Raw genomic sequence first — 113,577 nt, 5'->3', positions numbered from 1 at the left:
GTGCTGGCTTCCTCGATGACGGGTCAAGTCGTGACGGTGCGCGTGGAGCAGACCTCCACGCACGCCAAGCTGAGCGAGGCCGACACCCTGACCAGGTAAGCTGGGCAATCGGCCGACGCACCTACGGCCCGCTGACTCGCACTCGGAGAACCTCCCCTGTGACCTCTGTGCCCGCTTCCCCCTTCGATTCCGCCACGGCGACCATCGCCGTCGTGACCTACAACCGGTCGGGCCTGCTGACCCGGCTCCTGACGAGTATGACGACGATGGACCCCAAGCCCGGCCATATCGTCGTGATCGACAACGCCTCGACCGACGACACCACCGACGTCGTCGAGTCGTTCCGCGAGCGCCTAGAGCCCTCCGTGCTGGTGTATCGCCGGATGGAGACCAACACGGGCGGCTCGGGCGGCTTCAGCGAGGGCATGAAGGTCGCGTACGAGCTCGGCTCCGAGTGGATCTGGCTGATGGACGACGACGTCGAGGTCCTCCCCGACGGCCTCGCCAAGATGGGCAAGTGGGCCCCGCGGTTCAAGAGCATCCAGGGGCGACGCTACGACTACGACGGCAGCGAGTTCTACTGGCAGTACCGCGTCGCCGAGCGCCTCGGCATCCCGATCCCCTTCGCACCCGCGGAGTTCGATGAGTCCGGCTTTAAGCCGATGAACTCCGGATGCTTCGAGGGAATGTTCATCCACCGCGACATCGTGCAGCAGATCGGCCTGCCCGACCCGCGCTTCTTCATCTACTGGGACGATCAGATGTACGGCTGGCTGGCGTCGCGCCTGACGCAGTCGGTCATCGTCGACGAGTTCGTGCTGCGTCGCACCCGCGAGATCAAGCAATGGGACATGGGCATCCGCCACATGAACGCCTCCAGCAACGCGTACCGGTACTACATCATGCGCAACCGCGCCTACATCAAGAAGTACTACCGCTCGCTCGACGTCTATAACCCGGTGCTGTTCGGGCTCGGCACGACCCTGACGTTCGGCAAGGAGCTCGTCCGTCTGGTGTTCGTGGAGCGTACCTTCCGCGGGACGTCGAACCTCTTCCGCGGACTGCGAGACGGGCGGAAGATCGCGAAGGATGCCTCATGGCAGCCCATGCCGCCACTCGAGGCGGCGACTGCACAGGCGTGATTCAAACGCCGGTCGGATAGTCGGCGTCGTAGCGGTCGAGAACCTCGTCAATCGGGGCATCCATCGCGAGGCGATGCTTGTCGAGGTAGAGCCCGCGCGTGCAGAAGCGGCGCAGGTCGCGTTCGCTGTGCGAGACGAAGAAGAGCGTGCGCCCGTCGGCGAGAAGCTCGTCGATGCGCTTGTAGCACTTCTCACGGAACGCTTTGTCCCCGACCGCGAGGACTTCGTCGACGAGGAGAATCGGCTCTTCCAACTGCGAAACGACCGAGAATGCCAAACGCACCTTCATGCCGTTGCTGAGGTGCTTGTACGGGGTGTCGATGAAGTCCTCGAGCTCGGCGAAGTCGATGATGCCGTCGAAGCGGCGCGCGACCTCGGCCTTCGCCATCCCGTGGAGGCCGGAGGTGAGGCGCACGTTCTCGCGCACTGTGAGGTCGCCAACGAATCCGCCGGTGATCTCGATGAGCGGCGCCACACCGCCGTTCACCGCGACCGTACCCTCGTCTGCGAGAAGCACGCCGGCGACGAGCTTGAGGAGGGTGGACTTGCCCTGGCCGTTGCGGCCGACGACGCCGATGGACTCACCCGGCTTCACATCGAAGCTGACGTCACGCAGAGCCCAGAACTCCCCCGGTTTCGACCGACGGGTCGAGTCCGAGAACAGGTCCTTAATGCTGCGCCGCCCCCGCCGGTTGCGGCGGAAGCGCACGCCGAGGTCCTTCACCTCGATCGCGAGACCGGATGCGGTCATCACAGCTCCTTCAGCACAGGACGCTCGAGCCGCCGGAAGACGAAGATCCCGAGGGCGAGAAACAGGAAGGACATGACCGCGCCCATGCCGATGACCCACGGATCCCATTCCTCAGCGAAGAATCCGACCCGGTAAAGGGCGAAGATGCCGGACAGCGGGTTGAAGGCGGCGAGCGTCTCGAACGCACCCGGCAGATCCTCAACGCCGTAGATCACCGGTGACGCGTAGAACAATGCGCGCAGGATGAGCTTCGTGGTGCGCTCTAGGTCGCTCCAGATGACGCACAGCGGGGCGACAAGGAGGCCGAGGCCCACAAGGAGCACCGCCTGCAGCGCGATCGCGACGGGGATCCAGAGGAGCCCCCAGTTGAGTTGCGCGGGGTGCTCCGAGAAGAACGAGAACACGACGAACAGAGCCAGAACCGGGAGCGAGCACAGGAACTCGATGCCCTTGCTGAGCACGATCCGGTTGACCCAGATCGACCGAGGAATCGCGGTCGACCGCACGAGGCGAGCATCCTTGTTGAACGCGCGAGTGAAGTCCGACACCGAGGAGTTGAACCATACCCAGGGGAGCAGCGCTGTAATGAGGAACACGATGTACGGCTCGTGACCCACCGTGCGCTGGAACACCTGGGTGAATACGAACCAGTAGATCGCGCTCATGACGAGCGGGTCGAGGATCGACCACAGGTACCCGAGTGCGCTCGTGGCGTAGCGCACCTTGAGGTCACGCGCCGACAGCAACCACAGCGAGTGGAGGTAGCGCCGGGGCGATCCGGGGGCGCCGACGGCGGCTGTGGTCACGTTTCGAGTGTAGGTGGTGACTGAGATCGGCGAGGAACGCGGGCGGATAGGATGTCAAGGTGAATCCAACGGGACGGCCGACCCCAGCTCTGACCATGATCGGCCCGATCGGATGACAACCACACGCGACAGGTCGCGCGTCCTCCTCGTCAGCGGCGACCCCATCGGCCGGCGCATGGCCGGCCCTGCCATTCGTGTCTGGAACATGGCCGAGGTGCTTGCGCAGCACTGCGATGTCCGCGTGGTCTCCTGGCTCCCGATCGAGCGCGAGTCGAATCGGTTCGAGCTGGCGTTCGTTCGCGAGACGGACGACCGCGCGATGCAGGAGCACGAAGCTTGGGCCGACGTCATCGTCGTCCAGGGCATGGGCTTCCGAATCTTCCCCTCCATCGCGCGCACCGAGAAGATCGTGGTAGCCGACCTGTACGACCCGTTCCAGCTCGAGCAGCTCGAGATGAACAAGTACAGCGAGCCCGGGAAGTGGGCCGAGGAGGTCACGAAGGCCGTCTCGCTTCTCAATGAGCAGATCGCGCGCGCCGACTGCTTCCTCGCCGCGTCGGAAGAGCAGCGCAGCCTCTGGCTCGGCAACCTGTCGGCTCTCGGCCGACTCAACCCCGCCACCTACCTCGCGGATCCGACGTTCGAATCGCTGGTGCGGGTCGTGCCGTTCGGCCTGGACCCCGTCGCACCATTGCAGCGGCGCCACGGCATCAAGGGGACGGTGCCAGGCATCGAAGCGACGGACAGGGTGCTAATCTGGGGCGGGGGGATCTACAACTGGTTCGACCCCGTCACGCTCGTGGGTGCGATGGGACTCATCGCGGACACGCATCCCGATATCAAGCTGTTCTTTCTCAGCGCGCGCCACTTCAATCCCGACGTCCCCGACATGAAGGCGCTCGCCGACGCCGTCGAAGCAGCCGAGCGGTTGGGCGTACTCGATCGGACCGTGTTCTTCAATGAGTCCTGGGTCGACTACGAGTCACGCGCGGACTTCCTCCTCGATGCCGACCTCGGCGTCAGCACGCACCTCTGGCATGCCGAGACGCGGTTCTCGTTCCGCACCAGGATCCTCGACTACATGTGGGCTGGACTGCCCATCGTTTCGACGGAGGGTGACGTCTTCGCCGAGCTGATCGAGCGGCGGGGGCTGGGAGCCGTTGTCCCGACCGGCGACGCACAGGCCGCGGCCGACGCCATCGTCGGGCTGCTCGCAGATCCGGTCCGCTACGCCGAGATGCGACGCCGCATTGAGGCGGTGCGCGACGAGTTCACGTGGCCACGCGTGCTCGCACCCCTGGTCGAGTACTGCATCGACCCGCAGCCAGCCGCCGATCGCGGGGAGGTGTTCGCTCGGCGTCGCTCGGTCTCGCGCGGTTCCTTCGATCGGATCCTCGTAATGCCGCGAGGATTTCGACGTGATGTCGCACTCCTGCGGTACTACCTCGGCCGCGGCGGGACCAAACTCGTCGCGGAGAAGATCCAGGAACGCCGTACGCGGCGCGCGCGCTGAGTTCAGCGACGGCGGTGGACCACGCGCCCAGCCGCTCGCAGTGGGGCGGTGACGCGCCAGCTGGTGCTCGATTTCAGCTCGGCGATGTGTGCCGAACTGCCCTGCAGCGCCTCCTCGAGCGCCGCCTCGTGGGCGGCACGCTGGCGAACCTCGGCCCAGACCTCCTCAAGCTCGGCCGGGAGAGATTCCAGCCATGCCTGCCGCTGCACTCTCTCCCCGAGCCGCACGAAGTCCGCGCGCACGCGGTCCGCGGTGGTCTCGTCTGCAGTGAACAGCTCGCCCAGACGGCCGTCCGTTACGGTCCCAACGGCGAGCACCCCAAGCCCGTGCCCATGATGGAAGGTGAACGACCGGCCCGGCTCTGCGAGCTCCTCCCACAGCCGCCAGACGCCGAACCCGTTCTCGCGTTCGGCGATGTCGTGGAAGAGCACGACGCCGCCGTCCCGTACCACGCCAATCCAGTCGCTGTAGTCCTCGCGGACGTCCTCGTAGCCATGACGACCGTCGATGTGCAAGACGTCGGAGAACCCGTCTCCGAATCGACGGCGGGACTCATGGAAGTACCCGCGTTCGAGCCGCACGGAATCAGGGTAGTCGGCGGACGCGGTCGTCCGGACATACTCGTACACGTCGGAGCTGTAAAACCCGGCGTGGTCGTCCCCCTTCCAGCTATCCAACGCATGAATGGTGGTCGCCATGCCCAATCGGCGGGCCGCCTCGGCGAACGCGAAGCAGGAGAATCCGAAGTGGGTGCCGAGCTCGACGATCTCCGACGGTCGCAGCGTGTCGGTCAGCCACGCTGCGAACGGCGCGTGCGAGGTCCACGCCGACACCGGGTAGTGCGCCGGCAGCCAGTACGACGCGGGGGTCAGCCAGAACGGTCTGGCCGGGGCATCAGGAAGGATGCTGCTGCTCTCGATTGGTGCGGCCATCTGACGGTTCCTCGGCTTCTTCGCGGGGTTTCGGCCAGCCTATGCCGTCCGGCGATCGCGCGCGAAGCGCGAACGTCAGCCCGCACTGTCTCCCCGGTCGCCCGGTGGCGATAGCGCGACCGACGCGATGCGCGGTGGATCGATCTCGCCATACCGCACCGACCATGCGCGCGCGTCCGAAAGTCCCGGCGCCGCCGTCCGATAGAGGCGCGCGAGGCGCGGCCAGTCGCGCCAAAGCCGAACTCGCAGAAGGAGAGCGTCACGAAGCAGCGCCACCGCCACGCGCGGCCGCCGGCGAGCCACGAACGACCCGCGTCCGGTCGCGCTCTCAACCGTGGCGGAATCGAGCATCCCCAACGCCCACCACTTGCCCTCCCCCCGCGCGAGGTGTGCGTCCACGGCGGTGGGATCCGACCCAGTGACGCGCCGACCTTGATGGGCGGCGACGCGGATCAGCCGGCCAAGCGAGCGTGACGCTCCGCGGGGGCGCACAGGGCCCCGCGAGGACCGCGGTCGCGGCAGCTCGCCGTCCGGAACCACGACCTGGGCCGCACGCTCCATCAGGTCGTGGAGCTCCGCGACGCGGGTCGCCAAGGTCTCGTCCAGATGCGACGGCCCGCGCAAGACGTCGGCCAACGCCAGCCGTCGCGCGGCGGCCGATCCGTACTGCATGCAGAGCACGTGGTTGACATCGAGCGCAAAGGTCCCGCGCAGGATGCTGCCGCCCCGCCGCGTCCGTGCGTGGAGCAGAGCCGTCACGATGCGGTTACGCAGCTGGAAGTACGCTTGCCAGTCGAGCCCGTCGTCCTTGCCGGTCCACGGGAGATGCCACAGTGCAGCACCGGGCATGGTCACGGTGGGGATCCCGGCGGCTGCCGCCCGGAGCGCGTACTCGGTGTCGTCCCATTTGATGAAGTAGGGCAGCGCGGCGCCGAGCGTGCGGATCGCCGTGGCTGGGATGAGACACATCCACCAGCCGTTGAACTCCACGTGCGCGTCCGCGGGCATCGCGGTGACATCCCGGGCAGCGAGCTCCACATCTTGCAGAACCGGTGCCACGGGGGCCCACTCGAACCGCGAGCGGTCGACCCGCTCACCCCATGAGTGGAGCCGGGTCGGATGCAGGAGGTCCAGCATGTGCGCTCCGACCACCACGGGGGTGCTCGCACGAGCGGCCAGCGAGATCATGCGACGCACGGACTCGGGCTCGAGCCGCACGTCGTCGTCGAGGAGGATCACGTGGTCGGCGCCCGCTCCCACGGCCTCCAGCATCCCCCGGCTGAAGCCGCCCGAACCGCCGAGGTTGGCCTGCTCGATGGTGCGGAGCCGCGCGCCCAAAGACTCCGAGACGGCCGCGAACTCGGGCTCATTTCGCACGCGGCTACTCCCCTGGTCCACGACAATCACATGATCCAGGTAACGCAGTGCCTCGTCGTCTCGAGCGAGGGCCGCGAGCACCTGCACACAGTCCCCCGGCCGATCATGCGTCGTGATGCACACCGCCGCCGATCCCATGTCGGCCTCGTCGAGGTCCCAGCTCAGGTCACTCAGGGTGACGTTAACCTCGCCCGTCTCCACTTCGGCCCAGACCCATTCGTCGCCGGGCATCAGTGCCATGCGGAGCGAGAATGGACCGTCCTCGGCCGTCAGCGTGTGAACCGCGATCCCGGTCGCGTTGCGCACCGATACCCGCACGACCACGGTTCCTCGCGCTTCACCCGAAAAGGTCACGCTCCCGACCGCCGCAACCCGCATCCACAGCGCCGCAGGGAAGGCCGCGAAATAGGCGTTCAGCGACGCGCGGCTGCGGGCCGGCAAGTGCAGAGTAGATCGCTCATACTGAACTCCGTCGGATACCGCGCCGAGATAGAGCGCGACCGGGGCTTGGTCGTCTGCGGGGTACAGTACCCGCTGAACCGTCCGGGATCGGCGCCCCACCGTCATCGCGACGCCGGCTCCTCTGAGATCCGCACCGATGCCGCCACAGGACCGATGATGGGCACCGCTCCGGCGACCGTGAACTCCGCACCCTGCATGAGCGAGTGGGACGCATCGATGCTGAGTCCCGAAACGTTGGCGTTGATGAAGTACGAGCCGGGGCCGAAGCGCGCATCATCTACGACAATGTCGACGGACGTCGAGTTCACGATCGGCGGCAGCGAGACATGCAACAGATCCGTGTTAGACGCGAGGGCCATCTGACCGTGGGCGGTATCGATGCTGAAACCGATCGCCCAGCGCTCCACGGGTCTGACCGAGGATACGTGCAGACGGACCATGAGCGGCTCACCGACGGCGAACTCCTCGCAGGGCCGTGCGCCCGCGTCCAGCACCTCAATCCGCTCGATCTGCATGGCGGCCGCGATCTCGGTCGGCCGCGCCTGACCCACGGCGTTGTCCTCGAGGAATTCCCGGAATCGCTCGATCGCGGTAACCGGCACACCGTCGAAGACCATCTGGCCGCGGTTCATCACGATGACGCGATCGCAAAGCGACTCGATCTGATCCAACGCGTGGCTGACGATGATGATCGTGCGCCCCTCCGCCTGGAACTGCTTGATTTTGTCGAGGCACTTCTTCTGGAACTGCTCGTCACCAACGGCCAGAACCTCGTCGACCAGCAGGATGTCGGGATCGGTGTGGACCGCGATGGCGAACGCGAGACGCACGTACATGCCCGACGAGTAGAACTTGATCTGAGTGTCGATGAACTGCCCGATGCCCGAGAACTCGAGGATTGCGTCGAATTGCGCCTTCGTCTCCTCATTTGTGAGGCCCAGCACGGAAGCGTTCAGGTAGACGTTCTCGCGTCCGGTGAGATCCGGGTGAAACCCCGCACCGAGCTCGAGGAGTGCGGCGATCCTGCCACGTTGCTGGACGGTGCCCGAGGTCGGCTGGATAATGCCCCCGATCACTTTGAGCAGGGTGCTCTTGCCGGACCCGTTGTGGCCGATCAGTCCAATCGTGCTCCCCGCGCGGATGTCGAGCGTGACGTCGCTGAGCGCCCAGAAGTCCTGCTTGTGCCGGCGGCCGCCGCGGCCGAGCGTGACGACGCGCTCCTTCAACGAGGAGTCCTTGCGGACGGTGAACCGCTTCGAGACATTGGAGATCTGGACGACCTCGGGCCGTGGGGACAGAGCGCCGAGCGCTGTGGTCATCGAAGGATGCCTCACAGTTCCTGTGCAAAGTCGCCCTGCAGTCGCAGGAAGACGCGGTGGCTGATGAAGAGGAGCACGAGGCCAATGAGCAATGCGATCACCAGTCGCAGCAGGAGGTGGCTGGGCTGCGGGAGCTCGTCACCGGCCACCCAGAACGCGCGCTGGAAACCGAGGATCGCCAGCGTGAGGGGGTTGTTCGTGTAGATCTCGAGTGCGACTGGATTGGTGATGATGGTGCTCACCATCTGCCAGGAATACACCACCGGCGACATCCAGAAGAGGAGCATGGTCGCGACTTCGACCAGATACTGCACGTCGCGCAGGTAGACGTTCACCGCCGAGAAGAAGAGCGCGAACGCGAGTCCGTACACGAGGAGGACCCCGAGCGACGGGATCGCATAGAGGATATCTGTGTGAAGAGGCGGAGCACCCACGAGGATCGTGGCCAGGAGCAGCACGATCAACTGGACCCCGAAGTTGAACAGCCCCGATCCAGTGCTGGCGAGCGGAAACAGCTCGCGCGGCATGTAGACCTTCTTCACAAGCCCCGCGTTGGCGAGGATCGATCCCGTGCCTCCCACGGCGATCTCCTGGAACAGACCCATCGCCGTGAGCCCGGTGAAGACGTAGACGGCGAAGTCCGGAATGCCGCGGGCGGCGCCGAGGAAGTGTCCGAGGACGACGAAGTAGATGGCAAGTTGGACGAGCGGGCGGGCTAGCGCCCAGAGGAAGCCCAATGCCGAGTCCTTGTACTTCGCCTTGAGGTCGCGCCGCACGAGCAGATCGAGCATCTCGCGGTGAGCGATCACGTCGCGGATCGTCGCCCAGACGTTGCGAGGCCCGATCCCTCCTACGGCGCCGACGCTGCGCATCGGCGTCACCGAGAGCTTCGCGAAGCGCGCTTCAGCGACGGGAGTGACATCGGGCATAACTTGAGATCCTATCTTCGACGGCGAGGCAAGTCTGAGAAGTCGCCGGGGCGGCACGTCACCGAGAGCGTCGGCGCAGACGGCGCAGGCGACCGCGCACGCGGTCCGAGTAGGCGAGCAGCCTTTCGAGCTTCGCCTGCTGATGCGGGCGATGCGACCGCACGTAGACCCGCAACAGGTCTCTCAGCGTGCCGTATTCGAGTGGCCCCAGTTCGCGCAGCAACTGGATCTGCTGCATCGTCGTGTCCGGCAGCGTGCTGGAGAACTGATCGAAGTCGTAATCCAGTGCGGTGTAGCTGGAAGCGAGATACTCGGCCGTCGCGATGGTGCGGGTGTGGAACCCCTCCTCCCCCGCCGCATACGCGGGCATCCGCTCGAGGATGTGCGCCAGCCCGCCGTCGTCGTATGCGCCCTCGAACGCATCATAGGTCCAGTCGTGATCGACGAGCCGTCGGAGCGCCTTGGGCCGCGCAATGAACATCGATCCATATGGTGCGAGCGGCGACCCTTCGTCAACGGGCACCCGGACTCCGAGCTCTGAGCGCAGCCGCTCGAATCCCGGCTTGTTCGCCCACCATGCATGCCCCAGCGTGGGGTAGCCGATATGCACCATCGGCGGGAAGACAAGGCCGAGTCCTTGCTCCCGCTGGAACAGGCCGAGGACGTTCGCAGTGTAGCCCTCGCTGTTCAGAAGGTTCGAGAACTGCTGCTGCTTGAACAGCCGACCGACGTTGTAGTCGCCCTGCGGCGTCTTCTTTGAGTGCAGCTTCACGACGATGTCGTAATCGTCACCGAGCAGGATGTCGCGGCATCCGATCAGGAAGGCGGACTGATCGCGGCCGCTGTTTGATTCGACGACCCGGACGTCGACGGAACCCCGCGGCGGGCGCGACTGGATCGCCGTCCGAATCCCGGCGGCGCGCTGCGCGTCGGGCGTCGTTACGACGAGGTCGTACCCGCCGGGCAGGGTGTCGGCGCGGTCGAGGATCTCGTCGGTCATCTCCGGGTAGAAGATGTGCGCGACGACGACAGTGCGCATCGGGGCGTCCGGGTCGTAGCCCGTATCGATCTCAGGCAGCACCTCGAGCATCGCCGCGTCAGCATTCAGCGTGCGCGGGGCGACGTTGCGCGCCAGATCGGAGTAAATCAGATCGAGCGGGTAGCCCAGACGCTCAACCGTGTCGAGCGTCCAGCGGCCGACAACCGCGAGATGGTCGAGGTACGACGCCCACTGGAAGAAAGGGCGCCGCTTCAGCGTGGGACATCCGGCTTCCAGCAGCTGCTCCGCGTACAGCACGGCGTGATTCTCGACTTTGTCGGTCAGCGTCGGGTACGCGACTTCGCCCACGAATCCCAGATCCGTGAAGTGCTCGGTGAAGACGCCCTCGTGCTTGACGACGGCGTCGGAATAACTGTTCATCTCCGGCAGGTCCCGCCAGTATGCGCGCCACTCCTCCGACAGGAACATGCCGCGCCGGACCGCCACCCAATAGGACTGGAGATGGTACGGAAGGTATCCCGAGTTCGTGAACGGGTGCGGCTCGACACGCACATGATCCGTCATCCCCCAGAAATGCAGGGGTCTCCCGTCCATTCGCTCGAACAGGGGTCCGAACGGCTGGATGGGGCCGAACCAGGTGTCGTTGGCGATGACCACCTCGTCAAACTCGGCGATGCTCTCACCCACCGCGTCGAGGCCGCACTTATAGCCCCAGATGTCGTACCCCTCGTTAGGCCGCACGATGACGTCGTCCGCGACGGCCTCGAGCCGGCCGCGCCCCAGATCGGTCAGCGCGCCGTTGACAACTGTGACAATCCTCTCGCAGTGCTCGCGAAGGTGTCGTAGCGCAAAGGAGATGTACTCCTCGACATCGCCGCGGGGGTCGTAAACGACGTAAATGAGCAGTCGGCGTCCGTCCGCCGGAAAAGACTCCGCGGGGCGCGCGGGGAATGTGACGAGTTCGGCGGATTTCATACCGTGCCCTCCGTCGGACGACCCCGGAGCATAGCCACCAAGCCGCGAGCGCCGCTTCGCACGACTCGAATCGCCACGAACGACCGGAACGCGAGTTCGTACAGGGGCATCAGTACCGCGGCCGCTCGCGGGTGGTTAAGGCGGACGTACATACGGGACAGTGCGACGACACCGCCGTGGCCCGTGAACCCGGCGCGGTGCATGAGACGGATCTGCTCGACGGGCCAACCGCGCGTCATCGCGAAGAGCTCATCGGCTTTCGACTCCAGCGCCGTGTGGCTGATCGCCGCGTGCTCCGGCGTGAGGACGGTCCGCGTGTGATAGCCGAGCTCCGCTCCCGCGGTCGCGATCAGGCGCTCCTGGACGCGAGCCAGCGCACGGTAGCGCTGTGGGTTGCGCGACCGGTAGTCGCCGTAGCGCCAACGATGTCGCGTAAGCATGCGGAGGGCCTCCGGTCGTCCGATCCACATCGCGCCGAAGGGCGCGAGTGGGGAGATGACGTCGAGCGGCACGTGGATCCCGAGCTTCGCGCACAGTTCCCTTGCGTCATCCCGGTAGCCTCCCCACGCGCTTCCCATCGCGCTGTAACCAATGTGCATCATGGGCGGGAAGACGAAGCCGAGGCCCGGCTCCGCCTGGAAGAGAGCGAGAAGGTCCTCCACGTGGCCGCGACTATCGAGCAGGTTCTCCAGCTGGTAGCGACGGAAATAGCGACGGAGGTTGACGGTCTTCTGGCGCGCACGCCGGGAGTGGACCTTCACCACGAGATCGTACGAGTCGTCGAGGAGCACGTCGCGGCAGCCCACGAAGAAGTCGCTCATGTCGCGCCCGCGATTCGCGGGGGTGACACGCACGTCGAACGACGCAGGGCCCGCGCCGGACTGCTCCACGATCCGCTGAAGCAGCGTCGCTCGCTTGCCGTCGGTCGTCGTGAGGAACAGGTCGTACGGGCTCGGGAGGTGGCGCAGCCGTTCGAGGATCTCGTCGACGCCCTCCAGGTCCGACACGTGCACCACCGCGGCGATCCGGAACGGACGCTCGGGATCGTAGGCGGTGCCGAGACCGGGAAGAACCTCGAGCATGCCTCCCACCGTGTTCAGCGCTTTGGCGGGGACCGTGCGGCTGAGGTTCGCCAGAAGCACATCGACCGGGAAGCCCCGCTCGCGAAGGGAAGCGATGATCTCGCGACCCACGATCGCGAACCTCTCCAGGAACGGCGGATACCGGGTGAAGACGTCGCGCCGGATCAGCGGACAGCCCGCGTCGAGCAGCAGCAGCGGTGTGAAGAGCCCGGGGTCGCCGCTGGGGAAATCGGCGGCGGGGAACGCGTAATCGACGGTGACACCGCGCGACCTCAGGTGCGCGACGAAGCCACGCTCGGTGCGCTCACGGGGCACATCGCGGCGGCCGGGATTCCAGAAGTCGACCCACTCGACGGAGCGCACGGCGCTGCCGGGGACGACCGTCCACAGCCAGGCGTCGTTTGGTGCGGGGAAGCCCTCGTCGGGAAAGGCCTCCGGTTCGCCCTGGGCGTTCTCGATCATCGCCCAAGCCGTCTCGACACCCTTGGACATCCGCTCCAGCACTGAGTCGAAGCCGCCGATGGGCCCGAACCAGGAATCCCCGGTGAGCACGATCTCGTCAGCCCTGTCGGCGATGCCGTCGGCGTCGATCGCCCAGGGATAGACAGCAGGGTCGAACCCGTCGAACGTGGACTCCAATACACGGTCCGCAGTGTGGGCCAATCGTGCGCGATCAGCCTCCGCGGTGTCCTTGGGCACGATCGCGACGAGCCGGCTCGCGTGTGGTCGCAGTCCGCTGAGCGCCTGATGCACGTACTCGTCCACCCCGCCGGCCGCTCGCGAGAGCGCGTAGACGACCACGCGCCGTACCGGTGCGCCCTTCTGACCGGAAGAGATGAGAGCGTCCGTCACAGAAGCCATCTTCCGATGCTCAGCTCTGACCTTGCTGGAGCGCCGTGAGAAGGTACCGCCCGTACCCGCTCTTCACGAGCGGTTCTGCGCGGGCGCGGAGCTCGTCGTCGGTGAGGAAGCCCATGCGCCACGCGACTTCTTCGGGGCACCCGATCGACAGCCCTTGACGCTTCTCGACCGTGCGGATGAAGTCGGTCGCCTCACTCAGCGAGTCGAAGGTGCCCGTGTCGAGCCAGGCCGTGCCACGCGGAAGCAGCTCGACGCGGAGGTCGCCGCGCTCGAGGTAGGCCTTGTTGACGTCTGTGATCTCCAGCTCGCCCCGTGGCGACGGCTTGAGCTGCTTCGCGATCTCGACGACGTCGTTGTCGTAGAAGTAAAGACCGGGGACAGCGTAGTTGCTCTTCGGCTGCGACGGCTTCTCCTCGAGAGACACGACACTGCCGTCACCGTCGAACTCCACTACCCCGTAGGCGGTCGCGTCGTCGACCCAGTAACCGAACACCACGCCGCCGGTCAGGTCGTTGTACTGACGCAGGCGGCTCCCCATGCCCTGGCCATAGAAGATGTTGTCGCCGAGGACGAGGGCGGCGGAGTCTGAGCCGATGTGCTCCTCCCCGAGGATGAACGCCTGCGCGAGCCCGTCGGGAGAAGGCTGGGTCTTGTACGTCAGCGAGACCCCGAAGCGAGTGCCGTCGCCGAGCAGCCTCTGGAACTGGTCCGAATCCTGCGGAGTGGTGATGATGAGGATCTCGCGGATCCCCGCGAGGATCAGCGTGGAGAGCGGGTAGTAGATCATCGGCTTGTCGTACACGGGCACGAGCTGCTTGGAGATTCCGAGGGTGATCGGGTGAAGACGCGAGCCCGTGCCGCCCGCCAAGATGATTCCACGCATGGTCCTAGTCTCCGGCATGGGCCGAACTGCGCCAAAATTCGACGCCATTCCGGCCCGGTATCCTGGAGCGATGCGCAGACTCCTGGTCACTGGCGGTGCCGGTTTCATCGGTTCGAACTTCGTCCACCACGTCCTTGAGCACACCGATCACCACGTCACCGTGCTGGACAAGCTGACCTACGCCGGAAACCTTGCGTCGCTGCAGGGGCTGCCTCCCGACCGGTTCACCTTCGTGCAGGGCGACATCGCCGACGCGGCGCTGGTGGACGAGCTGTTCGGCCGAGTCGACGCGGTCGTGCACTACGCGGCCGAGTCGCACAACGACAACTCGCTGCACGATCCGCGGCCGTTCCTGGACACCAACATCATCGGCACGTACACGCTGCTGGAAGCTGCCCGCCGCCACGACCGCCGCTTCCATCACATCTCCACCGACGAGGTCTACGGCGACCTGGAGTTGGACGACCCCGCACGGTTCACCGAGCAGACCCCCTACAACCCCTCCTCCCCCTATTCCTCGACGAAGGCCGGCAGCGACCTTCTGGCACGCGCCTGGGTGCGGTCGTTCGGGGTCCAGGCGACCATCAGCAACTGCTCCAACAACTACGGCCCGTACCAGCACGTGGAGAAGTTCATCCCACGGCAGATCACGAACGTGCTGCGCGGCATCCGTCCCAAGCTCTATGGCGCCGGCGAGAACGTGCGCGACTGGATCCACGCCGACGACCACTCGTCCGCGGTGCTCACCATCCTCGACAAGGGCGTTATCGGCGAGACGTACCTCATCGGCGCCGACGGCGAGAAGACCAACAAAGACGTCGTCGAGCTGATCCTCAGCCTCATGGGGCAGCCGAAAGACGCCTACGACCACGTCACCGACCGTGCCGGCCATGACCTTCGCTACGCGATCGACTCCACGAAGCTGCGCACCGAGCTCGGGTGGCAGCCCGCCTACGGCGACTTCGAGTCCGGGCTGGCGGCGACCATCGAGTGGTACCGCGACAACGGGGAGTGGTGGGCGCCCACCAAGGACGGCGTCGAGGCGTTCTACGCGTCGAAGGGCCAGTAATGACGGAATTCGGCAAGACGCTCTCACGCACCGAGACCACCATCCCGGGCCTGATCGTCTTCGATCTGCCCGTGCACGGCGACTCGCGCGGCTGGTTCAAGGAGAACTGGCAGCGGGAGAAGATGACCGAGCTCGGCCTCCCCGACTTCGGACCGGTGCAGAATAACGTGTCGTTCAACGACGCGGCCGGTACCACGCGCGGCATCCATGCCGAGCCGTGGGACAAGTGGGTTTCGGTCGCGACGGGCCGGATCTTCGGAGCCTGGGTCGACCTGCGCGAAGGCCCCTCGTTTGGGACGGTGTTCACCACCGAGCTCGACCCCTCGCGCGCGATCTTCGTTCCGCGCGGCGTCGGTAATTCGTATCAGACCCTCGAAGCCGACACTGCTTACACCTACCTCGTCAACGACCACTGGTCTCCAGAGGCGGCGTACTCGTTCCTGAACTTGGCCGACGAGACCGCCGCCATCGACTGGCCCATTCCGCTGGCCGACGTGGAGATCTCGGCGAAGGATCTCGCCCACCCCCGCCTCGCGGAGGTCACCCCGATCCCCCCGAAGAAGATCCTCGTCGTCGGCGCGAATGGGCAGCTCGGTCAGGCGCTGCGCGCCGAGTACGAGGGCGTTCCCGGCGTTGAATTCGCGACGAGAGACGAACTCGACATCTCGTCTCCCTCACTGACATCCGCTCGCCGCTGGCGGGACTACGGCGCCATCATCAACGCCGCCGCCTACACCGCGGTCGACCTGGCGGAGACGCCCGATGGCCGTCGTGACGCATGGGCCGGCAACGTCTCCGGCGTCGCCGCGCTGGCGCGCATCGCCGCCGAACACGGAATCGCCCTCGTGCACGTCTCGAGCGACTACGTCTTCGACGGCGAGCGAGAAGGCGAGTGGACCGAGGAGGACGTGGTCGCCCCGCTCGGCGTGTATGGCCAGACCAAGGCCGCGTCCGACGCCCTCGTCTCGACCGTACCCCGTCACTACATCGTGCGCACGTCGTGGGTCATCGGCGAGGGTAAGAACTTCGTCCGAACGATGACCTCGCTGGCCGAGCGCGGCATCGACCCGAAGGTCGTCGACGACCAGATCGGGCGGCTGACCTTCACCTCCGACCTGGCGCGCGGCATCCGCCATCTGCTGGAATCCGACGCGCCCACCGGCATCTACAACCTCACGGGCACCGGCGTCCCGACCTCGTGGGCGGACGTCGCTCGGGCGGTCTTCGCGCTGGCCGGGCATGATCCTGCCCGCGTCACAGGCGTGTCGACCGCGGAGTACTTTGCGGGCGCAGCAGGGCCGGTCGCCCCGAGGCCGCGAAACAGCGTCCTCGATCTCAGCAGGATCGAGGCGACGGGATTCGTTCCCGAATCAGCGGAGGAATCGCTCCGACGGTATGTGACCGGGGGCGGCGCTTGAGCCTAGACGTCCCTTCAGCTCAGCCCACACGGCACTGGTCGATGCGGTAGAGCGATGTCTCGCCTGCCGACGCCACCTCTGTGAACAGGCCCGCGTCGACCGCGAGGTGCGGACCGGGGAACAGGTTTCCCGCCGGGTCTCCACCGCTGAGCTCGTGGCTCGAATACACGACGAACTCCACGTCCAGTCTTCGCAGCGCGTCGCAGATGGTCGGATCGGTGTCGATGTCCTGCAGTCGCTGTGCGAGAAGCAGCCGATCCGCATCCCACTGACCGTTGACGTGCGGGAACACCGGCTCGCGATCGCCGAACAGCTGCGTCCATGCCGACCCGTCCCACGGGTCCCCAAGAACCCGCTGGCCCGCTGGGACGGCTGCCGCGAGCCCCGTGAAGAACCCGATCTGCTCCGCAGAGACCACTGCGGTGCCCGCTTCTGACGCGGGCAGGCGGAAGGCGGTCGCGACCGATGCGGTGATCCCGGTCGCCGCGAGGATGAGCACCGAGCTCGCTGCCAGCAGCCAGGAAGTCGCCACGGTCGCCCTCGCGGTGGAACGATCCGTCACATCGCGTCGGCGCTGCACCCGCCGCACGGCGGTCAGGACGCCGCGGGTCGCGAGAACGACGGCCAACATCGCCACGACCGAGCTCAGCCGGTAGCGGTCCTTGTACCAGATGGCGGTGGCGAGCTTGCTGAGGACGCCATCGGAACCGGCGGCAGCCGCGTAGAGCACCGCCATCACTGCGTACGAGACCACGACCCATCGTGTGCCGCGTGACCGCACGGCGGCGATGATCCCTATCACCACGGCCACGGCGACAGGCACGGCCGCGAAGACGACGGCGCCCCCGACTCCCGTCGGCCAGGACTGCGAAAGGACCTGCCACAGGCCAGCCCAGACACTCTGCGTGGCGACTGCCTGCGGGCCACCCAGCCGATCCTCAAGCGGACGCGCGAACAGGCCGAGCACGCGCACCGCGTAGAAGAAGGCCAGCGACGCTCCGACGACGAGTCCGAACGAGGCGACGGTAGCCAACCAGACCACGCGCCGCCGCTGCGAGCCGCCACGCCGCCATCCGTCGCGGCACAGCATCCAGAACGACGCTCCGGCGGCGGGAATCAGGACGACGGCCCATGACGCGAGCACTCGGGGCTGCGCGAACACGATGGCGCAGACCGCGGCGACCATTCCCACCGCACCGAGCACCAACGCTGCGCGGCGGGACGCCCCCTTGGTGGACCGAACCCGTCGCGCGGCGACGATCGGCACCGCCAACGCGGCCGGGAGAAGGGCTGTCGCCAGGAACGTGGGATACAGCGTGCCCCAGGACAGAAGTGCGTAGGGCATAGCTGCGAAGGCGACGCTGAGGGGAATCGCGACCGCTGCCACCATCCGTGGAGGATGGTCGGGAATGAGAACCTGGGCGAGCCACACGATGCCCGGGATCCATACCCCGACGACGACCGCGATCCACAGCGCGTTGACCGCGATAGCGGGCTCGGCACCGGTCGCCTGGACCACGGTCGCAACCGACGTGTGCCAACCAGCCGGGTAGAAGCCGGCCGAACGATCGGTCTCGATGAGGGTTCGCAGGGTGAACGAGGAGGGGCTACGCCCGTCGAGGATCGCTGCGGTCGCCGACATGTGGAAGACGTTGTCGTACGTCTGGCTAACGCGGTCCGCGCTCGGCACCTCCCAGAAGGCCGCCAACGCGGCCATGAGGCCCGCCGCTGCCCACGCCGCCAGCAGCAGCGGGTTCAGGGGAGGCTCGACGCCCCGATGGCGAAGCAGGGGCCTGGCGGCGAGCCACGTCACGAGCGCGCCGACCGTCCACGGGATCAGCAACTGCCATGTCGCCCACGGCGTGGCGAGCGCACCGGCGAGCACGCCGGCCACTCCCACCGAAAGCACCCCGAGAACGCCCGCGAGCGCGACCGTGGGGATTGCACCGAGGTGCAGGGGCCACAGGATCAGAAAGCCGGGGATGATCAGGAGGATGAGAGCCCCGGTCAGTGCCGGGGCGACGACGATCCAGTCCACCGGTCAGGCGAGCTGGTTGTTCCACATCGACAGCGCGGCACCGATGGCCATGTGCATGTCGAGGTACTGGTACGTGCCCAGACGGCCCCCGAAGAGCACGTGCTTCTCACCCTTGGCGAGCTCGCGATACCCCAGGAGGCCCGAACGATCCTCCCGGGTGTTCACCGGGTAGTACGGCTCATCCTCACGCGAGGCGAAACGGGAAAACTCGCGCATGATCACCGTCTTGTCCGTCGGGTACCTCTCCGCGCGCTCGGGATGGAAGTGCTTGAACTCGTGGATGCGGGTGTAGGGCACGTCCGCGTCGGCGTAGTTCATCACCGGTGCCCCCTGGAAGTCTCCAATCTCCAGCACCTCCTCCTCGAAGTCGAGCGTGCGCCACGACAGCGCGCCCTCGGCGTAGTCGAAGTAGCGGTCGACCGGCCCGGTATAGACAATCGGAAGCTGTCCGACGGTGGCCTTCTTATTCAGAGGCTGCAACTCATCGAAGAAATCGGTGTCGAGCTTCACCTCGATGTTCGAGTGATCGGCCATCCTCTCGAGCCAGGCGGTATAGCCGTCCGTCGGCAACCCTTCCCACGTGTCATTGAAGTAGCGGTTGTCGTAGGTGTATCGGACCGGCAGCCGGCTGATCACCTCAGCCGGGAGATCCCTGGGATCCGTCTGCCACTGCTTGGCCGTGTAGTCGCGGATAAACGCCTCGTAAAGGGGGCGCCCGATCAGGCCGATCCCGCGCTCCTCGAGGTTCTGCGCCTCCTTCGCGTCGAACTCGTCCGCCTGTGTGTGCACGAGCGCGCGGGCCTCGTCAGGGGAGTACGCGGCCTGGAAGAACTGGTTGATCGTGCCCAGATTGATCGGCATCGGGTACACGACGCCGCCGTGGTTGGTGTACACGCGGTGCACGTACCCGGTGAATGTCGTGAAGCGATTGACGTATTCCCATACCGTGGGGTTCGAGGTATGGAACAAATGCGCCCCGTACCGGTGCACCTCGATGCCGGTGGTCGGCTCGTCCTCGCTGTAGGCGTTCCCGCCGATGTGATGCCGTCTGTCGATGACCGTGACCTTGCGACCGGATGCTGCAGCCCGCTCGGCAATCGTCAGGCCGAAGAAGCCAGAGCCGACGATGAGGAGGTCGGTGTTCATAGGCTGGGTGATCCGTCCGTCGGGGGGCTGGGGCGCTCGAGCGATTCTATCGATGGCCCCGAGCGGACAACGTTCAGCCGTTGGCGCAGCGTCCGCGGATCCTTGTCAGCCGGCTTCGATCGCTGCGTTGCGAGCGGCCTCGTGATCGTTCGGGAAGACCCAGCGGTCGTAAGTGAAGAACCGGAAGAGGGTGGCGAGAGCCTGCCCGATGAACGTTCCCGCGATGTTGTCGGCGACGATCCCCTCGAACCCCAGGACGTAGCGCGAGAAGGCGAGACACCCGAGTTGGATCCCCATCGCGACGACATTGAGCAGGACGAAGACCACGTACCGCGAGAGCCGTCGCTCGATGTGGCGGGTCCCGAACGTCCAGTAGCGGTTGCCTACGTAGGTCACGACGGTCGCGACGGTGATCGCAATCACCTTTGCGACGAGCGGAAGGTCGTAAAGGAGCCCGATCCCAGTGAAACCGAAGGCGAGGAGATTGAAGACGAGCGCGTCGACCACGAACGCGACCCCACCAACAACAAGGAAGGCCCCGCCACGCTGGAGCAGGCCGACAACGCCTGACCGGTCGGAAACCATGAGCATTCCTCTCCGCAGCCGCCGAGCGGCCGCAGTCGCCCATGATAGCTTGGTTGGCGCTGTGCGCCCCCCGGCGCCTACTGTCGTGCGCGCGCAATGGAGGAACAAGAGTGACCGAGATGTCCCGGCCGACGATCGCTGCGATCGTTCCTTGCCACAACGAGGAGGCCGCGATCGCGACTGTCGTCGCGGATCTGCGCGCGGCAGTGCCCGAGATGGACATCTACGTCTACGACAACGCAAGCACCGACGCCACGGCAAAGGTCGCCCGCGCAGCCGGAGCGATAGTGCGACACGAGTACATGAAGGGCAAGGGCAACGTCGTCCGCCGTGCTTTCGCCGACATCGACGCCGACATCTACGTGCTCATCGACGGCGACGACACCTACGCGACTGCCGATCTCCCGACGATGATCGACACCCTCCTCGAGGGTCCTTACGATCATGTTCTCGGGGTGCGACGCCAGCAGCAGGAAGGCGCGTACCGTCCCGGACACGAACTGGGCAACAAGGGCTTCAACTGGCTCGTCGGCGGCGTCTTCAAGTCGGATGTCAACGACATGCTCAGCGGCTACCGTGTGTTCTCGCGGCGTTTCGTCAAGAGCTTCCCTGCGCTCTCGCGCGAGTTCGAGATCGAGACCGAGCTCACGGTGCACGCCATGAGCCTGCGTGTACCGCAGACCGAGGTGCCGGTGGGATTCAAGGACCGCCCTGCGGGCAGCGAGAGCAAGCTGCGGACCTACCATGACGGATTCCGGATCCTCTCGCTTATTGTCGAGCTGATCCGGCACGAGCGCCCGATGATGTTCTACGGGATCGCCGGCGCGATCCTCGCCCTGATCGGTGTCATTCTCGGAACGCCGATCGTCGTCGAGTTCTTCGAGACCGCGCTCGTGCCGCGCCTGCCGACGGCGATCCTGGCGCTGGGGATCGTGATCGTTGCCTTCCTGGCATGGATGATCGGCCTGATCCTCGACGGGGTGCTCAAGGCCCGCCGCGAAGCCGGCCGGCTAAACTATCTGCAGTACCCCGCACCTCCCACGGTCCTCCGCTCCGATGCACGCGACGCCTGATAGCGCGACGGCGCCGGATCGGCCAGAAGTCTCGCGTCGGCCGCCGACGACAGAGAACCGACGCCAGGAAGGCGCTCGCGCTGCGTTCCGCCGAGTTCGGCTCTTCGCGCGCCGGCATATCGTTTTTGTTGCGCCGCTCCTGGTCTACGCGGTACTGGTGTTGGGCGGCATCACCAATTCGAATATCGGCATCGACTCCCTGCGCGAGGATCCGTCGTCTCCGTTGGGCGTGCAGTGGGGGTCGTCGCAGAGCATCCGGAGCGACGAGTGGGGCACCGAATCCCCCATCTGGCTGGGGCAGATGGCGCGAGGGGGCCAGGAGGACACGACTCCCCTCAGCACCTCGAACAACTTCTTCGCGCAGCTGCCCTCCGGGCCGGCCACGACCATCGTCTTCTTCGACGGCACCATCCTCGCCGCGGGCGGGTGGTTCCCGAACGAGATGCTGTTCGCTGCGAAATGGTGGCTGCCGACGTTGCTCCTCTTCATCGGCCTCCCGGTATGGTTTCGCCAGATCGCCGGCTCTGCGAGGTGGGGCTACTTCGCCGCCGCGCTGATCTTCCTCGCCCCGGGCAGCATGTGGTGGTCGGGCCGTCCCGTCAACACGCTCGGGTTCATGGCCGCCGGATGCGCGCTGGCGATCTACGCCGCGCGGGTATGGGCGGATCGACGCTGGGTCGCTGGGACGGTCGCCGTCATCGGGTCGGGCGTGCTGCTCGCCCGGTTCGCGACTTACTACCAGCCGCTGGCGATCGTCATCGGGATCCCCCTTGTGCTCGCGACCACGGCGTTCCTTCTCACGCGCGACACATTGTGGCGCCACCGCCTGCTGGGACTCGGCGCCATCGGACTGTCGGCGCTCACCTGGACCGGGCTTGTCTTCTTGGAGAACCTCGACGCGATCGCGGCTGTGCTGTCCACGACTTACCCCGGTGATCGCAAGAGCACAGGTGGAGCCCTCGACGTCGGGATGGTCTTCGGCGCCACTGCTCTGGGCTGGATCAAGGGCATGACAGTCAACCAGTCGGAGATCTCCACGGCGTTCACCGTGCTGCTTGCCGTGCTCGCCGTTCTCGTCGCCGCGACTCCCTGGCGCGGGAACCGCGGCCTGCTCGCCGCGCTCGCCACACTGGTCGTCTGCGGGGCGTTTTGGCTGAGCTGGGGGACCCTCGACTGGGGATCCCTGGGGGCCGCCATCCCCGTCGCCAACCGGGTGCCGAATACGCGGGCGATGCTCGGAGTGGGCTACATCGCCATCCTCGCGTTCTCCCTCTTCATGTCGCAGTGGCAGCCTTCGCAGAGATGGGCCGTTCCCGCCGCCGCGGGCCTGATCACCGCCTTCCTGACGGGCTACGCCGCCTCATCTCTGGGGGTGAGCGCGCTGCCCGAGCTCACGGTGGCGATGATCTGGGGCAGCTCCTTGGTCGCCGGCCTGGTGGTCTTCGCCCTCGTCCGTTGGCCGCGACGATGGTGGTCCTGGGTCGCGTCGCTGGGGGCGGCAGCACTCCTCGTGGCCGCATCGACTCCCGTCCTGTTCGGTGTCGGCGATCTGCGGGCAAGCGACACGGCGCAGCGATTCCTCGACTGGGGAGTCGAGGCCCGCGCCGATGGTCACACCTGGGCGTCCGAGTCGCAAGACGTCGATTCCCTGATGATGGCGACAGGTACGCCCACGCTGAGCGCACGTCAGCAGATGGGGCCGGACGTGGATGCGTGGTTGAAGCTCGACCCCGGTGGGGACCACGAGGACATGTGGAATCGCGGCGGGCTCCACATCCAGTTCGACTGGACCGACGGCGATTCGGTGGATTTCACGCAGCCGACGCCGGACATCATCGTCGTGCACACCTCGCCCTGCGAGCTCGCCGAGCGCCTACCGGGCTTCCGGTACGCGGTCTCGAGCGACCCGCTCGAGCAACCGTGTCTGGCCGAGGGGGGCGCTTTCCGGTGGGCAGGAGTCGACTACACCGTCTACGAGGTGGCGACAGCGGGCTGACCCCTGGTCAATTCGTGGTGCCGGCCCGCGTGCGGGCCGAGGACCGCCGCGCGTCGACGACGAGCGCACCCATGAGCAGCGCCGCGCCCGAGGCGAAGACGACGCACACGAGGACGGCGCCGCCGGGTGGCTGCCAGGCGCTGGATGTGGCCCACAGGCCCCAGTCGGCATCAGCGCCTACGGCGTAGCGTTTGAGCACGGCGACGAACGACCAGATCTGCAGTGCGAGGAGCACCCCCGCGAACGCCGTGAATCTCCCCGCGGCAGCGACGGGTGGTCGAGCCGCCTCGACGGTGAGGGCGGCGACGGTCATCGTGATCGCAAGGAACGGCAAACCGTAGCGCCCCTGCCAGATGTATCCGTATTGGGCCGCCGAGGCGGCCTGGATCAGCGCAGGCGCGATGAGGAGGAGAGCACCGGCGGCGAGCACCGTCAGGGCGTGACGCGGTCGGCCCACGAGCGCCCCCAAGAGCACCGCTCCGCCGACGAGCACGCCCCACACCATATGCACCGCGGTCGGCGGCCAGGCGTCGAACCAGCCCATGACGCCGACCATCTCGGTGAACTGGCTGGGGAACTGCTCGATCGTATGGAAGAAGGCCTCGAGCCGGCCGGGCCGGCGGCGGTCGGAGGAGGGGATGAACCCCGCCGACTGACTGACCAGAAGTGTCCATGCCACCGCGAACAGCGCGAACGGGATCAGGACAAGACCCATGACGATCATCGACCTGCGCCGCATTCCGTCCCAGAGAGCCGCGCCGCCCCGCATCGCGAGCACGGCGAGTACGGCGAGCAGGGCGAACAGCGGAGAGATCGACCGCAGATTGATGAGGAGCCCGACCGAGACTCCGAGGACCACAGGCAGCCAAGGAGTGCCGCAGCCCCGGCCGGTCGCGACGGCATCGACGAGCACCAGTACGGCAGCGGTGGCGGCGACCTCCGCCCCGCTCGGATTCACCACCCCCGTCAGGTAGAGCGTCAAAGGAGTAATCGCCAGACATGCGAAGAATGCCGTTCGAGGACGCCGGAAGCTCAGGGTGACGATCACGACGGTCCACAGCGCCGCAACGAGGACGACGTTCAGCAGACGCATCGCCACGACCATCGTCCCGCCGTCGAGGAAGAGCGACGGCCAGCCTACGAGGGCGTAGTAAGCGGGATTATAGGCGGCGACCCCGCTCTCGACCTCGATCAGCACATGGGATCGGCTGCCCAGAGCGGGCGCGCACGCCGCTGTCTGGTTCGGGAGGCCGGCGAAGCAGGTCACTTCGCCCCCCAGGCCGCCCACGTCGTCAGGGAGGACGAACGAGCGGATGCCCGGCGCGGAGGTGGGCGTGCCCGTGAAGTCTCCGCGGAACGTCGCGGCCGCCTTCATGATGTGGCCCGATTCGTCCGGCCCGGCCCCGATCGGGGAGGCTACCGCCCACGCTCCGCCCAGCAGCACGAGCGCCAGGAAGACCATGGCAGCCCAGCGCACGATCGCTCGCTGCAGCCAGGAGACGAGAGAGGAGGCGCGCATACCTGCCATGCCGAGGATGACGTCCCGCTCAGCGGATTGTGACGGACTGGCACGCCAGCAGCGTGTTGGCACCCGGCCCGGTGTTGATCGCGTAGCTGCAGATCTGATGGTTGCCGGGCTCCACTACGAACGTGGTGTCGATGCCATGGTTCGAGCCGTACGCCGGGTAGGCCGCGCCCACATCCTTGCGAGTGACGCCGGCGGTCGTGAGGGCCGCACCGATGCCGTCGACGTACACGTGAACCGGGATGGGAGCGGCCGTGTCCGGATCTATGCTCCACCCGCGTAGCCGCACATCGCGCCCACTCACGGTGACGTCCGTGCCCCCGAACGGCGATCCGCTCGGGACCACGAAGTCCGCGCAGCCCAGCAGCGCGTTGGAACCGGCCGCGGTATTGATCCCATAGGCGCAGAGGGTGTGCCGGCCGGCGGACAGGTCGAAGGTGGCGTCGATTCCGTGGAGTGGACCGTACCCGGGGTAGACAGCGCCGACGTCGCCGCGCTGCGCCTCGGCCGTGATCGCCTGCGGCTTGCCGTCGATATAGACGTGGACGGGGATGGCGTCGACCGTGTCGGGATCGATCGTCCAGCCGCGAAGTCGGACGGATCCGCTCTGCGTGGTGACGTCGATGCCTCCGAACGGCGACCCGGACATTACCGTCACCGTCCGGCACCCGAGCAGCGAGTTGCTGCCGAATCCCGTGTTCAACCCGTAAGCGCACACCTGGCTCTTGCCCGCGGGAGCTCCAATCCGGCCGTCGAATCCGTGGGCAGTTCCCAGGTCGGCGTACTTCGCCGGCAGATCCTGCCTCGCCGCCGACGCGTCGAGGGCGGTGGCCGCCGAACCGCGATAGACGTGCACCCCGATGGACGCATGCGTGTTGGGGTCGAGCGCCCAGCCCTTCACCTGGATCCCACCCGGCTGAGCGATGACGGATTCCAGCGCGCCCACCGGATCGCCGGACGCGGTCACGTCCACGTCGTGACAGCCCAGCAGGTTGTTCACCCCGCGCGCGACGTTGATGCCGTATGTGCAGATGGCATGCTTGCCGACGGCCAGAGGAAGCGAGATGTCGATGCCGTGGTTGTCGCCGTAGCCGGGGTACACCCGCCCGACGTCGGGGCGGAACGCGTCGGCCGTGTAGGCAGACGCCACTCCGTCCACATAGACGTGCACAGCGAGGGGGCTTGTCGTGTCGAGGTCCAGCGTCCAGCCGGTCAGCCGCACGCCTCCCGCGAGCATCTCGGCCGAGGTTCCGCCCTGGGGCGAGGCCGACTCGACGGAGATGGGGCTGCATCCCAGCTGCTTGTCGGAGCCGAGCCCGACGTTGCGCACCGTCACGCAAACGGTGTGGTCGCCTCCGGAAATCTGATGTGTCGACTCCATCCCGTGGTGGTCGCCGTAGCCCGGGTAGGCCGCGCCGACATCCGGTCGGGAGGAGTTCGCGGTGAATCTAGCCCAGTCAGCCTGTCCGTCCATCGCGAGCGTAACTGTGAGCTGAGCCGACGGCTGGTCAGGGTCGAGGGCCCACCCCTGAACCGTGACCTGGCCGCGCTCAACGACGAGGTTGTATCCTCCGAACGGGGACCGCTCCGCACTGGCCGTCTGGGTCGAGCCGAACCAGTCGGTGAAGTACTGGTAAAAGTTGCGGTTGCCGTACGACGAGCAGCTGTCGCCCTCGCCGTAGCCTGCGCGAAGCGCCGCCGCGTTCGGCTGGTAAGGCGTGTAGTAGTAGAGGTCGGCGGTCGCTTGGTTCACGATCGTCACGGGCGACGAGCCGCACCCCGCGTTCGGGTGCCAGCGCACGTTCCAGGTCTTGCCGGGGGCGTACCAAGTGAAGTACTGACTCGTTCCCGGCGGGTTGGCGTACCGCTTGAGCTGCCACGCAGCGCCGTAGACCTGGTTGAAGAATCCGTAGTACCTGGTGTCGCACGCGGCGGTGTCGGGGCAGCCCTGCCCCATCGCGATCGTGTAGCGCCAGTCTGATGGCCAGGTGTGGGTGACGAGTCCCTGCTCCTTCTGGAGCATCACCAGGATCACCTGCGGGTTGATACCGCAAGCCTGGGCTACCTTGTGAATGATCGTCGACGCGCGCTCCCGGACCCCACCCGAGTAGGCGCCGCACATCGCGTCGGCCGTCGTCGTGCGAGACGTGTCGTACCAGTCCTTGAGACAGGTATAGCCCGCCTGGCACGATCCGACCTTGCCCTGTAGAAACGTCTGGATCTGCGCTTCGGACATGGTGGTCTTGTCGAAGAATACGGCGTCGCTGATGATGTTGCCGGCCTGGAACTTCGTCAGATCGGCGGTCGCGACGAGTCCCGTCGCTGATGGGTCCAGCGCCACGGACGACGTCGACGCCGTTCGGTGGACGTCACCCGCCACCGCAGATGCGCTCGATCCCAGGGACGCCAGTGTGATCGCGATCACCGTGATCATGACCGCACTTGCCATCACGGACGCGCGCGCGCGTTCCCTCGTAGCCCCCGCCATGTGAACAGTGTGACGGAAGTGGCGAATGAGTACAACAGGACACCTCCTTAGCACGGTTAGACACCCTGCTTACAGGAAGTTGCCGGATTTGCTCACAGCTCGGCGTGCAGCATCCAGACCTTATCGGCGGCCTCGCGCCACGAGAACGCGCGACCGCGATCCCCTGCGAGCACGCCGAGCCGCTCGGCAGCCGCAGTCGACCCAAGCCCCGACGCCAACGCCGCACCGAGCGCGTCCGCGAGGCTCGCAGCATCCGTTCCCGAAACCAGTTCCCCCCCGTCGAACACCACCTCGTCGTGCACCGCCGACGCCGCAGCGATCACTGGCACACCCAGCGTCAGCGCGTCCACGACGCGCCACGGGAACGCCGCCCGCCGCGACGCCGCGACGAACGCCACCGCCGCTCCGAACACCGCGGCGCGATCCTCCGAAGACAGCACCCCGCGTACGTGTAACGCCCGCTCCGGCAGCCCGGCCGCAGAGGCGAGGTCCGCCACCGCGGGCTCGTGTCCCTCTTCGACGTCGATCACGACTACCGGCAGATCGACACCGGATGCGACGACCGCGGCGAGTCCGGCATCCAAACCCTCCGAGCCCAGCGGGCCACCGGCGAGCAGCACGTACCCCTCGGGGAGGCCTAGCGCCCGACGGCGCCCCACCTCATCGACGGGCACGACGAACCCCAGCGGTGATGCGCCCGCGATTACCCGAACGCGGTCCCGCAAGCCAGGCGCGATCTCCAACAGTCGTCCCGCCAGTGAGTGTGTCGGCACCACCACCGCGTCCGCGTGCTTCACCGCCCGCTTGAGCATCGCCTTGTGCCACGCCACGACCGCCCGGGGCAGTTCCGAGGGCGACTCCCACGGCCGCAGATCCCACAGCGTCACGACCGTCTGGTCGTGATCATGCACCCGGTCGTGGCGCACCAACGGAGCGAACAGCGACGGCGAGTGGATCATCCCGCCACCGATGCCGGTTCCGACACCCAACTGCAGCGCGCCAGCGAGCTCCCGCCGCGGTAACGCCGTGCGGCGCACCCCCGCAAGCCCGGGCACCGTATCCAAAGCGCCATCCACACCACCGGCCGGCGCAATCGCCTCGACCTCGCATCCCGACGGCGCACCCAGCACCAACGCCCGCGCGAGCTCGCGCGACGCCTCGACCAACTCGGGCTCAGAAGGCGCAACCAGCTGATCCAGCATGACGCGCAGCGTGGCCACCATCGATCAGCCCGCCGGCGTGGGTGTCGGCGGGTGGAGCGTGGTCTGCACGAGTTCCGCGATGTACGCGTAGTCGGGGCTGTACTCGTCGATGCCGCCCTCGGGTGTCAGCTCGAGCGTCTGCACCTGCTGCTCCTTCGCCTTGAGCCCGAGGTCGACGAGAGTCGGGATGAGCGACTGCGGCAGATCCGTCTCCACGATGTCAGCACCGGCGTTGGCGACATCCTGGAATCGCGTCAGCACGACCTGCGGTGTGAACTGGGCGAGGATCGCCTCCTGCAGCTCCCGCTGGCGTCGCATGCGATCGAAGTCGCTGGTCGTATAGCGGGAACGGGCGTACCACTGGGCCGTGTCGCCGTCCATGTGCTGCTCGCCGGCCTCGATCCAGCCGATCGCCCAGGCGTCGACGTTGCTCGGATCCACACCCTCCGGCGGCCCGCCCTTCGGCAGCCGCTCGACCACGTTGATGTCGACGCCGCCCAGCGCGTCGACCAGCGAAGCGAATCCGTGCATGTCGACGAAGACGTAGTACGGGATCTCGATGCCGAGGATTCCCGCCGCCGCGTCCTTCGTCGCCTCGATCGCGGGCGTCGAGCCCTGTGCCTCAGCATCCGGATACAGCCCCGTCCCGCGATCCTCGCGACACTGCTCGACGGCGTTGGTCAGCTGGTTGATCCCGCTCCCCCAGCCGCAGTTCGGGTCGCCGTGGCCCTCGAAGCCGTTCGGGTACTCGTTGTGCATCGGCCCTTCGGCGAAGGGGAAGTTCGGCATGTCGCGAGGGATACCGGTGATCGTCGTCGCCCCGGTCGTCGCATTCACGGAGACCACCGAGATGCTGTCGAACCGCATCGAGTCGCGGCCCTCGCCGCTGTCGGCGCCCAGCAGCAGGATGTTGTAGTACCCATCCGACGGGGGCACCGTCGGCCCGCTCGCCCCGAAGATCGTGCTGATCGTGCTGCGAACGGCGCCGACGGCGTTCGACGCGTACACGGCCGTGCCGCTCGCGACCACGAGGAGGCCGACCGCGACGAGCGCGATCGCGAACCGCGCCACTCCCCCGGTCTTGACGAGCCGCACGAGCCGCAGCGTGTCGATCGTCAGCACGACCCACAGCACCGAATAGGCGATCAACAGCCCTTGGACGAGAAGGAGCGGGATCGGGCGCAGGAGCCCCAGCCAGTCCGGAAGCCACGCGCTCGTCACGATGCTCAGCCCCGCAGTGGGAGCCAGCAGCGCGAACAGCAGCGTGATGACGAGCAGCAGCCACATGATCAAGGTCGCGGCGATGCCGAGACGGCCCAGCCGGCGATTGCCCGCGAGCACCTGCGCCGACCCCGGGATGAGGAAGTTCAGCCCGATCAACCACCATCCGCGACGTGTCATCATGCCGCGGGACGAGGCGTCCGGATATCGCATCGGATGCTCCTGAACGACCGCCGGCCCGCCGAGGCGGGCAGTGGCGGTCGGTGCGCTGACGACGCTCACAGCGACTCCTTGAGCCGCCGGTTCTTCTGCTCGACCTGCGCTTCGAGATCGCGGGCGTACGCCTCGACGCGATCTGCCACCCCGGGATCGGATGCGCCGAGAATGCGGGCGGCGAGAATCCCGGCGTTCTTGGCGCCGTTGATGGAGACGGTGGCGACGGGGATGCCGGCGGGCATCTGCACGATGCTCAGGAGCGAGTCCATTCCGTCCAGGGTCGCCAGCTGCACCGGCACTCCGACCACCGGGAGGGCGGTGAGGGACGCCAGCATGCCGGGGAGGTGCGCCGCACCTCCGGCGCCGGCGATGATGACTCGCAACCCGCGGGACCGCGCCTCACGCCCGTAGGTGACGAGCTTGTCAACGGTGCGGTGCGCCGAGACGACCTCGACCTCGTGCGGGATGCCGAAGTCGGTGAGCGCCTGAGAGGCGTCGCTCATGACCCGCCAGTCGGAGTCGGAGCCCATGACGACGCCGACGAGCGGCGCCTCGGAGGAATGAAGGGGCGCAGTCACCCGTCAAGGCTAGGGGTCGTGGCTGGAAACTCCCCGCAACGGCGCGCTTCCGGGGCCGTCAGTCCAGGAAGAAGGATGCTGCGGCCCGGGCCTGGTACGCCACGTCGTCGAGTTCGTCCCCGACGACGTTGACGTGGCCGACCTTGCGGCCCGGGCGGGGCGCCTTGCCGTAGGTGTGGACCTTCGCCTGCGGGTGCTCGTCCATTGCGGCGGCGAAGCGCGCGTCGAGGGACTCGTCCGCGGGCCCGCCGAGGATGTTGACCATGACGGCCCATCCAGCGAGGGGGTCGGTGTCGCCGAGCGGCAGGTCGAGCACCGCGCGCAGGTGCTGCTCGAACTGGCTCGTCACGGCACCGTCCTGGCTCCAGTGACCGCTGTTGTGCGGGCGCATGGCGAGCTCGTTCACGAGGAGCCGATCGTCGGTGGTCTCGAAGAGTTCGACCGCGAGCATCCCCGTCACGCCGAGTCCCTCGGCGATGGAGACGCCGATCCCGGCCGCCACCTGCTGCAGGCGGTCGCTGGAGTGCGGGGCAGGAGCGATCACCTCGGCGCACACGCCGTCGCGCTGCACCGTCTCGACAACCGGGTACGCGCGGACCGCTCCGGACGGCCGACGTGCGACCTGCTGCGCGAGCTCGCGCGTGAAGTCCACGAGCTCCTCGACGAGAAGGGCGCCGCCGCGCGCGTCCTCCGCGAGGGTCGCGAACCAGTCGTCGGCCTCGGTCCCGGCCGACACGACGCGCACGCCCTTGCCGTCGTAGCCGCCGCGCGGCGTCTTCACGACGGCCCGGCCGCCGTGGTCCTCGATGAAGGCCTGCAGTTCGTCGGCGTTCGTGACGGCCGCCCAGTCGGGCTGCGGCATCCCGAGCTCCTGCAGGCGGGCGCGCATGACCAGCTTGTCCTGCGCGAACTTCAGCGCCTCGGGGCCGGGGTGCACCGAGATGCCCTCGCGGACGAGGGTGGCGAGCACGTCCTGCGGGACGTGCTCGTGGTCGAACGTGAGGACGTCGACGTCGCGGGCGAAGGCGAGGACTGTGTCCGCGTCGCGGTAGTCGCCGACGGCGGTGGCGGCGAGGGATGCCGACATCCCCTCGTCTTCGGCGAGCACACGGATCTCGACCCCGAGCTCGACCGCCGGCGCGATCATCATGCGGGCCAGCTGCCCACCCCCGACGACTCCGACTCGCAGCGCCATGCCACTCCCTCTCGTGAGACTCCCTCCATCATCCCGCACCCGCGGGACGATGAACCCGCCGCGTCAGGCCTGCGGCAGCGGAGGCCTCGGGGGAACCGCCGGCTGGGGCCCGGGCGGAAGGGGCTGCGCATCGCGGTGCGCGAGGATCTGGTTCACCTCCACCTGGTCGACGAGCACCTCGTGCACCAGCTCGGCGGTCGGGATGTTCGCGAGCTTCAGTGGCTCGTCGATGCCGTTGGTCAGCGTGATCGTGCCGGCGCCCCACATGCGCTGGAGCAGGCCACGGCGCACCTTGAGCGTATAGCCGCGCACGTGCGCGAGCTCACGGCGCTTGACGGAGAGGACTCCGCGACGCTCCATCACGCGCCGCGTGGTGATCGTGTAGACGTGACCCGCCCACGCCAGATAGGGCAGAACGACGAGCAGCAGCACGACGACCGCGGCGCCGGCGAGCAGCATCCAATCCTCGAAAGGCGCGGGCAGGTTGCCGTAGAGGTAGCCGCACGCGCCGGCCACGGCGATCAGCACGAGCGCCGACCAGGCGAGCCGGCGGGCGTGGCCGCGGAAACGCGCGACGAGCAGCTCCGGCGTGGGCGCGCCAGGGGCGGGCGTCAGCGGCCTGCCGCCGTAGCTCGTCGGCTGCGTCATGCCCCCATTGTGCGATGGCGGACCTGACAGTCCGGTGCGCACCCGCCGTTTTGCGTCATGTGCCGCGTTTCGCCTGCGCGTTTCGACTCGCCAGCTCGCTCAACGACCGGGGTCTTGGGGGCTTGGCGTCCGCGATTCGACTCACCAGCTCGCTCAGCGCCCGGATGAGGCGGGGCGGCTCCGGACGTGCTCCACGTCTCCGGCCGACACGACGCTCTCGAACTCGGAGTCCTGCACGACCACCAGTCGCCCGTCGGGATCGATCCGCTGCGCACGGCCCCAGAGCGTGTCGCCGTTCGGCAGCGACACCGCGACATCGCTTCCGAGCGTGCTGCACAGCGCCTCGACTTCGGCGAGCACTCCCGAGGCCGCCGCGTCTCCGCCCGCCGCGCCCAGCGCCTTCAGCTGCTCGTCGAGCGCGCCGAGGTAGTCGGCGAGCAGCCGGTCTTCGTCGCACGTCAGCCCCGCCGCGGCGAACGAGGTGGCCGTCGAGACGGGAAGGTCGACGGACGCCATGCGGGTGTTCACGCCCGATCCGATCACGACGATCTCGGGCTGCCCCGGCACCACTTCTGCGAGGATGCCGCAGATCTTCGCTCCGTCGAGGAGCACATCGTTCGGCCACTTCAGCGTCGCGGTGTGCACCGAGCCGGCGAGCTGCGCGGCGATCGCACGAGTCATGGCCGCGCCTGCGATCAGTGGGATCCACCCGCGCGCGGCGACCGGAAGCGCCGACGCGTCGACCGCGATCGACACGGCGAGTGCCGAGCCCGGGGGCGTCACCCACGTCCGGTCGAGGCGCCCGCGACCCGCCCGCTGGTCGTTGGTCAGCAGCAGTGACAGGTGCGGCCACTCATCCGGCGCGTCGATGACGTGCCGGATGACGTCGGCGTTGGTCGAGTCCGTGGTCTCGACGACCTGGACGCGCGGACTCACGGCGGCGGTGAGCGGGAACCCCTCGGACGAGAACGTCATGCCGCTCACGCTACGCCTCCCGCCGCCCTGACGCCCGCCGGCTCCGCTCCGAGGACGAACAGCGGATGCCGCTCACGCTACGCCTCCCGCCGCCCTGACGCCCGCCGGCTCCGCTCCGAGGACGAACAGCGGATGCCGCTCCCGCTTGTGCGAACCCTCCAACAGATCGACGGGACCCGCCGATAGGGTGGAATCCGTGACCGAGCAGCCCGACCTCTCGACGACCGCCGGCAAGATCGCCGACCTCCGCGCCCGCTTCCAGGAGGCCGTGCTCGATCCCGAGGAGGTGGCGAAGGAGAAGCAGCACGCCAAGGGCAAGGGCACCGCCCGGGAGCGCATCGAGATGCTCCTCGACACCGGCAGCTTCGTCGAGCTCGACGAGTACGTGCGCCACCGCACCACCGCCTTCGGCATGGACCGCTCCCGCCCCTACGGAGACTCCGTCGTCACCGGCGTCGGCACGATCCACGGCCGCACCGTCGCCGTGTACTCGCAGGACTTCTCGACCTTCGGCGGATCGCTCGGCGAGGTCGCCGGCGAGAAGATCATCAAGGTGATGGAGTTCGCGCTGCGCAGCGGCATCCCGATCGTGGGCATCCTCGATTCCGGCGGCGCGCGCATCCAGGAGGGCGTCGTCGCCCTCGGCAAGTACGGCGAGATCTTCCGTCTCAACACCCGGGCGTCGGGTGTCATCCCGCAGATCTCGATCATCATGGGGCCGGCCGCAGGCGGCGCGGTGTACTCCCCCGCACTGACCGACTTCGTCGTCATGGTCGACAAGACCAGCCAGATGTTCGTCACCGGGCCCGACGTCATCAAGACCGTCACCGGCGAGGACGTCGGCATGGAGGAGCTCGGCGGCGCGCACACGCACAACACTCGCTCGGGCGTCGCGCACTATCTCGCCGAAGACGAGGACGACGCGATCGACTACGTGCGCTCGATGCTGGGCTTCCTCCCCGACAACAACATGGCGGAGCTGCCGGTCTACGAGAGCGGCTTCGAGTTCGAGACGACGGATGCCGACCGTGCGCTGAACGCGATCATCCCCGACTCGCCGAACCAGCCGTACGACATCCACCAGGTGATCCGCGGCATCGTCGACGCCGAGGACTTCCTCGAGGTGCAGCCGCTGTTCGCCCCCAACATCGTCATCGGCTTCGGCCGTATCGAGGGCCGCTCGGTGGGCATCATCGCCAACCAGCCGTCCCAGATGGCGGGCACCCTGAACATCGAGGCCGGCGAGAAGGCCAGCCGCTTCGTGCGGTTCTGCGACGCGTTCTCGATCCCGATCGTCACGCTCGTCGACGTGCCCGGCTACCTTCCCGGCACCGACCAGGAGTGGACCGGCGTCATCCGCCGCGGCGCCAAGCTCCTGTACGCGTATGCCGAGGCCACGGTGCCCCTCGTGACCGTGATCCTCCGCAAGGCCTACGGCGGCGCGTACATCGTGATGGGCTCGAAGCAGCTCGGCGCCGACGTCAACCTCGCGTGGCCGACGGCCGAGATCGCGGTGATGGGCGGCCAGGGCGCCGTCAACATCCTGTACCGCGGCGAGATCAAGAAGGCCGAGGAGGCCGGCGAAGACGTCGCCGCCGTCCGCACGCGCCTCGCGAACGAGTACACCTACAACGTCGCCTCGCCCTTCCTCGCCGCCGAGCGCGGCGAGCTGGACGGCATCATCGAGCCGGCCGCGACCCGCGTCTCGATCGCGAAGGCCCTGCGCGCTCTCCGCGGCAAGCGGGCGAGCCTCCCGCCCAAGAAGCACGGGAACATCCCGCTGTGAGCCTCGAAGACGGCCGGGCGACGGATGCTGCGCCCCAGGGCCCGACCATCGAGGTCCGCCGCGGTGCGCCCACCGAGGAAGAACTCGCCGCGCTGATCGCCGTCGTGAGCGAGGCGTACACCGGCGAGGCGGCCGAGGCCGTCGCCGACGACCGCGAGACCCGCACCGGGTGGCAGCTGTCGCAGCGCGCCCTCCGGCAGCCGCTGAACCGCGATCTGGGCTGGGGCCGATTCGGGAACGCCTGACGGCGAGTGTCGGCGGGATTCATGGCCCCGGTCCACGACCGGCGGGTTTGTCCCCCGAAATACCTACAGACACACCGCTTGCAACCCCGAGATACTTGACTCGCTGGAACGCTTCTGCGTTCGGTCGATCCGACACCGCTTAGCGGATGCCCCGGGTCCGGCCATGCGGATGGTTTTCGGGTAACCGTCCGCTCAGGCGAGGGGCGGGCGGCTTCGCCGCCCCTCGCCTCCTTCATCTCCCGCTCTCCGCCAGAATCCCCTCCCCCTTTCCGGCGGAGAGCGAGTCTGCCTCCGGCCGGATGCGGCCCGGCGTCCCTGAGGACGCCGGGCCGCAGCATCCGTCTCGATGCCGACGTGAAGGTCAGGCCCTGCCGGGGTGGGGGATCTCGCGCCAGAGGTCGACGGAGTCCTCGTCGCTGGGTCCGCCCACCGAGGGCGAGCGACCCACCACCGTGACCGCGATCCGCTCATCCGGCGATGTGCGGATGTAGAGGCGGTCCGAGCTCGCCGAGCGCAGCGCCTCGGCCAGCTGGGCGCGGATGATGCCGAGGGTCTCGTCGTCGACGTCGTCGAGTCCGCCCTCGTCGAGGACCGTGACGTTGGCGCCGCGGCGCCGCGCGCGTTCGAGCTCGGTGCGCACCTCGTCGTCGAGGAGGCGGGGTCCGCGCATCTCGTCGCGCAACCGGCCCTCGGCGATCCGCGCCTCGAGGCGGTCCGCATCGGTGAGCACGCCCGCGTGCGCGACCGTGCGCGTGAGCACCGGCCCGGCGACGGCGAGGGCGCGCTGCACCTGCACGCGCCGCTCCCGCTGGCGCACCACCTGCGACGTCTGCCAGCCGGTGGCGGCGCGCTGCAACCGCGTGAGGCGCGAGGTGTCGCGGGCCGCCCTGTCCATCGAGAACACCAGCAGCTGGGCGCAGGTCACCCACACGATCGAGCCGACGAGTCCGAGCCCCAGGGCGTTGAGCGGGCCCATCCACGAGAACGACGCGATCGAGAGCAGAACGATTCCCGCCCACGCCGTCCACGGACGGCGCCGCACCATCACGATGGTCATGAGCGCGCCGATCCCCCCGAGGTACCACGTCGCGAACGACGCCTGGCGCGCGGTCTCTCCGACCGCGATCGGGATCGCGTTCGGCACGACGACCGCGCAGGCGAGCGCGAGTACCTGGGCGGTGATCGGCAGCGGGAGTGGGCCGCGGATGCCTCCGCCGGCCGGATGCGGCGCCGCCTGCGCCTCGAGACTCTCGAGCGATTCCGCGTTCGACGAACCGGCGGCGCGCGGGTCGGACTCGGAGTGATGCGATGCCGGCTGCCAGAAGATGCAGAGCCACGTCGTGGCGAGGTACATGCCGACCACGATCACGATGATCAGCGGATGAGGGATCAGCTGCCCCGCCCACAGCAGACCTCGCGCGGCGAAGTAGGCGGTGAATGCGACGCCGAGCACGGTGAGGACGTTCTTGACGCTGATCATGACGACGGCTCCTGCCAGGTGAGCCGCACGACCGTGCCGTGGGATCCCGATTCCAGATCGGCACGTCCGCCCACCGCCGCGACCCGCGCGATGATCGAGGCCCGGATGCCGAGGCGGTCGTCCGGCACGGCGTCCAGGTCGAATCCCTCGCCCGCGTCGTGGACCTCCACGCGGACCGTCCCGTACGCGGCCCGCAGCGCGACGCCGAGCCCCGCGCCGCCGGCGTGCTGCAGCGCGTTCGCTACGGCCTGCGTCGCGGCGAGCGCGATGGCGCGAGCCGCGCGCCCGGGAATCGGCGGGGCATCGGGGTCGATCTCGCGCTGCACGTCGACGTCGACTCCCAGCTCGCGCGCGGCCTGGGCGATCTCCTCTGCCAGGGCGACGGGCAGCCAAGGCTCGTCGGGTCCCTCGTGCTCGTCCTGCTCGGTGTTGGCCAGCCGGGTCAGGGCCTCGCGGGCCATGGTCGCCGCCAGTGTGCGTTCGCGAGGAGTGGTGGCCCGCTCGGCGGCGATCAGCGCCGCGAGGACGCTGTCGTGCATCAGCGCCGCCACCGCGACGCGCTCCTGCTCGGCGGCATCGGCCGCGGCGGCCTGCGCATACGAGGAGACCGCCTGTGCGCGGGTCTTGTCGACGTTCACCGCCACCGACCGGAACAGCCATCCCAGCGTCAGGATGACCCCGCCCAGGAGGAGCGCGAAGGTCACGTCCAGGATCACCACCTGCCAGTACCGGGGCTCGAACCCGACCTGGATCATCCGCACGACACCGAACAGCAGCGGCAGCGCGATCGTGAAGGCGATCTGCAGGGGGAAGGGGAACGCCAGCACCGCCGCCAGAGTCGCGAGGTTCAGCAGGTACCAGATCCACGGCTCGTCCGTGCTCGGCGGCGCCACGCCGGCCGTCGCGATCGGCCACACCATGAGGACGAGGACGTAGACGATGGCGAACACGCCGGCCGCTGGGCGCACCGCACGGCCGATCACGCACGCCAGCACCATCACGCCCAGCGCAGCGAAGACGACGACCATCAGCGGGATATGCCACCCCGGGCGCTCGGGGGCCGGCCCCAGAGCGTTCAGGAGCGATTGGAGCCCGAGGATCAGTGATCCGAAGCCGCCCGCGACGAGGGAGATGATGCGCTCGACGCGGGAGCGCGTGAACGATCCGATCCCGGCAGTCGTCTGTTGCGAGTGCGGGATCTGCCCCCACGCCGTGTCGAGCACGCCGGTCGGTGCGTCAGCGGCCACGCGTGGCGTCTCCCGGGTCCGCCGAAGGCTCGACGAGGATCCCGTCCTCGACGGCTCGGTGCAGCAGATCGATCTTCGTCGGCGCGGGCCTGCCGACCTCGACGTACTTGACGCGGATGCGCGTGATGTTCTCCTTCGCCGTCGAGTACGCCACCCCGAGGCGATCAGCGACGACCTTGAGCGGCAGACCGGCGGCGTAGAGGCGGAGCACGTCGCGCTCGCGCGCCGACAGCTGTGCGTCGGCGAAGGCGCGGTCGCCTTCGACAGCACTGGCCCACTCGACGTTGTTGAGCGGCTCGCCGCGCGCGACCGTGCGCACCGCCGCCATCACGTCGCCGATGGGCGAGGACTTGCTGACGACGCCGGCCGCACCGGCGGCGAGCGCCTCTCGCACGGCTGCGGGCCGGTCGGCCACGCTGTGGATGATGACGCTCGAGCCGTCGAGCACGAGACGCCGCACGTTCTCGGTGACCGTGGTGCCGTCGCCCAGCGTCAGGTCGAGTACGACCACGTCGGCGGGGGCCTGTCGCGACCTCGCCCGCCAGTCGACGTACTCGGTGACGGTGTTGCCGGAGAACGAGACGCTCATGGTCTCGGCGCGGGCGCACGCCGCCTCGAGGCCGAGCCGGACCGACTCGTGATCGTCGATGAAGGCCACACGCGTCATTCCGCCAGCCTAGCGACGAGACTCACCCGCGGGTGAGAACCGCCACGGCTTCGACGTGATGCGAATTCGGAAAAAGGTCCAGGCCATCGATACTTGCGACCTCGTACCCGCCGGCACTGAAGGTCGCGATGTCGCGCGCGAGCGCGACCGGGTCGCACGCGACGTAGACGATCGTGGAGGGCGCGAGTGCGGTGAGGTGATCGACGACGTCACGGCCGGCTCCCGAACGGGGAGGATCGAGCAGCGCCACCCCGCGCGACAGCCGCTCGCGTTCGGGAGCGGATGCCTCGGCCGCGAGCCGCGCAAGCCACCGGTCGACCCGCCCGGTCTCGGCGCGCGCGCCGACCCAGTCGGCGAGGTTCTCCCCCGCATGCTCGGTGGCACGGCCATCGGACTCGACGCTCGTCACCCTGGTCGAGGAGCCGCCGAGCTCGCCGAGCGTCGCCGCGAAGAGGCCGACGCCGCCGTAGAGGTCGAGGTTCCAGGCATCCGGGTCCACGGCGGGGTATTCGCCGGGCAGGGCGCGGAGCGCGGCGGAGACGGTCGTGGTGAGGGTGTGAGCTGCCAGGCGGTGCACCTGCCAGAACCCGCCTGCATCCACGCGGAAATCCCGGTCGCCGACGCGCTCGAAGACGACCTCGGCTGCGTGAGCCTTGCGCGACTTGGCGGAGGACGGTCGAGCGCCGCGGCCGCGTCGGGGCGCCGAATCCCTCGTCCGCTCCGGCCGTGGGAGGATTCGAACCCGACCGTCCGCGGGCTGGACCAGATCGATCCGGCCCGGGTCGCCGCCGTGGAGCGCGAGCGCGGCGGACTCCACCGCCGAGGTCGCGAGGGGCAGGTCCTCGAGGGGGACCACGCGGTGGCTGCGTGCGGCGTACTGACCGACGTTGCCGTCCGCGTCGACGTGCAGGCTCACGCGAGTGCGCCACCCGGTGCCGTCGACGGACTCGCCGTCGGCCTCCGCGCCGTCCGGTGCGGGTACCGGTGCGACGCCGCTCATCGTGGCGACGGGCTCGGCGATGCCGCCGAAGCGCTGGAGCGCATCGAGGAGCACCTCGAGCTTGAGTGCGCGCTGGTGCTCCAGCCCGATGTGGCCGAAGTCGGCACCGCCTGGCCGCTGCTCCGGCGGAACGTCGACGTCGGCCTGCCGCCACACGTGCAGCTGCCGGTGCGGCGACGCCTCGAGCACCTCGACGGTCTCGCCGCGCCAGAACGACTTCTTCACGGTGTCGGTGAGCCGCACGCGCACGCGCTCGCCCGGGATCGTGTCGGGCACGAACACGACGCGCCCCTCGTGGCGCGCGACGAACACGCCGCCGTGGGCGACGCCCGTGATGTCGAGGTCGAGGAGGTCGCCGGTTTCACTCACCCGACGAGCCTACGCTCGGCGAGGAGTACCGTTCGCAGGGCCGACTCCACTCGAGGGGCCTGCCAGGGCGCCGAACAACGCGGGGTCGGCCCCGCTGCGCCGCCCACCAATCCTGCAGACGGCAGATGGGCGGGCGTCGATACGGTGGGGTCATGCGCGTCTGCCTCGCCTCGACCTCGCCCGCCCGGCTCATGCTGCTCGGGCAGTTCGGCATCCGCCCGCTCACCGTCGCTCCCGACGTCGACGAAGAAGCGGTGATCGCGGCGGTCGAGGCAGCCGAGGGGCGCACGCTCGCTCCCGACGAGCACGTGCTCCTGCTGGCACGGCGCAAGGCGGCGGACGTGGCGGTGCGCCTGCACGACGACATCCCGGACTTCGACGGCATCGTCATCGGCGGCGACTCGATGTTCGAGCTGGACGGCGAAGTGCTCGGCAAGCCCTATACGCCCCCGAACGCGGCCGCGCGCTGGCGTGCGATGCGCGGCCGCACCGGTGTGCTGCACTCCGGCCACGCCGTGGTTCGCATCGAGCCGGGTGAACCGCCGCGCGAGGTGCATGCGACGGCTGCAGCATCCGTCTCCTTCGTCGCGGACGTGACGGATGCGGAGATCGACGCGTACGTCGCGACCGGCGAACCCCTGCACGTCGCCGGCGCGTTCACGGTCGACAGCCTGGGCGGCGCCTTCATCGACCGCGTCGACGGGGATCCTTCGACGGTCGTGGGCATGTCGGTGTCGACCCTGCGCCGCCTCGTGCGCGAGGTGGATGTGGACTGGACCGCGCTGTGGAACACGTCCGATCCCTCACTCGAGCGCGGTGAGATCGGCGACACGTCATCCGCGGAGGACGGGGCGCCGTGAGGGCGTTCCCGTTGTAGTAGGAATCCCACGTTTCTGGTCGGTTCTTGTACGAACCGGTCAAAAGCCCTCGGGGTGCCGTCTGTAGGCTGGCATCCATGTCTCGTATCGCCAAGGTTCTCGTTGCCAACCGCGGCGAGATCGCCGTCCGCGTCATCCGCGCCGCCCGCGATGCCGGGAAGTCATCCGTCGCCGTCTACGCCGACCAGGACCGCGACGCGATGCACGCGCGCCTGGCGGACGAGGCGTACGCCCTCGAGGGCGCCACGAGCGCCGAGACGTACCTCTCGATCGAGAAGATCCTCTCCGTCGCGCGCCGCGCCGGCGCCGACGCCGTGCATCCCGGGTACGGCTTCCTCGCCGAGAACGCCGACTTCGCCCGCGCCGTGATCGGCGCCGGGCTCGTCTGGATCGGCCCGTCGCCCGAGGCGATCGAGGCCCTCGGCGACAAGGTGACCGCCCGCGCGGTCGCCGAGAAGGTGGGCGCACCGCTCGCCCCCGGCACCCCCGGTCCCGTGGCCGGCGCCGACGAGGTCGTCGCGTTCGCCGAAGAGGTCGGTCTGCCGATCGCGATCAAAGCCGCGTACGGCGGCGGCGGGCGCGGCCTCAAGGTCGCCCGCACCATCGACGAGGTGCCCGAGCTCTTCGAGTCCGCGACGCGTGAGGCGATCACCGCCTTCGGCCGCGGCGAGTGCTTCGTCGAGAAGTACCTCGACAAGCCGCGTCACGTCGAGACGCAGTGCCTCGCGGACGCCGCGGGCAACGTCGTCGTCATCTCGACGCGCGACTGCTCGCTGCAGCGCCGCCACCAGAAGCTCGTCGAAGAGGCTCCCGCGCCGTTCCTGAGCGACGAGCAGAACAAGACCCTGTACGACGCGTCGAAGGCCATCCTCCAGGAAGTCGGCTACGTCGGCGCGGGGACCTGCGAGTTCCTCATCGGCGCCGACGGCACCATCTCGTTCCTCGAGGTGAACACGCGCCTGCAGGTCGAGCACCCGGTCTCGGAAGAGGTCACGGGCATCGACCTCGTGCGCGAGCAGTTCCGCCTCGCCGAGGGCGAGGAGTTGGGCTACGACGACCCGAAGCCCGAGGGCCACTCGATCGAGTTCCGCATCAACGGCGAGGACCCGGGCCGCGGCTTCCTCCCTCAGCCCGGACCGATCCACGTGTTCAAGACGTTCGGCGGTCCCGGCATCCGTCTCGACTCCGGCGTCACCGCCGGTGACAGCGTGTCGGGCGCGTTCGACTCGCTGCTCGCGAAGATCATCGTCACCGGCCGCGACCGCGCAGAGGCGCTCGAGCGCTCGCGCCGCGCGCTCGACGAGTTCGAGGTCTCGGGCCTGCCCACGGTGCTGCCGTTCCACCGCGCCGTCGTGCGCGATCCCGCGTTCACCGCGGAGGACGGTCGCTTCGGCGTCTTCACGCGGTGGATCGAGACCGAGTTCGTCAACGACATCGCCCCGTGGGACGGCGAGCTCAGCGAGCCGACTCCCGCCGAGGCGCGCCACACGGTCGTCGTCGAGGTCGCCGGCAGGCGCCTCGAGGTGAGCCTGCCCGACCGCGTCGTCGCGCCCGTCGGTGTCGCCGGACGCCCGGCGGCCGTGCCTCCGTCGCGCCGCTCGCACTCCCCCTCGGTCGTCGCGGGCGCCTCGGGCGACGCGGTCAAGTCGCCGATGCAGGCCACGGTCGTGAAGGTCGCCGTCGAAGAGGGCCAGCAGGTCGTCAAGGGCGACCTCGTCATCGTCCTCGAGGCGATGAAGATGGAGCAGCCCATCCAGGCCCACAAGGACGGCGTCATCGGCGCCATCAACGCCGACCCCGGCACGACCGTCTCGGCGGGTCACCAGCTCCTCACCATTTCCTGATCCATACGCCCGCTCTCGCGGCGTGAGCGTGCGAAAACACGGGTCGGTCGCGTGACACGCCGGGACGAGGCATCCGTCACCGGCGTGTCGCCGTACCGACCCGTGTTCCGGCACGGGAAGACCCCGGAGACGGATGCCTCGGCCGGCGGCTCGGCGAGGGTGACAGGATGGCGGCATGGACGTCTCGCCTGACTCCAGTGCGCCCGAGGTGTCGGCGCTGGCGATCAACGTGGTGATTCCGCCGGAGCTGCGCTGGACGGACGTGCGCCGCGGTGAGGAGTTCGCGCTGCAGTCGCTCACGGTGCAGCTGCTGCCCGATCACTCCCTAGCGGCCAAGGCGTACGGCCGTCCGTTGGCCGGCGGCCGCGGCGCGTACGTGTCGTTCGCGATGCCCGACCGTCCGGAGCTGCGGGCTCTTGTCGACGCGGCGGCGAACCGCGCCGCGGACCTCTGGCGCGCCAACACCGGCCTCCACTGACGCCGGCGATGACGGATGCTGCGGGCCGCAGCATCCGTCCCTCGCGCCGAGCACGCCCCTCCCGCGCCGAGCACACCCCTCCCGCGCCGAGCACGCCCCTCCCGCGCCGAGCACGCCCCTCCCGCGCCGAGCACGCCCCTCCCGCGCCGAGCATGCCAGGGCATGGTCGCGACGGGACGGGCATGGTCGCGACGGGACGGGCATGGTCGCGACGGGACGGGCATGGTCGCGACCGGACGGGCATGGTCGCGACCGGACGGGCATGGTCGCGACCGGACGGGCATGGTCGCGACCGGACGGGCATGGTCGCGACGGGACCGAGCCCGGGGAGGTCAGCCGCCGTAGACGTTGTGGTCGACGACGTGCATTGCGCGCGCGGCGTCCGTGATGCTGCCCGACAGCGACGGGTAGACCGCGAAGACCCGGGAGACCTGGTCGACCGTGAGGCGGCGCTCGACGGCGATCGCGATCGGGTAGATGAGCTCGGAGGCGCGGGGACCGACGATGACGCCGCCGATGACGGTGCCACTGCCCTCGCGGGCGATGATCTTGACGAAGCCGTCCTTGATGCCCATCATCTTGGCGCGCGGGTTTGCCGCGAGGGGCAGCTTGTGCACGACGCCGTTGATGTGGCCGTCCTCGATGTCGTTCTCCTGCCAGCCGACGGTCGCGATCTCGGGGGCGGTGAAGATGTTCGAGGTGATGCGGCGGCGCTCGAGCGGGATGACGACGTCGCCGAGCGCGTGGAAGACGGCGGTGCGTCCCTGCATCGAGGCGACCGAGGCGAGCGGCACGAACGTGGTGCAGTCGCCTGCGGCGTAGATGTTCGGCACCGAGGTGCGCGCGACCCGGTTGACCTGGATGTGGCCCGACTCGGTCATCTGGATGCCGGCCTGCTCCAGCCCGATCCCGGCGGTGTTCGGGATCGAGCCGACCGCCATGAGGCAGTGGCTGCCCTCGACGGTGCGGCCGTCCGACAGGGTCACGACGACACCGTCGCCGGTGTTCTCGACCTTGTCGGCCCGCGACTTCGACAACAGCTTCATGCCGCCGCGCTTGAAGACGCGCTCCAGGACGGCGGCGGCATCCTTGTCTTCTCCGGGGAGCACCTGATCGCGGCTCGAGATCAGTGTGACCTTCGCGCCGAGGTTCATGTACGCGCCGGCGAACTCGGCGCCGGTGACGCCCGAGCCGACGACGATGAGGTGCTCGGGCAGCGCCGTCATGTTGTAGAGCTGAGTCCACGTGAGGATCCGCTCGCCGTCGGGCTTCGCGCTGGCGAGCTCGCGGGGCGACGCGCCGACCGAGACGACGAGCGTGTCAGCCTCGATGCGGTCGAAGTCGGTGCCGCCGGGCCCGGTCGACACCACGACGGCGTTGTCGCCCTCGAGGCGGCCGTGGCCCGAGATGATGCGCACGCCCGCCTCGGCGAGCGAGGCGCGCATGTCGTCGGACTGCTGGCGGGCCAGGGTCAGGAGGCGCTTGTTGACGGCCGTGAGGTTGATGGCGATCTCGGGCTTGAGCGGCTTGCCGTCCTTGCCCTTCGCGAACAGCTGCACGCCGAGGTCGCCCGCACCGGCGATCGCGACGGCCGCGTCGGCGGTCGCGATGAGCGACTTCGACGGCACCACGTCGGTGATGACGGCCGAGCCGCCGATGCCGGCGCGTTCGACCACCGTCACCTCGGCTCCGAGCTGGGCGGCGGCCAGCGCCGCTTCGTAGCCTCCGGGTCCGCCGCCGAGGATGGCGACGCTCTGGGTGGTCTCGAAGCTGATCGACATGAATTCCATTCTCCCCTGCCGAGCGACCCCGCATCGACACCGCGACACTCCCGGGCGCGTGCGGATGCCGCTCCGCTGGCCCTCGTCGCCGTCCGTTCCTAAAGTGGTCCCATGTCAGACACCACCGGCAATCCTCTCGACGACCCCACGGCCGACCCCTTCGCGGTGGCCGCCGCCGCCGCGGAGGACATCGCCCGCATCACCGGCGTCGAGCGTCACGACATCGCGCTCACGCTCGGCAGCGGCTGGGGCAAGGCCGCGGAGCTCCTGGGTGAGACCACCTCCACCTTCCCCGCCACCCAGGTGACCGGCTTCAGCGCGCCGGCCCTCACCGGCCACGCGGGGACCCTGCGCAGCATCGTCACCCCCAAGGGCCGTCGCGTGCTGGTGATCGGTGCCCGCACCCACTACTACGAGGGCTACGGCGTCCGCCGCGTCGTCCACAGCGTGCGCACCGCGGCGGCCGCGGGCGTGCGCACGATGGTGCTCACGAACGGCGCCGGCGGGATCAAGCACACCTGGACCCCCGGTCGCCCGGTGCTCATCAGCGACCACATCAACATGACCGGCGACACCCCTCTCGAGGGCGCGACCTTCATCGACCTCACCGACCTCTACTCGCTGCGGCTCCGCGACCTCGCGCGCTCCATCGACCCGAGCCTCGACGAGGGCGTGTACACGCAGTTCCGCGGGCCTCAGTACGAGACTCCGGCCGAGGTCCAGATGGTCAAGTCGTTCGGCGGGCACATCGTGGGCATGTCGACCGCGCTCGAGGCGATCGCCGCGCGTCAGGCCGGCATGGAGATCCTCGGTCTCTCGCTGATCACCAACATGGCCGCGGGCATCCAGAAGACGCCGCTCAGCCATCAGGAGGTGCTCGACGCCGGCCGCGAGGCCGAGCCGGTCATCTCGTCGCTGCTGGCCCGCGTGATCGGGGCGCTGTGAACATCGGGGTCGTGCAGGAGCCCGCCCCCGACGAGGTCCCGACGGGCACGGATGCCGTCGCCGACGTCCTCGCGCACGCGCACGGGTGGCTCGCACAGGACCCCGATGGTGAGACCCGCGCGGAACTGCGCGCGCTGATCGAGGCCGCCGAGTCGGGCAACCCGGCGGCGCTCGAGGATCTCACCGACCGGTTCTCGGCGCGCCTCGCGTTCGGCACCGCGGGACTGCGCGGCGCCCTGGGCGCCGGCAGCAACCGCATGAACCGCGTGCTCGTGGCGCAGGCCGCCGCGGGGCTCGCCGCGTACGTGCGCGAGCAGGCGGGGCTCCCGCCGGTCGGTGTCGAGGCCTCGTCGCGCACACCTGACGGCGACACGGATGCCGCGGCCGCAGCGCACGACGCCGCGGACGACCTCGTGGTTGCACCCGCGGGGTCCGGCGAGGAGACGCCGGGCGAAGTCGTCGACGTGGAGTCGGTCGACGGGCCCGCGAGAGCGGACGCCGAGGCACCGGCGCACGCCGATGCCGATGCTGCCTCCGCAGCAGAAGCGGGAGATCGCGACGCCGGCGCCGGCGACGGGTCTGCCCCCGCGCCGGACGATGCGGGCGCAGCATCCGTTCCCGAAGAACTCGCGGAGCCGTCGGCGCCCGAGCTCACCGAAACGCCCTCGGCCGACGCGCTCGAGGCCGAGGGGCCGGAGGTGCCCGGGATCCTGGACGATGCTCCGATCGTCGTGATCGGGTACGACGGGCGTCGCAACTCCGATGTGTTCGCGCGCGACTCCGCCGAGATCTTCGCGGGCGCCGGACTGCGCGCGATCCTGATGCCGCGTCTGCTCCCGACGCCCGTGCTGGCGTTCGCGGTGCGGCACTTCGGAGCCGCCGCCGGCGTCATGGTCACGGCGAGCCACAACCCGCCCGACGACAACGGCTACAAGGTGTACCTCGGCGGGGCCGACGACGGCTCGCAGATCGTGTCGCCCGCCGACGCCGAGATCGCCGCGCACATCGAGCGCGTGGCGGAGGCCGGCGACATCAGCACGATTCCGCGCTCGCTCGGGTTCGAGCTCGCCACCGAGAGCGTCATCGACGAGTACATCGCCGCGACCGCCGCGGTCGCGCCCGCACCTGCCGGGGCCGAGGGCCTCACGTGGGTGTACACGGCGATGCACGGGGTCGGCTGGGAGACGCTGTCGCGCATCCTCGAGACCGCAGGCTACCCGGCGCCGGTACCGGTGTCGGCACAGCTCGAGCCCGACGGCGCATTCCCGACCGTGGCGTTCCCGAACCCGGAGGAGCCGGGGGCGATGGACCTCGCCTTCGAGGCCGCGCGCGAGGCCGGGGCCGGGCTCGTCATCGCCAACGACCCCGACGCAGACCGCCTCGCGGTCGCCATCCCCGACGACTCCGCCGAGGGCGGCTGGCGCCGCCTCACGGGCAACGAGATCGGCCTCCTGCTCGGCTGGCGCGCCGGCCGGCTCGCCACCGCCGACGGACCCGCCGAGGGAGCCTCGCTCGCATGCTCGCTGGTGTCGTCGCCGGGCCTCGCGGCGGTCGCAGAGCACTACGGCCTCGACTTCCATGCGACGCTCACCGGCTTCAAGTGGATCTCGCGTGCGCCGGGCATCGTGTACGGCTTCGAGGAGGCCCTCGGCTACCTCGTGAACCCCGGGACGGTCCGCGACAAGGACGGCATCTCGGCCGCCGTCGCCATCCTCGGCATGGTGAGCGAGGCGCGCGGCCGGGGGGAGGGCGTCGGCGACCTGCTGACCGAGTTCGACGAGCAGTTCGGCGCGTTCGCGAGCGACCAGGTGTCGATCCGCGTCGAGGACGTGTCGCAGATCGCCCGCATCATGGCGGCGCTGCGCGAGCGGCATCCGGCATCCGTCGGGCAGGTCGCCGTCGAACGCATCGACGATCTTCTCGACGGCGTAGACGACCTGCCGCCCGGCGATGTGCTGCGCCTGTGGCTCGCCGACGGCTCGCGCGTCATCGTTCGGCCGAGCGGCACCGAGCCCAAGCTCAAGCTTTACCTCGACGTGCGGGGCGAGTCCCGCGACGACGCCGCCGCGCGCATCGGAGCCCTCGCCGACGGCGCCCGCGCGCTGCTCGCCGAGTACGGCGGCTGACGCTCGTCCCTCCGTGGCGTCCGGGGCGCGCCGCGTCCGTCCGGGGCGCACCGCGTCCGTCCGGGGAGCACCGCGTCCGTCCGGGGCGGGCCGCGTCCGTCCGGGGCGCGCGGCGTGCGTCCGGGGCGCACCGCGTCCGTCCGGGGCGCACCGCGTCCGTCCGGGGCGGGCCGCGTCCGTCCGGGGCGCGCGGTGTGCGCCCCGAGTGTGCGCCGCGCGCCCCGAACCAAGGTCAGGTCGGCGGCGATGAGGTGAGGATGACGGATGCTTCGGCCTGCGGCATCCGTCGTCCCCCGAGCTGAGCACCATGCCGCACCGCGGGCGGCGGGCCTGCAGCTCTACGCTCGAAGCATGCTCCTCACCTCGCCGGTCACCCTCGAGAACGCGCACGTCCGCCTCGAACCCCTGTCCCCCGCGCACGAGGCCGACCTGGCCGCAGCGGCGGTGGGCCTGGAGCACACCTGGTATACGTCCGTGCCGCGCGCGGAGAGCATCGCGGCCGACATCGCACGACGCCTGACATGGCGCGACGAGGGTCACATGAACCCGTGGGCGGTGCGCCGGCTCGACACGGGGAAGGTCGTCGGCGAGACCACTTTCTGCAACATCGACCAGGCGAACCGGCACGTCGAGATCGGGCACACCTGGATCGGGATCGAGGCGCAGCGCACCTTCGTGAACACGGCGTCGAAGCTGCTGCTGCTCGCCCATGCGTTCGAGCAATGCGAAGCCATCGCGGTCGAGTTCCGCACGCACTGGCACAACCGCCAGTCCCGTGCCGCGATCGCGCGCCTCGGCGCCAAACAGGACGGCGTGCTCCGCAACCACCGCCTCGGCCCCGACGGCACCCTCCGCGACACGGTGGTCTTCTCGATCCTCCCGACCGAGTGGCCGGCCGTGCGCCTCGACCTCACGGAGCGCCTCGCCCGCGGCTGACCTCGGGCGGCAGCATCCGTTCCGCTCATCGTGTGGTCCCTGGCCCGGCATCGGGGCGACCTCCCAGTTCGGGGCGCGTCGTGATCGTTCGGGGCGCACCGCGCGCGCCCCGAACGATCACGACGCGCCCCAAACGTAGGATGCGCGACTCGAATGCCCGGAGCAAAGGCCGGGCCGGCGCGGCCTCACGGCGACAGTCGCTGACGTCTTCCGGGTTTGGGGCGCGCCCAGAGCGTTCGGGGCGCTCGTCGCACGCCCCAAGTGTTCGCGGCTCGCCCCGAACCAGAAAAGCACGGGAGAGCGGATGCTGCGAGCACGGGGCGGACCCTCCTCCACAGGATGGCCTTGTCCACAGACGCGGGGTTCCGACGCCGCACGTGCGCTCGATACGTCGGAGACTCGCGGTCATGGCGACCCTCACCCTTCTCAGACGCGACAGGCTCCTGGCAACGACGACATCCCGCCGATTGACCGCTTCGGTCGCCGGCGGGGAGCTCACGCGGCTCCGAATCGGTGTCTACGTCGACACGGCGGCATGGAATGCCGCAACGCCCGAAGATCGCGCGATCGCCCGCGCTCACGCGTTGGCGCTGACCTCGCCGACCGCTCCGGTGGTCTCCCACGAGACGGCCGCGGCCGCCCACGGGCTCCCGCTCTACCGCGCGGATCGACGGCGGGTCCACGTCATCGCGCCGCATTCGCGACCGGGTGCTGCCGGTGGCGTGATCCGCCACCGCGGCGAGCTTCGAGACGATGACGTGGTCGAGATCGACGGACTGCGGATCACCTCGCTCGCACGCACGATCTCAGACGTCGCCCGCACGGCCTCGTTCGAGCAGGCGGTCACGGTCGCCGACGCCGCGCTCCGTCGGCAGTTCGTCGCCGGTCCGCATGAGTACGACTTCGACGGGGCGGAGCGGTTCCGGCGGGAGGTGCTCGTGATCGCGGGCCGATCGGCTCATGGGCTCACACGCGCTCGCCGCGTACTCGAATTCGCCGACGGACGTGCACAACTGCCGGGCGAGAGCATCAGTCGAATCCGGCTCCGCGAGATCGGATTCCGCGTCATCGGGCTGCAGGTTGCGGTGCCTGGGCGAGGCATCCATCCGTACTTCGTCGATTTCGGCCTGGACGAGGCCAACGCCTTCGGCGAGTTCGACGGAGCGATCAAGTACGTCGACGGGAAGCTCCTCGACGGCCGAACGTCGTCGCAGGTCTTCGACGAGGAGAAGCAACGGGAGGACTGGATCCGCGGGACCACCCAGCGCAGCTATGCCCGATGGGGATGGCCCCACCTCGCGACGGTCGTCGATCTGCGAACGCGGCTCGAGGCCTTCAGCATCCGGCCGCGTCGCTGAGTTCTTCCCGGTTCGGGGCGCACCGCGGTCGTTCGGGGCGCACCGCGGTCGCTCGGGGCGCACCGCGCACGCCCCGAACGTTCGCCGCACGCCCCGAACCTCGGCGACCCGCTCCCCGCACCCCCACACGACACCGGCGCGCAGCATCCGTCCCGTCCGGAGTCGGGGCGCACCGCGGTCGTTCGGGGCGCACCGCGGTCGCTCGGGGCGCACCGCGCACGCCCCGAACTCCGCGGGAACGCCCGCCCCGAACTCAGCGGCGACGCAAGGGAACCCGGACGGATGCTGCGGCTCAGCCGTCGATGACGGCGACGAGCTCGTCGAGGAAGGCGTTGAAGTCGGTGCCGCGGCGCACGATGCGCTGCACGCTGTCGCGCTCGCTGAACACCTCGACGAACTGCTCGAACACGGTCTGGAACGCCTCGCGGTCGCTCTCGGAGAACGCCACCAGTGCCACGACCTGCACGCGCCCGTCGCCCCACGGGATCGAGGGGTCGGCGATACCGATGGCGATGGCGGTGCGGGACGCCGTCATCTCGAGGGCGTGCGGCACGGCCAGGGCGTCGGTGAACGCGGTCGACGACAGGCGCTCGCGCTCGATGGTGCGCTCGATGTACTCGGCGTCGATGACGCCGCGGGCCTGGAGCAGCGCGCCGAGCCCGCGGATCACTCCCTCCTCCCCCACCGCCTCGTCGAACCCGCGAACGAACGCCGAGGGCTCGAAATAGCGTTCCAGCTCGGCGCGCAGCCGGGCGAGGCGGCGTGAGCGGCGGATGCGGCCGGCCGCGGACTGCACCCGCTCGACGTCGGCGTCGGTGAGGAACGGCTGGATCCGCACGATCCGGTCGGTCGTGGCGGTCGGCGGGTCGATCGTGGTCAGGACGAGGTCGGTGTCGATCGAAGCCCAGTCGGGGTCGACGCGTGTCTCGACGCCGACGACCTCGATCGCCTGCCCGAGCGAGCGGTCGACGCTCGAGCGCAGCAGCTCGTGCAGGTCGTAGTAGCCGGGGCACACGATGGTCGCGGTGAGGAGCTGGTCCGCCCGTCGGCTGCGCTCGAGCCGGCCCCCGACGTGCATCGCGATGTACGCGATCTCGTCGTCCGGCAGGGGAATGCCGAGCCGCTGCTGCAGCCGGCTCGCGATGAACACCGCGACCTCGAAGATCATGGGGTACGTCGACTTCAGCGACCGCGTCAGCGGGTTGCGCGACCACGCCTGCTCGCGCGCGCGGTGCAGCAGGTTCTGCACGTGGAGTGCGAGCCGTGCGACGAAGTCGTCGTGCGCGATGTCGACGAGGAACTCTTCGGCGGCAGCCGTCACGACCTCCCGCACGACGGCCTCGACCTCGGGATCGAGGGACGACGATGCCGCCGCGGATGCTCCATCCTCGTGCCCGTCGGGCGCGACCACGCGCGTCAGCACCAGCGTCGCGAGGTGCTGCAGATCGGCGCTGCCGAGCCGCACGCCGAGGTGGCGCTCGGACAGCTCCGCGATGATCTCGGCGACCTGGCTGTGGGTCGGTCGCTGCCCCACGGCGTCGCCGACGGCGTCGAGCGGGCGGTCGCGCGAGGTGCGGTCGGCAGCGATCGCGATGTGCATCACGACGTCGGCGATGCCGAATTCGTTGACGAACCAGCCCAGCTCGCCGAGGCGTGCCACGAGCTCGGTCTTGAACGGGCCGAACGCCTGCGCGCCGACCGACCCCTCGCCGAGCGTGCGGCGGAGCGCAGTCAGATCGAAGGATCCGGCATCCATCTCGTCGTGGGCGAGCTTGCTGAGCAGCCGCCGCTGCGCGCCCTCGGTGCCGCGCAGCCGCGCACGGGACGCGGAGCGCTCGAGCGTCAGCTCGGTGCCGCCCAGCAGCCCGCGGACGCGGGCCAGGTCGGCGTCGAGGGTGGCGGGCGAGACGTGCAGCGCGTCGGCGGTCTCGAACACGTCGATGCCGTCGGGGGCATCGAGGAGTGCCCGCACCAGTGTGTGCAGCCGGTCGCGCGGTGTGCCGGTGTCGCCGCCGGCCCGGAGCGCCGCACCGGCGTCTGATCCGGCGCGGTAGCCCTGCGGGCCGGACTCGACCGCCACGCCCGGCGCCACGCGGGCGTTCACGGCGTTCACGTAGGACCGGATGCTGCGCGGAGTCACGCCCAGCGCGTCGGCGAGAGCGGATGCCGTGACCCAGTCGCCGTCGCGCAGGAGCAGTCCGAGCACACGATCTTGCCGGGCTCGGGTCACACGCCCAGTCAACCACGCGCGGCGGTGCCCGAGGCCGCCCGGACACCCAGCGCGTTCCGACTCGCTCGTTCCTCGCTCGCTCAACGACCGGGGGACGCGCCCGGGTCGGCGGCCGCCGACGCCCCATCGTTTCCGCCCCTGCGGAAGAAGGAGTGGTTGTCCCCTCCCAGCGTTCTCACAAGAATGGCAAAAGAGGAGGCGGATCGATGAGGATCCTGGTGGTCTGCGGAGCGGGTGCCTCGAGCACCTTCGTCGCTCAGCGCGTCCGTCACGCAGCCCATGCAGAGGGACTCGACTATTCCGCCTTCGCCGGCACCGAGCAGTCGCTTCCGATCGATCTCGATGCCGCCGACGTCGTCCTCGTGGGTCCGCACCTGCTCCATGCGCTCGAGCGCATAGAACGGGATGCCGCCGCGCGAGGTACGACAGTGGTGCTGCTGCCGCCCGACATCTTCGGAGACCGGGACGGCACGCGGACGCTCGCGCTGGTCCGCGCCGCGATCGGGAGCGCCGGGGGGCCGCTCCCGGCCGCGGATGCGGCGCCGCCTCCCCTCCACGAATGAACTCCCCCGCGACGAACCAGGAACAGACAGAGAGGTCACGACATGCCACCCATCTCCCGCACCGTCCGGATCGGATCGGCGCACGGTCTGCACGCGCGTCCGGCGAAGCTGTTCGCACAGGCGGCGAAGGATGCCGGCATCCCGATCACCATCGCGAAGGATGCGGGAAGCCCGGTCAACGCGGCGAGCATCCTCGGCGTGATCGCGCTGGGCGTCGAGCAGGGCGACTACGTGACCCTCATCGCGGACGGCGACGGCGCCGAGTCGACGCTCGACACGCTCGCGGAACTGCTCACCACCGACCACGACGCGGAGGGCTGAACATGACCGAACTGCGAGGTGTCGGCATCGGACTGGGCGTCGCTCAGGGACCCGTCGCACGCATGGCCGAGCCCGCGGCGGCGCCGTCCGACGCGCCGAGCACGCTCAGCGCCGACGAGGAGAAGGCGCGTGTGGCGGATGCCGTCGCCGCCGTCGCACGCGAGCTCGAGGCCCGCGGCGCGCAAGCCGGAGGCGCCGCGCAGGAGGTGCTCGAGGCGCAGGCGATGATGGCCGAGGACCCGACCCTCGACGACGAGATCGGCGCCCGCCTCGGCCAGGGCAAGACAGGCGAGTTCGCCGTGTTCGACGCGTTCGCGTCGTTCCGCGACCAGCTCACCGCGATGGGCGGCTACCTCGGCGAGCGCGCGGCCGACCTCGACGACGTCGCCCAGCGCGTGATCGCCCGGCTCCGCGGCGTCCCGGCTCCGGGTGTGCCCGATCCGGGGCATCCGTTCGTCCTCGTGGCGAAAGATCTCGCGCCGGCCGACACGGCACTCCTCGACCTCGACAAGGTGCTCGCCCTGGTGACCACGGAGGGCGGGCCGACCTCCCACACCGCGATCCTCGCGCGGGAGAAGTCGATCGTCGCGATCGTCGGCGCCACCTCGGCGACCGGGCTGCGCGACGGCGAGACCGTGATCGTGGATGCCGCCGCCGGCGTCGTGACGACCGAACCGACTGCCGCCGAGCTCGAGCGGGCGCAGAACCGCGCCGACGCCCGCGCCGCGCAGGCATCGGCGCCGATCACCGACGGCGCCCTCGCGGACGGCACCCCGGTCCCGCTGCTGGCGAACCTCGGCAACCCGGAGGGCGCCGCCGACGCGGTCGCGCTGGGCGCCGAGGGCGTGGGCCTGTTCCGCACCGAGTTCCTGTTCCTGAGCTCGAACCAGGCACCCACCGTCGAGCAGCAGCGCGAGGCGTACACGAAGCTGCTCGCCGCGTTCCCGGGCAAGAAGGTCGTCGTCCGGGTGCTCGACGCCGGCGCCGACAAGCCGCTCGCGTTCCTCAACGACGCGCACGAGGAGAACCCCGCGCTCGGGCTCCGCGGCATCCGTGCCCTCCGCGCCAGCGAGGACATCCTGCGCGAGCAGCTCACGGCCCTTGCCGAAGCGGATGCCGCCACCGACGCCGACCTCTGGGTCATGGCGCCGATGATCGCCACGGTCGAGGAGACGGACTACTTCGTCGATCTCGCGCGCGACTACGGCATCAAGACCGCCGGCGTCATGGTGGAGGTGCCGTCCTCGGCACTGCTCGCCGACCGCATCCTGGTGGGCGCGGACTTCGCCTCCATCGGCACCAACGACCTCACGCAGTACACGCTCGCCGCAGACCGACTCCTCGGGTCGGTCGCGTCGTTCCAGGACCCGTGGCACCCGGCGGTGCTGCGCCTGATCCGCGAGGTCGGCGAAGCCGGCGTCGCGAACGGCAAGCCGGTCGGCATCTGCGGTGAGGCGGCGGCAGATCCCCTGCTCGCCGTCGTGCTCGTCGGCCTGGGTGCGACGAGCCTGTCCATGGCACCCACGGCGCTCGCCGACGTGCGCGCCACACTCCTGCAGCACACCATCGCCCAGGCACGCGACATCGCCTCGGCCGCACTCGCCGCGAACGACGCGGCATCCGCCCGGTCCGCAGCCCAGCGGGCGGCCACACGATAGGCCGTCGTGACGGCCTGGACACCCACACACACAAGGGAGACAGCAAAATGACAACGGCGTCAGTGCCCGCCTCGGGCACCAGCAGGGCGCGAGTCGGAGTTCAGCGCTTCGGCACGTTCCTGTCCGGCATGATCATGCCGAACATCCCCGCGCTCATCGCGTGGGGCATCTTCACCGCGTTCTTCATCGCGGTCGGCTGGACCCCGGTCCCGGCGCTCGCGACGCTGGTGGGTCCCTTCATCCACTACCTCCTGCCGATCCTCATCGCGTATACCGGCGGCAGCATCATCTACGGCGTGCGCGGCGGCGTGGTCGCCTCGATCGGGACGTTCGGCGCCATCGCCGGGTCGGACTACCTGATCGCGCAGATCAACGCCGACCTGCCGGCCGACAACCAGCTCGGCCAGGTGCACATGTTCATCGGCGCGATGATCATGGCCCCGATCTGCGCCTACACGATGCGGTGGCTGGACAGCCTGTGGGAGGGCAAGATCCGGGCCGGCTTCGAGATGCTCGTGAACATGTTCTCGGCGGGCATCTGGGGCTTCGTGCTCGCGATCATCGGGTTCTACCCGATCGCATGGCTCGTCAACGGCATCATGCAGGTGCTGAGCAATGCGGTGGACTGGCTCGTCTCGATGAACCTGCTGCCGCTCACGAGCATCATCATCGAGCCCGCGAAGGTGTTCTTCCTGAACAACGCCATCAACCACGGCGTGCTCACGCCGCTCGGCATCCAACAGTCCGCCGAGACCGGATCGTCGATCCTGTTCCTGCTCGAAGCCAACCCCGGCCCCGGTGTGGGGCTGCTCCTCGCGTTCACGTTCTTCGGCATCGGCGCCGCACGCGCGTCCGCCCCGGGCGCCGCGGTGATCCAGTTCTTCGGCGGCATCCACGAGGTGTACTTCCCCTACGCGCTGATGAAGCCGATGCTGATCCTCGCGCTGATCGCGGGCGGCATGACCGGCGTCACGACGAACATGCTCCTGGGCGGCGCTCTCCGAGCCCCGGCCGCACCGGGCAGCATCTTCGCGGTGATCGCCCAAGTCGCGAACAACTCCTATGTCGCGGTCCTGCTCTCGGTGGTGCTGGCCGCCACCGTGACATTCCTCATCTCGTGGGTCATCCTGCGGGCATCCCGCAAGCGCGACCTCGAGGCGATGGCCGCCACCGACGACGCCTTCGGCGCGGCGATCACGCAGACCGCGGCGGCCAAGGGCAAGTCGTCGGCGGCACTGGACGGCCTGCGCAGCGGCGCCGCCACGAGCGCCGACGGCGGCATCGAGCCGGCCACGATGACCGAGCGCGAGATCAAGAACATCGTGTTCGCGTGCGACGCGGGCATGGGTTCGTCGGCCATGGGCGCGAGCGTCCTGCGCAACAAGATCAAGAAGGCGGGCATCGAGGACGTCACGGTCACCAACAAGGCGATCGCGGCCCTGGACGCGTCGGCCGACCTGGTGATCACGCAGAACCAGCTCACGGATCGCGCACGGCAGAAGACGCCGAACTCGGTGCACGTGTCGGTCGACAACTTCATGAACTCGCCGCGGTACGACGAGGTCGTGGACCTTGTCCGCACCCAGCACGAGGATGGAACTGCATAGCTGAGACCGCGGTGGGGCCGGGCGGGCCGTCAACGCCCCCGGTCCCACCGCCCTCGGCACGGCCGCGCCCCGCTGTTCGGAACAGGCGGCGGGTCGCGGCATCCGTATCTCCCGGCGACACAAGAGACGAACGACGAGAAAGGCGAGAACATGGCACGCGAGGTTCTGAGCATCGGCCAGGTGCGGATCCACTCCGGGAGCGCGTCGCGCGACGAGGCGATGCGGGAGGCGGCGGACATCCTGCAGTCGGCGGGCGCCGTCACCGGTGCCTACTACGACGCGATGCTCCAGCGCGAGCAGACCGTGTCGACGTACATGGGCAACGAGCTCGCGATCCCCCACGGCACCAACGAGACCAAGGGCGAGATCCTCGAATCGGCCCTGTCGGTGGTGCGCTACGACGGCGGTGTGGACTGGGACGGCAACCCCGTGACCTTCGTGATCGGCATCGCCGGCAAGGGCGACGAACACCTCGAGATCCTGTCGCAGATCGCGATCCTGTTCTCGGACGAGGACGAGGTCGAACGTCTCAAGACCGCCCAGACGCCGGAGGAGCTGTTCGGCCTGGTGTCGGCGGCGGGCGTCTGATGAAGGCCGTCCACTTCGGGGCCGGCAACATCGGGCGGGGGTTCGTCGGGCTGCTCCTGCACGAGGGCGGGTACGAACTCGTCTTCTCGGACGTCGCCGCACCGCTCGTCGACGCGATCAACCACGTGTCCCGCTACACGGTGCACGAGGTGGGCGAGGGCGGTCGCGACACGCTGGTCACGGGCTTCACGGCCATCAACAGCGCCGAGCACCCCGACAAGGTCATCGACGAGATCGCCGGGGCGAACGTCGTCACGACGGCGGTGGGACCGACGATCCTGAAGTTCGTCGCCCCTCATATCCTGGCCGGGCTCGCGCTGCGCGACCCGTCGAGCCCGCCGCTGCAGATCATGGCGTGCGAGAACGCGATCAACGCGACCGACCTCCTCCGTGACGAGATCAAGGCGCTCGCCGGGGACGCATGGGACGCACTCGCGGCGCGCGCGGTGTTCGCCAACACCGCCGTCGACCGGATCGTGCCGGCCCAACCGGAGGGCGCAGGCGTCGACGTCACCGTCGAGCCGTTCTTCGAGTGGGCGATCGAGCGGCCGCCCTTCGGCGACGACCCGCCGAACATCCCCGGCGCACACTTCGTCGACGATCTCGCGCCGTACATCGAGCGCAAGCTCTTCACCGTCAACACCGGGCACGCGGCCACCGCGTACTTCGGCGCTCAAGCCGGGGTCGAGGGCATCGCCGGGGCGCTCGCCGATCCCGAGATTGCGTCACGTGTCGAGGCCGCTCTCGAGGAGACCTCGGCGCTGCTGGAGGCCAAGCACGGGCTCGACGCCTCGTCGCTGGCGGACTACCGCGCGACGATCCTCGGTCGCTTCCGCAACAAGGCCCTGCCCGACACGGTGTGGCGCGTCGGCCGCCAGCCGTTGCGCAAGCTCTCGCGGCACGAGCGGTTCGTCGGCCCCGCGGCCGAGGCGGCAGAGCGCGGCCTCGGAGTCGACGCGCTGGTCGCCGCGATGGGCGCGGCCCTCGCTTTCGACGACACCGAGGACACCCAGTCGGTGGACCTGCAGCGGATGCTGCGGGAACAGGATGCCGCGTCGTTCACCGCGTCGGTCACGGGCCTCGAGCCGCAGCATCCGCTGTTCCCGAAGGTGGAGGCCGTCGTCGCCGCCCGGCAGGCCGAGCTCGGGGTCTGAGCACCCGGATCCTCGGGGTTTGGGGCGCACCGCGTGCGTTCGGGGCGCATCGTGTGCGCCCCGAACGCCCGGGACGCGCCCCAAACCCGGCGCCCGGGCGCCAAAGTCGATCCTTCGGCCTCCGCGTACAAGGTGTCGGGTCTCGTCGGGGACGGGGTCACCGTCGTCATCATCGGGCCGTGGCTCAGACTGGCCTCCTCGACGCCGGGCCGCGATCGACGTTCACCGGGCTCGCGCCAGACGCGGCATCGGTCTCCTGAACCGAAGGGACTACGCGTCGAAGCCGTCGGCGATGAGGTCGATCAGCTCCTCGCGCTCCTCCACCGGGAGGAAGGCGCCGGCGGCGGCGTTGAGCTGGAAGGCCTCGAGGTCGTCGAGGCCGTACTCGAAGGTCTCGGCGAGGAGAGCCAGCTCGCGCGTGAGCGAGGTGCGGCTCATCGTGCGGTTGTCGACGTTCACCGTGACCGAGAACCCGAGCTGGTAGAGCAAGTCGAAGGGGTGGTCCTCGAGAGTGGTGCCCCAGCGCTCGATCGCGCCGGTCTGGAGGTTCGACGAGGGCGACAGCTCGAGCGGGATCTCGCGGTCGCGCACCCAGCGCGCCAGGTCGCCGAACTGCACGAGCACCTCTTCGCCGGCGCGCGAGACGACCTCGAGGTCCTCGGCGAGGCGCACGCCGTGGCCGAGGCGCAGGGCGCGGCCGTCGATGAGGGCCGAGCGGATCGAGTCGAGGCCCGCCGCCTCGCCGGCGTGCACGGTGACCGGGAAGAACTCCGAGGCGAGGTAGTCGAACGCGGTGCGGTGGTTCGAGGCCGGGAAGCCGTCCTCGGCGCCTGCGATGTCGAAGCCGACGGCGCCACGATTGCGCCATTGCACGGCCAGCCGCGCGATCTCGAGCGAGCGGTCGGCGTGGCGCATCGCGGTGATGAGCTGCCCGACGCGGATGTCCTGACCCCGGCGCTCGGCCGCGTCCTCGCCCTCCTCGATGCCCTCCTGCACGGCGGCGACGACCTCGTCGAGCGACAGCCCGCGGGCGAGGTGCTGCTCGGGCGCCCAGCGCACCTCGCCGTAGATCACGCCGTCGGCAGCCAGGTCTTCGACGAACTCGCGCGCGACGCGCGTGAGTCCCTCGCGGGTCTGCATGACCGCGGTCGTGAGGTCGAACGTCTTCAGGTACTCGACGAGCGAGCCCGAGTCGCTCTTCTCGGCGAACCAGTCCGCGAGGTCGTCGGGGTCGGACTCGGGAACCTCGAGCCCGATCTCGTCGGCCAGCTCGATGATCGTCGCGGGGCGCAGTCCGCCGTCGAGGTGGTCGTGCAGCGAGACCTTGGGCAGGCCGCGAAGGGACACTCCGTCGAGGATGGCGTCGCCGTGCTGGTCGATGGGCATGGGGGTCTCCTCGATTGCGATCGCGAGTGGGGGATGTGGACGGATGCTGCGGCCCGGGCGTCGCGTCGGGTTCCGGCGCGGGACTGCCCCAGCCTAGGCCGTGATGCGTTCCAGGACGAGAGGAGTGCGCTCCGGTGCGTCCGGGCCGATCTCCCACGCGCCCTCGAGGGCCTCGAGGGCCCGGTCGAACCGGGAGGCATCCTCGCCGAGCAAGGTGAACAGGGGCTGACCGGCGGTCACCTGATCGCCGGGCTTCACGTGAAGGTCGATGCCCGCGGCGTGCAGCACGGGGTCCTGCGCTCGCGCGCGCCCAGCACCCAAGCGCCACGCGGCGATGCCGAACGGGAGGGCCTCGATGCCGGTGACGAAGCCGCCTTCGGTCGCCGTGACCGTGTGGGTCTCGTTCGGGGTCGGGAGGGCGGCATCCGGGTCCCCGTCCTGCGCGACGATCATCGCCCGCCAGGCGTCCATCGCGCGGCCGTCCTGCAGGGCGGCCTCGACATCGGCATCGGGCTGACCCGCGAGCGCCAGCATCTCGCGGGCGAGCGCCACCGTCAGTTCGACCACGTCGGCAGGGCCACCGCCGGCGAGCACCTCGACCGACTCGCGCACCTCGTTGGCGTTGCCGATGGCGAGGCCGAGCGGGGTGTTCATGTCGGTGAGCAGTGCCGTCGTCGAGACTCCCGAATCGGTGCCGAGGGCGACCATCGTGCGGGCGAGCTCGCGCGCGCGGTCGACATCGCTCATGAAGGCGCCGGAGCCGAACTTCACGTCGAGCACGAGCGCGCCGGTGCCCTCGGCGATCTTCTTCGACATGATGCTCGAGGCGATGAGCGGGATCGCCTCGACCGTGCCGGTGACGTCGCGCAACGCGTACAACTTCTTGTCGGCGGGCGCGAGGCCGGAGCCCGCGGCGCAGATGACGGCGCCCACATCGCGCAGCTGCGCGAACATCTCGTCGTTCGAGAGTGCCGCACGCCAGCCGGGGATCGCCTCGAGCTTGTCGAGCGTGCCGCCGGTGTGGCCGAGCCCGCGGCCCGACAGCTGCGGCACGGCGACGCCGAAGCTCGCCACGAGTGGCGCAAGAGGAAGCGTGATCTTGTCGCCGACGCCGCCCGTGGAGTGCTTGTCGACGGTCGGCTTGCCGAGGCCCGCGAAGCTCATCCGCTCCCCCGATGCGATCATCGCGTCGGTCATGACGCGGATCTCGTCGCGCGTCATCCCGTTGAGGAGCACCGCCATCGCGAAGGCGGCCATCTGCGTGTCGGCGACGTAGCCGCGCGTGTAGGCGTCGACCATCCAGCGGAGCGCAGGCTCGGGGACTGCCCCGCCGTCGCGCTTCGCGCGGATGACGTCGACCGCGTCGAACGCCTCGACAGCGGTCATCGCGCCGCCTCCTCGAGGTCGCGCGGCCCGAACGCGTCGGGCAGCACCTCGTCGATGGTGCGGATGCCTGACACCGTCTCGAGCAGCATGCCGGGGATCGCGAACTCGTACAGCAGCTGCCGGCAGCGGCCGCACGGCATGATCGTGTCGCCGTGCCCGTTGACGCACACGAACGCCACGAGGCTTCCGCCGCCCGAGTTCGCGAGTTCGCTCACGAGACCGCACTCCGCGCAGAGGCTGATGCCGTACGACGCGTTCTCGACGTTGCACCCGGTGACGATGCGCCCGTCGGTCACGAGTGCCGCGGCGCCGACCTTGTAGCGCGAGTACGGAGCGTACGCCCGCTGCATCGCGTCCGTCGCCGCGGCGCGCAGCTCATCCCAGTCGATATCGGTCATGAGCGCGCTCCGTTCGCGGGGGTTCGGGCATCAGGAGGGTCTACGGATGCCGCTCCCCGGCAGTCGTCGGCCTTCATCGGCACAGCAGGCACGGCGTCATCCCTTGACGTACGGCTTGCCCGCCGCCGCGGGACCGCGGATCTGCCCGGCGAACCCGGCGACCGCGATGATCGTCACGACGTAGGGCAGCATGAGCATGAACTCGCTCGGGATCGGCGTCCGCAGCACGGTGAGGAGGTTCTGCAGGTTGGTCGCGAAGCCGAACAGCAACGCCGCGAGAGTCGCGCGGATCGGGTCCCAGCGGCCGAAGATGACCGCCGCCAGGGCGATGAAGCCGAGGCCCGCCGTCATCTCCTTGGTGAACTGGCCGACCGAGACCAACGTGAAGTACGCGCCACCGATGCCGGCGATCGCACCGGCGAGCGACACGTTCCAGAACCGGCTGGTGTTCACCTTGATGCCGACGGTGTCCGCCGCCTGCGGGTGCTCGCCGACGGCGCGGAGCCGCAGGCCCCAGCGAGTGCGGTAGAGGCCCCAGGCGACGAGGGCGACCGTGATGTACATGAGGTAGACGATGAACGTCTGGTTGAACAGGACGGGCCCGATGATCGGGATGTCGCTGAGCAGCGGGATCTCCCAGCGCGTGAAGCGGACCGGGCGGTTGAGTTCCGACTCGTTCGGTACGAGCAGCGCGCCGTAGAGGAAGCCGGTCAGGCCGGTCACGAGGACGTTCAGCACGACGCCGACGATGACCTGGTCGACGAGGTACTTGATCGAGAACGCGGCGAGCACGAACGCGACGAGCACGCCGCCCACCATTGCGCCCACGAGGCCGACGAACGGGTTGTGCGTGATACTCGCAAGCAGCGCCGCGCTGAACGCACCGAAGAGGAACTGACCCTCGATCGCGACGTTGACGACGCCGACCCGCTCGCCGATGACGCCGCCCAGCGCACCGAAGATGAGCGGGACCGACAGCGACAGTGCACCGAACAGGAGCCCGGTGACGGGGACCAGCCCGCCGGCGGAGGCCCACACCAGGAACGCGAACACGGCGAGGAGGCTGAACACGATCGGCAGCCAGAGCCCGGTGCGACGATAGCTGGCGGAATCCCAGAACGCCCAGAGCGTCAGGAGCACCAGGGAACCGACCAGGATCCAGCAGGTCACGGCGGTCGGGACGCTCACATTCGGCAGCGCGATCGTCGAGCTCGGGTCGCTCAGCCGGAAGGTGCTTACGCCGTTGCGCGGCACGAACAGGAAGAGGAGCGCCAGCAGCACCGTCGCGATGGCGAGGGTCACGGGGAGCTTGAGGTGGCGCACCTTCACCGTGGCGAGCTGGATCGTCCCGTCGGGAGCAGGAGCGAGCGCGGTCATGCGGACACCGCCTTCTTCGCTGCCTTGGCTCTCGCCTTGGCGGCCTTCTCGGCATCGGTCTTCGGCAGGAAGAAGATCGTGCGGATGAGCGGCGGGGCCGCGATGAACAGGACGATGAGCGACTGCACGACGAGCACGATGTCGACGGGGATGCCCTGCGAGGCCTGCATGGTGAAGGAGCCGGCCTTCAGCGCCCCGAACAGGATGCCGGCGGCGAACACGCCCCAGGCGCGGCTGCGGCCGAGGAGGGCGACGGTGATGGCGTCGAAGCCGATGCCCGCGTCGATGAATCCGTCGAAGCCGGTGGTCACAGAGCCCTGGATCTGGTTCATGCCGGCAAGACCGGCGAGGCCACCGGCGAACAGCATCGCGTAGATGTACATCCGCTGCACAGAGATGCCCGACGCCCGGGCCGCGTGCGGGTTCTCACCGACGGCGCGGAGGCGGAAGCCGAGGCTCGAGCGCTCGACGAGCCACCACACGAAGACGGTGGCCGCGATGACGAGCACGAAGCCCCAGTCGAGCAGCGGGAAGCGGGGACCGAGCAGGTCGGGGAACTGCGCGTTCGCCGGCGTCGCCGACGAGATCGGCTGGTCGCCCGCGGGGCGCTGCAGGATGCCGGGAGTGCGGACCATCCACGTCACGAGGTAGAACGCGACGTAGTTGAGCATGATCGTGAGGATGACCTCGTGGGCGCCGGTGCGCGCCTTCAGCACACCGACGATGCCGCCCCAGATCGCACCGCCTGCGATACCGGCCGCCAGCGTGAGGGGCAGCTGGAGGAACATCGGAAGGTTCAGGTTGAACGTGAACAGCGCCGCCGTCGCGCAGGCGATGAGGATCTGGCCGCGTCCACCGATGTTGAACAGACCCACGCGGAACGCCAGCGCCACACCGAGGCCCGCGGCGATGAGCGGGGCGGCGAATCCGAGCGTGTTGGTGAGCGGCCGGATCTGCGTCGCGAAGTCGTTCGCGCGGGGGTTGTAGATCGCCCCGCGGAACAGTGCCTCGTAGCCGCCGTAGACCGCGTTCCAGACGGCGCCGATGGTGTCGCCCGGGCGCGCGAAGAAGTAGCCGGATGCCGCTTGGACGTCCTCGTCGGTCAGCGCCATGAGGACGCCGCCGACGACCATCGCGACGACGATCGCGAGCACCGTCGTCACCCAGTTGCTCCGCAGCAGCTCCTTGATGAAGACGTTCTGGCGCGGAGGCGGAGGCACCCCGCCGTCGACGGCACCAGGTGCCTCGGGTGTGGGTGCCGGGAGGTCGGGTGAGCCCGTGAGCGGGCCCGAGACGGGCGGGAGCTGTTCCGCGGGCAGGCCCCCGAGCGGGTCCGCGCCCGCGGCGGGGTTCTGGTTGTTCACGCGACGGCCTCCTCTGACTTCTCGCCGGCCATCATGAGGCCGAGAACGTCACGGGGGGTGTCGCCGGGGACGATGCCGACGATCGCGCCGCGGTACATCACCGCGATGCGGTCGGCGAGTGCCGCGACCTCGTCGAGCTCGGTGGAGACGACGACGACCGGGATACCCGCGTCCCTCGTCTCGACGATGCGTTTGTGGATGAACTCGATCGAGCCGACGTCGACGCCGCGCGTCGGCTGCGCCGCCACGAGAAGCTTCAGTTCGCGGCTCATCTCGCGCGCGATCACGACCTTCTGCTGGTTTCCGCCGGAGAGCGTGCCGGCCGGTACGTCGGCGCCCTGCGTGCGGATGTCGTACTCCGTGATGCGCGCCTTGGCGAAGTCGTCGAGCACGCCTCGACGGATCGTCCCGCCGGAGACGAAGGCCTTGTCGCCGGAGCGATCGAGGATGAGGTTCTCGGCGACGGTGAAGGTGCCGACGAGGCCGTCCTCGGTGCGGTCCTCGGGCACGAAGCCGACGCCCTCGTCGAGGATGCCGCGCACGCTCTTGCCCACGAGCTCCACGCCGTCGAGCTCGATCGAGCCGCTCACCCGCTCTCCCAGCCCCACCATGGCCTCGATGAGCTCGGTCTGACCGTTGCCCTGGACGCCCGCCACAGCGAGGATCTCCCCGGGGCGCACGTCGAAGCTCACGTCGTCCACGACGACGGTGCCATTCGCGGTGACGACGCGGAGGTCGCGCACCTCGAGGCCGCCCTCGCCGCGCTTGGGCGGATCCTTGTGGACGGTGAGCTCGACCGCGCGGCCGACCATGAGAGAGGCGAGCTCCGCGTTGGACGCGGTCGGCGATGCCTCGCCGACGACCTTGCCGAGTCGGATGACCGTGATGCGATCGGCGACGGCGCGCACCTCGCGCAGCTTGTGGGTGATGAAGACGATCGACGTGCCCTCGTCGCGCAGTTGCCTCATGATCGTCATCAGCTCGTCGGTCTCCTGCGGCGTGAGCACCGCAGTGGGCTCGTCGAACACGAGCACCTTCGCGTCGCGCGACAGGGCCTTGATGATCTCGACCCGCTGCTGCACACCCACGGGAAGATCGCCGACGATGGCGTCGGGGTCGACTTCGAACCCGAAGCGGTCGGCGACGGCGCGCACGTGCTGACGAGCCTGGGCAAGATCGAGGGCGCCGAGCGCCTTCGTGTTCTCGTGCCCGAGCATCACGTTCTCCGCGACGGTGAAGACCGGGATGAGCATGAAGTGCTGGTGCACCATGCCGATGCCCGCGTTCATCGCGTCGCCCGGGCCCCGGAAGTGCTGGACGGCGTCGTCCAGGAGGATGTCGCCCTCGTCGGCCTGATAGAGGCCGTAGAGCACGTTCATGAGTGTGGATTTGCCGGCGCCGTTCTCGCCGAGAAGAGCGTGGATCTCACCGGGCTGGACCACGAGATCGATGTGGTCGTTCGCGACGAGGGACCCGAAACGCTTCGTGATCCCACGGAGCTCGAGCTTCATATGTGCACCCTATATATGCGGTCGGCAGCGGCGCCATCCATCTGATGGCGACGGGGAAGAACGCGGCCGGGTGGAGTCGTCCACCCGGCCGCGTTCGCTGATTCTGCTGCCTTACGGCGAGCTGGGAGAGGTGACCTCGAGCTCGCCCGAGATGATCTGCTCCTGCAGTGCGGCGAGCTCGTCGAGCAGACCCTCGGGCAGCTCCGACTCGAACGAGCCGAAGCCCGAGAGGCCGACGCCCTCGTTCTCGAGCGTTCCGATGTACGTGCTGACGTCGAAGTCACCCGTCGACGCCTCCATCGTCGCCGCGTAGACGGCCTCGTCGATGCGCTTCATGATCGAGACCAGCACCATGTCGGCGACCGAGGGGTCGGCGGCGGCGAGGTCGGAGTCGACGCCCAGCATGACGGTGCCGCTGCCCGCGTCGGTGATCGCGTCGCGCGCGCTCTGGTAGATCGGGCCGCCGACCGGGAGGATCACGTCGACGCCCTGGTCGAGGATGCCCTGCGCGGTCTGCTTCGCGGTGTCGTTGGCGGCGAAGCCGCCCGTCATCGAGCCCTCCTGCGCCTCGACGTCCCAGCCGTAGGTCTCGACCGAGGCGCCCTTGTCTTCGTTGTACTTCTCGACGCCGTCGATGAAGCCGTCCATGAAGATCGTCACGGGGGGGATCGGGATGCCGCCGAACGTGCCGACCTTGTTGACACCGGCCTGTGCCGACCACGCGGCGGCGGCGTAGCCGCCGAGGTACGCGGCCTGGACCGTGTCGAACAGGAGAGGCTTGATGTTGGGCGCGTCGGTGGTGCCGTCGCCGGTCTCCTTGCCGTCGTCGCCCGTCGCGCCGCTGTTGTCGGCCCGGTCATCGATGATGGCGTAGTTCACGTCGGGGTTCGCGAGCGCGGAGGTGACGGTGTCGGCCGAGAGCTTGAAGCCGACCGAGACGATGAAGGTGCAGCCCTCTGCGATGAGGTTCTCGAGGTTCGGGGCGTAGTCGTTGGCCGAGCTGGACTCGACCTCGATGGCCTCGACACCGAGCTCGTCGGCGGCGCGCTCCATGCCCTCGAGCGCGGACTGGTTGAACGACTTGTCGTTGAAGCCGCCGTCGTCCGACACGAGGCAGGGGGTGAAGCCCTCGACGACGTTTCCGGCGTCTCCGGTGGATTCCGTCTCCTCGGGGGCGGAGCCGCAGCCGGCGAGGGCGATCAGCATGCCCGCAGCGACGGTGACGCCGACGAGCTTCTTGGTGCGTGAGATGGTCAACTCAGCCTCCACTACGTTCCCCCGCGTCCTTCACGGGGACTGCACAAAGTTACCCATTGTGACGGCGCAGTTGCATGCTTCCCGTGGCCCCGTTCGCGAAAGGTTACAAAGACGCAATATCCCGCTCAGATGAGCAGAGGATCGGGGAGAACGGATGCCGCGAGCCGCAGCATCCGTTTCACAGAACCTCGCCGCGCCCGCTGAGCTTGAGAGCGTCGACGACGCCCTTCACGCGCTGCGCGTGCTCGCTCGTGGTGACCAGGAGCGCGTCCTCGGTGTCGACCACGACGATGTCGCGCACGCCGATGAGGCTGATCACGCGTCGCGTCTGGCTCACGACGATGCCGCTGGCGGCGTCGGAGAGGATGCGGGCGTTCTCGCCGAGGATGGCGAGGTCGTTCTTGCGGCCATGAGAGTTGAGCTTGGCGAGGCTCGCGAAGTCCCCCACGTCGTCCCAGTCGAAGTGCCCCGGGATGACGGCGAGGCGCCCCTTCGCGGCGGCCGGCTCGGCCACTGTGTAGTCGATCGCGATCTTCTTGAGCGTGGGCCAGACCCGGTCGACGACCGGTCCGCGCTGGTCGCGGTCGTCCCATGCCTCGGCGAGGTCCATCAGTCCCGCATAGAGCTGAGGCTCGTTCTCGGCGATCTCGCCGAGCAGCACGTCGGCGCGCGAGATGAACATGCCCGCGTTCCACAGGTAGTTGCGGTCGGCGAAGTACTCCTTCGCCGTCTCCAGGTCGGGCTTCTCGACGAAGCTCTGGACGAGCGCGGCCTCCGGCGCCCCCTCGACCTTCAGCGCGTCGCTCTTCTTGATGTAGCCGAACCCGACCGACGGCTCGGACGGCTGGATGCCGATGGTGCAGATGTAGCCCTCGCGGGCGGTGGCGACGGCCTGGTTCACGGCCCACTCGAACAGCTGCGGCACGCGGATGACGTGGTCGGCGGCGAACGAGCCGATGATGACGTCGGGCTCACGCCGGGACAGGATGGCCGCCGCCAGTCCGATGGCCGCCGTCGAATCGCGAGGCTCGGACTCGAGGAACACGTTCATGTCGGCGATGCCGGGGAGTTCCCTCTCCACCGCGGCACGGTGCGCCCGCCCGGTCACCACGGCGATGCGGTCTGGCCCCGCGAGCGGCTCGAGGCGGTCCCACGTATCGCGCAGCAGGGTGCGCCCCGAACCGGTGAGGTCGTGGAGGAACTTCGGTGCGTCGGCACGCGACAGCGGCCACAGCCGGCTGCCGATGCCGCCGGCGGGGATCACGGCGTAGAAGTCGTCGATGGGTCCGGACATGGCACCAGGCTATCGGGCGGGTTTTCGAAGAGATGGCGAACGTGTGGCCGGGACGTGACGACGGCGGCGGGCTTTTCGGCCCGCCGCCGTCGCGGTCGCGCTCAGCCTCGTCGCGGCGAGGTGCCCGGCGTCGCGTCGCGCAGCGATTCGAGCATGGCGTCGAAGGCGGGCTTGGGCGAGAAGTCGTCTTCGAAGATCGTCGCCCAGCCCTCGCCGGGGAAGACGTCCGGAACCCACGAGTTCGAATCCGGGAAGCCCCACACGGTGAAAGAGGAGCAGGCGGGCACGTTGAGGCACGCCTCGAGCATCGCGTCGTAGCGTTCAGCCTGCACGGCGACCTGTTCGGGCGTCGGTCCCGTCTCGCCCGGCTGCAGCGGGATGCGCACGTCCGCCTCCGTCACCGCCACCTTCAGTCCCAGCGCGGCGAAGCGCTCGAAGTTCTCCTGGATGGAGGTGTCGAAGCCGTACAGCAGGCTGAGGTGGCCCTGCGCACCGAATCCCCCGAGGGGAACGCCGTCGGCGAGCATGCGCTGCGCCAGCCCGTAGTACGCGTCGGTCTTCTGGTTGATCCCCTCCGCGTTGTAGTCGTTCAGGAACAGGGTGGCGTCAGGGTCGGCCTCGTGCGCCCACCGGAAGGCGTCCTCGAGGAGCGCGACCGGGTCGGCAGAGCAGGCCTTGAGGAACGGATTGGCTTCGGTGCGCAGGCGGACGCCGCCGGCGTCCCACGTGTCCTGGAAGATCTCGTTCGCGACATCCCACTCGTAGATCTTGCCCTTGAAGTGACCGACCACGGTGCGGATATGGTCCTCGAGAACGGTGCGCGCCTCGTCGCAGGTCCACGTCTGGCTCGCGTCCCTCACCCACGCCGGGTTCTGGCTGTGCCAGAGCAGCGTGTGGCCGCGGACCTGCTGGTGATTCGCCTCGGCGAAGGCGACCAGCGCGTCGGCGGACGAGAAGTCGTAGACGCCCGCAGCGGGGTGGACGGCGTCCCACTTCATGTCGTTCTCGGGCGTCACGGATGAGAACTGGGCGCCCAGAACCCGCTGCAGTTCGGTGGGCGACGCGGGGTCGTAGACGAGGAGATCACGCTCACCCCAGACCGCGCTGCCGATGGCGAGGTCGCGTGGGGCCTGATTTCTCAGGGCGTCCTTGTCGGCGTTGCTGAATCCCGGGGGCGCGGCGTTCGCCGCGGTAGCCGCGCAGAGCGGCAGAACCAGGGCTGCGGCGGCGGTGGCCACCAAGAGCGATCGGATCGATCGGCGCATGGAGTACTCCTGACATCATCGTCGTCGTGCATATGCCGCCCATCGGCGAGACATATGTTTCGTTGCCCGACAAAAGCTAGGCGCGCGGGTCGAGGGGGGCAACGAGTTTCGAGGGGTTTTCCACGATCCGCCCGTGCCGGCGAGGGCGGCTGTCAGCGCCAGCCTTCCGGTTCCGCGCGAAGCCTGAGGCGCAAGAAGGCCGATTCTTTACGGACGCGAAGATCCCTCCGGATGGAGGGGTCGTCAGGGTGGCCTTCGTCGCCTGCCCGCGAATTGCGGGAATAGGATGGACGCAGCGCCCGCGTGACGCCGACGGCCCGAAGCCACGGTTACGGGCTCTCTTCGGGGGCCGTCCTCGCAGTCCGAGGCCAGCCCCATCGTGTTTCGATCCAAGGAGGACGGACGTGTCTGCACCAGCACGCGTCACACCGTCGGTATCCGAGACCACCTCCCGAGTTCCCCGCGGCACGCTGTACCGCGGAAACGAAGGCATGTGGTCGTGGGTGCTGCACCGCATCACCGGCGTCGCCATCTTCTTCTTCCTGCTCGTCCACATCCTCGACACGGCGCTCATCCGGGTGTCGCCCGAGGCGTACGACGCAGTGATCGGCACATACAAGAACCCGGTGATGGCCCTGGGCGAGGTCGCCCTGGTCGGCGCCATCGCGTACCACGCGTACAACGGCCTGCGCATCATCCTGGTCGACATGTGGTCGTGGGCCACGCGCCACCAGCGTCAGCTGTGGTGGGGTGTGCTCGGCCTGTGGGCGGTGACGATGCTCGGCTTCGTCCCGCGCCACCTCATGCTCGCCTTCGCTCCGGGAGGGGGCCACTGATGACCGCCATCGCCGATCCGCGCGCACCGCGCGCCGCCGCCCGCCGCCGGGGCGCCAACCTCGAGAAGTGGGGCTGGGTCTACATGCGCGCCTCGGGCGTGCTCCTCGTGGTCCTCATCTTCGGGCACCTCTTCGTGAACCTGATGGTCGGCGAGGGCATCCACGGCATCGACTTCGCGTTCGTCGCCGGCAAGTACACCACGCCGTTCTGGCAGTGGTGGGACGTCCTGATGCTGTGGCTCGCGCTGATCCACGGCGCGAACGGCATGCGCACGATCGTCAACGACTACGTGACCCACGCGGGCACCCGCCGTGTGCTGGTCTGGGCGCTCGGCCTCGCGGCCGCGTTCCTCATCGTGCTCGGCACGCTCGTCGTCTTCACGTTCGACCCGTGCATCGGCTTCGACCCCGACACCGCATCCGACGTCATCATCGGAATCTGCGCCTAAGCGTTCGGGCGACCCCCCGAGCATCGACCATCGAAAGCACACAGCGTGAGCACTGAGACCACCGACAGCTACGTCAAGGACGGCGTCCACTACCACCAGTTCGACATCGTCATCGTGGGCGCCGGCGGCGCCGGCATGCGCGCCGCCATCGAGGCGGGCCCCGGGGCGAAGACGGCCGTCATCTCGAAGCTGTACCCCACCCGCTCGCACACCGGCGCAGCGCAGGGCGGCATGGCGGCGGCCCTCGCCAACGTCGAAGAGGACTCGTGGGAGTGGCACACCTTCGACACCGTCAAGGGCGGCGACTACCTCGTCGACCAGGACGCGGCCGAGATCCTCGCCAAGGAGGCCATCGACGCGGTCATCGACCTCGAGAACATGGGCCTGCCGTTCAACCGCACCCCCGAGGGCAAGATCGACCAGCGCCGCTTCGGCGGTCACACGGCCGACCACGGCAAGACCCCCGTGCGTCGCGCGTGCTACGCCGCCGATCGCACCGGCCACATGATCCTGCAGACGCTGTTCCAGAACTGCGTCAAGCTCGGCATCAACTTCTTCAACGAGTTCTACGTGCTCGACCTGATCACCGTCGGCGACGGGAAAGACAAGCAGATCGCGGGCGTCGTCGCCTACGAGCTCGCCACGGGCGACCTGCACGTCTTCCAGTCGAAGGCCGTCATCTTCGCGACCGGCGGCTTCGGCAAGATCTTCAAGACGACCTCGAACGCGCACACGCTCACCGGTGACGGCGTCGGCATCATCTGGCGCAAGGGCCTGCCGCTGGAGGACATGGAGTTCTTCCAGTTCCACCCGACCGGCCTGGCCGGGCTCGGCATCCTTCTCACCGAAGGCGCCCGCGGTGAGGGCGCGATCCTGCGCAACGTGAGCGGCGAGCGGTTCATGGAGCGCTACGCGCCGACCATCAAGGACCTCGCTCCCCGAGACATCGTCAGCCGCTGCATGGTGCAGGAGGTCGCGGAGGGCCGCGGCGCCGGTCCGCACCGCGACTATGTGCTTCTCGACTGCACCCACCTGGGCGCCGAGGTGCTCGAGACGAAGCTCCCCGACATCACCGAGTTCGCCCGCACGTATCTGGGCGTCGACCCGGTCGTCGAGCCGGTGCCCGTCATGCCGACCGCGCACTACGCGATGGGCGGCATCCCGACCAACAACGACGCGCAGGTGCTGAGCGACAACACGACGGTCGTCCCCGGGCTGTATGCCGCCGGCGAGTGCGCGTGCGTCTCTGTGCACGGCTCGAACCGCCTCGGCACGAACTCGCTGCTCGACATCAACGTCTTCGGCAAGCGCGCGGGCCGCAACGCGGTCGCGTACGTCCAGACCGCCGACTTCGTTCCGCTCCCCGAGGACCCCGCGGCCGAGGTGCGCAGCCTCATCGAAGGCCTCCGCAACAACCAGGGAACCGAGCGCATCGCCGTCCTCCGAAAGACGCTTCAGGACGAGATGGACCGCAAGGCCCAGGTGTTCCGCACCGACGAGTCGCTGAGCGAGGTGCTCCTCACGATCGAGGAGCTGCGCGAGCGGTACAAGAACATCCACGTCGACGACAAGGGCAGGCGGTTCAACACCGACCTGCTCGAGGCGGTCGAGCTCGGCTTCCTCCTGGACATCGCCGAGGTCGTCGTCGTCACCGCGAAGAACCGCCAGGAGAGCCGCGGCGGCCACATGCGCGACGACTTCCCGAAGCGCGACGACGACAACTACATGCAGCACACCATGGCGTACCTGTCGGGGGACCCGCACTCGTCGAACGCCGAGGACCACATCCGCCTCGGCTGGAAGCCGGTCGTCTTCACGAAGAACGAGAAGGGCGAGTTGAACTACCCGCCGATGGAGAGGAAGTACTGATGGCGACTTCGGTCACCGACGTCATCGAGCGCACCGACGCCGACGCTCCCGCGAAGGCGGAAGAGGCCGCGAACGACACAGGCATCCAGTCGTTCCTCGTCACGTTCATCATCCGCCGCTTCGACCCCGAGGTCGACGAGGAGCCGCGCTGGGTCGACTACGACGTCGAGCTCTATTCGACGGACCGCGTGCTCGACGCCCTGCACAAGATCAAGTGGGAGGTCGACGGCTCGCTGACGTTCCGCCGCTCGTGCGCCCACGGCATCTGCGGCTCCGACGCGATGCGCATCAACGGCCGCAACCGGCTCGCGTGCAAGACGCTCATCAAGGACCTCGACATCTCGCAGCCGATCTACGTCGAGGCGATCAAGGGTCTGCCGCTCGAGAAGGACCTCGTCGTCGACATGGAGCCCTTCTTCGCGTCGTACCGCGAGGTGCAGCCGTTCCTCATCGCGAACTCGACGCCCGAGAAGGGCAAGGAGCGCATCCAGTCGATCGTCGACCGCGAGATCTTCGACGACACGACCAAGTGCATCCTCTGCGCCGCGTGCACGTCGTCGTGCCCGGTCTTCTGGACCGACGGCCAGTACTTCGGCCCGGCCGCGATCGTGAACGCGCACCGCTTCATCTTCGACTCGCGCGACGACGCGGGCGACGTGCGCCTCGACATCCTCAACGACAAGGAAGGCGTGTGGCGCTGCCGCACCACCTTCAACTGCACCGAGGCGTGCCCTCGGGGCATCGAGGTCACCAAGGCGATCGCCGAGGTCAAGCAGGCGGTGCTGCGCGGGCGTTCGTAACCCCAGTCCTCTTTCCGGCAGACGGATGCCGCATCGCTGAGCGTTGCGGCATCCGTCTGTCGCTAATCTGAACACCGTGACGCACACGCCCCCGCCCGACGCCCGCGCGGCGGCGGACGCAGCGCAGCGCGAGGAGGAGTCGCTCCGCGAGCGCTGGGAGGCGACTGAGCACAGTCTCCGGCAGCGGTTCGACGCACCGATCAGTCGGGCGACGCAGCTCACGCAGGCCACCATGGCCTGGTTCCCGGTGCGCGTGTGGCGGCACTTTCTCATCGAGAACGGGTTCCTACTGGCAGCAGGGGTCAGCTACGTCGCGCTGTTCGCGTGCTTCGCGGCGATCTACCTCGTGTTCGCGATCGTGGGGATCTGGCTGGGCGGCAGCACCGAGGCTGTCGACCGCCTGATCGACCTCATCAACGTGTACATCCCGGGGCTCATCGCGGATTCGGGCGGCCTCGCCACCCCGGAGCAGGTGCAGGCCATCGCGTCGGAGAACAGCGGCGTGCTCGGCTGGACCGGCATCATCGCGCTCGGCACGCTCATCTGGACCGCGATCGACTGGGTCACCTACTCGCGCCGTGCGGTGCGCGAGCTGTTCGCCATCCCGCCGGACCGGCGCAGTTACTTCCTGCTGAAGGCCCGCGACTTCGTGGCGGCCCTCATCTTCGGTGCCGCGCTCATCCTGGGCGCCGCGCTGAGCACCGTCGGCGCCTACGCCATCGATTGGGTCTTCTCGCTGCTCGGGCTCAAGAGCACCAGCGCCCTCACCGACATCACCGTGAGCGTCGGCTCGGTCCTCATCGGCTTCGTGGTGACCTCGACCGCCCTGGTAGGCCTCTTCCGCTTCCTCACGGGCACGAAGCTGCCCTGGCGCCGCATCTGGCCCGGCGCCATGCTCGGCGGGCTCGGCATCTCGATCCTCCAACTCGGCGCCGGCCTGCTGCTGAGCTACACGCCCTCCAACCCGCTGCTCGCGACCTTCGCGATCTTCATCGGGATGCTGCTGTGGTTCCGGCTGCTCGGGATCGTCATGCTCGTCGCGGCCGCATGGATCGCCGTGTCGGCCAAGGACCACGACGTCGTCATGCTGCCGCCGACGGAGGCCGAGCGCGTCGCCGAGGAGCATGCGGCGCTGCTGCTGGCTGCCCGGGTGCGACTGCGGACCGCGCAAGACGCGCGCGACCAGGCGCCCTGGTACCGGGCGTGGGTCGCGGACCGGGCGGTGCGAGAGGCCGAGGAGGAGCTGCGCCAGGTCGAGGCGGCGACGCCCACGACCCCGGTGCGCCGGTCGACAACCGACCTGGCGGCCTCACCCGCTGCGCCGGTCGCACCCCAGGGTCCCTCGCCGAAGGCCAAGCGTTCGCGCGCTCCGAAGGATACGCCCCGCAACGGCACCGACCACAGTTGACGCGCCCTCGAGTGTCGGTGGCCCCGGATAGTCTTGCCGTCGTGTCTCGCCGTGTTCGCATCGCCTCTGTCAACGTCAACGGAATCCGCGCGGCGACGCGCAAGGGCATGCTCGAGTGGCTCGACGCCGCCGACATCGACGTGATGGCCCTGCAGGAGGTGCGGGCGACCGAGGAGGAGCTGCGTGCGGCTCTGCCCGGCTGGGAGATCGTGAACGACGAGGCCCTGGCCAAGGGGCGGGCCGGCGTCGCCGTCGCCAGCCGCATCCCCTCGGTCGAGGTGCGCCGCGTGCTCGGCCCTGCGGCCGACGACGCGGCCGAGGTGCTCGACAGCGCCGGCCGCTGGATCGAGGCCGAATTCGACATCGACGGCGAACGCCTGATCGTCGTGAGCGCCTACGTCCACACCGGCGAGGCCGACACTCCCAAGCAGGACGCGAAATGGGCCTTCCTCGACGCGATGGAGGCACGGATGCCGCAGCTCAAGGCCGCATCCCCGCTCGCGCTCGTCATGGGCGACCTCAACGTCGGGCACCGCGAGTTCGACATCCGAAACTGGAAGGGCAACGTCAAGAAGGCGGGCTTCCTCCCTCGCGAGCGCGCGTACTTCGACCGCTTCTTCGGCGTGGAGGGCGCGGAAGTCGCCGGTGTCGACGGCTCGACCGGACTCGGACTCGGCTGGGTCGACATCGGCCGTCGCTACCACGGTGACGTCGACGGACCCTACACGTGGTGGTCGATGCGCGGTCGCGCGTTCGACAACGACACCGGGTGGCGCATCGACTACCACCTCGCGACGCCCGAGCTCGGCGCCCGTGTGGCGGACTACCGCGTGGTGCGCGCGCCCTCGTGGGACACGCGCTGGAGCGACCACTCCCCCGTCGTCGCCGACTACTCGATCGGGCGCTGAGGCGCAGCATCCGCTTTATAGACTTGTCGGATGAGTAGATCGCGCCTGTACTCCGGCATGCAGCCCTCCGCCGACTCGCTTCAGATCGGCAACTACATCGGGGCTCTCATGCAGTGGCGCGACCTGCAGGAGTCGTACGACGCGTTCTTCTCGGTGGTCGATCTGCACGCGATCACGGTCGCACAGGACCCCGAGCACCTGCGCGAGAAGACGCGCCGCACGGCCGCGCAGTACATCGCCGCCGGCATCGAGCCGTCCAAGTCGACGCTGTATGTGCAGTCGCACGTGCCGGCGCACGCCGAGCTGGCGTGGATCCTGTCGACGATCACGGGCTTCGGTGAGGCCGGGCGCATGACGCAGTTCAAGGACAAGTCGCAGCGCTACGGCTCGGAGGCCACGTCCGTCGGGCTCTTCACGTATCCGGTGCTGATGGCCGCCGACATCCTGCTGTATCAGACCGACATCGTGCCGGTCGGTGACGACCAGAAGCAACACGTCGAGCTGACCCGCGACCTCGCAGAGCGCTTCAACAGCCGCTTCGGCGAGGTGTTCCGCGTGCCGATGCCGGTCATCCAGCAGGAGACCGCCCGCATCTACGACCTGCAGAACCCCACCGCGAAGATGTCGAAGTCGGCGGAGTCGGAGGCGGGCGTGCTGTGGCTGCTCGACGACCCGGCTGTCTCGGCGAAGAAGGTCATGCGCGCCGTGACCGACTCCGAGGGATCGGTGCGGTACGACCGCGAGGCCAAGCCCGGCGTGTCGAACCTGCTCGTGATCTACGCGGCGCTGACCGGCCGCCAGATCCCGTCCATCGAGGACGAGTACGCCGGCCGCGGCTACGGCGACTTCAAGAAGGGCCTCGCGGAGGTCGTGGTGAACGAGTTCGGCCCGGTACGCTCGCGCGCGCTCGAGCTGCTCGCCGACCCCGCCGAGCTCGACCGCGTCCTCGCCGTCAACGCCGAGAAGGCGTCCGAGGTCGCCGAGCGCACCCTCGCGGACGTCTACGACAAGGTCGGCCTCCTCCGCCGCTCCCGCTGACACTCGACGGTGCTGCGGCCCCGGCGTCGGCCCCAGGCGCATAACTCAGGCGCAGGCGCCATCCGCAGCAGCAGATCGGCTGTGCGTGCGGAGTCTGCCTGAGTTGTGCGCCGCACCCGACATCGAGGACGAGGTCGGGTCGTCAACTCACACGGCGACGGGCGCTCTGCGGGAGGGGGTGGCCCGCGACGCGGTGCGACCGACGCGCCAGTCTGTCGTGTCCGCCAGGCGCATAACTCAGGCGCAGGCGCCATCCGCAGCAGCAGATCCGCTGTGCGCGCGGAGTCTGCCTGAGTTGTGCGCCGCACCCGACATCGACGGTCGGGCCGGGTCGTCAACGCACGCGGCGAGGGAGGGTCCGCAAGAGCCCGCACACGGCCGCCCGAACCTCTTCGGGGCTGTACATGATGTCTTCCGCGAGAGGTCGCAGAGTGGCATAGCCGTGCGCAGCCGCTGCGAGATCCCGCTTGCGGTCTCGTCGCTGCTTATCCCATCCTTCGTGGTGGGCCCGGCTGTCGCACTCGATGATGAGCCGGCCCTCCACCACGAAGTCGACGCGACCGACGCCGCGGATCTTCACCTGCGCCTCGTACCGGAGGCCGGCTTGCCTGAGCATGAGCCTCACGAAGGTCTCCGGCCCCGACTCCGCGATGCCATCGGACAGCCGGAGGATCACGCGGTATCGCTCGGGCAGGACGTCGAACACGTCCAGCAACTCGGCCCGCGACATGAGACCGAGGTGGATGAGGCTGTCGACCGTGGCGACCGCGGCCCGCACGGGCTGGCAGCGCACCGCCTGCGCGACCGCGTCGAATAGCGAGACGCATCCGAGAGTCGCAGGGGTCTCACGGAGCGGCCACCAATGCAGCACCAGGCTCGTGCGGGAACCCAAGTGCAGCGGTCGGCGCGGGTCGTCAGGCGAGCGCAGGCGTGACATCGTCCGCTCGAGGTGCACGTGGAGAAGGGATCCGTCGAGCACGAAGACGCCGAGCAGCACAAGAGCCGAGACGCAGGCGAGGCGACCGCCGATGCGCACGGCGCGATCGACGCCGCTCGCGGATGCGGCGACCATGTACCGGTCGCGGCGCACGCGGAGCAGCCGACCATCGCGCACGGCGCGCGTGATCTGCTTCGGACGGATGCCGGCGCCGATCAGGTCGGCTCGGGTGAGCACCTGGTCGTGCCGTGCCTCGACGGCTTGCATCCACCTAGGCTTGCGGCCGCCCGCATCCTTCCGGCGTCACCTCAGGCCGGTCGTGGAGAGCCCATCGCAAGCGCCTCGTGTGGAGGAGTCGACGGCGTCCGGCCGAGCGCAACTCAGGCCGTTCCCGTCACAAGAGCGCATTCCGCCGACGGCAGTCGTGTTCTGCCTGAGTCATGCGCCCCCGCGAACCGTAGGGTGGGGCGATGGAGCCCGTGACCCTGCGCACTGCGCGACTCGAGCTGTCGGTGCCGCGCATCGAGGACATCGACGCCATCCACGAGGCGTGCCAGGACCCCGACATCCAGCGGTACACGCGGGTGGCCTCGCCGTACGCGCGCGAGGACGCCGAGAAGTTCGTCGTCACGGTCGCGGAGCAGTGGGCCGGTGAGCTGCACCGCACGTGGGTGATCCGCGAGGGCACGACACTCGTCGGGACCATCGGCTTCTACCGGCTCGACGGGCAGGGCAACGGCGAGATCGGGTACTGGATCGCGCCGGACCAGCGCAGCGGCGGGCGCCTCCGCGAAGCGGCGACCGCCGTGATCGACTGGGGCTTCTCACCCGAGGGCGCGGGCCTCACCCGCATCGAGTGGCGAGCCGTCGTCGGCAACGAGGCGTCGGCGCGCGTCGCCCGCGGACTGGGCTTCCGCTTCGAGGGCACCCTGCGACAGGCGCTGGTGAACTCCAGGCGCCGCGACGACGGCTGGATCGCGGGCCTACTGAAGACGGACGAACGGATGCCGCATCCCTGGCCCGTCCTCGCGGACTGACGTCCTGCCCGCGTGTCGCCGTGGCATGGCAGGATGAGCGCATGCCCGAGATGCCCGAGGTGCAGGGACTCGTCGGTTTTCTCCGCGAGCGGCTCACCGGCGTGCAGATCACACGGGCGACCGTCGCGAACATCGCCGCACTGAAGACGTATGATCCGCCGATCGACGCCCTCCACGGCCGGGAGATCACCGGGGCGGCGCGCCACGGAAAGTTCATCGAGCTCTCCACCACCGGCCCCCACCTGGTGTTCCACCTCGCCAAGGCCGGGTGGCTGCGCTGGTACGACGAGCTGCCGAAGACGATCATCCGTCCCGGCAAGACGCCCATCGCCCTGCGCGTCGCCCTGTCGGACGGCGCCGGTTTCGACCTCACCGAGGCCGGCACGAAGAAGTCTCTCGCGGTCTACGTCGTGCGCGAGCCCGCCGATGTGCCCGGCATCGCACGGCTCGGCCCCGACCCTCTCGACGCCTCCTTCACTCGCGACACCCTCGCCGAGCTGCTCGCGGGCCGTCGCACCCAGATCAAGGGAGTGCTGCGCGACCAGATGATCATCGCGGGGGTCGGCAACGCCTACTCCGACGAGATCCTCCACGCGGCGAAGATGTCGCCGTACGCGCTGGCCTCATCGCTCTCCGATGACGACATCACGCGCCTGTTCGACGCGATGACGGTGACGCTGACGGATGCTGTCGCCGAGGCATCCGGCAAGCCGCCGGCCGAGCTCAAAGACGCCAAACGCCGAGGCATGCAGGTCCACGGGCGCCGGGGCGAGAAATGCCCCGTCTGCGGCGACGAGGTGCGCAGTGTCTTCTTCGCCGACAACTCGCTCGAGTACTGCCCGACGTGTCAGACCGGGGGCAAGATCCTCGCCGACCGCCGCCTCTCGCGGCTGCTGAAGTAACCGCGGTCAGTCGCCGGTGGTGCCCATGAGCAGCCGGGCGTCGTCGTCCACCCAGTCCAGCGACTTCGACACCGCCTTGCGCCATTGCCGGTAGCGGCGTTCGCGCTCGTCCTCGGGCATCCGCGGCTCGAAGCGGACGTCCTCCCGCCAGTGCGCTCGCAGCTCGTCGAGGTCATTCCACACGCCCGTCGCGAGACCGGCGGCGTAGGCGGCGCCGAGCGCTGTCGTCTCCACGACCTTCGGTCGCACGACCGGGATGCCGAGGATGTCGGCCTGGAACTGCATCAGCAGGTCATCGCGGGTCATGCCGCCGTCGACACGCAGCTCGTCGAGCGTGCGGCCGGTGTCGGCGACGACGGCGTCGATGACGTCGCGCGTCTGGAATGCCGTCGACTCGAGCGCTGCGCGCGCGATGTGCGCCTTGTTGACGTAGCGGGTGAGACCGACGAGCGCGCCGCGCGCGTCGGGACGCCAGTAGGGCGCGAACAGTCCCGAGAACGCCGGCACGAAGTACGCGCCGCCGTTGTCGTCGACGGTGGCGGCGAGGGTCTCGACGTCTTCGGAGCGCTGGATGATGCCGAGGTTGTCGCGCAACCACTGCACGAGCGATCCGGTCACCGCGATCGAGCCCTCGAGCGCGTAGCGCGCGGGCTCATTCCCGATCCGGTAGCCGACGGTGGTGATGAGACCGCTGCCCGAGCGCACGATCTCGGTGCCGGTGTTCACGAGGAGGAAGTTGCCGGTGCCATAGGTGTTCTTCGACTCCCCCGCCTCGAAGGCCGCCTGGCCGAAGGTCGCCGCCTGCTGATCACCGAGGATCCCGGCGATCGGCACGCCGTCGAGCACCGACGGGAGCGAGGAGTGTCCCACCACCTCCGACGAGGAGCGGATCTCGGGCATCATCGCGCGCGGGATGCCCCACACCGCGAGCAGGTCGTCCGACCAGTCCAGGGTACGCAGATCCATGAGCAGCGTGCGCGACGCATTCGTGACGTCGGTGACGTGGATCCCGCCGCGCGCGCCGCCCGTGAGGTTCCACACGACCCACGCGTCGGGGGTGCCGAACAGCAGCTCGCCGGCCTCGGCGGCGGCGCGCGCGCCCGCCACGTTGTCGAGGATCCACGCGACCTTCGAGGCCGAGAAGTACGTCGCCAGCGGCAGCCCGGTCGCCTCGGCGAACCGGTCGGCCCCGCCCTCGCTGGCCAGCTCGTCGATACGCGGCTGTGTGCGGGTGTCCTGCCAGACGAGCGCGTTGTGCACGGGGCGCCCGGTGCGCTTCTCCCAGACGATCGCCGTCTCGCGCTGGTTCGTCACGCCGATCGCGGATACTTCGGATGCTGCGAGCCCGGCGCGCGAGAGGCACGAGGCGATGACCCACTCGGTGTTGGTCCAGATCTCGACGGGGTCGTGCTCCACGCGGCCGGCCCGGGGGAAGATCTGCTCGTGCTCCCGCTGGGACACGGCGACCACGGCACCGGCGGCGTCGAAGACGATGGCCCGCGTCGAGGTCGTGCCCTGGTCGATGGACAGCACGTGGTCGGGCAACGAAAGTCTCCTTGCTCGGCGGGCGACATCGCCCGCACGGGTCGGCCGCGCGCCGAGCGCGCGTGCGGTCAGGCTATCGCGCGGCGGCGGGGATCCAGGACGGGTCGGCCGCGTGGATCCGGTCCAGCGCGCGCACCACCTCGAGCGCGGTGCGTGCGGGGTCCCAGTCGAGCACGGGCGCGACCGCGTCGGCCGCCTCGGCGACCGCCTCCGGCGTCGCCGCGCCGATGAACGCGATGCTGGTGCGCCGCAGCAGGAGGTCGTCGAGATGCGCGACGTCCTCCGTGGCCGCGAGATGACGCAGCTCGGCGGAGCTGTAGCCCGGCAGGTGCTCGAGCAGCGCGTCGTCCGCGTCCGCCGCGATCGCATCGACGACGGCCGCGGCGACCGTGCCATAGCGGTCGAGCAGCGTCGCGACGCGAGGGGCCTGCACCGTTGCGGCATGCGCCGAGATCCATTGCCGGCGCGAGCGCTCTGTCATGGGGTAGCCGCGTCCGCCGCCGATCGGCACTCCCCGGGTCGAGCTGCGGCGCGGCCGGGCGAGCAGCTCGAGGGCGCGGTCGGCGAGGTGTTCGGCGGAGGCGCGGAAGGTGGTCCATTTGCCGCCGATGAGGCTCAGGACGGCGGCATCCCCACCGACCAGCGGCGCGGACTCGACGCGGTAATCACGCGAGACGAACCCCGGCGAGACGTCGTCATGCCCGGGGAGCGGCCGCACGCCGGCGAACCGGTAGACGATCTGAGACCGCTCGACCGGGATGTTCGGGAGCACCTGCCGGATGAGCTCGATGAAGTAGTCGACCTCCGCCTCGGTGCATACGATCGGGTCGGCCATGTCGTGTTCGAGGTCGGTCGTGCCGACGAGGACGCGTCCCTTCAGCGGGTAGATGAGGACGATGCGCCCGTCCTCGTTCTCGAAGAACAGCTCCCGCCCGCCGGTCGCGGCGAGCAGCTCGGGGTGATCGAGTACCACGTGCGAGCCTTTGGTGCCGCCCATGTACCGGGTCGGGTCGCCGAGGGCGAGGTTGGTGAAGTCGGTCCACGGGCCACTGGCGTTCACGACGACGGATGCTGAGAACCGCGCTTCCTCGCCCGTCAGGGTGTCGCGCAGTACCACCCGGCCGCCGTCGACGCCGACAGCGGCGGTGTAGTTCGCCGCCCGTGCTCGATCGCCGCCGGCCGCGCGGCCGTCGCGCAGGACATCGATTGCGAGACGCTCGGGGTCGTGGAGGGATGCGTCCCAGTACGTCGCGGTGTACTTCACGTCGGGGTTGAGGCGCGGCAGTTGCGCGAGCGAGCGCTTGCGCCCGTGGAAGGTATGTCGCGGTACCGTGCTCTTGCCGAACACGCCGCCGCCGCGCGAGAACGAGTCGTAGATGACGAGCCCGATCTTGATGAGCGCGGCCCCGCGCTCATGGTGCCTTCCGCCGCCGTGCCGCAGGAACCGCAGCGGCGCCGACAGCACGCCCGAGAACGTCGAGAAGATCGGGATGGTGGTCTGCAGCGGCCTCACGAAGTGCGGGGCTGTGCGCAGCAGCGCGTTGCGCTCGGTCACGGCCTCGTGCACGAGCCGGAACTCGCCGTTCTCGAGATAGCGGATGCCGCCGTGGATCATGTGCGACGACGACGCCGACGCGCCGCTCACGAAGTCGTCGCGCTCGACGAGAGCCACGTCCACTCCCTGCAGCGCCAGGTCGCGGAACGTCGCCAGACCGTTGATCCCGCCGCCGATGATGAGCACGTCGGCGTAGGGCCGCTCCGCGAGCGCCGCCCATCCTCGTTCCGCAGCCCGCGCCGTCATCGCATCCCCCATCGTCGTGCTCTCCTCCGATCCATCATGGCATCGCTGGACGTCCTTGCAGGCTATATGCACATACGTGCACGATGGAGCGATGGATCAGATCGGCGAGGCCCACACGATGCAGCGGGCGCTCACGGCGGCGCATCTCTACTACGTGCAGGACCGCACGATGGATGCGATCGCCCGTGAGCTCGGCACGTCGCGATCGACGGTGTCGCGGCTGCTCACGCACGCACGCGCGACGGGGATCGTCGACATCCGCATCCGATCTCCGTTCGCTGCTCCGCAGCGCCTCGAGGAGCGGCTGGCCGAGCGCTTCGGCATCCTCGCCCAGGTGGTTCCCGCCCCTGACGACGCCACCGAGGTCGACCGGCTTCAGCGCGTCGCCGTCGCGGCCGCGCATGCGCTCCTCGACCTCGTCCAGGACGACATGACGGTGGGCGTCGCATGGGGATCCACGACGGCCGCCGTGAGCCGTCACCTCGTTCCGAAGCCGGTGCACGGAGCGACGTTCGTGCAGCTGAACGGCTCCGGCAACACCCATTCGACGGGCCTGCTCTACGCGAGTGAGATCCTCAGCCGGTTCGCCGCCGCCTACGACGCAAGCGCCCAGCAGTTCCCCGTTCCGGCGTTCTTCGACGACCCCGCCACGAAGGACGCGATGTGGCGCGAGCGCAGCACGCGGCGCATCCTCGACCTGCTGCCCACCATGGATCTCGTGCTGTTCAGCACCGGCTCCGCGGGGTCGCGTGTGCCGAGCCACGTCTACAGCGGCGGCTACCTCGAGCCCGCCGAGCTCGATCAGCTCGCCGAGGAGGGCGTCGTCGGCGACGTGGCCACGGTGTTCTACCGGGCAAACGGCTCGAGCGACGGCATCGCCCTGAACGACCGCGCCACCGGACCCAGCCTCGACCTGCTGCGCAGCATCCCCCGGCGCCTCTGCATCGTGTCGGGGGTGTCGAAGCTGGCGAGCCTCAAGGGCGCTCTCGCGGCGCGCATCGCAACGGACCTGATCGTCGACGAGGCCACCGCGCGAGCGCTCCTCGATTGAGGTCCGGGCAACGCGGGTGCGCGCGCCGCTTCATTCGAAGACATGGAATGAATGGACGGATGCCGCGTTGAGTACACTCGAGAGCAGCAACGTGCTCCGGGGTCGGTGTGAATCCGAACCGGCGGTGACAGTCCGCGAGCCAAGGCATCAGCATCCGTTCGGATGCCGCCACGGCCGATCCGGTGGAATTCCGGAACCGACGGTGATGCGACAGGTTTCTTGAGGGAGGCCGGTCGCGAGTCCGGATGGGAGGCAGCACCAAGGCGTCACCATGCGCGCCTCCGCTTGCCAATGCCCCGGGGCGTCGAGAACGACGAGACGAGGGGCAGGATGGCGAGCACAGCAGAACACGACGCGATGCGTCGGGCGCTGGCGATCGCCCGACGCGGCCCCCGCGGCGTGAACCCCCAGGTCGGCGCCCTGCTCCTCTCCCCCGACGGCGAGGTCCTCGCCGAGGGCTGGCACCGTGGCGCCGGCACCCCGCACGCCGAGGTCGATGCCCTGTCGAGGCTCGAGCCAGGGGCCGCGCGCGGTGCGACCGCGATCGTGACCCTCGAGCCGTGCAACCACACCGGTCGCACCGGCCCCTGCTCCGAGGCGCTCATCGCCGCCGGCGTCACGCGCGTGGTCTACGCGATCGCGGATCCCGGCGACAACTCCTCCGGTGGCGGCACCCGGCTGCGCGCGGCAGGCGTCGAGGTCGAGGCGGGCCTGCTCGCCGACGAGGCGACCGCCCTGCTCGACTCGTGGCTGACGGTCCAGCGCCTCGGCCGCCCGCACGTGACGCTCAAGTGGGCCCAGAGCCTCGACGGCCGCGCCGCCGCCTCCGACGGCAGCAGCAAGTGGATCACCGGCGCGCAGGCCCGCGCCGATGTCCACCGCCGCCGCGCCGAGGCAGACGCGATCGTCGCCGGCACCGGCACGGTGCTCGCCGACGACCCGGCGCTGACCGCCCGCGCCGAGGACGGCTCGCTGCTGCCTCACCAGCCCGTTCCCGTCGTCGTCGGCGCACGCACCGTGCCCGATGCGGCGGCCGTGCGTCAGCATCCCCGCGACTTCCTCCAGTACCCCGGCGACGAGGCCTCGGGCGGGCTCTCCGCCATGCTGGAGGATCTGCGCCACCGCGGCGTCCAGCGCGTGTTCGTCGAGGGCGGCCCTGCCGTCGCCGCATCGTTCCTGCGCGAGCGCCTTGCCGACGAACTGCTCGTGTACGTCGCACCTGTGCTGCTCGGCGGCGACCGGCTCGCGGTGCAAGACATCGGGGTGACCACCATCGGTGAGGCGCGACGCCTGGCTGTGGCATCCGTCATCACCCTCGGCGACGATCTCCTGTTCGTCGCCCAGCCCGCCTCGGAAGGAGACGCCTGATGTTCACCGGAATCATCGAGGAGATCGGCGAGGTCACCGCTGTCGAGCCGTCGGGAGACGGCGTGCGCGTGACGGTGCGCGGACCGAAGGCCGTGTCGGATGCCGCGCACGGCGACTCCATCTCCGTCAGCGGCGTGTGCCTCACCGTCGTCGAGCAGGGCCCCGACTGGTTCACCGCCGACGTCATGAAGCAGACGCTCGACATGTCGACGCTCGACGGCGTCGCTGCCGGTCGCGTGGTCAACCTCGAGCGCGCGACGGCCGCGCACGGCCGCCTCGGCGGGCACATCGTGCAGGGCCACATCGACGGCACGGGCGAGGTGCTCGAGGTCCGCCCGGGCGCCGAGTGGCAGGTGCTGCGCATCTCAGTCCCCGGCGAGCTCGCCCCGCTCGTCGTCGACAAGGGCTCGATCGCCGTCGACGGAGTATCGCTCACCGTGAGCGGTGCGAGCGCTGCCGCCCCGGGCGACGGCTGGTTCGAGGTCTCGCTCATCCCCGAGACGCTCGCCGCCACGACGCTCGGTGCCCGCGCGCCGGGCGACCGCGTCAACCTCGAGACAGACATCCTGGCGCGCCACGTGCAGCGACTGCTCTCCTTTTCGTCCGCGGCTCCGGCCGCATCCGCGGCACCGGCCGCACCCGCGCTCCGCGAGGCCACCGTGACCGGAGCGAACCCCGAACTCCCCGCGGACGCGTCCGCATCCACGGAAGGAGGCTCGAAATGAGCCTTGCCACCATCCCCGAGGCCCTGGAGGCACTGCGCGCCGGCCGGCCCGTCATCGTCGCCGACGATGAGAACCGCGAGAACGAGGGCGACGTCATCCTGTCGGCCGAGCTCGCCACCCCCGAGTGGGTCGCGTGGACCGTCCGCTGGACGAGCGGCTTCCTGTGCGCGCCGATGCCCGCCGATTGGGCCGACCGCCTCGACCTGCCGCCCATGGTGGAGAACAACGAGGACGCGCGCGGCACGGCGTACACGGTGAGCGTGGATGCCGCCGACCGTGTCTCGACGGGCATCAGCGCCGCCGACCGCGCCCACACGCTCAACGTGCTCGCGAACCCGGAGTCGACACCCACCAGCGTGATCCGCCCCGGCCACATCCTGCCGCTGCGCGCCGTCGACGGCGGCGTGCGCGAGCGCGCCGGCCACACCGAGGCAGCCGTCGAACTCATGAAGCTCGCCGGCCTCGCGCCGGTCGGCGTCATCGGCGAGGTCGTCGCCGAGGACGGCAGCATGATGCGTCTGCCCGGGCTGCAGGAGCTGGGCGCCGAATACGGCATCCCGGTCATCACGATCGAGCAGCTCGCGGCCTACCTCGACGAGAATGTCCCGTGTGATCCCGCGGTCCGAAACGCCCACAAGCGTCGCGTGAGCCTTCGCGCCGAGGCGCACGTGCCCACCGCGCACGGCGAGTTCCGCTTCCTCGCGTACAAGGACCGCGTCACCGGCACCGACCACATCGCGGTCGTGTCCGGTGATCTCGGCGACGCGCCGCTCGTGCGCGTGCACTCGGAGTGCCTGACGGGCGAGGCGTTCGGCTCGCTCAAGTGCGAGTGCGGCCCGCAGCTCGAGGCCGCGCTGGACACGATCGAACAGGACGGCGGCGTCGTCGTCTACATGCGCGGTCACGAGGGCCGCGGAATCGGCCTCATCAACAAGCTGCGTGCCTATTCGCTGCAGGAGCGCGGTCTCGACACCGTCGATGCCAACCTCGCACTGGGCCTCCCCGCCGACGCGCGCGACTACGCGGCGGCCGCCGGCATCCTCGCAGACCTGGGCATCGAGAAGGTGCGCCTGCTGACCAACAACACCGACAAGGTGAAGCAGCTGCGCGAGCTCGGCCTGGACATCGTCGAGCAGGTGCCGCTGCTGGTCGGCGTCGGCCCGAACAACCATCAGTACCTGGAGACGAAGCGCGACCGCATGGGGCACCTCATCGCGGAAGAAGACCTGGCCGATGCACTGGCCCAGATGCACGAAGGAGCAGAACGATGAGCGGCAAGGGCGCACCCGAGGCGACTGCACCCGTCGACGGCACGGGACTCGACGTGGTCGTCGTCGCGGGCACCTGGCACGAGACGATCACCGACGGCCTCATCTCCGGCGCCGCACGTGCCGCCGATGCCGCCGGCGCCTCGCACCGCCTGGTGCGCGTGCCCGGTTCGTTCGAGCTTCCCGTGGTGGCGAAGGCGGCGCTGGAGGCCGGAGCCGACGCGGTCGTGGCGCTGGGCGTCATCATCCGCGGGGGCACTCCCCACTTCGAGTTCGTCTCGAACGCGGCGACCGACGGTCTGACCCGCGTCGCGCTCGACACGGGCAAGCCCGTCGGATTCGGAGTGCTGACCCTCGACGACGAGGCCCAGGGCATCGCCCGCGCGGGCCTGGAGGGCTCGGTCGAAGACAAGGGCTTCGAGGCGGCGGACGCGGCCATCCGCACCGCGGTGGTGCTGCGCGACCTGCGCGCCTGACCCGGGGATCCCGGCCTGGCGGCGAGGTAACCTTCAGCTAGGCTGATGGCATGGAAATCCTCCGCCACATCGTCGTGCTCGTCCACCTCGTGGGCTTCGCCATCCTCTTCGGCGCCTGGGTCGTCGAAGCGGTGAACGGCAAGCACCAGATCACGCGCCTCATGAACTGGGGCCTCGCGATCGCCGGTCTCGCCGGCCTCATCCTCGCCGCCCCGTGGGGCATCGACTATGACCTCAACTACGCCAAGATCGGCGTGAAGCTGGTCATCCTCGTCATCATCGGCGCCCTCCTCGGCATCGGCGCGGGCCGCCAGCGCAAGACGGGCTCGGTGCCGGGCGCCGTCTTCTGGTCGATCGGCGTGCTCACCTTCGCGAACGCCGCGATCGCGGTGCTCTGGCGCTGATCCACGGACACGTGAGACGGATGCCGCGGCCCTGGGCCGCAGCATCCGTTCTCCGTATTCGGGAGCCGCTGCGGAATCACGGGACTAGGCTGGTGTCTTGTGCTGGGCGACAACGCCCGCACCCACGGTGATCCAGTGCAGTGCCGCCTGACGCGTCACCCCTGCGCCCGGCAGCCGCCCACCGCCGCATCCCATCCGGATGCCCCGCTCCGCGCACGCCCCAGGTGAATATGTCCTCCCCCAGCACGACCGTCGCGACCCCCGCGGCGCCCGCAAACCCCCGCTCCCGCGTCATCCTCGCGAGCCTCGTCGGCACCACGATCGAGTTCTACGACTTCTACGTCTACGCGACCGCCGCCGTCCTCGTCTTCCCGATCCTCTTCTTCCCGACGGGCAACGACACCACGTCGCTGCTGCTGTCGTTCAGCGTCTTCGGCGCCGCGATGATCGCCCGCCCTCTCGGCGCGATCGTGTTCGGCCACTTCGGCGACCGCTTCGGCCGCAAGGCGACGCTCGTCGCGTCGCTGCTCACGATGGGTATCGCGACGTTCCTCATCGGATGCCTGCCGACGTTCAACGAGATCGGCGTGTGGGCCGCGGTGCTTCTGCTGATCCTGCGCCTGTTCCAGGGCTTCGCGCTCGGGGGCGAATGGTCGGGCGCGGCGCTCGTCGCCACCGAGAACGCACCCAAGGGCAAGCGCGCCTGGTACGGCACGTTCCCGCAGCTCGGCGCCCCGCTCGGCTTCATCATCGCGAACTCGGTGTTCCTCGCGATCAACTACCTTCTCCCCCACCCCGATGGCGCCGGTCAGCGCTCGGCGGACTTCCTCGCGTGGGGCTGGCGCGTGCCGTTCCTGTTCTCGGCGGTCATGGTGATCATCGGCCTGTGGGTGCGCCTGCGCCTCGTCGAGTCCCAGACGTTCGTGAAGGCCGAGGAGAAGGGCGCGATCCGCAAGTTCCCGCTCGGCACGGTCATCCGTCACCACTGGTGGCACCTGATCCTCGGCACGTTCATCATGCTGGCGACCTACGTGCTGTTCTACCTGATGACGAACTTCACGCTGTCGTACGGCACGAAGGCGGCGGACCTCGAGGCCGCGTCCGCGGCGGCGCAGAAGGCGGCAGAGGCCGCGGGCACCACGTTCGACCCGGCAGCGTTCGCCGCGCAGTTCTACCCGGGTCTCGGGTTCGGCTATACCGACTTCGTGCTGATGCAGATCATCGGCGTGGTGTTCTTCGGCGTCTTCACGCTGCTGTCCGGCCCGATCGCCGACGCGATCGGCCGCCGCCGCCTGCTCCTGTGGGTGACGGGGCTCATCATCGTGTTCGGCCTCACGTTCAACCTGTTCCTGTCGCCGCAGCTCGACCCGAAGTTCACCGGTGCGCTGACGCAGGCGTTCCTCATCTTCGGGTTCGTGCTGATGGGCTCGACGTTCGGCCCGATGGGCGCGGTGCTGCCGGAGCTCTTCCCGACGAACGTCCGCTACTCGGGCTCGGCCATCTCGTACAACGTGTCGTCGATCCTCGGCGCCGCGCTCGCCCCCATCGTCGCGGTCGCGCTGTGGGCCGGCGCCGACGGAAGCCCCTGGCTCGTCGGCGTCTACCTCTCGGCGATGGGCGTGCTGACCTTCATCGCCCTCCTCCTCTCGCCTGAGACGAAGGACGTCGACTACGACGCCGACCTCGGCGTCGGAGCCACCGGCTCGCTCTGACCGCGGCTTCGCAGGACGACGGATGCTGCAGCCCCGCGCGGGCTGCAGCATCCGTCGTTCGCACTCACGTGCGTCGCTGGTGCCGGATCGGCTTGGTGTGGGAGGGGGCGTCGGTCGCCTCGGAGAACTCGCACCGGAATTCGCCCTCGTACCCGAAGAGGAACCCGAAGATGCGGTTGCGCACCTCGAGACGGATGCGGAAGACCTGCGCGCGATCGTCGTAGCTCTCGCGCAGTTCGGCGCGGCCGCTGAAGAGCATCGGGAAGCGGAAGCCGAGCAGCCCTTCGTAGAAGCGCTGCCGGCCCGATCTCAGCAGGAGGCTGCCGTCGGGCTCCGCTGTGAGCTGGAGGTCGACCGCGAGGTGCTGATGGCTGCCGAGGTAGTCGACGACCCGGCCATCGTCGCCGAGGATCATCGTGGCGTCGAAGCGGCGCACGGCACGGGGCATCCGGAAATGACGCACGAAGGTGACCGTCTCGCGTCCGAAGGGATCGCGGTACGGATAGTTCTCGATCGTGAAGGGGATGTCGCGTCCCACCTCGGGGATGAGGATGTTGCGGAACCGCCCGATCTGCAGGAACGGGATCGTCCACCACGGGCCGCGGCGAATGCGGGTCATGGTGCCGCGACCGACGCAGGCGTAGCCGGTCGTCAGGCCGACGCCGAAGCGCCGCCGCAGCATGGGGTGCAGGCGAGAGAAGTCGTCTCCCATCGCGCGCGCGAAGATCGACGTCACCACCGCGGTCGCGGCGCTCACGGTTGCACCAGCTCGTGAAGGGTGTTCGGAGCATCCTCCATGACCCGGCGGTTCGCAGGACGACCCCCGCACCGTGCGGCCCTCGGACGCTGCGCGCACCAGAACCGCAGCACCGATCTCAACGGCCATCGCTCGGGCGGCGTGCCGGTCTCGGCCCAGATCCGCAGCCGATCGAAGCTCCACGCGGTCGCCCAGCCGATCAGCGGCCGCACGATGAGATCGAGTGCGCGATCCCAGTTCGATGTGTAGTCGTAGCCAGTGGAGAACACGACGGAATCGCCGTCGGGGCGATAGCGCCAGTAACCGCGACCGGCACCGAGCGGCGAGAGCCGACTGTCGCTGTCGAAACGCAGGGCGGAAGTGCGCGTTCCGTCGGGACGCTCGCGTTCGCCGATCGTGGTGCCGGTGCCGGTGATGGTGCAGCCGGGCAGGCGTCGTTCGTACACGAAGCGGGTGCCGCCGCCGGCCAGTGGAGTGGTCGGAGTGATGCGGCTGAAGCGGACGTCCCAGCGTGCATGAAGCGCCGGATCCTGGGTGAGCTGCCACACCCTCTCCATTGGCGCGGAGATGCGGATGCTGACGTAGATGGCACGCTGCACCATCACGCCTGCACCTCGGCGACGAGGTCCAACAGTTCGCGCAGCGGCTTTCGGAGCAGGCGCAAGCGGACCAGCGGCAGCGAGACCTTGAGGAGCCGCAGTCCCCGGTCGAGCAGCCTGCTGGTGCGTTCGCGACCGTCGGAGGTGTCGTAGACCCAGAACAGGGCGAGCAGCAGGTGGCCGAGCATCAGCGCCGACGGCAGGTCCTCATCGAACTCCGGCGGGAGCTTGTCTGCGGCGCCGGTGATCGCCTCGCGGAAGAGCCCGATCACGATCTTGCGCGATTCCGAGGAGTCGCTCGAGAGCGGATTGATCGACGAGCGTGGCGAGACCGCCGCCGAGAGGAACTCCGGCGCGAAGCGGTGGTAGGGCTCGAGCTGCGCGAGACCCGTGCGGAAGACGATGCCGAGCCGTTCGATGAGATCGTCGCTCGTCGCGAGCAGGGGCACCGCGGCGGCCCGGTGCTGCTGCTGGACGTCGAGGTAGAGCTCTTGGACGAGGTCGTTCTTCGACGCGAAGTGGTAATTGGTCGTGCCCACTGAGACGCCCGCTTCGGCGGCGATGAATCTGACGGTCGTCTGGTCGTACCCGCGCTCCCGGAACGAGCGCAGGGCGACGTCGCGGATGAGCGCTCGTGTGCGCTCGCTCTTGGTGGCGGAGGCGATGGAACTGGACATGTTCAGAAACATACGCTCGTTTCTGAACATGTTCAATACTGCGAAGGCTGTCTCGATGAGGACCATCGCGGACGAGGCGGCGGAAGGCGGGGGTCAGGACGGGTCGGGACTGTCGCGCAGCGCGCCAGACGCAGGATGCCCCCCCCCCCCCCCCCCGGTCCTGCCCACCAGATCCGGATGGAGACGGCGACGAGCACCATGAGCACGCCGAAAGGCGCCCACGATCTCACCCAGGCTGTCATCCCACGGCAGGCTGCCGAACCCGATCGAGACCACCACGGCCGACGCGATGCCGATCGCGCAGACGACGAGGTCGCCGACCAGCACGGGATCAATCCAGGAACAGCGCGCGCAGGCGCTTCGTGGTGAAGACCAGACCTATCGCGATCATCACGACGTAGTAGAGGACGTGCCACCACATCTCGGGGGTGAGGATGCCGGTGGTGAGTCCGCGGACGAGCTCGACGCCGTGCCACAGCGGGAACGCCATGATGACGTGCTGGATCCATTCGGGGTAGATCGTGATCGGGTACAGCGTCGCCGAGAATAGGAACATCGGCAGCAGCACGAAGTTGATCCAGTCCATCTGCTGGAATGTCTTCATGTAGCTCGTGACCGCCATGCCGAGGCTCGCGAACCCGAAGGCGATGAGCAGGACCGCCGGAAGCGCCAGGATCGCGGTCCACGCCAGGTTGAGGCCGAGGATCTGCATGATGATCATGAAGCCGGTCGCGTACAGCAGTCCGCGCAGCAGCGCGTAGAGGATCTCGCCCAGCGCGACGTCGAGCGGGCCGAGCGAGGTCGCGAGCATGCCCTCGTAGAGCTTGCCGTAGTTGAGCTTGAAGAAGACGTTCCACGTCGAGTCGTAGATCGCGCCGTTCATCGCCGAGACAGCGAGGAGCGCCGGGGCGATGAACGCCGCATAGGGCACCTCGACGCCGCTGGAGGTCTGCACGTCGCCGATGAGGGCGCCGAGGCCGATGCCCATCGAGGCGAGATAGAACACGGGCTCGAAGAAGCCCGACAGTACGACGGCCCAGCTCGACGAGCGCGCGGCGATGAGGCCGCGCTGCACGACCGACTGCGGGTTGCCCGCCCACAGCGCGCGCACGCCACCGGCGCGGATCGCGGCGGCCTCGGTTCCGGTCGCGACGGTCATGCGCCGAGCCGCCTCTGGAAGATGCGGCGGCCGATCATGTACCCGCCGATCGAGAGCACGAGGAGGTAGCCGACGTGCACGACGAGCGCGAACGGATCCATCGGCAGGCCGTAGGTGGCGACGCGGCCGAGCTCCGTCGCGTGCCACAGAGGCGACACCCAGCCGATCCACTGCAGCCACAGCGGCAGCGTGTCGAGCGGGTAGAACGTACCGGAGAACAGGAACATCGGCATGAAGATGAAGCGCTGCACGAGGGCGACCTGCCCCTTGTCGTCGGTGATCGACGCGGCGTAGGCCATGTAGGGGATGCCGAAGGCGAGGCCCGCGAGCAGGCCGATCGGGATGGTGAGCCATCCCGTCTGCGGGTCGGGAACCGCCTGGAACAGCCACAGGAACAGGTAGTACGCGACCGTGACGACCATGATCCGCGCCGACGCGCCGACGATGACGCCGCCGGCGATCTGCCCCGGCGACAGCCCGGTCGCGCTGAACCCGAAGAAGTACCGCCGCCACTTGAACCCCGCCATGACCGGGTACGAGAACTCCTCCGACGCGACGGAGATCGCGGCCGTCATCAGGAGCGCCGGCGCCACGAACACGAGGTATGAGACCTCGACGCCGTTCTGCGTGATCGGGGCGTCGATGAGGGCGGCGAGCCCGACGGCGAGCCCGAGGAGATAGAGGATCGGCTGGCCGAGCGCTCCGACGATGATGGTCCAGCCGTACGCGCGCATCGCGCGCACCATGTGCTCGGTGACGTACCAGGTGCCCAGGGCGCGGGGCTTGCGGCCCCATTGCATCGCCTCTTCGCGCAGCTCGTCGAGCGTCGGCTGCACGCGTGTCGGGGCGCCCTCGGAGGGAAGGCTCATTCGATCAGCGACCTTCCCGTGAGCCGGAGGAAGACGTCCTCGAGGCTCGAGCGGCGCACGAGCGAGGTCAGCGGCGTGAGTCCACGATGCGTCACGGTCTCGAGTGCTGCTTCGCCGTCGCTCGCGTAGACGAGGATGCGGTCGGGCAGCACCTCTACGCGGTCGCCAATGCCCTCGAGCTGCGGGGCGATCTGCTCGTTGCGGTCCGAGCCGAAGCGCACCTCGAGCACCTCCCGGCTGGAGTGCTCGCGGATGAGCGAGGCGGGCGTGCCCTCCGCCATGATGCGGCCCTTGTCGACGACGATGAGCCGATCGCAGAGCTGCTCGGCCTCGTCCATGTAGTGCGTGGTGAGCACGAGCGTCGTGCCACGCTCCTTGAGACGGAACAGGCGGTCCCACAGCACATGGCGGGCCTGCGGGTCGAGGCCGGTGGTCGGCTCGTCGAGCAGCAGGATGCGGGGATCGTTGATGAGGCCGCGCGCGATCGTGAGCCGCCGTTTCATGCCGCCCGAGAGCTGCTCGACCTTGCTCTTGGCCTTGTCTTCGAGCTGGGCGAACGCGAGCAGCTCATCGGCCTTCTGGTGGCACACCTTGCCGGGCAGGCCGAAGTAGCGGCCGTAGATGTAGAGGTTCTCGCGCGCGTTGAGCTCGCCGTCGAGGTTGTCCTGCTGGGGCACGACGCCGAGCCGCGACCGGATCTCGGGGCCATAGCGATCGGGGTCGAGCCCGAGGATCTCGAGCCGACCAGACGTCCGCGCGGAGACCGCACCCACCATCTTCATCGTGGTGGACTTGCCCGCACCGTTCGGGCCCAGCAGGCCGAACGATTCTCCCGGCGCCACCTCGAACGACAGGCCGTCGACGGCGAGGAAGTCCGGCTTCCCTTTGACCTTGTAGGCCTTGACGAGGTTCTCAGCGGTGATCACGGGGGCGGGCACCGGACTACCCTAACGCCCCGCTCCGACACCACCCGGTGGGGGGGAGGAGCGCCAGCCCGTCAACGTGAGTTGACACCCTTCCTACCGTCAACTACGGTTGACACGGATGCCGCGGCCCGCAGCATCCGTCACCGAAAAGCGAGAGGCTGCCCGATGAGCGGCGACGAACTGACCACCCTGATCGGGGCTGCAGGCGGTCGCGAGCCGATCGCGGAGCTGCACCGTCTCGCCGAAGTGCGGCGCGAACTCGCCCGCGCCGAAGAGGCGCAGGTGCGCAAGGCGCGCAACCTCGGCTTCTCGTGGCAGGCGATCGCGAGTGCCCTCGGTGTGAGCCGACAGGCGGTCCACAAGAAGTACGGTCGACGGTAAGCCCCTTCACGAACGAGGTACTCCCATGCCCTCCGCCGATCTCGACGAAGCCCCCGCCGCACCCACCGAGGCATCCCCGCGCCCCCGCCGCGGACGAGGCCGGCGCGGCAAGGCCGAAGAGGGGCCGCGCGCGACCTTCTCGCAACTGCTGCCCTACCTCTTCGAGCACAAGCGCACACTCGCCGTCGTCGTGGTGCTGAGCATCCTCAGCGCGGGCGCGTCGCTCATCCAGCCGCTGCTCGTCGGCCAGGTCATCACGCGCGTGCAGGCAGGGCTCGACCTCGGCCTGCTCGTCTGGGCGCTCGTCGGGTTCGTCGTGCTGGCCTCGCTCATCTCGGGCTGGCAGCACTACCTGCTGCAGCGCACCGGCACCGCCGTCGTGTACTCGAGCCGCCGTCGGCTCATCGCGCGCATCCTGCACCTGCCGATCAGCGAATTCGACGCACGACGCACCGGCGATCTCGTCTCGCGCGTCGGCAGCGACACGACCCTGCTCTATGCGGCTCTCACGCAGGGACTCGCGGACTCGGTCGGCAACGCGCTGCTGTTCGTCGGAGCACTCGTCGCCATGGCGATCATCGACCCACTGCTGCTCGCGATCATCGTGCTCGTGATCGGCGTCTCGGTGCTCGGCGTGGTCGCGCTGAGCGGTCGCATCCGCACCGCCTCGACCGAGCAGCAGGAGAAGGTGGGCGCCCTCGCCTCGGGCGTCGAGCGCGCCATCGGCTCGATCCGCACGGTCCGCGCCTCCGGGGCGACCGCCCGCGAGGTCGACTCGGTGACAGCGCAGGCGACCGAGGCCTACACCGTCGGCGTGCGCATTGCGAAGGTCTCGGCACTCGTGGTGCCGATCGCCGGCATCGCGCTGCAGGTATCGCTGCTGGTGGTCATCGGACTCGGTGGCTTCCGCGTCGCGACGGGCGCGCTGTCGATCGCGAGCCTCGTGACCTTCATCATGTTCCTCTTCATGCTGATCGCACCGCTCGGCTCGTTCTTCGGCGCGATCACGTCGGTGAATCAAGCGCTCGGCGCGCTGGGCCGCATCCAGGAGGTGCTCGACCTGCCGACCGAATCGCAGGACGACGCCGTGATCGCCGTGCGCGCCGCCGACTCCCCTCGCTCACCTGTCACGAGTGGCCACCCGGAGGGGCAGATCGCGACAGGTGAGCAAACTGAACCCGCGGCGATCGAGTTCCGCGACGTGCGGTTCCGCTACCCCCAGAACGTCGTGGCGGCGCGGCGCAAGGCCGAGTCCGAGGCGCTGGCCGTGCTCGAGAGCGCGCATGTCGACACGTCGACGATCGTGCTCGGCGACGGGGTGGGCGAGACCGGCCTCGACCGAGCGGCCGGTGTCGCAGCATCCGTCTCGGCCGATCTCGAGGTGCTGCGGGGCGTGTCGTTCTCCGTCCCGCGCGGGGCGCGCGTCGCGCTGGTCGGCCCGTCGGGCGCGGGCAAGAGCACCACCCTCGCCCTCATCGAGCGCTTCTACGACCCGACCGACGGGGCGATCCTGCTCGACGGCACGGACGTGAGAGCGCTCGATCGCGATGACCTGCGCGCGCACCTCGGGTACGTCGAACAGGACGCCCCGACCCTGGCCGGAACCATCGGTGACAACCTGCGGCTGGCCTCGCCCGAGGCATCCGATGAGGCGTGCGAGGCCGTGCTCCGGGCGGTCAACCTGGGTGAAGTACTCGACCGCAACCCGCTCGGCGTCGACGCGCCCGTCGGCGAGTCGGGCGTGATGCTCTCGGGCGGCGAGCGTCAGCGTCTCGCGATCGCGCGGGCGCTGCTGGCCGCTCCCCCAATCCTGCTGCTCGACGAGTCGACGTCGTCGCTCGACGGACTGAACGAGCAGCGCATGCGCGAGGCGATCGACGCGGTCGCGGCCGGGCGCACGCTCGTCGTGATCGCGCACCGCCTGTCGACCGTCGTCGACAGCGACCACATCGTGGTCATGGAGCACGGCCGAGTCGTCGGCCAGGGCACGCACTCCGAGCTCGTCGCCTCGACTCCGCTCTACCGCGACCTCGCGAAGCATCAGCTGCTGGTCTGAGGCAGAAGGATGCCCCGGCCCCCCGCACAGATGGGGCCGGGGCATCCGCGTCGACCGGCACGGTCCGAAGACCGCAGGTCGCTCAGGCGCCCGGCCCCTCTGCCAAGAAGAGGGCCGGGCGCTGGTCTTGGTCAGGCGCGCTGGAGGCGGTACCGGAGTGCGGCGAGTTCGGCCCACAGCGGGGCGGGGACGCGGCCGTCGAAGATGCGGTAGAACTCTTCGGTGAGGTCGGCTTCGCGCAGCCACGACTGCGGGTCGATGGCGAACAGCTCGTCGAGGTCGGCCTGGGGCACCTCGATGCCGTCGAGGTCGAGGTCTTCCGTGCGGGGCAGGCGGCCGATCGGGCTCTCGATGGCGCCGACCACGCCCTCGATGCGACGGATGATCCAGTCGATGACGCGGGAGTTGTCGCCGAACCCGGGCCACAGGAACCGGCCGTCGGTGCCTTTGCGGAACCAGTTGACCTGGAACACGCGCGGTGCGCGGTCGAAGCGCAGCTTCTGGCCGATGCTGAGCCAGTGCCCGAAGTAGTCGGCCATGTTGTAGCCGCAGAACGGGAGCATCGCGAACGGGTCGCGGCGCAGCTCGCCGACCGTGCCCTCCGCAGCCGCGGTGCGCTCGGACGAGATGTTCGAGCCCATGAAGACGCCGTGCGTCCAGTCGGTGGCCTCGACCACGAGCGGGACGTTGGTGGCGCGGCGACCGCCGAACAGGATGGCGTCCAGCGGCACGCCCTGCGGGGCGTCCCAGTCCTCGGCGATCTGCGGGCACTGGGCCGCGGCGACGGTGAAGCGCGAGTTCGGGTGGGCGGCGGGACGACCGGATGCCGGGGTCCACGGCTTGCCCTCCCAGTCGGTGAGCTGTGCCGGCGGCTCGTCAGTGAGGCCCTCCCACCACACGTCGCCGTCGGCGCGCAGTGCCACGTTCGTGAAGATGGTGTTGCCCCACAGCGTCTCGACCGCGGTGACGTTGGTCGACTCGCCCGTTCCGGGTGCGACGCCGAAGAACCCGGCCTCGGGGTTGATCGCCCACAGGCGCCCGTCCTCGCCGGGACGCAGCCACGCGATGTCGTCGCCGAGAGTCTCCACGCGCCAGCCCGGGATCGTGGGGCGCAGCATGGCGAGGTTCGTCTTGCCGCACGCCGACGGGAACGCCGCCGCGATGTGGTATGCCCGACCGGCCGGGTCGATGACGCGGATGAGCAGCATGTGCTCGGCGAGCCAGCCCTCGTCGCGAGCGATGACCGACGCGATGCGCAGCGCGAAGCACTTCTTCGCCAGGATCGCGTTGCCGCCGTAGCCGGAGCCGTACGACCAGACCTCCAGCGTGTCGGGGAAGTGCACGATGTACTTCGTATCGTTGCACGGCCACGCCACGTCGGCCTGACCCGGCTGCAGCGGGGCTCCCACCGAGTGCACCGTCTTGACCCACGGCGCGCCGCCGGCGATCTCACGCAGCACCTCGGTGCCCACGCGCGTCATGATGCCGATCGAGGTGACCGCGTAGGCGCTGTCGGTGACCTGCACGCCGATGTGCGACAGCGGGCCGCCGACCGGCCCCATCGAGAACGGCACGACGTACATCGTGCGGCCCCTCATCGACCCCTCGAACAGCGGCGTGATGGTCGCGCGGATCTCGTCGGGAGCGACCCAGTTGTTCGTGGGGCCGGCGTCCTCCTCGCGCTCGGACGCGATGAACGTGCGGCCCTCGGTACGCGCCACATCGCTGGGGTGCGACCGGGCCAGGTACGAGCCGGGACGCCACTCCGGGTTGAGCTTGATGAGCTTGCCCTCATCGACCATCTCCCGCAGCAACGCATCGTTCTCGGCCCGCGACCCACCCACCCAATGGATACGCGCAGGCTGCGTCAACGCCGCGATCCCGTCGACCCATGCGCGCAACGCGGCCATGCCTTCGCCCTGAACGGTCGGCGCCTCGCCGTACGTCCGGGGGAGGGTGGGACTGGCGGAAGTGGAGCCTTCGGTTCGGGTGAAGATGTCGGCAAGGGCCATGATGTCGCTCCTCATTGATGCAGATTCGTGCTCTTCCTCTACTTTCGGGTGTAACGGGAAGCTCTTCCCGCGAAATCTGGTGTCAAGAGTTGTAATTCTTTCGCTAGCATCAAGGAATGCCCCCCACGTCACTCGAACTGTCGACCCTGGGCCACCGCATCCGTCATCAGCGCCTCGCCCACGGCTACACGCTCGACGAGCTCGGAGCGCTGGTCGGGGTCGCCGGAAGCCAGCTCAGCCTCATCGAGAACGGCAAGCGCGAGCCGAAGCTGTCGCTGCTCCAGGCGATCGCCTCGACGACCGGCGTCGAGGTGGGCGACCTCCTCTCGGCCGAGCCGCCGAACCGCCGCGCGGCGCTCGAGATCGAGCTGGAGCGCGCGCAGTCGGGGTCTGTGTTCCGCCAGCTCGGCGTCACGCCGATCAAGGTGACGAAGGGCATGTCCGACGACACGATCGAATCGATCCTGGGTCTGCATCGCGAGCTGCAGCGGCGCGAGCGCGAGGCCATCGCCACGCCCGAAGAGGCGCGCCGGGCGAACACCGAGCTCCGGCTCATGATGCGCGAGCGCGACAACTACCTCCCCGACATCGAGAAGCTCGCTGAGAAGCAGCTCAAGGCGGCGGGTCACGTGTCGGGCGCCCTCACGCACCGAACCGTGAGCATCATGGCCGAGAAGCTCGGCTTCGAGCTGATCTACGTGAACGACCTCCCGCACTCGACGCGCTCGGTGACCGACCTCGAGCACGGCCGCATCTATCTGCCGCCGGCGTCCATCCCCGGCGGGCACGGCCTCCGGTCGATGGCGCTGCAGGCGATGGCGCATCGCCTGCTCGGCCACGAGAGGCCGACGGACTACGCCGACTTCCTGCAGCAGCGGCTCGAGATCAACTACTACGCCGCGTGCTGCCTCATGCCCGAGACAGCCTCCGTGGCATTCCTGCAGCAGGCGAAGAAGGACCGCAACCTCGCCGTCGAGGACTTCCGGGACGCATTCGGCGTCACGCATGAGGCCGCCGGCATGCGCCTCACCAACCTCGTGACGCGCCACCTCGGGATCAAGCTGCACTTCCTGCGCGTCGACGGCTCGGGTGCGATCTCGCGCGTGTACGAGAACGACGACCTGCCGCTTCCGATGGACGTCACAGGCGCCGTGGACGGTCAGATCGCGTGCCGCAAATTCTCGGCCCGCGCCGCCTTCTCGGAGCAGAACCGCACGACCGAGCACTATCAGTACACCGACACGCCCGCCGGCACGTACTGGTGCTCGACGCAGACCGGCACCACCGCGGAGGGCGAGTTCTCGATCACCGTCGGCGTGCCCTTCGACGACGCTCGGTGGTTCCGCGGGCGTGAGACGCAGAAGCGCGCGACCTCGACGTGCCCCGACGAGTCGTGCTGCCGCCGCGTCGCCTCCGACGTCTCCGACCGCTGGGCGGGCAAGGCCTGGCCGAGCGCGCGCGTGCACATGCAGATGTTCTCGCCGCTCCCCCGCGGCGCGTTCCCCGGTGTCGACGACAACGAGGTCTACGACTTCCTCGACCGTCACGCCTGAGGAAGGCAGCACGGACGGATGCCGCAGGCTGAGGCATCCGTGTCTCTTATGCCGTGATGAAGTCGCGGTAGCGGTCGAGCGCGGCCGCGACCTCGTCGTCCGTCGCGGCGCCGGGCGTGAACAGCTCAGGCACCGGGGATTCGGCATGGCGTCCGACCGCCAGGGAATGCGTCCACACGCCGACGGCTTCACCGCGCGCGACGAGGATGGGCCGCACGATGCCGTTCATGCTCGGTCCGATGGCGCGCAGGAATTCCGGCGCACACGGCACGGTGCGGTCGACGTACGACAGGTAGTACTCCTCGAACGGCGGCAGCGCGACGACCTCCGGGGCCGCGGCGCTGCGGCGCGGAGCCGGACCCACGGCGACGTACTGCGGCTCGGGTACGTCGGCGACGACCCGGACGCGATCCGACGCCGCCTCCGCCGCCGCGCGCGAGACCCCGAGCGCAAGCCCGGTCCACCACGCGAAGTCCCGCGCACCGGCGGGCCCGTGCGAGGCGATGTAGCGGACGAAGAGCTCTGCCATCGGATCCGCCGGGGTCGCAGCATCCGTGATCCACTCGTCGGCGAGCACGAAGAACTGCTCGCGCGTCGGCCCCTTATCCCGTGGCACGACCGGCCCCTGGCACAGCACGGCGCGCAGCGACAGCGCGACGAGCAGGTGGTATCCGCGCTGGCGCACGGTCGAGACGCCACCCTTCTCCCAGACCTCGAACAGCTCCTTGCGGGTGAGACGGTTGCCGCCGCCGAGCGCTGCCCGGGCGAGGCGCTCGGCGCGATCGGCCTCGTCGGCGTCGATCCCCTCGTTGCGGTGCACGGCCGCCGCCTGGCGGCGCTGGCGCTCGGCGGTGAGCGACAGCACCCACTCCACGTCGGCGGTGGGGATGGTGTGGATGGTCCCTCGCATCGTCCACGTGCGCACGATCTCGCCGCGGCCGTAGGCGGCGTCGACATCCCGCACCGTCGTGCGGCCCCGTACGCGCGTCGCGAGCGCCCAGCGCCCGCCCCAGAACTCCTGGCTCTGGGTCGCGAGCATGTGTCGTGCCGCGTCGGCGACGGTCGCCGCGGGCGCGCTCAGCCGGTGAGACCGGAGCCGCTCGTTCCGGAGGGTCGAGGCATCCACCCGCCCATCATGGCGCAGGCCGCGGACGTGCGGTGTCCGCGACGGACTCCCGGCCCCCGAGCCGGGTGCCTAGGCTGACGACATGATGGCGCCTGCCCCAGATGCGCGAATCTGCCCCACGTGCGGGGACGCGCTGACCTTCGAGATCCTCGACGACGAGCGGTTCCTCGTCGCCTGGTCGTGCCTGAACTGCGGCCTGATCCGCACCACCGAGCCGGTGTAGGAGGTCCCGTGGTGAGTCGGCGAGCGGGTCAGAGCCGGATCTCTTCGACAACGGCGACGGGACCCTGAGCGTCACCGCCCTGCTCGCTCACCGGCAGCGGCCGGACCGTCGGCAGCGACGGCAAGGCCATCGCCAAGAACGACGGGCAGGTCCGGCTGCTCTTCACCATCGACATCGCGACGGACACGGTCGTCAATGAGGAGCAGATCTTCGGCCCGACGGGGACGAACGACGACTTCTGCGCCGCCGTCCTCGCCCACTGGGGCGTCCGAGTCGATGCGCGGATCCTGCGGGACCCGCGCATCGGAAGGCGACCGGCTACTCGGGCGCGTACTTGAACGAGAGCTGGATCCGGGCACGGAACAGCAGCGTCCCGTCGTCGCCGACGACGACGTCCTGCTTCGTCACCTCGGCGATGCGCAGATCGTGCAGCGATCCCGCGGCAGTGCTGATGGCTTCTCGGGCCGCCTCCTCCCAGGACGAGGCACTCGTGCCAATGACGTCGATCACTCGGTAAACACTCATCGCTGACCCCTCATCGCTCGATGCGGACAGATCCCATAGTGATCCCGGCCGCGCCCGTATGGAAGGGGTGCACTGCGACCGGGAACAGCAGGAGAGCGGATGCCCCCGCCCGGGGCATCCGCTCTCCTGGTGTCATCGATTCAGGCGTGCCTCAGAACGGGTTCGGCGTGAGCGTGTACTTGGTCTGCAGGTACTCGTGGATGCCCTCGGCGCCCCCCTCGCGGCCGAGGCCCGACATCTTCCAGCCGCCGAACGGGGCGGCGGCGTTGGAGACGACACCCATGTTGAGCCCCATCATCCCGGTTTCGAGGCGCTCGATCATGCGCTGGCCGCGGGCGAGATTCTCGGTGAACACGTACGAGACCAGGCCGTACTCGGTGTCGTTGGCGATGCGCACCGCGTCGTCCTCGGTGTCGAACGGGATGATCGCGAGCACCGGCCCGAAGATCTCCTCATGGAGGATCTCCGATCCGGGCTGAACGCCGGTGATGACGGTCGGCTCGTAGAACGTTCCCGGGCCGTCGACCGCGTTGCCGCCGGTGCGCACCTGCGCGCCGCGGGCGACGGCATCCTGCACGAGCTGCGCCGCCTTCGCGACGGCGCGGTCGTCGATCAGCGGGCCGATCGTGACGCCGTCCTCGGTGCCGCGACCGATCGTGAAGCCGTTCACGCGCTCCGTGACGCGCTTCGCGAACTCGTCGGCGACCGAGCGGTGCACGATGAACCGGTTGGCGGCGGTGCAGGCCTGTCCGATGTTGCGGAACTTCGCGGCGATCGCGCCGTCGACCGCCTTGTCGAGATCGGCGTCGTCGAACACCACGAACGGCGCGTTGCCGCCGAGCTCCATCGACGTGCGCAGCACACCCTGTGCCGCCTGCTCGAGGAGGCGCTGGCCGACCTGCGTCGAGCCCGTGAACGACAGCTTCCGCAGGCGCGGGTCGCGGATGATCGGCTCCGACACGGCGCCCGACGTCGAGGTCGTGAACACGTTGACCACACCGGCCGGGAGGCCCGCGTCTTCGAGTAGCTTCGCGAACGCGAGCGTCGTGAGCGGGGTCAGGTCTGCGGGCTTGATCACCACGGTGCAGCCGGCGGCGAGCGCGGGCGCGATCTTGCGGGTCGCCATCGCGAGCGGAAAGTTCCACGGAGTGATGAGGAAGCACGGCCCGACCGGGTGCTGCGACACGATCATGCGGCCGGTGCCCTCGGGGTTCGCACCGTAGCGACCCTGCACTCGGGCCGTCTCCTCGCTGAACCAGCGCAGGAACTCGCCGCCGTACGCGACCTCGCCGCGCGCCTCGGCGAGCGGCTTGCCCATCTCGATCGTCATCAGCAGGGCGAAGTCCTCTTTGCGCTCCTGCAGCAGATCGAAGGCGCGCCGCAGGATCTCGGCCCGCTCGCGGGCCGGCGTCGCCGCCCACGCGGGGAACGCCTCGACGGCCGCGTCCAGGGCGGCGGTGCCGTCCTCAGGCGAGGCGTTCGCGATCTCTTTGACGACACCGCCGTTCGAGGGGTCGTAGACCTTCAGTGTCTTGGCACCGGACGCCGCGCGCCACTGTCCGCCGATGAACAGCCCGTCAGGGACGGACGCCAGCAGCTCGGACTCACGGGTTTCGGTGATCGTCGTCGTCACGAGGACTCCCTTGTCGGTGGACGGATGCCGCGGCATCCCCTTCGTTCGTTGGTCTGGGGCTATTCTGCCCGCGGCCGCCATCGCGGCCGATGTACATGTCGTACAGTTCACTGTCATGATTCGCCCGTCCGCACAGCGGTCGCGTCATCACCTGCTACCTCAGTTGAGGTCGAGGGCCGAGATGAGGAGCGACCTCGCGCCGCGACTCCTCATCTCGGCTCTGCACCTCATTTGAGGACGTCCGCGAATGCCGGAGCGTGCTGGTCGACGAATGCGCCGGCGAGGAATGCCTCGAGCTCGTCGGTCGCGGTGAGCGGGAGCACGGCCGCCACGTACTGGTCGGGACGCACGACGACGACCACGCCGTCGCGCGAGAGGCCGCGCTCCTCGAAGATGTCGCCGGCGGTCCAGGCGCTCGGCGCGGCCGCGTAGACCTTCTCCCAGTCGGTGAGCCCGAGGGGTCCGGTCTTGGGCAGGAACAGGTCGGGCACGCGGGTGATGTCCACGTCCTCGTGCGCCTGCTGGTAGACGACCTTGACGTCGAAGACCGCGTCGACGTCGGCGCCTTCCGGCGTGAAGCGCCGCACGGGCGACTCGGGCGCGGCCATGAACGCGACCCAGTCGGAGAGGACGGATGCCTCGCCCGCGGCGGGCGAGTCGGCGAAGGCGTAGATCCGCCAGCGACCGTCGGCCTTGGCGTGGTGTCCGAGGTGCACGGCGTTGCCGTCGCACACACGGACCACCTCGACCGACTTGAAGCGCTTGCCGAGCGGGAACCCCTCGGCGAGCGCCTGGTGCGCAGCATCCGTCACGATCATCGACTGGCCGTACTGCGTCATGAAGCCCGACGGGAACTCGGCGGTGCCGAGGTAGAACGTGGCGAGTTCCTGGGGGTCGGAGATCTCCTCGGGCTTTCGGGCCATGAGGGCCGACCACTCGCGATCGAAGTCGATGAGCTGCTGCGCGACCGGCTGACGCTCGGCCGAGTACGTCGACAGCAGCGATGCGGGGCTGAGGCCGGCGAGCACGTGACCGAGCTTCCAGCCGAGGTTGAAGCCGTCCTGCATCGAGACGTTCATCCCCTGGCCGGCCTTCGCGCTGTGCGTGTGGCAGGCGTCGCCGGTGAGGAAGACGCGCGGGTCATGGCCCTGGTCGACGTCGACATCGTCGAACTTGTCGGTGACGCGGTGGCCGACCTCGTAGACGCTGTGCCAGGCGACCTGCTTCACGTCGAGGGTGTACGGGTGCAGGATCTCGTTCGCCCTGCGGATGATCTCCTCGATCGGCGTCTGGCGCACGTGGTGGTTGTCATCGGCCGCGACCTCGCCGAGGTCGATGTACATGCGACTGAGGTAGCCGCCCTCGCGCGGGATGTGGAGGATGTTGCCGGCCTCGGAGTTGATCGCGCACTTGATGCGCCAGTCCGGGAAGTCCGTGTTCACGAGGACGTCCATCACGCCCCAGGCGTGCGCGGCGAACTGCCCGACGTGCTTGCGGCCGATCGCCTCGCGCACTCCGCTGCGCGCGCCGTCGCAGCCGACGACGTACGTGGCGCGCACGGTGCGCTCCTCGCCCGCGCGCTCGCCCGCAACGTGCCGCACACGCACCTCGACGGGGTACTCCCCGTCCTCGTGCACGGTGAGACCGAGGAACTCGATGCCGTAGTCCGGCACGATCCGCCCCGGGCCGTGCGCGGCGGCCTCGGCGAAGTAGTCCAGCACGCGCGCCTGGTTCACGATGAGGTGCGGGAACTCGCTGATCTTGAACGCGTAGTCCTCGGTGCGCGCGGTGCGGACGATGTTGCGGGGGTTGTCGGGGTCGGGACCCCAGAAGTTCATCCAGGCGATGTTGTAGGCCTCGGCGATGATGCGCTCCGCGAACCCGAACGCCTGGAACGTCTCGACGCTGCGCGGCTGGATGCCGTCGGCCTGGCCGAGCACGAGGCGCCCGTCGCGGCGCTCGATCATTCGGGTCGTGACGCCCGGGAACTGCGACATCTGCGCTGCGAGGAGCATGCCCGCGGGGCCCGATCCGACGATCAGCACGTCCATCTCGTCGGGCAGCTCGGCGGGCCGGTCGACGCCGGTGCCGGCCGCGTCCTGAATGCGCGGGTCGCCGGAGACGTAGCCGTGGTGGTGGAACTGCATCGGTGTCCTCCTCGGACGACGGTGTCGAGGGCTTGTGGCCTGGGTCTTGTTCGGAGAGGTGGCGTGTTCTATATTCGAGCACGACGTTCTACTATTGAACAGATCGTATATGACCGCGTTGCCTCCCACAACACCTGGCGCTCCTCACCCGAGCGCGAGACTTCAGACATGTCTGCGAAAGGACCGTCGAACGTGACAGATGTGACGTCTCGCGTCGAGGCGGCGGGTGCGAAGGCGGCGCCGGCCTCGCAGACGCTGAGCCGCGGCATCCGGATCCTCGAGGTGCTCGCCGACGCGCGCGGACCGCTGTCGATCGACGAGATCGCACGGCGGCTCGAGGTGCACCGGTCGGTCGCCTATCGGCTGCTGCGCACGCTCGAAGACCACGGGCTCGTCGAGCGGGACGCGGCGGGCCTCGTCGAGCTCGGCGCGCGCATGGCGGCCCTCGCGGCGGGCGTCGCGCACGACCTGCAGGCCGAGGCGCTCCCCGAGCTGACGGCGGTGGCGGGCGATCTCGGAGTGACGTGCTTCCTCGCGGTGCTCGACCACGACGAGTGCGTGACGCTCTCGAGCGTCGAGCCCCGCCACGCGGTGAATCCGGTCGCGCAGCGGCCGGGGACGCGGCATCCGGTCACTCGCGGCGCGCCGGGCAAGGCGATCCTGTCGCTCGTGCCGAAGGCCTCCTGGCCGAGCGGCATCTCGGGGGACCTGGCCGCAGAGGTGACGGATGCCACGACCCGCGGCTTCGCGACCAGCCACGACGAGGTCATCCCGAGCCTGCGCGCCGTGGCGGTGCCGCTCGCCGTGCGTGGGCGCGGGCCCGCGGCGATCGCCGTCGTGTTCGTTGCGAGCGCGCACTCGGACGAGGAGATCGCCGCGCGGCTCAGGCGCTCGGCGGCCGCCATCCGCGACGCGCTCGGCGGCTGAGGCGCCCGAGCCGGGCGCTGAGCCTGTGGACGCGACGCTGCTCAGATCGCTGCTGTCGAAGCGCCCGGTCGCCGCGCCGTCCCGGGCTGGGCGGACAGACGTGCCCCGCAGAACTCCACGAACCCATCGCGGGGAGCTGGCCGGGGTGGTTGCACGCCCGCGGGCGGCGGATTCCGTGGAGTTCCGCCGGTGGGGCGACGGGATCAGGCCGTCGTGGGGTACTCGGTCACGAGGCGGATGTTGTACTCGGCGATGCGCTGGGGCACGCCCGCGAACGCCTCGGCGCGGGCGTCGGACGCGAGGTACTCCCTCTCGAGGGCCAGGAAGGCCCCTTCGTCGCCCTCGGCGCTCACCGCCCAGACGAACTCGCTGGTCTCGGGAAGGCCGTACGCGAACTCGATCGTGAAGCCGGCAGCGGGCCGCACCCGCGGCATCCACTCGTTCCACCACGCGACGAAGGCGTCGTACTCCCCTGCGACGAGCGTGTACCGGCGGAGCTGAGTCGTCTTCATGACTCCATCCTGCCCGAAGACCTATACTCGTCACGTCCGGGGGCACCGTCGCCCGCCGGTGCTCGAAAAATGGGCACGCAGCGCGCACGCGCGAGACACATACGGCTCTTGATCCGTCCCGTCTCGAAAGGCATCGCCATGTCTCCCGCCATGAGCGCCGTCTCGGCGCACGTCGCCCTCACTCTCGCCCGCCACATCGACCACGTCTTCGGCGTGATGGGCAACGGCAACGCGTACTTCCTCGACGCGCTCGAGCGCTCCACCGATGTGCACTTCACCGCCGTCCGCCACGAGGCCGGCGGGGTCGTCGCGGCCGACGCGTACCACCGCGCCTCCGGGCGTCTGGCCGCTGCGACCGCCACGTACGGCGCCGGCTTCACCAACACGCTCACCGCCCTCGCCGAGGCGGTGCAGGCTCACGCGCCCCTCGTGCTCGTCGTAGGCGACGAGCCGACCTCCGGGCCGCGCCCGTGGGACGTCGACCAGATCGCCCTCGCATCTGCTGTCGGCGCGCGCACCTATACGGTCGGGCGAGCGGATGCCGCGGCCACGACGATCATCGCCATCGAGCACGCCCTCACCTACCGGGTGCCGACGGTGCTCGCGATCCCCTACGACGTCGCCGCGCGCGACGCAGGCGCCGTCTCCGAGCCCCCGGAGCCGCGCCTGCCCGCGCCCCTCGTGCCCGCCGGAGCGTTCGCCGAAGGCGCGGTCGAGGGCCTCGTCGAGGCGCTCGCCTCGGCGGAGCGGCCGTTCCTGCTCGCCGGCCGCGGAGCCTGGGTCTCGGGTGCCCGCGAGGCCCTCGGTGACGTGGCCGATGCGGTCGGCGCCGTCACGGCGTCCACCGCCCTCGGCCGTGGCATCTTCCCCCGCGGCGAGTTCGACCTGGGCGTGACCGGCGGCTTCGGCGCCGAAGGGGCGATGGAGCTCGTGCGCGAGGCGGATGTCGCCGTCGTGTTCGGAGCGTCGCTGAATCAGTTCACGATGCGGTTCGGGGACCTTTTCGCGCCCGGCACCCGGGTGTTCCAGGTCGACGTCGCGCCCGCCGCGACCCATCCCCACGTGGGCGGCTACGTGCGCGGCGACGCCGCCGTGGTGGCCCGCGCAGTCGCCGACGGGCTGGCCGCCCGGGCCGGCCGGTCCAGCGGCTGGCGGGAATCCGTCGACCTCATGCCGCTGCGGGCATACGAGCCCGGCGACGACATCGCCCCCGATGGTCGGCTCGACCCTCGCGCGGTCGCGGCACGCGTCGGCGAACTCCTGCCGGAGGACCGCGTCGTCGTCTCGGACGGCGGCCACTTCATCGGCTGGGCGAACATGTACTGGCCCGTCGGATGCCCCGACCGCATGATGATGGTCGGCACGGCGTTCCAGTCCATCGGGCTCGGCTGGCCGTCGGTGCCCGGCGCCGCTCTCGCGAAGCCCTCGGCGACGGTCGTGCTGACGACGGGCGACGGCGGTGGGCTCATGGCGCTCGCCGACCTCGAGACCGCCGTCCGCGTCGCCGGCGGCCGGGGCGTCGCGGTGGTGTGGAACGACGCGGCGTACGGTGCTGAGATCAACCTCTACGGCCTCAAGGGGCTCGCGGAGGAGCCCATGCTCATCCCCGAGGTCGACTTCGCCGCTCTCGCGGCCGGCGTCGGAGCCGAGGGCGTCGTCGTGCGCACCCTGGCCGACCTCGACCGGCTCGCAACGTGGACGGCCGAGCCCGCAGCATCCCGTCGATTCCTCGTGCTCGACTGTCGCATCTCGGGATCGGTGATCGCGCCGTACCAGCGCGAGATCATCCGCGTGAACTCCTGACGGTTTTGGCGACTCGCCAAAACACGTCGGTCACAGGGTGTGATCTTGGCGAGTCGCCCTGATGCGGTGACGCGACGGCAGTGGTCGAATTCTGGCGAGTCGCCGAAACGCCGGCCGCGGCCCGCGAATTCTGGCGAGTCGCCAAACGCCAGGAGGGGGCGGCAGGAGGCGAGCACACGCCGTCACTCGCCGGTGAAGTCGGGCTTGCGCTTCTGCTGGAAGGCGGCGAAGCCCTCGCGGTAGTCGGCTGTGCTGCGCAGCGCCTCCTGGCCGCGGGCCTCCTCGGCGACGGCGTCCCACAGCCGCTCGCCACGCAGGCGCGCGATCAGGCGCTTCGAGGCGACGAACGCGGCCGTCGGTCCCGACGCCGCGAGCGTCGCCCGTTGCAGGGTGAAGTCGAACACCTCCTCGACGGGCATCGCTCGGCTGAACAGCCCCGCCGCCACCGCCTCGGCGCCCGACATCATCGCGCCGGTGTAGATGAGGTCGAGCGCTCGGTGCGCACCGAGCCGCTCGTAGAGGAGGGCGTGACCGCCCGAGTCCAGCATCGCTCCGAGGCTGGCGAACGGCGAGCCGACCTTGGCGTCGTCCGCGACGTAGACGACATCGGTGGCGATCGCGAGTCCGAGTCCGACGCCGAGGCACGCACCGTGCACGGCCGCGAAGGTGGGCGCGGGGAACGCGGCGATCCGCCTCATCAACGTCTCGACGCCGGCGAGGTACTCGGGCACGTCGTCGGTCACCGGGTCCACGCCCGCGATGTCGCGGCCGGCGCAGAACGCCCGCCCCTCGGCGCGCAGCACGAGCGCACGCACGCCGGACTCCTCGGCGCTGCGGTACGCGGCATCCATCTCCCCCAGCTCGCGCAGCGACAGCGCGTTGAGCTTCTCCGGCGCGTTGAGGACGACTTCGGCGACGTCGCCGGTGATGGACAGTTCGATCATTCGTTCCTCCCTAGACGTCGTAGTCGACGACGACGGTATCGGTCGTGGGGTGCGACTGGCACGTGAGCACATACCCGCGCTCGAGTTCATCGGGCTCGAGCGCGTAGTTCTCCGTCATCGTGACCGATCCCTGCACCAGGCGGGCACGGCACGTGCCGCACACGCCCCCGGCGCAGGCGAACGGCACGTCGGGTCGTACTCGCAACGCGGCGTTGAGGATCGACTCGTGCGCGGCGACCGGGCTGTCGACCGCCTGCGACTGCCCGTCGAGCGTGAACTCGATGCGCCGCACCGGCTCGTCCTTCGCGACGACCACCGGGCGCCCCGCCGACGGCTCGGCGCGATCCCCCTCCCCCGTCGTGAACAGCTCGTACCGCACGTGCGCGGGGGCGACGCCGATGTCGGCGAGGGTGTCGCGGCAGAGCTGCACGAGTCCGAACGGCCCGCACAGGAACCACTCGTCGACCGTGTCGGGGAGCACCAGCTCATCGAGGATCCGCCGCAGCCGAGGCTCGTCGATGCGGCCCGAGAGCAGTGGCGCCGTGCGCTGCTCGCGCGAGAGCACGTGGTGCAGCGCGAGCCGGGTCGGATAGCGGTCCTTGAGGTCGGAGAGCTCGTCGAGGAACATCACGTCGAGGCTCGACCGGTTCGTGTAGACGAGGGTGAACCGCGACGTGCGCGACCGGGCGAGCACGGTCGCGGCGAGCGCCATGAGCGGCGTGATGCCGGATCCCGCGGCGATCCCCGCCACGTGCGTGTCGTCGAGGTCGGCGAGTTTCGAGGTGAAGGTGCCCTGCGGGCTCATCACGTCGATCTCGTCACCCACCTTCAGCTCGGTCTGCGCCCAGGTCGAGAACCGACCGCCGAGATCGCGCTTGATCGCGACGCTGATCGTGCGCGGCCCGTCGCCCCCGCCGCCGGAGTCCTCCGCGCGGCACAGCGAATACGAGCGGCGTACCTCGTGCCCGTCGACCACCTTTCGCAGGGCGACATGCTGCCCTGCGAGGTAGTCGAACTCGTCGCGTGCCTGCTCGGGGATCGCGAACGTCACCTCCACCGAGGCGTCCGTCAACGGGCGCACCGCGGCGACCCGCAACGTGTGGAAGCGCGCGCGGTGCTTGGCGCCGCGCGGACCGCCGACGGCGGTCGTCAGCAGCGTCTCGGCGATGCGTTCGTTCTCGCTCGCCGCCACCTCGCCGGGCCGCATCAGTGCACCTTGAAGTGGTCGAAGGGCTCGAGGCACGCGCGGCACTCGTACAGCGCCTTGCACGACGTCGAACCGAACCGCGCGAGCTCGCGCGTGTCGAGCGAACCGCAGCGCGGGCACCGCACCGACAGCTGAAGGCGGATCGGCCCGCTCTCCGCCGCACGTCCGGTGGGCGGGGCGATGCCGTACTCGAGGAGCTTGCGCTTGCCGGCATCCGTCATCCAGTCCGTGGTCCACGCGGGGGCGAGCGCGAGTCGCACGTCGACGTCGTCGAAGCCGGCCGACGTGAGCGCGAGCACGACGTCGTCGCCGATCGCGTCGATCGCCGGGCAGCCCGAATACGTCGGCGTGATCGTGACGGTCACGCGTCCCTCGTCGACGGCGACGTCGCGCAGCACGCCGAGATCCTCGATCGTGAGGACGGGAACCTCGGGATCGAGGACGGATGCCGCGACCTCCCACGCGCGCGCGGCCGTCGCCGTACCCGTCACCATGTCGCCCCCGGGTGCTGCCTGGCCAGCACTTGCATCTCGGCGAGCAGGGAGCCCAGCGTCGGGAAGTGCGACCCGCGCCGCCCGCCGGCCGCCGACATCGGGATGGCGGGCACCTCGAGCTCGGCCTCGGCGAAGACCGCCGCGATCACGGTGTCGAACGGCCCTTGAAGTGTCGAGGGCGGCACGGCGATGCCGTCGAGACGCTGGGTCAGCGGCTCGTCGCGGAACAGCTCGCCCACGTACGGCCACACATCGCCGATCGCGCGGAGCATGCGCCGGCGGGACTCGTCGGTGCCGCCCGCGAGGCGCAGCGTCCACTGCACGGCGTGGTCACGGTGGTACTCGACCTCTTTGACCGCCTTCGCGGCGATCGCGGCGAGGGTCTCGTCGGACGATCGCTGCAGGGCTGTGTACAGCTCGAAGAGGTAGACGGATGCTGCGAGCTGACGCGCGATCGTCTGCGCGAAGTCCCCGTTGGGCTGCTGGAAGAGCCACGCGCACCGGAACTCCGGCTCGTCGCGCCAGTAGGCGAGGTCGTCCTCGGTGCGATCGTCGTAGGTGCCGGCGTACCGCAGGAGCGAACGCGCGTGACCGAGAAGGTCGAGCGCG

Annotated in this window: 100 protein-coding genes and 1 riboswitch (2 of these 101 running past the window's edge); of the genes, 45 read left to right on the top strand and 55 right to left on the bottom strand. The window is 69.4% G+C overall.

Features of this window, described 5'->3' with window-relative positions; all coding sequences use genetic code 11:
* Together MRBLWH3_RS08860 and MRBLWH3_RS08855 are read left to right on the top strand one after the other, a co-directional pair.
* Positions 1–99, top strand: partial view of a bifunctional cytidylyltransferase/SDR family oxidoreductase gene (locus tag MRBLWH3_RS08860; RefSeq protein ID WP_363430682.1) — the end only. 1,323 nt of this gene lie to the left of the window's left edge; the window shows 99 of its 1,422 coding nt (coding positions 1,324–1,422); the start codon falls outside the window, past its left edge; the stop codon is at positions 97–99.
* A gap of 59 nt (positions 100–158) precedes the next feature.
* Entirely contained in the window at positions 159–1,142 is a 984-nt protein-coding gene (locus tag MRBLWH3_RS08855) for a glycosyltransferase family 2 protein (RefSeq protein WP_363430679.1), read from the top strand.
* Between the two features lies 1 nt (position 1,143).
* On the opposite strand, the gene MRBLWH3_RS08850 is transcribed toward MRBLWH3_RS08855, so the two are convergent.
* Positions 1,144–1,893 (bottom strand): ABC transporter ATP-binding protein, encoded by a 750-nt coding sequence (locus tag MRBLWH3_RS08850; protein ID WP_363430676.1) that lies wholly within the window; start codon positions 1,891–1,893, stop codon positions 1,144–1,146.
* On the bottom strand, positions 1,893–2,699 hold the full coding sequence (locus MRBLWH3_RS08845) for an ABC transporter permease (RefSeq protein WP_363430673.1): 807 nt from the start codon (positions 2,697–2,699) through the stop codon (positions 1,893–1,895). The genes MRBLWH3_RS08850 and MRBLWH3_RS08845 overlap by 1 nt, the downstream gene beginning before the upstream one ends.
* A 112-nt stretch (positions 2,700–2,811) precedes the next feature.
* Here MRBLWH3_RS08845 and MRBLWH3_RS08840 point away from each other — a divergent pair, with 112 nt between their 5' ends.
* Positions 2,812–4,212 (top strand): glycosyltransferase family 4 protein, encoded by a 1,401-nt coding sequence (locus MRBLWH3_RS08840; protein WP_363430671.1) that lies wholly within the window; start codon positions 2,812–2,814, stop codon positions 4,210–4,212.
* 2 nt (positions 4,213–4,214) lie between these two features.
* Here the strand turns inward: MRBLWH3_RS08840 and MRBLWH3_RS08835 are convergent, their stop codons facing one another.
* From MRBLWH3_RS08835 to rfbA, 7 genes are all read right to left on the bottom strand, one after another.
* The gene (locus MRBLWH3_RS08835; protein ID WP_363430668.1) at positions 4,215–5,144 is read right to left on the bottom strand and encodes a class I SAM-dependent methyltransferase; all 930 of its coding nucleotides are present in this window, start codon (positions 5,142–5,144) and stop codon (positions 4,215–4,217) included.
* A gap of 75 nt (positions 5,145–5,219) precedes the next feature.
* Positions 5,220–7,088, bottom strand: coding sequence for a glycosyltransferase (locus tag MRBLWH3_RS08830; RefSeq protein WP_363430665.1), 1,869 nt, complete (start codon positions 7,086–7,088; stop codon positions 5,220–5,222).
* Positions 7,085–8,209 (bottom strand): ABC transporter ATP-binding protein, encoded by a 1,125-nt coding sequence (locus MRBLWH3_RS08825; protein WP_363430663.1) that lies wholly within the window; start codon positions 8,207–8,209, stop codon positions 7,085–7,087. The genes MRBLWH3_RS08830 and MRBLWH3_RS08825 overlap by 4 nt, the downstream gene beginning before the upstream one ends.
* Before the next feature lie 104 nt (positions 8,210–8,313).
* A complete protein-coding gene (locus tag MRBLWH3_RS08820) occupies positions 8,314–9,231 on the bottom strand; it encodes an ABC transporter permease (RefSeq protein WP_363430660.1) in 918 nt (305 codons plus the stop codon).
* Positions 9,232–9,289: 58 nt separating this feature from the next.
* Entirely contained in the window at positions 9,290–11,206 is a 1,917-nt protein-coding gene (locus MRBLWH3_RS08815) for a rhamnan synthesis F family protein (protein ID WP_363430657.1), read from the bottom strand.
* On the bottom strand, positions 11,203–13,149 hold the full coding sequence (locus tag MRBLWH3_RS08810; RefSeq protein WP_363430655.1) for a rhamnan synthesis F family protein: 1,947 nt from the start codon (positions 13,147–13,149) through the stop codon (positions 11,203–11,205). Before MRBLWH3_RS08810 ends, MRBLWH3_RS08815 begins: the two co-directional genes overlap by 4 nt.
* Positions 13,150–13,159: 10 nt before the next feature.
* Entirely contained in the window at positions 13,160–14,032 is an 873-nt protein-coding gene (gene rfbA / locus MRBLWH3_RS08805; protein ID WP_363430652.1) for a glucose-1-phosphate thymidylyltransferase RfbA, read from the bottom strand.
* A 70-nt stretch (positions 14,033–14,102) separates the two neighbouring features.
* On the opposite strand from rfbA, the gene rfbB reads away from it, so the two are divergent.
* Positions 14,103–15,101 (top strand): dTDP-glucose 4,6-dehydratase, encoded by a 999-nt coding sequence (gene rfbB / locus MRBLWH3_RS08800; protein WP_363430650.1) that lies wholly within the window; start codon positions 14,103–14,105, stop codon positions 15,099–15,101.
* A complete protein-coding gene (locus MRBLWH3_RS08795) occupies positions 15,101–16,519 on the top strand; it encodes a bifunctional dTDP-4-dehydrorhamnose 3,5-epimerase family protein/NAD(P)-dependent oxidoreductase (protein ID WP_363430647.1) in 1,419 nt (472 codons plus the stop codon). The genes rfbB and MRBLWH3_RS08795 overlap by 1 nt, the downstream gene beginning before the upstream one ends.
* Before the next feature lie 19 nt (positions 16,520–16,538).
* Here the strand turns inward: MRBLWH3_RS08795 and MRBLWH3_RS08790 are convergent, their stop codons facing one another.
* From MRBLWH3_RS08790 to MRBLWH3_RS08780, 3 genes are all read right to left on the bottom strand, one after another.
* Positions 16,539–18,557 (bottom strand): DUF6541 family protein, encoded by a 2,019-nt coding sequence (locus tag MRBLWH3_RS08790; RefSeq protein ID WP_363430644.1) that lies wholly within the window; start codon positions 18,555–18,557, stop codon positions 16,539–16,541.
* A gap of 3 nt (positions 18,558–18,560) precedes the next feature.
* Positions 18,561–19,703, bottom strand: a complete 1,143-nt coding sequence (gene glf, locus MRBLWH3_RS08785; RefSeq protein WP_363430641.1) for a UDP-galactopyranose mutase — start codon at positions 19,701–19,703, stop codon at positions 18,561–18,563.
* 105 nt (positions 19,704–19,808) lie between these two features.
* Positions 19,809–20,288, bottom strand: coding sequence for a GtrA family protein (locus MRBLWH3_RS08780; RefSeq protein ID WP_363430638.1), 480 nt, complete (start codon positions 20,286–20,288; stop codon positions 19,809–19,811).
* 119 nt (positions 20,289–20,407) lie between these two features.
* On the opposite strand from MRBLWH3_RS08780, the gene MRBLWH3_RS08775 reads away from it, so the two are divergent.
* Both MRBLWH3_RS08775 and MRBLWH3_RS08770 read left to right on the top strand, forming a co-directional pair.
* Positions 20,408–21,361, top strand: coding sequence for a glycosyltransferase (locus MRBLWH3_RS08775; protein ID WP_363435399.1), 954 nt, complete (start codon positions 20,408–20,410; stop codon positions 21,359–21,361).
* A complete protein-coding gene (locus MRBLWH3_RS08770; RefSeq protein ID WP_422656402.1) occupies positions 21,345–23,357 on the top strand; it encodes a DUF7657 domain-containing protein in 2,013 nt (670 codons plus the stop codon). The genes MRBLWH3_RS08775 and MRBLWH3_RS08770 overlap by 17 nt, the downstream gene beginning before the upstream one ends.
* A gap of 7 nt (positions 23,358–23,364) precedes the next feature.
* Here MRBLWH3_RS08770 and MRBLWH3_RS08765 read toward each other — a convergent pair whose 3' ends face one another.
* From MRBLWH3_RS08765 to MRBLWH3_RS08730, 8 genes are all read right to left on the bottom strand, one after another.
* On the bottom strand, positions 23,365–24,885 hold the full coding sequence (locus tag MRBLWH3_RS08765) for a DUF2142 domain-containing protein (protein WP_363430634.1): 1,521 nt from the start codon (positions 24,883–24,885) through the stop codon (positions 23,365–23,367).
* Positions 24,886–24,904: 19 nt separating this feature from the next.
* Positions 24,905–27,316 carry a hypothetical protein gene (locus MRBLWH3_RS08760; protein WP_363430631.1) on the bottom strand — a complete coding sequence of 804 codons (2,412 nt, stop codon included), beginning with the start codon at positions 27,314–27,316 and terminating at the stop codon, positions 24,905–24,907.
* 146 nt (positions 27,317–27,462) lie between these two features.
* Positions 27,463–28,593 carry a glycosyltransferase gene (locus tag MRBLWH3_RS08755; protein ID WP_363430628.1) on the bottom strand — a complete coding sequence of 377 codons (1,131 nt, stop codon included), beginning with the start codon at positions 28,591–28,593 and terminating at the stop codon, positions 27,463–27,465.
* Positions 28,594–28,596: 3 nt separating this feature from the next.
* On the bottom strand, positions 28,597–30,075 hold the full coding sequence (locus tag MRBLWH3_RS08750; RefSeq protein WP_363430626.1) for an LCP family protein: 1,479 nt from the start codon (positions 30,073–30,075) through the stop codon (positions 28,597–28,599).
* Complete coding sequence (purE, locus tag MRBLWH3_RS08745) at positions 30,072–30,539, bottom strand: 5-(carboxyamino)imidazole ribonucleotide mutase (RefSeq protein ID WP_363435396.1); 468 nt, start codon at positions 30,537–30,539, stop codon at positions 30,072–30,074. Before purE ends, MRBLWH3_RS08750 begins: the two co-directional genes overlap by 4 nt.
* A 106-nt stretch (positions 30,540–30,645) precedes the next feature.
* Positions 30,646–31,782 carry a 5-(carboxyamino)imidazole ribonucleotide synthase gene (locus MRBLWH3_RS08740; RefSeq protein WP_363430623.1) on the bottom strand — a complete coding sequence of 379 codons (1,137 nt, stop codon included), beginning with the start codon at positions 31,780–31,782 and terminating at the stop codon, positions 30,646–30,648.
* A gap of 63 nt (positions 31,783–31,845) precedes the next feature.
* Positions 31,846–32,430 (bottom strand): PH domain-containing protein, encoded by a 585-nt coding sequence (locus tag MRBLWH3_RS08735; RefSeq protein WP_363430621.1) that lies wholly within the window; start codon positions 32,428–32,430, stop codon positions 31,846–31,848.
* A gap of 153 nt (positions 32,431–32,583) precedes the next feature.
* Positions 32,584–33,405 (bottom strand): biotin--[acetyl-CoA-carboxylase] ligase, encoded by an 822-nt coding sequence (locus MRBLWH3_RS08730; RefSeq protein WP_363430618.1) that lies wholly within the window; start codon positions 33,403–33,405, stop codon positions 32,584–32,586.
* Between the two features lie 196 nt (positions 33,406–33,601).
* On the opposite strand from MRBLWH3_RS08730, the gene MRBLWH3_RS08725 reads away from it, so the two are divergent.
* Both MRBLWH3_RS08725 and MRBLWH3_RS08720 read left to right on the top strand, forming a co-directional pair.
* Positions 33,602–35,191: an acyl-CoA carboxylase subunit beta gene (locus tag MRBLWH3_RS08725; protein ID WP_414685326.1), complete on the top strand. Its 1,590-nt coding sequence runs from the start codon at positions 33,602–33,604 to the stop codon at positions 35,189–35,191.
* Entirely contained in the window at positions 35,188–35,436 is a 249-nt protein-coding gene (locus MRBLWH3_RS08720; RefSeq protein ID WP_363430612.1) for an acyl-CoA carboxylase subunit epsilon, read from the top strand. Before MRBLWH3_RS08725 ends, MRBLWH3_RS08720 begins: the two co-directional genes overlap by 4 nt.
* Before the next feature lie 361 nt (positions 35,437–35,797).
* Here MRBLWH3_RS08720 and MRBLWH3_RS08715 read toward each other — a convergent pair whose 3' ends face one another.
* The 4 genes from MRBLWH3_RS08715 to MRBLWH3_RS08700 are packed head-to-tail and all read right to left on the bottom strand — an operon-like array spanning position 35,798 to position 40,199.
* A complete protein-coding gene (locus tag MRBLWH3_RS08715) occupies positions 35,798–36,916 on the bottom strand; it encodes a hypothetical protein (protein ID WP_363430609.1) in 1,119 nt (372 codons plus the stop codon).
* Entirely contained in the window at positions 36,913–38,163 is a 1,251-nt protein-coding gene (locus tag MRBLWH3_RS08710) for a sensor histidine kinase (protein ID WP_363430606.1), read from the bottom strand. Before MRBLWH3_RS08710 ends, MRBLWH3_RS08715 begins: the two co-directional genes overlap by 4 nt.
* Complete coding sequence (locus MRBLWH3_RS08705) at positions 38,153–38,830, bottom strand: response regulator transcription factor (RefSeq protein WP_363430603.1); 678 nt, start codon at positions 38,828–38,830, stop codon at positions 38,153–38,155. The genes MRBLWH3_RS08710 and MRBLWH3_RS08705 overlap by 11 nt, the downstream gene beginning before the upstream one ends.
* Before the next feature lie 22 nt (positions 38,831–38,852).
* Complete coding sequence (locus MRBLWH3_RS08700) at positions 38,853–40,199, bottom strand: class I SAM-dependent RNA methyltransferase (protein ID WP_363430600.1); 1,347 nt, start codon at positions 40,197–40,199, stop codon at positions 38,853–38,855.
* A 152-nt stretch (positions 40,200–40,351) separates the two neighbouring features.
* Here MRBLWH3_RS08700 and MRBLWH3_RS08695 point away from each other — a divergent pair, with 152 nt between their 5' ends.
* From MRBLWH3_RS08695 to MRBLWH3_RS08680, 4 genes are all read left to right on the top strand, one after another.
* Complete coding sequence (locus MRBLWH3_RS08695; protein WP_363430597.1) at positions 40,352–41,059, top strand: Maf family protein; 708 nt, start codon at positions 40,352–40,354, stop codon at positions 41,057–41,059.
* A gap of 95 nt (positions 41,060–41,154) precedes the next feature.
* Positions 41,155–42,921, top strand: coding sequence for an acetyl/propionyl/methylcrotonyl-CoA carboxylase subunit alpha (locus tag MRBLWH3_RS08690; protein ID WP_363430594.1), 1,767 nt, complete (start codon positions 41,155–41,157; stop codon positions 42,919–42,921).
* Between the two features lie 51 nt (positions 42,922–42,972).
* On the top strand, positions 42,973–43,113 hold the full coding sequence (locus MRBLWH3_RS08685; RefSeq protein ID WP_363430591.1) for a hypothetical protein: 141 nt from the start codon (positions 42,973–42,975) through the stop codon (positions 43,111–43,113).
* Positions 43,097–43,399, top strand: coding sequence for a hypothetical protein (locus tag MRBLWH3_RS08680; protein ID WP_363430589.1), 303 nt, complete (start codon positions 43,097–43,099; stop codon positions 43,397–43,399). Before MRBLWH3_RS08685 ends, MRBLWH3_RS08680 begins: the two co-directional genes overlap by 17 nt.
* 332 nt (positions 43,400–43,731) lie before the next feature.
* Here the strand turns inward: MRBLWH3_RS08680 and MRBLWH3_RS08675 are convergent, their stop codons facing one another.
* Positions 43,732–45,189, bottom strand: a complete 1,458-nt coding sequence (locus tag MRBLWH3_RS08675) for an NAD(P)H-quinone dehydrogenase (protein WP_363430586.1) — start codon at positions 45,187–45,189, stop codon at positions 43,732–43,734.
* A 102-nt stretch (positions 45,190–45,291) separates the two neighbouring features.
* Between MRBLWH3_RS08675 and MRBLWH3_RS08670 the strand changes: the two genes are divergently transcribed.
* From MRBLWH3_RS08670 to MRBLWH3_RS08655, 4 genes are all read left to right on the top strand, one after another.
* Positions 45,292–46,125, top strand: coding sequence for a purine-nucleoside phosphorylase (locus MRBLWH3_RS08670; protein WP_363430585.1), 834 nt, complete (start codon positions 45,292–45,294; stop codon positions 46,123–46,125).
* Between the two features lie 11 nt (positions 46,126–46,136).
* Complete coding sequence (locus MRBLWH3_RS08665) at positions 46,137–48,251, top strand: phospho-sugar mutase (RefSeq protein WP_363430582.1); 2,115 nt, start codon at positions 46,137–46,139, stop codon at positions 48,249–48,251.
* Between the two features lie 351 nt (positions 48,252–48,602).
* Positions 48,603–49,187, top strand: coding sequence for a GNAT family N-acetyltransferase (locus MRBLWH3_RS08660; protein ID WP_363435393.1), 585 nt, complete (start codon positions 48,603–48,605; stop codon positions 49,185–49,187).
* A gap of 407 nt (positions 49,188–49,594) precedes the next feature.
* Positions 49,595–50,545, top strand: a complete 951-nt coding sequence (locus MRBLWH3_RS08655) for a hypothetical protein (protein ID WP_363430580.1) — start codon at positions 49,595–49,597, stop codon at positions 50,543–50,545.
* A 292-nt stretch (positions 50,546–50,837) separates the two neighbouring features.
* Here the strand turns inward: MRBLWH3_RS08655 and MRBLWH3_RS08650 are convergent, their stop codons facing one another.
* Positions 50,838–52,775 carry a BglG family transcription antiterminator gene (locus tag MRBLWH3_RS08650; RefSeq protein ID WP_363430577.1) on the bottom strand — a complete coding sequence of 646 codons (1,938 nt, stop codon included), beginning with the start codon at positions 52,773–52,775 and terminating at the stop codon, positions 50,838–50,840.
* Positions 52,776–52,981: 206 nt separating this feature from the next.
* Between MRBLWH3_RS08650 and MRBLWH3_RS08645 the strand changes: the two genes are divergently transcribed.
* The 6 genes from MRBLWH3_RS08645 to MRBLWH3_RS08620 all read left to right on the top strand — a co-directional run bounded on the left by MRBLWH3_RS08645 (position 52,982) and on the right by MRBLWH3_RS08620 (position 58,666).
* On the top strand, positions 52,982–53,338 hold the full coding sequence (locus MRBLWH3_RS08645; RefSeq protein ID WP_363430574.1) for a PTS sugar transporter subunit IIB: 357 nt from the start codon (positions 52,982–52,984) through the stop codon (positions 53,336–53,338).
* Between the two features lie 42 nt (positions 53,339–53,380).
* The gene (locus MRBLWH3_RS08640) at positions 53,381–53,659 is read left to right on the top strand and encodes an HPr family phosphocarrier protein (protein WP_363430571.1); all 279 of its coding nucleotides are present in this window, start codon (positions 53,381–53,383) and stop codon (positions 53,657–53,659) included.
* Positions 53,660–53,661: 2 nt separating this feature from the next.
* The gene (gene ptsP / locus MRBLWH3_RS08635) at positions 53,662–55,317 is read left to right on the top strand and encodes a phosphoenolpyruvate--protein phosphotransferase (RefSeq protein WP_363430568.1); all 1,656 of its coding nucleotides are present in this window, start codon (positions 53,662–53,664) and stop codon (positions 55,315–55,317) included.
* Between the two features lie 47 nt (positions 55,318–55,364).
* Positions 55,365–56,924: a PTS mannitol transporter subunit IICB gene (locus MRBLWH3_RS08630; protein ID WP_363430566.1), complete on the top strand. Its 1,560-nt coding sequence runs from the start codon at positions 55,365–55,367 to the stop codon at positions 56,922–56,924.
* Between the two features lie 150 nt (positions 56,925–57,074).
* Entirely contained in the window at positions 57,075–57,512 is a 438-nt protein-coding gene (locus MRBLWH3_RS08625; RefSeq protein WP_342001032.1) for a PTS sugar transporter subunit IIA, read from the top strand.
* Complete coding sequence (locus tag MRBLWH3_RS08620) at positions 57,512–58,666, top strand: mannitol-1-phosphate 5-dehydrogenase (RefSeq protein ID WP_363430564.1); 1,155 nt, start codon at positions 57,512–57,514, stop codon at positions 58,664–58,666. Before MRBLWH3_RS08625 ends, MRBLWH3_RS08620 begins: the two co-directional genes overlap by 1 nt.
* A 270-nt stretch (positions 58,667–58,936) precedes the next feature.
* Here MRBLWH3_RS08620 and MRBLWH3_RS08615 read toward each other — a convergent pair whose 3' ends face one another.
* The 9 genes from MRBLWH3_RS08615 to MRBLWH3_RS08575 form a co-directional block, all read right to left on the bottom strand.
* The gene (locus tag MRBLWH3_RS08615; protein ID WP_363430562.1) at positions 58,937–60,052 is read right to left on the bottom strand and encodes an adenosine deaminase; all 1,116 of its coding nucleotides are present in this window, start codon (positions 60,050–60,052) and stop codon (positions 58,937–58,939) included.
* 93 nt (positions 60,053–60,145) lie between these two features.
* A complete protein-coding gene (locus MRBLWH3_RS08610; protein ID WP_363430559.1) occupies positions 60,146–61,438 on the bottom strand; it encodes a thymidine phosphorylase in 1,293 nt (430 codons plus the stop codon).
* Complete coding sequence (locus MRBLWH3_RS08605) at positions 61,435–61,836, bottom strand: cytidine deaminase (protein ID WP_363430557.1); 402 nt, start codon at positions 61,834–61,836, stop codon at positions 61,435–61,437. Before MRBLWH3_RS08605 ends, MRBLWH3_RS08610 begins: the two co-directional genes overlap by 4 nt.
* Before the next feature lie 96 nt (positions 61,837–61,932).
* A complete protein-coding gene (locus MRBLWH3_RS08600; RefSeq protein WP_363430554.1) occupies positions 61,933–63,213 on the bottom strand; it encodes an ABC transporter permease in 1,281 nt (426 codons plus the stop codon).
* On the bottom strand, positions 63,210–64,577 hold the full coding sequence (locus tag MRBLWH3_RS08595; protein WP_363430551.1) for an ABC transporter permease: 1,368 nt from the start codon (positions 64,575–64,577) through the stop codon (positions 63,210–63,212). The genes MRBLWH3_RS08600 and MRBLWH3_RS08595 overlap by 4 nt, the downstream gene beginning before the upstream one ends.
* Entirely contained in the window at positions 64,574–66,088 is a 1,515-nt protein-coding gene (locus MRBLWH3_RS08590; protein WP_363430548.1) for an ABC transporter ATP-binding protein, read from the bottom strand. The genes MRBLWH3_RS08595 and MRBLWH3_RS08590 overlap by 4 nt, the downstream gene beginning before the upstream one ends.
* A 111-nt stretch (positions 66,089–66,199) precedes the next feature.
* Positions 66,200–67,345 (bottom strand): BMP family lipoprotein, encoded by a 1,146-nt coding sequence (locus MRBLWH3_RS08585; RefSeq protein ID WP_363430545.1) that lies wholly within the window; start codon positions 67,343–67,345, stop codon positions 66,200–66,202.
* Between the two features lie 178 nt (positions 67,346–67,523).
* Positions 67,524–68,639, bottom strand: a complete 1,116-nt coding sequence (locus MRBLWH3_RS08580) for a mannose-1-phosphate guanylyltransferase (protein ID WP_363430543.1) — start codon at positions 68,637–68,639, stop codon at positions 67,524–67,526.
* Between the two features lie 101 nt (positions 68,640–68,740).
* Positions 68,741–69,904, bottom strand: coding sequence for an endo-1,4-beta-xylanase (locus MRBLWH3_RS08575; RefSeq protein ID WP_363430541.1), 1,164 nt, complete (start codon positions 69,902–69,904; stop codon positions 68,741–68,743).
* 404 nt (positions 69,905–70,308) lie between these two features.
* Here MRBLWH3_RS08575 and sdhC point away from each other — a divergent pair, with 404 nt between their 5' ends.
* The 7 genes from sdhC (at position 70,309) to trpS (ending at position 77,212) form a co-directional block, all read left to right on the top strand.
* Positions 70,309–70,740, top strand: coding sequence for a succinate dehydrogenase, cytochrome b556 subunit (gene sdhC, locus MRBLWH3_RS08570; protein WP_082497100.1), 432 nt, complete (start codon positions 70,309–70,311; stop codon positions 70,738–70,740).
* Positions 70,740–71,189 carry a succinate dehydrogenase hydrophobic membrane anchor subunit gene (locus tag MRBLWH3_RS08565; protein ID WP_363430537.1) on the top strand — a complete coding sequence of 150 codons (450 nt, stop codon included), beginning with the start codon at positions 70,740–70,742 and terminating at the stop codon, positions 71,187–71,189. Before sdhC ends, MRBLWH3_RS08565 begins: the two co-directional genes overlap by 1 nt.
* A 45-nt stretch (positions 71,190–71,234) precedes the next feature.
* Positions 71,235–73,058, top strand: a complete 1,824-nt coding sequence (gene sdhA / locus MRBLWH3_RS08560; RefSeq protein ID WP_363430534.1) for a succinate dehydrogenase flavoprotein subunit — start codon at positions 71,235–71,237, stop codon at positions 73,056–73,058.
* Positions 73,058–73,858, top strand: coding sequence for a succinate dehydrogenase iron-sulfur subunit (locus MRBLWH3_RS08555; RefSeq protein WP_342001098.1), 801 nt, complete (start codon positions 73,058–73,060; stop codon positions 73,856–73,858). The genes sdhA and MRBLWH3_RS08555 overlap by 1 nt, the downstream gene beginning before the upstream one ends.
* A gap of 76 nt (positions 73,859–73,934) precedes the next feature.
* Positions 73,935–75,266, top strand: a complete 1,332-nt coding sequence (locus MRBLWH3_RS08550) for a YihY/virulence factor BrkB family protein (protein WP_363430531.1) — start codon at positions 73,935–73,937, stop codon at positions 75,264–75,266.
* A gap of 41 nt (positions 75,267–75,307) precedes the next feature.
* Positions 75,308–76,174, top strand: coding sequence for an exodeoxyribonuclease III (locus tag MRBLWH3_RS08545; RefSeq protein WP_363430529.1), 867 nt, complete (start codon positions 75,308–75,310; stop codon positions 76,172–76,174).
* 30 nt (positions 76,175–76,204) lie between these two features.
* Entirely contained in the window at positions 76,205–77,212 is a 1,008-nt protein-coding gene (gene trpS / locus MRBLWH3_RS08540) for a tryptophan--tRNA ligase (RefSeq protein ID WP_363430526.1), read from the top strand.
* Positions 77,213–77,546: 334 nt separating this feature from the next.
* On the opposite strand, the gene MRBLWH3_RS08535 is transcribed toward trpS, so the two are convergent.
* Entirely contained in the window at positions 77,547–78,416 is an 870-nt protein-coding gene (locus MRBLWH3_RS08535; protein WP_363430523.1) for a type IV toxin-antitoxin system AbiEi family antitoxin domain-containing protein, read from the bottom strand.
* Between the two features lie 203 nt (positions 78,417–78,619).
* Here MRBLWH3_RS08535 and MRBLWH3_RS08530 point away from each other — a divergent pair, with 203 nt between their 5' ends.
* Together MRBLWH3_RS08530 and MRBLWH3_RS08525 are read left to right on the top strand one after the other, a co-directional pair.
* A complete protein-coding gene (locus MRBLWH3_RS08530; protein WP_363430520.1) occupies positions 78,620–79,186 on the top strand; it encodes a GNAT family N-acetyltransferase in 567 nt (188 codons plus the stop codon).
* Between the two features lie 41 nt (positions 79,187–79,227).
* Complete coding sequence (locus MRBLWH3_RS08525) at positions 79,228–80,088, top strand: Fpg/Nei family DNA glycosylase (protein ID WP_363430517.1); 861 nt, start codon at positions 79,228–79,230, stop codon at positions 80,086–80,088.
* Positions 80,089–80,094: 6 nt separating this feature from the next.
* On the opposite strand, the gene glpK is transcribed toward MRBLWH3_RS08525, so the two are convergent.
* Positions 80,095–81,633, bottom strand: coding sequence for a glycerol kinase GlpK (glpK, locus tag MRBLWH3_RS08520; protein WP_363430514.1), 1,539 nt, complete (start codon positions 81,631–81,633; stop codon positions 80,095–80,097).
* Positions 81,634–81,706: 73 nt separating this feature from the next.
* On the bottom strand, positions 81,707–83,446 hold the full coding sequence (locus MRBLWH3_RS08515; RefSeq protein ID WP_363430511.1) for a glycerol-3-phosphate dehydrogenase/oxidase: 1,740 nt from the start codon (positions 83,444–83,446) through the stop codon (positions 81,707–81,709).
* Positions 83,447–83,525: 79 nt separating this feature from the next.
* On the opposite strand from MRBLWH3_RS08515, the gene MRBLWH3_RS08510 reads away from it, so the two are divergent.
* The 7 genes from MRBLWH3_RS08510 to MRBLWH3_RS08480 all read left to right on the top strand — a co-directional run bounded on the left by MRBLWH3_RS08510 (position 83,526) and on the right by MRBLWH3_RS08480 (position 90,438).
* Positions 83,526–84,485 (top strand): sugar-binding transcriptional regulator, encoded by a 960-nt coding sequence (locus tag MRBLWH3_RS08510; RefSeq protein WP_363430508.1) that lies wholly within the window; start codon positions 83,526–83,528, stop codon positions 84,483–84,485.
* 89 nt (positions 84,486–84,574) lie between these two features.
* Positions 84,575–84,746: riboswitch (FMN riboswitch) on the top strand.
* A 69-nt stretch (positions 84,747–84,815) separates the two neighbouring features.
* The gene (ribD, locus tag MRBLWH3_RS08505) at positions 84,816–85,853 is read left to right on the top strand and encodes a bifunctional diaminohydroxyphosphoribosylaminopyrimidine deaminase/5-amino-6-(5-phosphoribosylamino)uracil reductase RibD (RefSeq protein WP_363430505.1); all 1,038 of its coding nucleotides are present in this window, start codon (positions 84,816–84,818) and stop codon (positions 85,851–85,853) included.
* Entirely contained in the window at positions 85,853–86,578 is a 726-nt protein-coding gene (locus MRBLWH3_RS08500; protein ID WP_363430503.1) for a riboflavin synthase, read from the top strand. The genes ribD and MRBLWH3_RS08500 overlap by 1 nt, the downstream gene beginning before the upstream one ends.
* Complete coding sequence (ribA, locus tag MRBLWH3_RS08495) at positions 86,575–87,849, top strand: GTP cyclohydrolase II (RefSeq protein ID WP_363430501.1); 1,275 nt, start codon at positions 86,575–86,577, stop codon at positions 87,847–87,849. The genes MRBLWH3_RS08500 and ribA overlap by 4 nt, the downstream gene beginning before the upstream one ends.
* Positions 87,846–88,322, top strand: a complete 477-nt coding sequence (gene ribH / locus MRBLWH3_RS08490) for a 6,7-dimethyl-8-ribityllumazine synthase (protein WP_363430499.1) — start codon at positions 87,846–87,848, stop codon at positions 88,320–88,322. Before ribA ends, ribH begins: the two co-directional genes overlap by 4 nt.
* 50 nt (positions 88,323–88,372) lie before the next feature.
* Positions 88,373–88,726, top strand: a complete 354-nt coding sequence (locus MRBLWH3_RS08485) for a Fe-S protein (RefSeq protein ID WP_363430497.1) — start codon at positions 88,373–88,375, stop codon at positions 88,724–88,726.
* 230 nt (positions 88,727–88,956) lie between these two features.
* Complete coding sequence (locus MRBLWH3_RS08480) at positions 88,957–90,438, top strand: MFS transporter (RefSeq protein WP_363430495.1); 1,482 nt, start codon at positions 88,957–88,959, stop codon at positions 90,436–90,438.
* A gap of 64 nt (positions 90,439–90,502) precedes the next feature.
* On the opposite strand, the gene MRBLWH3_RS08475 is transcribed toward MRBLWH3_RS08480, so the two are convergent.
* From MRBLWH3_RS08475 to MRBLWH3_RS08450, 6 genes are all read right to left on the bottom strand, one after another.
* The gene (locus MRBLWH3_RS08475; protein WP_363430493.1) at positions 90,503–91,195 is read right to left on the bottom strand and encodes a DUF4166 domain-containing protein; all 693 of its coding nucleotides are present in this window, start codon (positions 91,193–91,195) and stop codon (positions 90,503–90,505) included.
* Positions 91,192–91,797, bottom strand: coding sequence for an SRPBCC family protein (locus MRBLWH3_RS08470; RefSeq protein ID WP_363435390.1), 606 nt, complete (start codon positions 91,795–91,797; stop codon positions 91,192–91,194). The genes MRBLWH3_RS08475 and MRBLWH3_RS08470 overlap by 4 nt, the downstream gene beginning before the upstream one ends.
* On the bottom strand, positions 91,797–92,471 hold the full coding sequence (locus tag MRBLWH3_RS08465; protein WP_363430491.1) for a TetR/AcrR family transcriptional regulator: 675 nt from the start codon (positions 92,469–92,471) through the stop codon (positions 91,797–91,799). The genes MRBLWH3_RS08470 and MRBLWH3_RS08465 overlap by 1 nt, the downstream gene beginning before the upstream one ends.
* 331 nt (positions 92,472–92,802) lie before the next feature.
* The gene (locus tag MRBLWH3_RS08460; RefSeq protein WP_363430489.1) at positions 92,803–93,630 is read right to left on the bottom strand and encodes an ABC transporter permease; all 828 of its coding nucleotides are present in this window, start codon (positions 93,628–93,630) and stop codon (positions 92,803–92,805) included.
* A complete protein-coding gene (locus MRBLWH3_RS08455; RefSeq protein WP_363430487.1) occupies positions 93,627–94,499 on the bottom strand; it encodes an ABC transporter permease in 873 nt (290 codons plus the stop codon). Before MRBLWH3_RS08455 ends, MRBLWH3_RS08460 begins: the two co-directional genes overlap by 4 nt.
* Entirely contained in the window at positions 94,496–95,437 is a 942-nt protein-coding gene (locus MRBLWH3_RS08450; RefSeq protein ID WP_363430485.1) for an ABC transporter ATP-binding protein, read from the bottom strand. The genes MRBLWH3_RS08455 and MRBLWH3_RS08450 overlap by 4 nt, the downstream gene beginning before the upstream one ends.
* A gap of 153 nt (positions 95,438–95,590) precedes the next feature.
* On the opposite strand from MRBLWH3_RS08450, the gene MRBLWH3_RS08445 reads away from it, so the two are divergent.
* Both MRBLWH3_RS08445 and MRBLWH3_RS08440 read left to right on the top strand, forming a co-directional pair.
* Positions 95,591–95,806 (top strand): AsnC family protein, encoded by a 216-nt coding sequence (locus tag MRBLWH3_RS08445; protein ID WP_363430483.1) that lies wholly within the window; start codon positions 95,591–95,593, stop codon positions 95,804–95,806.
* 25 nt (positions 95,807–95,831) lie between these two features.
* Positions 95,832–97,862 (top strand): ABC transporter ATP-binding protein, encoded by a 2,031-nt coding sequence (locus tag MRBLWH3_RS08440; protein ID WP_363430481.1) that lies wholly within the window; start codon positions 95,832–95,834, stop codon positions 97,860–97,862.
* Positions 97,863–97,993: 131 nt separating this feature from the next.
* On the opposite strand, the gene MRBLWH3_RS08435 is transcribed toward MRBLWH3_RS08440, so the two are convergent.
* Positions 97,994–99,874 carry a phosphoenolpyruvate carboxykinase (GTP) gene (locus MRBLWH3_RS08435; protein ID WP_363430479.1) on the bottom strand — a complete coding sequence of 627 codons (1,881 nt, stop codon included), beginning with the start codon at positions 99,872–99,874 and terminating at the stop codon, positions 97,994–97,996.
* A gap of 116 nt (positions 99,875–99,990) precedes the next feature.
* On the opposite strand from MRBLWH3_RS08435, the gene MRBLWH3_RS08430 reads away from it, so the two are divergent.
* Positions 99,991–101,427 carry a helix-turn-helix domain-containing protein gene (locus MRBLWH3_RS08430; protein ID WP_363430477.1) on the top strand — a complete coding sequence of 479 codons (1,437 nt, stop codon included), beginning with the start codon at positions 99,991–99,993 and terminating at the stop codon, positions 101,425–101,427.
* Positions 101,428–101,473: 46 nt separating this feature from the next.
* On the opposite strand, the gene MRBLWH3_RS08425 is transcribed toward MRBLWH3_RS08430, so the two are convergent.
* Positions 101,474–102,553 (bottom strand): winged helix DNA-binding domain-containing protein, encoded by a 1,080-nt coding sequence (locus MRBLWH3_RS08425; protein WP_363430475.1) that lies wholly within the window; start codon positions 102,551–102,553, stop codon positions 101,474–101,476.
* Positions 102,554–102,635: 82 nt separating this feature from the next.
* Between MRBLWH3_RS08425 and MRBLWH3_RS08420 the strand changes: the two genes are divergently transcribed.
* Positions 102,636–102,776: a hypothetical protein gene (locus MRBLWH3_RS08420; RefSeq protein ID WP_363430473.1), complete on the top strand. Its 141-nt coding sequence runs from the start codon at positions 102,636–102,638 to the stop codon at positions 102,774–102,776.
* Between the two features lie 28 nt (positions 102,777–102,804).
* On the opposite strand, the gene MRBLWH3_RS08415 is transcribed toward MRBLWH3_RS08420, so the two are convergent.
* From MRBLWH3_RS08415 to MRBLWH3_RS08400, 4 genes are all read right to left on the bottom strand, one after another.
* Positions 102,805–102,972 carry a hypothetical protein gene (locus MRBLWH3_RS08415; RefSeq protein WP_363430471.1) on the bottom strand — a complete coding sequence of 56 codons (168 nt, stop codon included), beginning with the start codon at positions 102,970–102,972 and terminating at the stop codon, positions 102,805–102,807.
* Between the two features lie 122 nt (positions 102,973–103,094).
* Complete coding sequence (locus MRBLWH3_RS08410) at positions 103,095–103,301, bottom strand: dodecin family protein (RefSeq protein WP_363430469.1); 207 nt, start codon at positions 103,299–103,301, stop codon at positions 103,095–103,097.
* Between the two features lie 151 nt (positions 103,302–103,452).
* The gene (locus tag MRBLWH3_RS08405; RefSeq protein ID WP_414685324.1) at positions 103,453–104,970 is read right to left on the bottom strand and encodes an NAD-dependent succinate-semialdehyde dehydrogenase; all 1,518 of its coding nucleotides are present in this window, start codon (positions 104,968–104,970) and stop codon (positions 103,453–103,455) included.
* A 191-nt stretch (positions 104,971–105,161) separates the two neighbouring features.
* Positions 105,162–107,081 carry an FAD-binding monooxygenase gene (locus MRBLWH3_RS08400; RefSeq protein ID WP_363430468.1) on the bottom strand — a complete coding sequence of 640 codons (1,920 nt, stop codon included), beginning with the start codon at positions 107,079–107,081 and terminating at the stop codon, positions 105,162–105,164.
* A 168-nt stretch (positions 107,082–107,249) separates the two neighbouring features.
* On the opposite strand from MRBLWH3_RS08400, the gene MRBLWH3_RS08395 reads away from it, so the two are divergent.
* The gene (locus MRBLWH3_RS08395; protein WP_363430466.1) at positions 107,250–108,008 is read left to right on the top strand and encodes an IclR family transcriptional regulator; all 759 of its coding nucleotides are present in this window, start codon (positions 107,250–107,252) and stop codon (positions 108,006–108,008) included.
* Positions 108,009–108,211: 203 nt separating this feature from the next.
* Here the strand turns inward: MRBLWH3_RS08395 and MRBLWH3_RS08390 are convergent, their stop codons facing one another.
* Positions 108,212–108,520, bottom strand: a complete 309-nt coding sequence (locus MRBLWH3_RS08390) for a hypothetical protein (protein ID WP_363430464.1) — start codon at positions 108,518–108,520, stop codon at positions 108,212–108,214.
* Positions 108,521–108,670: 150 nt separating this feature from the next.
* Here MRBLWH3_RS08390 and MRBLWH3_RS08385 point away from each other — a divergent pair, with 150 nt between their 5' ends.
* The gene (locus tag MRBLWH3_RS08385; protein ID WP_363435385.1) at positions 108,671–110,323 is read left to right on the top strand and encodes a thiamine pyrophosphate-binding protein; all 1,653 of its coding nucleotides are present in this window, start codon (positions 108,671–108,673) and stop codon (positions 110,321–110,323) included.
* A 182-nt stretch (positions 110,324–110,505) separates the two neighbouring features.
* On the opposite strand, the gene MRBLWH3_RS08380 is transcribed toward MRBLWH3_RS08385, so the two are convergent.
* The 4 genes in view from MRBLWH3_RS08380 to paaC are tightly spaced (at most 10 nt apart) and all read right to left on the bottom strand, a layout consistent with a single transcriptional unit that may run on beyond the window.
* Positions 110,506–111,267, bottom strand: a complete 762-nt coding sequence (locus MRBLWH3_RS08380) for an enoyl-CoA hydratase/isomerase family protein (RefSeq protein WP_363430462.1) — start codon at positions 111,265–111,267, stop codon at positions 110,506–110,508.
* Between the two features lie 10 nt (positions 111,268–111,277).
* Positions 111,278–112,474, bottom strand: coding sequence for a 1,2-phenylacetyl-CoA epoxidase subunit PaaE (paaE, locus tag MRBLWH3_RS08375; protein ID WP_363430460.1), 1,197 nt, complete (start codon positions 112,472–112,474; stop codon positions 111,278–111,280).
* Positions 112,474–112,968 carry a 1,2-phenylacetyl-CoA epoxidase subunit PaaD gene (gene paaD / locus MRBLWH3_RS08370; RefSeq protein WP_363430458.1) on the bottom strand — a complete coding sequence of 165 codons (495 nt, stop codon included), beginning with the start codon at positions 112,966–112,968 and terminating at the stop codon, positions 112,474–112,476. Before paaD ends, paaE begins: the two co-directional genes overlap by 1 nt.
* On the bottom strand, positions 112,962–113,577 hold the 3' portion of the coding sequence (gene paaC, locus MRBLWH3_RS08365; protein WP_414685323.1) for a 1,2-phenylacetyl-CoA epoxidase subunit PaaC. The gene runs 182 nt beyond the window's last position; only the last 616 of its 798 coding nucleotides appear in the window; its start codon lies off the right edge, out of view; it ends in the stop codon at positions 112,962–112,964. Before paaC ends, paaD begins: the two co-directional genes overlap by 7 nt.

It is taken from the genome of Microbacterium sp. LWH3-1.2, assembly GCF_040675855.1.
Lineage (GTDB): Bacteria > Actinomycetota > Actinomycetes > Actinomycetales > Microbacteriaceae > Microbacterium.
The sequence above is the reverse complement of the archived record's forward strand: the minus strand, read 5'-3'. Positions and strand labels throughout refer to the sequence as shown.

What these genes read in the sequence shown, in the direction of transcription:
- MRBLWH3_RS08850 (WP_363430676.1), bottom strand. Translation starts at nt 1,893, where the DNA reads ATGACCGCATCCGGTCTCGCGATCGAGGTGAAGGACCTCGGCGTGCGC.
- MRBLWH3_RS08840 (WP_363430671.1), top strand. Translation starts at nt 2,812, where the DNA reads ATGACAACCACACGCGACAGGTCGCGCGTCCTCCTCGTCAGCGGCGAC.
- MRBLWH3_RS08835 (WP_363430668.1), bottom strand. Translation starts at nt 5,144, where the DNA reads ATGGCCGCACCAATCGAGAGCAGCAGCATCCTTCCTGATGCCCCGGCC.
- MRBLWH3_RS08830 (WP_363430665.1), bottom strand. Translation starts at nt 7,088, where the DNA reads ATGACGGTGGGGCGCCGATCCCGGACGGTTCAGCGGGTACTGTACCCC.
- MRBLWH3_RS08820 (WP_363430660.1), bottom strand. Translation starts at nt 9,231, where the DNA reads ATGCCCGATGTCACTCCCGTCGCTGAAGCGCGCTTCGCGAAGCTCTCG.
- MRBLWH3_RS08815 (WP_363430657.1), bottom strand. Translation starts at nt 11,206, where the DNA reads ATGAAATCCGCCGAACTCGTCACATTCCCCGCGCGCCCCGCGGAGTCT.
- MRBLWH3_RS08810 (WP_363430655.1), bottom strand. Translation starts at nt 13,149, where the DNA reads ATGGCTTCTGTGACGGACGCTCTCATCTCTTCCGGTCAGAAGGGCGCA.
- rfbA (WP_363430652.1), bottom strand. Translation starts at nt 14,032, where the DNA reads ATGCGTGGAATCATCTTGGCGGGCGGCACGGGCTCGCGTCTTCACCCG.
- rfbB (WP_363430650.1), top strand. Translation starts at nt 14,103, where the DNA reads ATGCGCAGACTCCTGGTCACTGGCGGTGCCGGTTTCATCGGTTCGAAC.
- MRBLWH3_RS08795 (WP_363430647.1), top strand. Translation starts at nt 15,101, where the DNA reads ATGACGGAATTCGGCAAGACGCTCTCACGCACCGAGACCACCATCCCG.
- glf (WP_363430641.1), bottom strand. Translation starts at nt 19,703, where the DNA reads ATGAACACCGACCTCCTCATCGTCGGCTCTGGCTTCTTCGGCCTGACG.
- MRBLWH3_RS08780 (WP_363430638.1), bottom strand. Translation starts at nt 20,288, where the DNA reads ATGGTTTCCGACCGGTCAGGCGTTGTCGGCCTGCTCCAGCGTGGCGGG.
- MRBLWH3_RS08775 (WP_363435399.1), top strand. Translation starts at nt 20,408, where the DNA reads ATGTCCCGGCCGACGATCGCTGCGATCGTTCCTTGCCACAACGAGGAG.
- MRBLWH3_RS08770 (WP_422656402.1), top strand. Translation starts at nt 21,345, where the DNA reads ATGCACGCGACGCCTGATAGCGCGACGGCGCCGGATCGGCCAGAAGTC.
- MRBLWH3_RS08765 (WP_363430634.1), bottom strand. Translation starts at nt 24,885, where the DNA reads ATGGCAGGTATGCGCGCCTCCTCTCTCGTCTCCTGGCTGCAGCGAGCG.
- MRBLWH3_RS08760 (WP_363430631.1), bottom strand. Translation starts at nt 27,316, where the DNA reads ATGATCACGGTGATCGCGATCACACTGGCGTCCCTGGGATCGAGCGCA.
- MRBLWH3_RS08755 (WP_363430628.1), bottom strand. Translation starts at nt 28,593, where the DNA reads ATGGTGGCCACGCTGCGCGTCATGCTGGATCAGCTGGTTGCGCCTTCT.
- purE (WP_363435396.1), bottom strand. Translation starts at nt 30,539, where the DNA reads ATGGGCTCCGACTCCGACTGGCGGGTCATGAGCGACGCCTCTCAGGCG.
- MRBLWH3_RS08740 (WP_363430623.1), bottom strand. Translation starts at nt 31,782, where the DNA reads ATGGCGCTGCGAGTCGGAGTCGTCGGGGGTGGGCAGCTGGCCCGCATG.
- MRBLWH3_RS08735 (WP_363430621.1), bottom strand. Translation starts at nt 32,430, where the DNA reads ATGACGCAGCCGACGAGCTACGGCGGCAGGCCGCTGACGCCCGCCCCT.
- MRBLWH3_RS08730 (WP_363430618.1), bottom strand. Translation starts at nt 33,405, where the DNA reads ATGACGTTCTCGTCCGAGGGGTTCCCGCTCACCGCCGCCGTGAGTCCG.
- MRBLWH3_RS08715 (WP_363430609.1), bottom strand. Translation starts at nt 36,916, where the DNA reads ATGATCAGCGTCAAGAACGTCCTCACCGTGCTCGGCGTCGCATTCACC.
- MRBLWH3_RS08705 (WP_363430603.1), bottom strand. Translation starts at nt 38,830, where the DNA reads ATGACGCGTGTGGCCTTCATCGACGATCACGAGTCGGTCCGGCTCGGC.
- MRBLWH3_RS08695 (WP_363430597.1), top strand. Translation starts at nt 40,352, where the DNA reads ATGCGCGTCTGCCTCGCCTCGACCTCGCCCGCCCGGCTCATGCTGCTC.
- MRBLWH3_RS08690 (WP_363430594.1), top strand. Translation starts at nt 41,155, where the DNA reads ATGTCTCGTATCGCCAAGGTTCTCGTTGCCAACCGCGGCGAGATCGCC.
- MRBLWH3_RS08680 (WP_363430589.1), top strand. Translation starts at nt 43,097, where the DNA reads ATGGACGTCTCGCCTGACTCCAGTGCGCCCGAGGTGTCGGCGCTGGCG.
- MRBLWH3_RS08675 (WP_363430586.1), bottom strand. Translation starts at nt 45,189, where the DNA reads ATGGAATTCATGTCGATCAGCTTCGAGACCACCCAGAGCGTCGCCATC.
- MRBLWH3_RS08670 (WP_363430585.1), top strand. Translation starts at nt 45,292, where the DNA reads ATGTCAGACACCACCGGCAATCCTCTCGACGACCCCACGGCCGACCCC.
- MRBLWH3_RS08660 (WP_363435393.1), top strand. Translation starts at nt 48,603, where the DNA reads ATGCTCCTCACCTCGCCGGTCACCCTCGAGAACGCGCACGTCCGCCTC.
- MRBLWH3_RS08655 (WP_363430580.1), top strand. Translation starts at nt 49,595, where the DNA reads ATGGCGACCCTCACCCTTCTCAGACGCGACAGGCTCCTGGCAACGACG.
- MRBLWH3_RS08645 (WP_363430574.1), top strand. Translation starts at nt 52,982, where the DNA reads ATGAGGATCCTGGTGGTCTGCGGAGCGGGTGCCTCGAGCACCTTCGTC.
- MRBLWH3_RS08640 (WP_363430571.1), top strand. Translation starts at nt 53,381, where the DNA reads ATGCCACCCATCTCCCGCACCGTCCGGATCGGATCGGCGCACGGTCTG.
- ptsP (WP_363430568.1), top strand. Translation starts at nt 53,662, where the DNA reads ATGACCGAACTGCGAGGTGTCGGCATCGGACTGGGCGTCGCTCAGGGA.
- MRBLWH3_RS08630 (WP_363430566.1), top strand. Translation starts at nt 55,365, where the DNA reads ATGACAACGGCGTCAGTGCCCGCCTCGGGCACCAGCAGGGCGCGAGTC.
- MRBLWH3_RS08625 (WP_342001032.1), top strand. Translation starts at nt 57,075, where the DNA reads ATGGCACGCGAGGTTCTGAGCATCGGCCAGGTGCGGATCCACTCCGGG.
- MRBLWH3_RS08620 (WP_363430564.1), top strand. Translation starts at nt 57,512, where the DNA reads ATGAAGGCCGTCCACTTCGGGGCCGGCAACATCGGGCGGGGGTTCGTC.
- MRBLWH3_RS08615 (WP_363430562.1), bottom strand. Translation starts at nt 60,052, where the DNA reads ATGCCCATCGACCAGCACGGCGACGCCATCCTCGACGGAGTGTCCCTT.
- MRBLWH3_RS08610 (WP_363430559.1), bottom strand. Translation starts at nt 61,438, where the DNA reads ATGACCGCTGTCGAGGCGTTCGACGCGGTCGACGTCATCCGCGCGAAG.
- MRBLWH3_RS08605 (WP_363430557.1), bottom strand. Translation starts at nt 61,836, where the DNA reads ATGACCGATATCGACTGGGATGAGCTGCGCGCCGCGGCGACGGACGCG.
- MRBLWH3_RS08600 (WP_363430554.1), bottom strand. Translation starts at nt 63,213, where the DNA reads ATGACCGCGCTCGCTCCTGCTCCCGACGGGACGATCCAGCTCGCCACG.
- MRBLWH3_RS08590 (WP_363430548.1), bottom strand. Translation starts at nt 66,088, where the DNA reads ATGAAGCTCGAGCTCCGTGGGATCACGAAGCGTTTCGGGTCCCTCGTC.
- MRBLWH3_RS08580 (WP_363430543.1), bottom strand. Translation starts at nt 68,639, where the DNA reads ATGTCCGGACCCATCGACGACTTCTACGCCGTGATCCCCGCCGGCGGC.
- MRBLWH3_RS08575 (WP_363430541.1), bottom strand. Translation starts at nt 69,904, where the DNA reads ATGCGCCGATCGATCCGATCGCTCTTGGTGGCCACCGCCGCCGCAGCC.
- MRBLWH3_RS08565 (WP_363430537.1), top strand. Translation starts at nt 70,740, where the DNA reads ATGACCGCCATCGCCGATCCGCGCGCACCGCGCGCCGCCGCCCGCCGC.
- MRBLWH3_RS08555 (WP_342001098.1), top strand. Translation starts at nt 73,058, where the DNA reads ATGGCGACTTCGGTCACCGACGTCATCGAGCGCACCGACGCCGACGCT.
- trpS (WP_363430526.1), top strand. Translation starts at nt 76,205, where the DNA reads ATGAGTAGATCGCGCCTGTACTCCGGCATGCAGCCCTCCGCCGACTCG.
- MRBLWH3_RS08535 (WP_363430523.1), bottom strand. Translation starts at nt 78,416, where the DNA reads ATGCAAGCCGTCGAGGCACGGCACGACCAGGTGCTCACCCGAGCCGAC.
- MRBLWH3_RS08530 (WP_363430520.1), top strand. Translation starts at nt 78,620, where the DNA reads ATGGAGCCCGTGACCCTGCGCACTGCGCGACTCGAGCTGTCGGTGCCG.
- MRBLWH3_RS08525 (WP_363430517.1), top strand. Translation starts at nt 79,228, where the DNA reads ATGCCCGAGATGCCCGAGGTGCAGGGACTCGTCGGTTTTCTCCGCGAG.
- MRBLWH3_RS08515 (WP_363430511.1), bottom strand. Translation starts at nt 83,446, where the DNA reads ATGGGGGATGCGATGACGGCGCGGGCTGCGGAACGAGGATGGGCGGCG.
- MRBLWH3_RS08510 (WP_363430508.1), top strand. Translation starts at nt 83,526, where the DNA reads ATGGATCAGATCGGCGAGGCCCACACGATGCAGCGGGCGCTCACGGCG.
- ribD (WP_363430505.1), top strand. Translation starts at nt 84,816, where the DNA reads ATGGCGAGCACAGCAGAACACGACGCGATGCGTCGGGCGCTGGCGATC.
- MRBLWH3_RS08500 (WP_363430503.1), top strand. Translation starts at nt 85,853, where the DNA reads ATGTTCACCGGAATCATCGAGGAGATCGGCGAGGTCACCGCTGTCGAG.
- ribA (WP_363430501.1), top strand. Translation starts at nt 86,575, where the DNA reads ATGAGCCTTGCCACCATCCCCGAGGCCCTGGAGGCACTGCGCGCCGGC.
- ribH (WP_363430499.1), top strand. Translation starts at nt 87,846, where the DNA reads ATGAGCGGCAAGGGCGCACCCGAGGCGACTGCACCCGTCGACGGCACG.
- MRBLWH3_RS08485 (WP_363430497.1), top strand. Translation starts at nt 88,373, where the DNA reads ATGGAAATCCTCCGCCACATCGTCGTGCTCGTCCACCTCGTGGGCTTC.
- MRBLWH3_RS08480 (WP_363430495.1), top strand. Translation starts at nt 88,957, where the DNA reads ATGTCCTCCCCCAGCACGACCGTCGCGACCCCCGCGGCGCCCGCAAAC.
- MRBLWH3_RS08470 (WP_363435390.1), bottom strand. Translation starts at nt 91,797, where the DNA reads ATGGTGCAGCGTGCCATCTACGTCAGCATCCGCATCTCCGCGCCAATG.
- MRBLWH3_RS08465 (WP_363430491.1), bottom strand. Translation starts at nt 92,471, where the DNA reads ATGTCCAGTTCCATCGCCTCCGCCACCAAGAGCGAGCGCACACGAGCG.
- MRBLWH3_RS08460 (WP_363430489.1), bottom strand. Translation starts at nt 93,630, where the DNA reads ATGACCGTCGCGACCGGAACCGAGGCCGCCGCGATCCGCGCCGGTGGC.
- MRBLWH3_RS08455 (WP_363430487.1), bottom strand. Translation starts at nt 94,499, where the DNA reads ATGAGCCTTCCCTCCGAGGGCGCCCCGACACGCGTGCAGCCGACGCTC.
- MRBLWH3_RS08445 (WP_363430483.1), top strand. Translation starts at nt 95,591, where the DNA reads ATGAGCGGCGACGAACTGACCACCCTGATCGGGGCTGCAGGCGGTCGC.
- MRBLWH3_RS08440 (WP_363430481.1), top strand. Translation starts at nt 95,832, where the DNA reads ATGCCCTCCGCCGATCTCGACGAAGCCCCCGCCGCACCCACCGAGGCA.
- MRBLWH3_RS08435 (WP_363430479.1), bottom strand. Translation starts at nt 99,874, where the DNA reads ATGGCCCTTGCCGACATCTTCACCCGAACCGAAGGCTCCACTTCCGCC.
- MRBLWH3_RS08430 (WP_363430477.1), top strand. Translation starts at nt 99,991, where the DNA reads ATGCCCCCCACGTCACTCGAACTGTCGACCCTGGGCCACCGCATCCGT.
- MRBLWH3_RS08420 (WP_363430473.1), top strand. Translation starts at nt 102,636, where the DNA reads ATGATGGCGCCTGCCCCAGATGCGCGAATCTGCCCCACGTGCGGGGAC.
- MRBLWH3_RS08410 (WP_363430469.1), bottom strand. Translation starts at nt 103,301, where the DNA reads ATGAGTGTTTACCGAGTGATCGACGTCATTGGCACGAGTGCCTCGTCC.
- MRBLWH3_RS08405 (WP_414685324.1), bottom strand. Translation starts at nt 104,970, where the DNA reads ATGCCGCGGCATCCGTCCACCGACAAGGGAGTCCTCGTGACGACGACG.
- MRBLWH3_RS08400 (WP_363430468.1), bottom strand. Translation starts at nt 107,081, where the DNA reads ATGCAGTTCCACCACCACGGCTACGTCTCCGGCGACCCGCGCATTCAG.
- MRBLWH3_RS08395 (WP_363430466.1), top strand. Translation starts at nt 107,250, where the DNA reads ATGTCTGCGAAAGGACCGTCGAACGTGACAGATGTGACGTCTCGCGTC.
- MRBLWH3_RS08390 (WP_363430464.1), bottom strand. Translation starts at nt 108,520, where the DNA reads ATGAAGACGACTCAGCTCCGCCGGTACACGCTCGTCGCAGGGGAGTAC.
- MRBLWH3_RS08385 (WP_363435385.1), top strand. Translation starts at nt 108,671, where the DNA reads ATGAGCGCCGTCTCGGCGCACGTCGCCCTCACTCTCGCCCGCCACATC.
- MRBLWH3_RS08380 (WP_363430462.1), bottom strand. Translation starts at nt 111,267, where the DNA reads ATGATCGAACTGTCCATCACCGGCGACGTCGCCGAAGTCGTCCTCAAC.
- paaE (WP_363430460.1), bottom strand. Translation starts at nt 112,474, where the DNA reads ATGCGGCCCGGCGAGGTGGCGGCGAGCGAGAACGAACGCATCGCCGAG.
- paaD (WP_363430458.1), bottom strand. Translation starts at nt 112,968, where the DNA reads ATGGTGACGGGTACGGCGACGGCCGCGCGCGCGTGGGAGGTCGCGGCA.